Genomic DNA, 111,719 nt, shown 5'->3' on the forward strand with positions numbered 1-111,719 from the left:
CGGCGACGGTGGTGCCGGTCGTGGTGCTCAGCGCGAAGGTGTGGTCGACGGCATCCTTGGTGTCGAGGGCGCGCTGGGCCACCTCGGCCACGGTGCTTTCCATCTGCGTCATCGCCGAGGCGGCGGAGCCCAGACGCTCGGTCTGCTCTTCCACGGCGCGGGTGGTGCTGGCACTGATGTCGGCATTGGCCTGGGAAGTGCGCCGGAGGTCGTCGGCCGACTGGGTGAGGGTCTGCACCGTGGTCTGCAGCGAGCGGATCAGTTCGTTGAGATAGCCGCCGAGTTCGCTGAATTCGTCCTTGCGGCGCACATCGAACTGGACCCGCAGATCGCCGGCCGTGACCTGGCGCAGCGACTCGCGGAAGGCCAGCAGCGGGCGCCGCAGGCCACGCGCGACCCAGACGCCGATGATCAGGGCCGCGCCGATCGCCAGCAGGGCGACGATGGCGAGCACCTGGCGGCTGGTGGCCACGGTAGCGTCGGTATCGCTCTTGGCCTGCTGGGCCACGGCCACGGCGCCGGCGCTGAGGGTACGCAGGGCGTCCAGGGTCGCCTGCAGGGCGGTGCCGGTGCGCTGGCGCTGGGCGTCGAACTGGCCTTCGGCCGCGGCCTGCCGCTGATAGGCCTGACGCAGGCCATCGGGCGCGGTCATCTCGTGCAGGAGGCGGGTGACCATTACCCCGACGATGCGCGCGCTGCGCTCGTCGATGGCGGCCAGGGCGCGCAGGCGATCGGTGATGACATCCTGCTGCTGGTTGAGCACTACATCCAGTCCTGGCAGATCCAGGCGTGCCGCCTGGGCGGCGAAGGCGGCGTAGGTCTTGTCCGTTTCGATCAGCAGCATCTGGGCGGCGCGGACGGCGGCAGTGGCGCCTTCGGCCTTCTGTTGCGCGCTGTAGGCCTGCAGATAGCTGGACAGCCGATTGGCCTCCGGCGTGGCATAGCCCTGCAGGGTGCGGGTTTCGCGGCGGATGGCGACCAGCTGGCGGTAGCTGTCGATGAGGGTCTTCGCCTGGTCGCCATAGGCATTGCCCAGCTTCTGCTCCTGATCGAGCGCCTGGGTCAGCTGGTCATGGGCGCGCAACAGCGCCGGCAGGCGCTGGTGCAGCTGCAGATAATCGGCGAACTGCTGCTGGAATTGCTGTTCGCGGGTGGCGATCGCCGCGGCGTCGGTCTCGGCCAGCAGGCCGAGCAGGGTCTGGTTGGCCCCCAGCAACTGCACGTTGATCTCGCCAACGGCCTGGCCAAGCGGCGCGGATTGCTCGGTGATGACCGCCAGCCGCTCATGGATGGACTGGGTACTGTTGAAGCTCACGGCGACGATGCCCAGCAGCAGGAGCACCAGAAGTGCAATGCCGCCGACCACGCGTTGAAGAATCGTCATGCTGGTTCCCTGCTTTTGTTATCGGTGTCGAGGCAGGAGGCCATCAGCGCCGGGACCCGATCGAGCGTCCCGCTACCGTCCATGGCCAACGTGCTGTCAGCCTAGTCGCATCACCGGACCTGGCCGCATCGTCCGCGGACGTGCGGCCTTGGCCAGGCGATCAGCTGTCGTGGGCGGCGTCCGCCACCCGTGCCAGGGGCTGGCGGGCTGGTTCGCTCTTTGGGAAAGGCGCGAGAGGCCCTCCCTGGCGATCCCAGATCCGCCACCTCCAGGCATGCGGCGCGCGTTCCTCCGTGGCCGCCATGCGACGGACACCTCAGGTCGCAAAGCCGGCGCGGCGGGCTAGAAACCAACCCGTGCTTCTCCAGGTCCCTGAAAGGTCTCTTTTCTTAGGAATACCCGATGTCCAAAGCTCTGCTGTGCTCCCTCGTACTGGCTACCGCCGCAACCCTGACCGCGTGCGACAAGACCTCCGAAGACCATGCCCAGGATGCCCAGGCCCATAGCCAGAAGGCCCAGGAGAAGGCGGCCGAAGGCAAGGTCGAGCGGGCCTCCAAGGAGCAGGCCAAGGCGCAGGAAGACCGGGCCCAGGCCAATGAAGCCGCGGCCACCGAAGGGCGCAATACGCCCCCCGATTCCGCCGTGCCCGGCTATATCAAGACGCCCAGCAAGGAAAATCCCTGACCTAAGCTCCGCCTCCCTTGCCGGCCGGCAGGAGGCGAATTGCCGCGCTGCTCTCGGCCGCTGGGCGCAGGGTAGGGCGGCTTCGGTTACCGGTGGCTCAGGCGGATGACGAAGCCTGCTGGCTACCGCGCCCCGGGATTCCGGGGCAGATGGTCAGGGTGGCGCAGTGACGGGCTGCCAACCGGCGGCCGTTGACGAGCCGACGACAGCTGTCGTCCAGGCGAGCAACGGCTGTTTACATCCGGGCCAGGACGATTAGAGTAGGAGCCACTTCGCCACTATTCGTCCATCCTCCGGAGCCGCCATGAGCCCTTCGCGACCGATCCACTGGTATCGTGCCCGCAGCACGTTCGAAATCGTCGCCCTGGGCCTGGGGGTCATCGCCCTGGTGGTGGCGCTCGATCAGGGCCTGCGCAACTCACCCTCCGAGCACCTCGCCGATTACCACGCCTGCAAGGGTGACGGTGGTCTGGCGCGGATGAACGCCATCGGCGAAATCGTCTGCCGGCTGCCCAGTCCAGTGATTGGCCAGGTAGCGGCCAAGACGCCGGCGGTTTCCGGTCTCTAACGACCGCCGGGCTTCTCCCTCCGGCCTGCTCACACCTGGCCTGCTCCTGTGACTGGACCCTCCCGGTCCGGTCGATCCCTCTTTTTTCGCATCCTTTCCTGATGCCGTCCTGACCTCCGGGCGTGGATCACGGCTGCCTGGCGTTGGCAATGCGAACAGCTATTGCTTAACGTAACATTTGATAATGAGAGTTTTTATCATTTAAAGTGCTGGCCCTCGCGCGACGACGCGAACAGCAGCCTTCCAGTGCACGGCGTCGGCTGCAACGCCACGGTCACAAGGATCACCATGAACACCCAAGGAACCCTCTGCCAGCCCGTCCGCCTTCGCCGCGGGGCTCTCCGTCAGCTGCTTCTGATCGGCGCGCTGATTCCCTTTCCGCTGACGGCCCTGGCCGCCACGGTGGCCGAGCAGAACGCCACGGAACTGGACACCCTGACCATCGAAGGCAATCGCCTCTACGACATGGCACCCTCGGAACAGACCGGCGGCTATACCGTGGATTCGGCGACCGTGGGCACCAAGACGCCGGCCGCCCTGCGCGATATCCCCCAGTCGATCACCTCCTACACCAGCGACTACATCAAGGATCGCAACTTCAACACCCTGGACGAGCTGGCCAAGTCCACCGCCGGCCTGCGGGTGCTGACCAACGACAGCGGGCGCTCCTCCATCTATTCGCGTGGCTACGAATACGACGAATACAACATCGACGGCCTGCCGGCGCCCATGACCAGCATCTTCGGCACCGTGCCCATTCTCTCGCCCTTCGACCGGGTCGAGATCATGCGCGGGCCCTCGGGGCTGTTCAACAGCACCAGCGAGCTGGGCGGCATCGTCAACATGGTGCGCAAGCGCGGCACCGAGGACTTCCAGGGGCACATCACCGGGCGCTACGGCTCCTGGGACACCAACTACCAGGAAATCGACCTGGCCGGTCCGCTCACCGAAAGCAAGAATGTCCGGGGTCGCTTCGTCGCCTCCCGCGCCGACACCAATGGCGAGGTGGACTACAACGCCAACACCGACCAGAGCTATTACGGCGACCTGGACATCGACCTGTCCGACGCCACCCAGATCTCCTTTGGCCTGATCCATCAGGTCAAGAACCTCACCCCGCACAATGGCTATCCCACCGATGCCCAGGGCAATCTGCTGGACTTCAGCCAGTCGCGTTTCCTGGGGGCGGACTGGAACTACTTCGACGGCAAGACCACCGACGGCATCTTCGAGCTGACCCACAGATTCGATAACGGTGGCTATGGGCGCCTCGCCGCCCGGGCCTCGCATCGGGAGGCGGACTACCTCTATGCCTTCACCGGCGGGGCGGTGCAGGCCAACGGCGACGTCAATATTAACGGCACTACGCGGAGCTTCGAGCAGGATGCGTATTCGTTAGATGCCAGCTATAGCCAGCCGTTCGAGGCACTAGGGCAGGTCAGCGAATTCGTCGTAGGGGCCGACTACAAGCACTACGATACAGAGTACCAAAGTGGCAACTACAACAACTCGTCCACCGGTGCGCCTCGGTTGGCTGTCGTCAACATCAATACCTACAGACCAGACTCCATCGCCAAACCGGCCCGTGTTTATCAAACCGAATCGACTAGCGACGAGAAGGAATTCGGTCTCTATTCGAAGCTGACTTTTCGTCCAATAGAACGACTCGCTTTGATCGGAGGTGCACGTGTCGGTTGGTATCGTGGTGACGCCAATACTCGCACTTACGCTACAGCGAGGGCTGCTGAGAGTAATAAGCCAGCCGATCAGCAACACAACGGCTATGTCACTCCGTACGCAGGGGTGGTCTACGACCTAGACGACTATCACTCTCTATATGCCAGCTACTCTCGGGTTTACAAACCGCAAGCCGAGTACACGGAAGCTAACGGCGATCCTATCGATCCGCGGGAGGGTGAGCAGTACGAGACTGGTATCAAAGGCAGCTACCTAAATGGCGACATCAATACTCGCTTGTCGATTTTTCAACTCGAGGATGAAAATAGAGCTGCGGCTCTACTCGATGCAAATGGCGCGTCTACTGGCTTCTACACCAACTCTGGTAAGACTCGGGTTAGGGGCGCAGAAATCGAAGCGAGTGGCAAGCTGACTGATAGCTGGGAAGTTCTTGCCGGCTATACATATATGCGTACGGAAAATCTCAGTGGTGTTGCCAACACCTTGTTTTCTACCATGCCGAAGCACATGGCCTCGCTGTGGACCAAGTACACCCTGGCGGGCGGCCCGCTAACTGGCCTCAGCATCGGCGCTGGCGTGACGGCGATGAGTGATTTCTCGCAAACCAACAACGGCGTGACGGTATCCGCCCCGGGCTATGCCACGGTGGATGCCAAGTTCTCTTATCCGGTCACCAAGCAATTGACCGCGACCTTGGACGTGAACAACCTCCTCGACAAGGAATACTGGTCGCGCGTAGGTTCGGTTTCCACCTTCAACTTCCAGGGCCCCTCGCGCAGCGTGATGGTCGGGGCGCGCTACGACTTCTGAGTCCCAGGCCGACCCGGGCAGGGCCCAGGTCGGCCGGCGCGATGCAGGCCATGACGATCCTTGCGACGATGTACCTTGATGCGATGAAAGATTCACTTTTTCAGCGGGACGACGTGGGCAGCGAGCCCTGGTGGCAGGCCGTGGCCTGTCGTGGTACGCCGCTGATCGAACCCACTGCAGACGGACGCTATCGCCTGACCTTTGTCTGGCGCGATCCCGAAGGGCTGGCCGGGCGCTCCGGCACCCAGCGGGTCTGGCTCAACATCACCGGGGTCACCGACCATCATCAACCGGGCCTGCCGCAGAGTCTGCGGCGCCTGCCAGGCACCGATGTCTGGGCTTGGGAAACCGAACTGGATGGCCGCTGGCGCGGCAGCTACTGCCTGATCCCCAGCGGGGAGCCGGCGCCCTTCGAGGGCGAGGCCCAACCCGACCTCCAGGGCATTCGCCTCTGGTGGCGCAGCGTCTTTCCCCTGGCCCAGGCCGATCGGCTCAATCCGCGACGCGCCTGGCAGGGTGGGCGAGGGTTGGCGGTGTCGGGCGTGCACCTGCCGGAGGCGCCTGCCCAGCCGGCCTGGACGGCCTTCGATGCCGACCGCAGCCTGGCGCCAACGGCCTGGCCGAGTCTGCAACAGTACGAGTGGCAGAGTGCAAGGCTGGGCAACAGCCGTCCGGTGTGGGTCTTCGCCACCGGTAATACCCCCCCCTTGGAGCGGCCGCTGGCCATCCTGCTGGATGGGCAGTTCTGGGCGCAGACGATGCCCGTGGGCGCGCCACTGCAGCAGCTCACCGCGGCCGGGCAACTGCCGGAGGCGGTCTATCTGCTGATCGACAACAGCGACCGCGCCCTGCGCAGCAGCGAGTTGCCCTGCAATCCGGAATTCTGGTTGGCGTTGCAGGAAGAACTGCTGCCCCAGGTGCGCGACTGGGCGCCCCATGCGCAGTCGTCGTCCACGACCGTGGTCGCCGGGCAGAGCTTTGGCGGGCTGGCGGCGCTCTATGCCGCGCTGCATTGGCCGGAGCGCTTCGGCTGCGCCCTGAGTCAGTCCGGGTCCTTCTGGTGGCCGCAGCGTGGCGCGCTGGGACGGCTGTTCGAGGCACTGGCGAGCGGGCAGGGGAGCACTCACCCCCTGCGGCTGTTCATCGAGGCCGGGTTGCGCGAGCCGGCCATCCTCGAAGCCTCCCGGGCCCTGGTCCCGCGCCTGCGCGAGCAGGGCCACGTGCTCGACTATCGCGAGATCGACGGGGGGCACGACGCCCTCTGGTGGCGCGGCGGGCTGCTCGATGGCCTGGTCCAGCTCTGGCGACCCCGGGTCGCCGCCGACGCCCAGCGTTAATCCCTATTGCCAGGAGGTCCGATGGACGCTCTCAATCCCTTCGACGATCCCGCCCAGGTGCTGCTGATCCTGCGCAATGCCCGGGGTCAGTGCAGCCTCTGGCCCGAGGCCATGACCGTTCCCGCCGGCTGGGAGCCGGTGTTCGGACCGGCGCCGCGCGCGGCCTGCGACGACTGGCTAGCCAGCCACTGGCGCGATATCCGCCCGGTCGCCTCCCTGCTTTCCTGACTGGAGTTCCTGTGTCCTCTACGCCGCTTTCTATTTCGCGCCCACTGCCTCTGGTCGCCGCCCAGCCCGGTATCTGGATGGCCGATCAGCTGTCGCCCCACGCCAATGCCTTCGCCGTGGCCCATCTGGTCGAGTTGCGCGGGCCGATCGATGGCCAGGCGCTGCAGGCGGCCATCGTCCAGGGCCTGGGCGAGCTGGACAGCCTGCAACTGAAGTTCGCCGAGCGCGAGGGCGAGCTGGTGCAGTGGATCGACGATGAGGCGGCCACGCCTGCCCCTGAGTGGCTGGACCTGCGCGGGGCAGCCGATCCGGAAGGCGCGGCGCACGCGGCGATCCGCGCCGACCTCGACGGCGATCTGAGGGCCACCAGCGGCGGGCCGCTGTGGCTCAACCGGATCTACCAGCTGGGTGACGATCACCTGTTCTGGTATCAGCGCTATCACCACCTGCTAATCGATGGCTATGGCTTCGCCGCCCTGGCCAAGCGGGTAGCGGCCCTGTACAGCGCCGCGGTGCGCGGCGAGACGCCCGAGGCTTCGCCCTTCGTCTCCTTTGCCGAGGTGGTGCGCGAATACCAGGATTATCGGCAGTCGGCCGTGCGCGAGCGTGACGAAGCCTTCTGGCGTGAGCGCGGCGCGGCCTTGCCGCCGGCCGCCTCCCTGGCACCCGGTGGCCTGGCGGGGCAGGTGCCGACGCCGCGGGTGGTGGAAGCACGCGCCCGGGTGCCCGCCGCGGTCTTCGCCGGGCTGGCCGAGCAGGGCAAGGCCCAGGGCGTGACGCCGGCCGATCTGGCCGTGGCCCTGGCCGCCACCTGGTTCGCCCGTCTCAGCGGTCAGCTGGCCTTCAGCGCCGGCTTTATCTTCATGAGGCGCATGGGGTCGGTGGCGCTGAAATCCGGCGGCGCGACGCTCAATGTCCTGCCCCTGGGCGTGCGCACCGACTCGACCCAGACGCTGCCGCAACTCGCCGCCGTGCTGGCTGCCGAACTCAAGAAGGTGCGTCGCCACCAGCGCTACGACGCCGAGCAGATCGCCCGCGATCTCGGCCGGCCAGGCGATGCCGAGCCCCTGACCGGACCGGTCATCAACCTCAAGCTGTTCGATTTCGCGCTGGATTTCGCCGGGGTGCCCGGTATCACCCACGAATTGGCCTCGGGGCCGGTGCGCGACCTGGAGATCGCTCTTTACCTGGAAGCCGGCGGCGCCCTGGACATCAAGCTGCTGGGCAACGCCGAGCGCTATACCGCCGACCTGCTGCAGGGCCACGCCGAGCGCTTCGGCCTGCTGGCGCAGCAGTTTGCCACTCAACCTGGGCTCACCCTGGGCGAAGCCGATCTGCTGGCGCCCACGGACCAGCATTGGCTGGCCGCCATCAATGCCACCGAGCGCCCGCTGCCCGCCACCACCCTGGCTGCGCTGTTGGCCGAGCAGGCGGCGCGGACGCCCGCGGCACCGGCACTGGCCGATCTGCAGCACGCCTTTACCTATGAGGAGACGCGCAAGCAGGTGCTGGCCCTGGCCCAGCGCCTGAGCCAGGCTGGGGTCGGTCGCGGTGACATCGTCGCGGTGGCCTTGCCACGCTCGGTGTTCCTGTCCCTGGCCTTGCTGGCCACGGTGGAGCTTGGCGCCGCCTACCTGCCGCTGGACAGCGGCTATCCGGATGAGCGCCTGCAGCTGATGCTCGACGATGCCCGTCCCCGGGTGCTGGTGACCGATGCCAGCCAGCAGGGACGTTTCCCGGGGCTGCGCGAGGAGCAGGTGCTGATTCTCGACGCGCCGCTGGAGGGGCTGGACCAGGCTCCCGCGTTCGAAGGACCGCGCACCGGTGATCCGGCCTATCTGCTCTATACCTCCGGCTCGACCGGCCGGCCCAAGGGTGTGGTGGTCGGGCATGCGGCCATCGTCAATCGCCTGCTGTGGATGCAGGACAGCTACCCCCTCGGCGCCGGCGACACCGTCCTGCAGAAGACGCCGAGCAGCTTCGATGTCTCGGTCTGGGAATTCTTCTGGCCGCTGCTGGTGGGCGCCCGGCTGTACCTGGCGCCGCCCGAGGCCCATCGCGATCCCCTGGCGCTGCAGGAACTGTTCGCCCGCGAGCAGGTGACCACGGTGCATTTCGTGCCCTCGATGCTGGCGGCCTTCGTCGCCAGCCTGGACGAACCGGCCGCGGTGGCCCGCTGCGCCAGCCTGCGCCAGGTGTTCTGCAGTGGAGAGGCGCTGCCCACCGAACTGGCTCGCACCTGGGAGCGCCGGGTCGGCGCGCCCCTGCACAATCTCTATGGCCCCACCGAGGCCGCGGTCGACGTCTCCTATCATCCGGCCCATGGCGCCGCCCTGGCGGCTGTCAGTGGCAGCAGCGTGCCCATCGGCAAACCGGTGTGGAACACCGGGCTGCACATCCTCGACGAGCGTCTGCGCCCGGTACCGCCGGGTGTGGCGGGCGAGCTCTATCTGAGCGGGGTGCAACTCGCCGATGGCTACCTGGGCCGTCCCGAGCTGACCGCCGCGCGCTTCATCGCCGCGCCGGACGGGCAGGGCGAGCGCCTCTATCGCACCGGTGACGTGGCGCGCTGGCTGCCCGAGGGCGTCGCCGAATACCTCGGCCGCAGCGACGACCAGGTCAAGTTGCGCGGGCAGCGCATCGAACTGGCGGAAATCGACCACGCCCTGCTGGCGCTGCCCGGCGTGGCCCAGGCGGTCACCCATGCCCGGGTGCTGGGCGAGGCGGCCACCGCCACCGGCGGCGATGCCCGCCAACTGGTGGGCTATCTCGTCGCCCAGCCGGGCGCCGCGCTGGACCTGGAGCGCCTGCGCGCGCGCCTGGGCGAAAGCCTGCCGCCGCACCTGGTGCCGGTGGCCCTGGTGGAGCTGGACGCCTTGCCCCTGGGCGCCACCGGCAAGCTCGATCGCAAGGCCCTGCCGGCGCCCCAGGGCGTGGCCAGGGCCGCCAGTCGCCCCCTGGCGCCGGGGCTGGAAAGCGATCTGGCCGCGGCGTTTTCCGAGGTGCTCGGCTGCGCCATCGTCGGTGCGGACGACGACTTCTTTGCCCTGGGCGGTCATTCGCTGCTGGCCATGACCCTGGCCGCCACGCTGCGTCGGCGCCTGGGGCGGCCGGTGTCCATCGGCCAGATCATGGTTGCCTCCAGTGTCGCCCGCCTGGCCCGGCAGCTGGAGCAGGATGCGGCCAGCGCGACCCGCGCCGGCTTCGAGACCCTGCTGCCGCTGCGCCCGGGCGATGGCCCCACGCTGTTCTGTTTCCACCCGGCCTCGGGCTTCGCCTGGCAATTCAGCGTGCTGGCGCGCCACCTGGATCCGCGCTGGTCGCTGCTCGGCATCCAGTCGCCGCGTCCGGACGGCCCCCTGGCCCAGGGCGCCGACCTGGAAGCCGTCATCCAGCGCCATCTGCGCACCCTGCGCGAGGTGCAGCCGCAGGGGCCCTATCATCTGCTCGGCTATTCCCTGGGTGGCACCCTGGCCCAGGGCCTGGCGGCGCGGCTGCAGGCGGCAGGAGAGCAGGTCGCCTTCCTTGGCCTGCTCGACACCTATCCGCCGGAAACCCAGAACTGGCAAGAACGCGAAGGCCAGCGCGAGCTGGACCCGGAGGTGCTGGCCGAGGTCAATCGCGAGCGCGAGGCCTTCCTGGCGGCCCAGCAGGGCCTGACCGATCCCGCGCTGGGGGAGGGGGCGGAGCTGTTCGCCACCATCGAAGGCAACTACGCCGACTCGGTGCGGATACTGGCCACGGCGCGCAGCGCGCGTTTCGAGGGCGAGGCGCTGATGTTCGTCGCCCGGCGCACCCTGCCGGCGGGAATGGACGTCAAGGCCACCTGGGCGCCCTGGATCACCCGCCTGCAGGCCCACGAGGTGGATTGCGCCCACGTCGACATCATCGCCCCGGCCCAGCTGGCGCAGATCGGCCCGGTGCTGAATCGGGCGTTGAAGGCGCTGTGACGGCTCGCGGGTTCGGCTCGACGGCGACTCCCCGCTCAGGCAAGGTGTGAAGCCTGGGCGGGGCAGGAGAGATGATCGGCCAGGCCGCTCCTTCTCTCGTTGCAGGTGGACCCATGGCGAAAAGCGTGACCATTCAGGATGTCGCCCGGCAGGCAGGCTTGTCCAAGTCTGCCGTTTCGCGCTACCTGAATCACAGTCTGAGCCTGCCACCCGCCACGGCGCAGCGTATCGAAGGGGCCATCGAGGCCCTGGGCTTTCGGCGCAACAGCCTGGCCCAACGCCTGAGCAAGGGCGGCAGCGAGACCATCGGGCTGGTGCTGCCGGACATTGCCAACCCCTTTTTCGCCGAGCTGGCCGACGCCGCCGAGGCCACGGCCTTCGCCCATGGCTACAACCTGGTGCTCTGCCTGACGCGCAACGATCCGGCGCGGGAGATCCAGTACGTCCACTGGAAGGGATCGCGCCGCGTGGATGGTCTGCTGTTCATCACCAACCGCGCGGATGACGGGACGCTGGCGGCGCAACTGGGCGCCTACCGGGAGATCGTGTTGCTGGACGAGGATGTCCCGGGTACCTCGATGCCCAAGGTCTTCGCCGACAATGTCGCCGGCGGCCGACTGGCCACCGAGCATCTGATCCGCCAGGGGCATCGGCGCATCGCCCATGTCTCCGGACCGGCAGCGGTGATGAGCGTGAGGGAGCGGCGCGAGGGCTATGAGCGGGCCCTGGCCGCGGCCGGAATACCCTTGCATCCCGATTATCTGCTGCTGGGGGAGTACAGCCGCGACTTCGGGCGTCAGGCGGCCGCGACCCTGCTGGATCTGCCGGAGCCGCCTCAGGCGATCTTTGCTGCCAGCGACTTCATCGCGGTAGGGGTGCTCGATACCCTGCGCGAACGCGGCCTGGCGGTTCCCGCTGCCCTGTCCCTGGTCGGCTTCGACGACGCGCCCTACGCGGAATTGCTCACGCCGCCGCTCAGTACCGTGCGCCAGTCGGCGCGGGACCTGGGTCGCCAGGGAATCGAAGCCCTGCTGGCGGTGCTTGCCGGGCAGCCGGTAGTGGGGGAGCAGCGGGTCGCCGTGACCCTGGTGGAACGCGGCTCGGTCGCCCCAGCGCCTGCCCCAAGGTAGCACCTGGCGTTTCCATTCTGCCCAGTCGTGGAGCACTCCGGTGGCTGTCCGGCCAGAGGCTCTGCGCAGGGGGTTTGAGTAACCATTTGAATTGGCAGTGGAAGAGGGTCCTCCATTCTTTGCTGGCACGCCTTGTGCTGTTTCCTTTCCAGCAGAACCTTCCCGGTTCTATTTTTTGGCCCATTTAGTAAACCGGTTTACTAACCGCTGCCATATCCGTTGGCAGGGTAGAGGAGGATGGAGATGCTTCGATTCGGCAAGACGTTCGCTTCCATGCTGATGGTGTTCGGATTGGGCCTGGCCGGTAGTGCCCAGGCGGCACCGGCCAAGCGGCTGGCACTGGTCCAGGTGAATCAGCAGGCGCTCTATTTCACCCAGATCACCCAGGGTGCCCAGGCCGCCGCCAAGGCGGCGGGCGCCGAGTTGGTGGTTTTCAACGCCAACGACAACCCCTCCGCCCAGAACGACGCCATCGAGGCCTACATCCAGGACAGGGTGGACGCCATCCTGGTCTGTGCCATCGACGTCAACGGCATCAAGCCGGCGGTCTCGGCGGCGGTCCAGGCCGGTATCCCGGTGGTGGCCATCGACGCCGTGCTCAATGGCGACAACCAGGTGCAGGTCGGCGTCGACAACCGCGCCGCGGCTCGCCAGCTGGGGGAATACACCGGCAACTACATCACCCGAGAGCTGGGTGGCGAGGCCAAGGTCGGGGTGGTGGGAGCCCTGGGTTCCTACGTGCAGAACCTGCGTCTGGACGGCTTCCGCGAGGGGCTGGCCCAGCGCGCGCCCAAGGCGAAGATCGTCGGTACCGTGGATGGCAACAACGTGCAGGACACCGCGCAGAGCGCCGCGGAAAATCTGCTCACCGCCAATCCGGATCTGCAGATCGTTTATGCCACCGGCGAGCCGGCGTTGATTGGCACCGTGGCGGCCAGCGTCGCCCAGGGCAGCGGCGAGCGCACCCGGATCTTTGGCTGGGACCTGTCGCCCCAGGCCGTCCAGGGCCTGGATGACGGCTCCGTGGCAGTGGTGGTGCAGCAGAACACCCGCGGCATGGGCAAGGCGGCGGTGGAGGCGGCGCTGGCGCTGCTCGCCGGCCAGCAGGTCACTAAGCAGCAGGATATCCCGGTGACCCTGGTCACCCGGGAAAACCTGGATGCCTATCGCGCCGACTTCAAGTAGCGGAGACCGAGCATGGACACTGCGACGACGGTTCCCCGGGTCAGCATGACCGGCATCACTAAGAGCTATGGCTCCATCCAGTCCCTGCGCGGCGTCGACCTCGCCCTGCAGCCCGGCGAGGTCCTGGGGCTGGTCGGCGACAACGGCGCCGGCAAATCGACCCTGACCAAGATTCTTTCCGGCGCGGTGCTGCCCACCAGTGGCTGCATCCGCATCGACGGCCGCGAAGAGGTGTTCCAAGGCCCGGCGGATGCACAGCGCTGTCGGATCCAGATGGTCTATCAGGATCTCTCCCTGTGCGACACCGTGGACGTGGCCGGCAACCTCTTCATGGGGCGGGAGCCCCGCCGCCGGCTGCTCGGGCTGCCGCTGCTGGACGAGCGCAAGATGCACGCCGATGCGCGCCGCATCCTCGAGGGGCTGGGCATCAGCCTGCCCGATACCCGCGCCCAGGTACGCCACCTCTCCGGCGGCCAGCGCCAGGCCGTGGCCATAGCCCGCGCCGCGGCCTTCGAACCCCGGGTACTGATCATGGACGAGCCGACCGCCGCCCTGGCGGTGGCCGAGGTCGAGGCGGTGCTGGAGCTGATCCGCACCATCAGCCGCCAGGGGGTGAGCGTCATCCTCATCACCCACCGGCTGCAGGATCTCTTCCTGGTCTGCGACCGCATCATGGTGATGTACGAGGGCCAGAACCTGGCCGAGCGCCGGGTGGCCGACACCAGTCTGGGCGAGATCGTCGAGCTGATCGTCGGCCACAAGTTCACCGCCCGTTCCGCCTGCGCCTGAATCGGAGGATTTCATGAATACCCTCGACCTGACCCGACAGCGCGTGGTGGTGCAGTCACCGCTGCGCCGCCTGCTGCACGACTATCCCGGCGTCGCCAGCATCGCGCTGTTCTTCGCCCTCTGCTGCCTGCTGTTCGCGCTGGTGACCGACAACTTCCTCAGCAGCGGCAACCTGCTCAACGTCATTCGCCAGAACGCGCCCTTGCTGATCGTGGCCGTGGCCATGACCCTGGTGGTGACCACCGGTGGCATCGACCTGTCGGTCGGTTCCACCCTGGCCCTGGTGGGCGCCCTGGCCGCCCTCGGCCTCAACACCTGGCAGCTGCCCTGGCCGGTGGTGCTGGCCGGCGGCCTGCTGGTGGGGGCGCTGATCGGTGCGCTGAACGGCTACTTCATCGCCTACGCGGGAATCCCGGCGTTCATCGTGACCCTGGCGACCCTGACCATCATTCGCGGCCTGGCGCTGCTCATCACCCAGGGCTACTCCATTCCGGTTCCCCGTGAACTCAGCGCCTTTCTCGCGCTCGGTCGCGGCTGGGTGCTCGGACTGCCGCTGGCGGTATGGCTCGCGCTCTTCGCGGTGCTGGGCGGCATGCTGCTGCTGGGCAGGATGCGCTTCGGGCGCTATCTCACGGGGATTGGCGCCAATGCCGAAAGCGTCCGCCGGGCAGGGGTGAATACCCGCGGCGTGCTGCTGCGCGTCTACGTCCTGAGCGGCATGGCGGCGGCGCTGGCCGGGATGATCGTAACGGCACGGCTGGGCAGTGGCTCCTCCAACCAGGGGGAGGGCTTCGAACTGGAGGTCATCGCGGCGGTGGTGCTGGGCAGCACCAGTCTGTTCGGCGGCTTCGGCACCATCCTTGGCACCCTGCTGGGCGTGCTGACCATGGCGGTGATCAAGAACGGCCTGATCCTCGCCCATGTGTCGCCCTTCTATACCCAGATTGCCACGGGGGCCATCGTGCTGCTGGCCATCTGGCTGAACACCCGCATCCTCAAGACCGGCCGCCCGCTGGGGAGGGTAGGCGGATGAGTCTGTTTCGCCATCCCGAGCCGCTTCCGGTCGGGGTCGACAGCGGCCATGCCATGACGGTGCTTGGCCCGCTGCCGGTGGACCGGTTGGGCGTGACCCTGATGCACGAGCACATTCTGCTCGACGCCTCCGGCAAATGGGTGCCACCCCGTTGCTGCGGCGAGCGACACCTGGCCGAGCAGCCGGTGAGCATCGAACTGCTCGGCGAGCTGCATATGAATCCGCTGGTCAGCCGCGACAACTGCCAGCTGTTCGACGTGGAGCTGGCCTGCGCCGAGTTGCTGAAATATCGCGCCCTGGGCGGGGAGACGGTGGTCGATCCCACCAACCTCGGCATCGGTCGCGATCCCCAGGCGCTGCAGCGCATCGCGCGGCTCACGGGTCTCAACATCATCATGGGTGCCGGTTTCTACCTGGAGCCCTCGCACCCGGCCTATGTCAGGGAGCGCTCGGTGGAGGAACTGACCGCCCAGATCGTCCACGACGTGGGCGGAGCGGCGGAAAAGCCGGAGGTCATCGCCGGCCTGATCGGCGAGATCGGGGTGTCGGCCGCCTTTACCGACAGCGAGGAAAAATCCCTGCGCGCCGCCGCCCGGGCCAGCGGCCTTACCGGGGTGCCCCTGGCGGTCCATCTGCCCGGCTGGGAACGTTTGGGTCACCGGGTGCTGGACATCGCCGCCGCCGAGGGCGCCGACCTGCACCACGTGGTGCTCTGCCACATGAATCCCAGTCATCGCGACCTCGATTACCAGCACGGACTCGCGGAGCGGGGTGCCTTCCTCGAATACGACATGATCGGCATGGGCTACTACTTCGCCGACGAGGCCGCCCAGTCGCCGTCCGACGAAGACAACGCCCGCGCCCTCGTCGGTCTGCTGGAGGCCGGCTACGGCGAGCGCCTGCTGCTGTCCCAGGACGTCTTTCTCAAGACCATGCTCACCCGCTACGGCGGCCACGGCTATGGCTACCTGCTCAAGCACTTCGTCCCGCGTCTGCGCCGCCACGGCGTCACGGGGGCGCAACTGGAAACCCTGCTGATCGACAACCCGCGCCGCGTCTTCCAGCGCGTTCGATCGGCCTAATGTCCGCAACCGGAGAACCTATGAAACAGTCCGTTCTGCTCGCTGGCGAATCCTGGGTCAGCACCGCGACCCATATCAAAGGCTTCGACCAGTTCGCCTCCGTCACCGCCCACAATGGCGCCCAGCGCCTGCTGACCGCACTGGCCGACAGCGACTATGCCATCACCCAGATGTGCGCCGACCAGGCGCAAACCGACTTTCCGGCGACGCTGGAGGCCCTGCGCGACTACCAGGTGATCATCCTGTCGGATATCGGTGCCAACAGCCTGTTGCTGCATCCGGATACCTGGCTGCGTAGCCGCCGCACACCGAATCGCCTGACCGCGCTGCGCGAGTATGTGCTGCAGGGTGGCGCGCTCATGATGGTCGGTGGCTACTACAGCTTCCAGGGCATCAACGGGGGGGCCCGTTATCGCGGCACGGCGGTGGAAGAGGTGCTGCCGGTGCGTTGCCTGCCCTATGACGACCGCATCGAGGTGCCCGAGGGCTTCACGCCAGAGGTGCACGGCGAGCATGAGTTGCTGCGTGGCCTGCCCCAGGACTGGTCCTATCTGCTGGGCTACAACGAGGTGGAATTGCATCCGGACGCCCAGCTCGTGGCGAGCGTCTCGGGCAGCGGTCATCCGCTGCTGGCGACCCGGGAAGTCGGCCAGGGGCGTACCCTGGTCTGGACCAGCGACATGTCGATGCACTGGATGCCCGACGACTTCCTGGCCGGCGATGCCTATCGCCGCTTCTGGCTCAACTGCCTGGACTGGCTCTCGCGGCGCGCCTGATCACCCGTAGTCCGACTGGAGATCCCCAATGCTCGACGATCCTTTGGCCCTGACCCGAGCGCTGCTGGGATTTCCCACGCTCAATCCGCCGGGCGATGAAGAAGCCTGTGCGCAGTTCCTGGTCACGACGCTCCGCGAGGCGGGCTTCCACTGCGAATTGCAGCATTTCGGCGAACGACGTTGCAACCTGGTGGCCTGGCTACCGGGGCGCGGGGCCGGCAAACCGCTGGGCTTTACCGGGCACCTGGACGTGGTGCCCCTGGGCAATGGCACCTGGCGCCACGGGCCCTTCGCCGGTGAGGTGGCCGAAGGGCGCCTCTATGGCCGCGGCGCCAGCGACATGAAGGCGGGCATCGCCGCCTTCATCGTCGCCTGCCAGCGCAATCGCGAGGTCATCGCCCAGGGGCCTGGCGTCCGGCTGCTGCTCACCGGCGGTGAGGAAACCGGCTGTGACGGCGCCCGGGCGCTGTGCCGGGACGCGCCGCACCTGCTTGGCGAGCTGGGCGCGCTGCTGGTGGGCGAACCCACCGCCAATCGGCCGGTGCTGGGGCACAAGGGCGCCTTCTGGCTCCGCTGCACCGCCCATGGCCGCACGGCCCACGGCGCCATGCCCGAGGAGGGGGAAAACGCCATCTACCGCCTGGCCGAGGCCATTGGCCAGGCGCGCACCTTCGCCGTCGGCCCGCCGCATCCGCTCATGCGCCAACCCACGCTCAACGTGGGGACCGTCACGGGTGGGCTGAACATCAACTCGGTGCCGGATCGTGCCGCCTTCACCCTCGATCTGCGGACCGCACCGAACCTGGAGCATGCCGACATCCAGCGGCGTCTGGCCGAGCACCTGGGCAGCGATCTGGAGCTGGAGGTCCTGGTGGATCTGCCCGGGGTCTGTGCCGACAGGAGCGACGCCTGGGTGCGGCAGGTCTTCGACCGTTGCGCCACCCTGCACGGCGAGGCGCTGCCCGCCAGCGTGGTGCCTTATTTCACCGATGCCGCCGTGCTGCTGCCCGCGCTGAACGATCCGCCCACCCTGATCCTGGGGCCGGGAGAACCGAGCATGGCGCACAAGGTGGACGAATACTGCGAGGTGCAACGCCTGGAGGAGGGCACCGAGCTCTACGGGCAGTTGCTCCGGGACTGGATGCTCGCCGGACGCTAGCGCCGCGCCAGGGGCACCACCATGGGGGTGCCGGCCACGGGGTCGTCGATGATCAGGCAGTCGAGGTCGTAGACCGCCTTGATCAGCGCGGGGGTGATGACGTCGCGCGGGCGGCCGGTGGCCAGCACCTTGCCGTCGCGCATGGCCACCAGGTGGGTGGCGTAGCGACAGGCGTGGTTGAGGTCGTGCAGCACCATCACCAGGGTGTGGCCCTGCTGGCGATTGAGGTCTTCCAGCAATTCCAGCAGGTCGATCTGGTGGGTGATGTCGAGCCAGGTGGTGGGCTCGTCGAGCAGCAGCAGCGGGGTTTCCTGGGCGAGAGCCATGGCGATCCAGACCCGCTGGCGCTGACCGCCGGAAAGGGTGTCCACCGCCCGGTCGGCCAGCTCGAAGACACCGGTGGCCTGCATGGCGTGGGTCACCGCGCGCTCGTCGTCGGCGCGCACGCCGCCGAACAGCGTCTGGTGCGGATAGCGTCCGCGGGCCACCAGGTCGCGCACCGAGATGTCGCCCGGGGCCTGGGAGCTCTGTGGCAGCAGGCCCAGGCGGCGGGCCACCTCCTTGGTGCGATAGCTCTGGATCGCCTGGCCGTCCAGCCAGACCTGACCCTGGCTGGGCGCCAGCAGCCGGCTTAGGGTGCGCAGCAGGGTCGACTTGCCGCAGCCGTTGGGACCGATGATGACCGTCAGCTCGCCATCGGGGATGGTCAGCGACAGGTCTTCGGCGATCAGCTTGCGGCCGTAGCCCAGGGTCAGGCGCTCGGCGTGCAGGCGCGAAGCGGGGGCGTCGTTCATGAGCGGCGGGACTCCCAGATGAGCAGGCCGATCAGGTAGAGCCCACCCAGGCTCACCGTGACCAGGCCGACCGGCAGGACATAGGGCAGGAACAGGCGCTGGGCGATGAGATCCGCGCCCAGCAACAGGACCGCGCCGGTGAGGGCGGCGGCGGGCAGCGCCAGGCGCTGGGTGCCGGTCAGGCGGCGGGCGATCTGCGGAGCGGCCAGGGCGATGAAGGAGATGGGGCCGGCTACCGCGGTGCCGGCGGCGGTGAGCACCACGCCCAGGCCCAGCAGCGACAGCCGCGTGCGCTCCACCGGCACGCCCAGGGCGCAGGCGGTGTCATCGCCCATCTCCAGCAGGAACAGCCGGCGACTCAGCGCCAGGCTGGCCGCACCCGCCAGCAGGATGAAGACCACCGCCGGCCAGGCCTTGGCCCAGGTGATACCGTTGAGCGAGCCGGCGCTCCACAGGCCGGCGCTGAAGGCGGCTTCCAGGGAGGCATGGACGATCAGCCAGGTGTTGAGCGCCATCAACAGGGCGCGCACGCCGATGCCGACGATGATGAGTCTAAGGGTATCCACGCCGCTGCCGCGCCAGGTTAGGGCATAGACCAGCGCCGCGCTGAGCAGGCCGCCGATCAGGGCGGCGGTGGTGCTCCAGAGGATGCTGGCCTGGAACAGCACCAGGGCGACCAACACGCCGCTGTAGGCACCGGTGTTGAAACCCATGATGTCCGGGCTGCCGAGGGGATTGCGCAGCAGTGACTGGAACAGCGCCCCGCTCAAGCCCAAGGCGGCGCCGATCAGCAGCGCCAGGGCCACCCGCGGCAGGCGCCACTGGGTGACCACCAGTTCGATGCCGCGCGGCGCCTCGCCGAGCAGGGCGGCCAGCACCTGGGCGGGACTCAGGGCCAGGCTGCCGCTGCCCAGGGCGAACAGGGCGAGCAACAGGGCGCCGCCGAGCAGGGCGAGCAGCACGCCGGGCAGGCGCAGGCGACCGGGACGGTTCATGCCCGACCTCCCTGGCGCTGACGGCGCGCCAGCCAGATCAGCAGCGGCGCGCCGAGGAAGGCGGTCACCACCGAGACGCGCAACTCGTTGGTCACCAGCAGGCGGCCGACGATGTCGGCGGTCAGCAGCAGGCTGGGGGTGAACAGCAGGACGAAGGGCAGCAGCCAGCGATGGTCTTCGCCGATGGCCCAGCGCCCCAGGTGCGGCACCATCAGGCCGACGAAGGCGATGGGACCTACCGCCGCGGCAGCGGCCCCGCAGAGCAGGGTGATGGCCAGCAGGCCGAGCAACTGGGTCTGGCGGACCCGGGTGCCGAGGGCGACGGCCAGGTCGGTGCCCAGGCTCAGGGCGTTCAAGGCTGGCGCCAGCAGCAGGGCGATGAACACCCCGCCCAGCACCGGCAGGCTGGCGCTGCTCAGCAGATCGAGCTGACGGACGTCCAGGGAGCCGAATTGCCAAAATCTCAGCTGATCGTAGACCTGGGGATCGAGCAGGGCGATGCCCGAGCTGACGCCTTCGAGCATGGCGCCCAGGGCCACCCCGACCAGCACCAGGCGCATCGGGTTGAAGCCGCCGCCACCGGCGATGCCGGCCAGCAGCACCACCAGGCTGGCCAGCAGGGCGCCGCCGAAGGCGAAGCCCAGGTACTGCTCGGGACCGCTGGCGCCGAACAGGGCGATGCCCAGCACCACGGCGAAACTGGCACCGGCATTGACGCCGAGGATGCCCGGATCGGCGAGGGGATTGCGCGTCAGCGCCTGCATCAGGGTGCCGGCCACGCCCAGCGCCGCCCCGGCGAGCAGCCCGGCGAGGGTGCGTGGCAGCCGCGCTTCGCGCACGATCAGGCAGGCCGGCTCGCTGCAGCCCTGGCCCAGCGCCTGCCAGACATCGGCCAGCGGGATGGCGGTGGCGCCGAGCGCCAGGCTGGCAGCCATCACCAGGAGCAGCAGGACGGCGGCGCAGCCGAGGATGAGGAGGCGGCGCGGGGTCATCTGCGACGACCGACGGCGAGGGGAGTGGATGAGAACAAGGCGTATTAACACATGATAGTCTGTATTACATGCTAACAGCCTTGCCCCGGCGGCTCGATAGCGTCCCCTGTGTTTTTCCGGTGATTCATGTCCAAGACGTCCTTCCTGCTCGACTTCGGCCTGCTCAGGTCCCACGCCGCCTTTCGCACCCTGTTCATCGCCCGCCTGGTCTCCGTGCTGTCCCTCGGCCTCCTGGCCGTGGCCATCCCCATCCAGGTCCAGGCGCTGACCGACTCGCCGCTCAAGGTGGGCCTGGCACTGAGCATGGCCGGCATCGGCATGTTCGTCGGCCTGCTCACCGGTGGGGTGCTGGCCGACCGCCTGGAGCGGCGCCGGCTGATCCTGGCCGCGCGTTCCATCTGCGGCCTGGGCTTCATCGGCCTGGCGGTCAACGCCAGCCTGCCCGAGCCGTCGCTGACCGCCATCTACCTGCTGGCGCTGTGGGACGGCTTCTTTGGCGCCCTGGGCGTCACCGCGCTGCTGGCGGTCACGCCGATCCTGGTCGGCCGCGAATCCATGGTGCAGGCCGGCGCCCTGAACATGCTCAGCGTGCGGGTGGCGGCCATCGTCGCCCCGCCGCTTGGCACCCTGCTGATCGCCCAGAGTGGCGTGGCCTGGAACTATGGCCTGACCGCCGGCGGTACCCTCATCACCCTGCTGGTGCTGCTGCGCCTGCCGCCACTGCCCCCGCCGGAACAGCCACGCGAAACGCCCTGGCAGGCCCTGGGCGGCGGCATCGCCTTCCTGTTCGAGAATCGCCTGCTGGGCGCGGTCGCCCTGGTCGGCGCCCTGGTCACCATGGCCAATGCGGTGCGGGTGCTCTATCCGTCGCTGGGGGAGGACTGGGGGCTGGATACCGGGCACCTGGGCTGGCTCTATGCCGCCGCGCCTCTGGGTGCGGCCATCGGCGCCCTCACCAGCGGTCGACTGAACCAGGCGCCGCGCCCGGGACGTACCCTGCTGATGACCGCAGTGGCGACCTTTCTCGCGGTGGCGGTGTTCGCGCTGCTGCCCGGCTTCTGGCTGTCGGCGCTGTGCCTGGTGCTGTTCGGCTACCTGGGCGCGCTCAATTCCCTGGTGCAGTACGCGCTGATCCAGCGCCTGACGCCGGATCGCCTGCTGGGGCGGATCAATGCGTTGTGGACGGCGCAGAACATCGGCGGCGAGGCCATCGGCGCGGCGCTGTTCGGCGGTCTGGCCAGCCTGATGCTGCCGGCGCAGGCGGCCTGCGTCTTTGGTCTGGTCGCCACCGGGGTGGCTGCCCTCTGCTGGGCGCTGGCCCGCGGTCTGCGTCGAGCGGAAAGCCTGGGCGCCTAGTGTGTAAAACCGCCACGGCGTTTCTAACGGGTGCATACGGCGATCAGCAGTGGACAAGACCGATCGCGGCCATGGGCCGCTCCTACAGGCTAGCCGGCACCTGTAGGAGCGGCCCATGGCCGCGATCACCAAAACAACGATGTCTTGTAGGATCGGCCGCATCGGCGGACCGCCATGGCCGCTATCAGACTCCTCGCCTAGAAAACCTCACAGTAACTGTTCTGCTCAGGGCTTGGCGTAGCGCTCCTCCAGGCGATCCAGCAGCAGGTTGGCGCTGTAGGGGTCGAGACGGAAGGTCTCGGCGCCCAAGGCTTCCACGCGGTTGTCCTTGACCGCCGGCAGGTGCGCCAGGAGCGGATTGCTGCGTACCGCCTCGGCTTCCTTGGCGTCCGCGGCGAACAGCAAGAAGGTCTGGCCCGTGAGACCGGTGGCGACGTTCTCGCCGGCGAGCTGCAGGATGTCGTGGCGCTGCCCCTGGCTATGGCCGGTCTCCAGCCCCGCCGGCAGTTTCGCCAGGGTGAAGCCCAGGCTTTCCAGCAACTGGCCCTGGGAAGAGGCGGCGGTCCAGAGATTGGCCTGGCGCGTCGCCGGGTTGTAGACGAAGGCGGATACCGGTTGCGGCGGCAGCTGCAGGCGCGCCTTGAGATCGGCGACGCGCCGGTCGAAATCGCCGACCACCTTGCGGGCGGCGTCCTCGCGGCCGGTGGCCTGGCCGAGCAGTTCCACCACCTGTTGCCAGCTGCGATTGTCGTAACCCACCACCAGCACCGGGGCGATGGCCTTGAGTTGCTCGACCAGGCGCAGCGCCGAGTCGTTGCCGGCGGCGCTGACCAGGATCAGGTCCGGCGCCTCGGCGGCCACGGCTTCGGCATTGGCCTCGCCGATGTACAGCCGCTTCACGTCGCGCTGCCTGGCGACCGCGCCCCACTGGCGCAGGAAGCCCTGGTCGTCGGCGAATCTGTTGTTGGGCGAGGTGGCGCCGCTGGCCACCACCGGCGCGCCGATGGCGAGCAGGGAGCCGGTAAGGGTGACGCTGGTGGAAACGATGCGTTGCGGCTTGGCCGGCAGGGTCACCTGGCTGCCGTCGGCGCTGATCTGCCGTGGCCAGTCCGCCGCCTGAGCGGGGCCGCCCAGGGTCAGGGTGGCGACCGCCAGAGTGGTGAGAATGCGAAACACTGACAACAAGCTGAACATGGACGCCTTCCAGTTGTAAGATAATCACTCTCATTTTCAAAGAACCACCCCCTGGGCAGCAAGTTGTTCCTTTCCAGTAGCCGACAGGGCCAGGGCAGGAGCCGTGGATCCGGTACCCGCCGGCGCTCTGCCCAGTGGAGATTCACCAGAGATTTCAAGGGGTTGCTGGCCATTCGGCGAGATCGTTCGGTCCCTAACGAATTGACTTTCCGGCAGGCAACCTTTAGCTTCTGCTTATTGATAAGCATTATCATTCGTGTAGAGGTCCATCGAAATGACGAGCAAGAGGGCTGAGGTGGTCGGCGGAATCGCTGCCGATCGTCGGGAACAGGCCGCATTCCTGTTCCAGTCGGGTGATCGCGTCCTGCAGGGGCGGGGCATCTGTGCCCGGGTCGAGACACCGGCCAGTGGCGGCGCGCACCGGGACAGCCTGTTCCTGCACGCCGTGGATGAAGCCTTCGCCCGTGCCCGCCAGGCCGGCATCGCCGAGCCGGTGATCATGGGCGCCATTCCCTTCGATACCACCAGGCCCTCCTGCCTCTATGTGCCCCGGGAGCATGCCTGGACGGCGCGCCCGGCGCCGGTCAGCAGCGAAGGGGTTGCCCCGGCGCAGGTGCGCGAGGTGCGCAACCTGCCCAGCGCGGACGGCTTCTGCCTGGCGGTGGAGGAGGCCATCGAGGCCTTCCGCCGTGGCGAGCTGAGCAAGGCGGTGCTGTCGCGCATCCAGGAGATCCGCCTGGCCGAGCCTGCCGACGTGGAGACCATCCTCGCCAATCTGGCGCGGCAGAATCCCACCGGCTATCAATTCCGCATCCCCACCGCCGAGGGCGGCGAGCTGGTCGGGGTCAGCCCCGAGTTGCTGGTGCGCAGGCAGGGTGCCCAGGTCCATACCAATCCCCTGGCCGGTTCGGCCAGGCGCCGCGCCGATCCGCAGGAAGACCAGCGCGTCGCCCGCGAGTTGCTGGAGTCCAGCAAGGACCACTACGAGCACCGTCTGGTGATCGAGGACATCCGCGAGCAGCTGGCGCCGCTGTGCAGCCGGCTGGACGTACCCGAAGGCCCCTCGCTGCTCAGCACCAACGCCATGTGGCACCTGTCCACCGCCATCGACGGCGAGCTGGCTGATAGCCGCACCTCGGCGCTGCAACTCGCCTGCCGCCTGCATCCGACTCCGGCGGTGTGCGGCTTTCCCACGGCCGCGGCGCGCCAGTTGATCCAGCGCATCGAGCCCTTCGACCGCGGCCTGTTCACCGGCATGGTCGGCTGGTGCGACGCCCAGGGCAACGGCGAGTGGGTGGTCACCATCCGCTGCGGCACGGTGCAGGGCGACTGGCTGCGGCTGTTCGCCGGCGCCGGCATCGTCGAAGCCTCCGACCCCGCGGCGGAGTGGGCCGAGGTCACCGCCAAACTGGGCACCATGCGTGCCGCCTGTGGTTTGCTCGACGAGGAGAACCCCACGTGAGTCTGGAATTCACCCCCTGGCCGGACGACCTGGCGGCGCGCTATCGCGCCCTGGGTTACTGGCTCGACCTGCCGATGACCGAGATCCTGGCGCGCAGCCGCGCGGCCCTGCCGGACGCGCCGGCGATCCTCTGCGGCGAGCGGCAGCTGAGCTATGCCGAGCTGGACGAGCGCTCCAGTCGCCTGGCCGCCCACCTGCAGGCCGCCGGGCTGCGCCGCCACGACACGGCCCTGGTGCAGCTGCCCAACGTGGCCGAGTTCTACGTGGTGTTCTTTGCCCTGCTCAAGGCCGGCATTGCCCCGGTAAATGCGCTGTTCAGCCATCAGAAGCTGGAGTTGCTCGCCTATGCGCAGCAGATCCAGCCCCGGCTGCTGATCGCCTCCAGCGAGCACAATCTGTTCCGCGACGACAACTTCCTCGCCGAGTTGCGCGACGTGGCGCCGGGCCTCGGCGAGGTGCTGCTGGATGGCGCCGACGACGCGCGCAGCCTGCAGCAGCGCCTGGATACCCCGCTGGACGGTTTTCAGCTGACGCCCACCGCCGGTGGCGAGGTGGCCTTCTTCCAGCTATCCGGGGGCAGCACCGGCACGCCCAAGCTGATCCCCCGCACCCACAACGACTACTACTACAGCCTCAGACGCAGCGTCGAGATCTGCCGCCTGAGCCCGGCGACGCGCTTTCTCTGTGCGCTGCCGGCGGGCCACAACTACACCCTCAGCTCGCCCGGCGCCCTGGGCGTCTTCATCGCCGGCGGCTGCGTGGTCATGGCCCGCGATCCCGAGCCGCTGCGCTGCTTCGCGCTGATCGAACGCCATCAGGTGGACTGGGTGGCCCTGGTGCCACCGGCGGTGGCGCTCTGGCTGCAGGCCGCGGCCGCGCCCGAGCAGCGTGCGCGACTCGCCAGCCTGCGCGTGGTGCAGGTGGGCGGTGCCAGCTTCGCCGAAGCCCAGGCCCGCCGCGTGCCCGCGGAATTGGGCTGCCAGTTGCAGCAGGTGTTCGGCATGGCCGAAGGCCTGGTCAACTACACCCGCCTCGACGACGAACCCGAGCGCATCTTCACCACCCAGGGCCGGCCCATGAGCCCGGATGACGAAGTGCGCATCACCGACGAGGACGGCAATCCCGTGCCCGACGGCGAGCCCGGCCTGCTGTCCACCCGTGGCCCCTACACCTTCCGCGGCTACTACCGCAGCCCCGAGCACAACGCCCAGGTGTTCGACGCCGAGGGCTTCTATTTCTCCGGCGACGTGGTCCAGCGCGATGCCGCCGGCTACCTCAAGGTGGTCGGGCGGGTGAAGGACCAGATCAACCGCGGCGGTGAAAAGATCGCTGCCGCCGAGATCGAGGGCCTGCTGCTGCGCCATCCCGGCATCACCCACGCGGCCCTGGTCGCCATCGCCGACGACTTGATGGGCGAGAAGAGCTGCGCCTGCCTGGTGGTGAGCGATCCGGCACTCAAGCCGGTGGCGCTGCGCCGCTACCTGCGCGAGCAGGGCGTGGCCGAGTACAAGCTGCCCGACCGTTTCCAGTTCCTTGACCAGCTGCCGCTCACCGCCGTCGGCAAGATCGACAAGCGCCGCCTGCGCGAGCAGCTGCAGACCCCATCCACCGAGCGTCCCTAAGGTTTCCCATGGCTATTCCCCGTCTTGCCTCCTATCCCTTGCCCCAGCCCGACGGCTTTCCCGCCAACAAGGTGGACTGGACGCCCGTGGCCGATCGCGCCGTGCTGCTGATCCACGACATGCAGCGCTATTTCGTCGAGTTCTATGGCGACGACAGCCCGCTGATCGATCAGGTGGTGGCCAACATCGCCGCCCTGCGCGCCTGGGCCGATGCCCAGGGCGTGCCGGTGGTCTATACCGCCCAGCCCACCGACCAGCCGCCGGCCGATCGCGCCCTGCTCAACGACATGTGGGGCCCAGGCCTGACCCAGGCCGATCCCGCGCTGCAGCAGGTGGTGGACGCGCTGGCGCCCAAGGCTGACGACGTGGTGCTGACCAAGTGGCGCTACAGCGCCTTCCACCGTTCCAACCTGCAGGACCTGATGACCGAATGGCGGCGCGATCAGTTGATCGTCTGCGGCGTCTATGCCCATATCGGCTGCCTGACCACCTGCACCGATGCCTTCATGAGAGATATCCAGGCCTTCCTGATCGGCGACGCCGTGGCCGACTTCAGCGAAGAAGAGCACCGCATGGCGCTGCGCTACGTGGCCACCCGTTGCGGCAGCACCCTGAGCACCGCCCAGGTCACCGGCGCGGGTGCGGCCGTGCTCGATGAAGCCTGGCTGCGCGCCCAGGTCCAGCCACTGCTGGACGCCGATGATGAAGCACCGGCGCTGGACGATAACCTCACCGATTTCGGCCTGGACTCGGTGCAGGTCATGACCCTGGTGGGCGAGTGGCAGAAGCGCGATCTGCCGGTGACCTTCGCCGATCTCGCCGCCCAGCCGACCCTGCAGGGCTGGCTGGATCTGCTGCGCGCGCGCGCCTGAGGATTCTGCTGATGACGCAACTGGATTTCACCGGCAAGCGCGTCTGGGTAACCGGCGCAGGGCAGGGCATCGGGCTGCAAGTGGCGCGGCGCTTCCAGGAAGCAGGTGCCGAGGTGATCGGCCTCGACCGGCAATTCGCCGAGGGCAGCTATCCGTTCCGCACCCAGCTGCTGGACGTCGCCGACGCGGCCCAGGTGGAGGAAGTCTGCCAGGCGCTGCTGGCTGAAGAGCGCCGCCTGGACGTGCTGGTCAATGGCGCCGGCGTGCTGCGCCTGGGCACCAGCGACAGCCTGAGCCTGGACGACTGGCAGGCGCTGCTGGACGTCAACGTCTCCGGCCCCTTCTACCTGTTCCGCCAGCTGGTGCCGCTGTTCAAGGCCCAGGGCCGGGGCGCCATCGTCAACATCGCCTCCAACGCCGCCCATGTGCCGCGCCTGCAGATGGCCGGCTACTGCACCTCCAAGGCGGCGCTGGTGTCCCTGAGCCACTGCGTGGCCCTGGAGCTGGCCGGGTCGGGCGTGCGCTGCAATGTGGTCTCGCCGGGCTCCACGGCGACCCCCATGCTGGCCGGCATGCTCGGCTCGCCCGAGGGCTATCAACGCCTGGTGGACGGCCTGCCGGAAGACTTCAAGCTGGGCATCCCGCTGCGCAAGATCGCCCAGCCCGACGAGATCGCCAACACCGTGCTGTTCCTCGCCTCGGACCTGGCCAGCCATATCACCATGCAGGACATCGTGGTGGACGGCGGCGCGACCCTGGCGGCGTGAGAGGTTTTCGTCGGTTGGGTTGAGCGCCAGCGAAGCCCAACACGGCGGGTTCGACTCCGCCTGTTGGGCTTCGACGATGGGGCTGTCTCAACCCAACCTACGGCTTGCCTCGCGACCGATCCCGGGCTTGCCGGGGCAGAAGAAGCTGAACGCCTGCTCGGATAGCCCCCTCTCCCCCTCGGGAGAGGGTTGGGGTGAGGGCGCCCCTCGCTAGGGAGCCCAGTGGAAAAGGCTGCGCCGTTTTCCACGCTACGTGGCCGAGCGGTGCCGTAGGTTGGGTTGAGCGCCAGCTAAGCCCAACGCGATGGGTTCGCCCCCGCCTGTTGGGCTTCGACGATGGGGCTGTCTAAACCCAACCTACGGCTTGCCTCGCGACCGATCCCGAGCTTGCCGGGGCGGAAAATCCTGAACGCCTGCTCGGGTAGCCCCCTCTCCCCTCGGGAGAGGGTTGGGGTGAGGGCTCTCCTCGCTAGGGAGTCATGCGGAAAAGGCTGCGCCGTTTTCCACGCTACGGACTCAAAGATACGACGGTGAACCGGGGCTCGACCGCTGGCGGCGGGAGAGTAGCCAGGTTGGTCTGAGCGATAGCGAAGCCCAGGGTATTGTCATGAAACGCATCGCGGCCATGGGCCGCTCCTACAGTCTGTGCTCAACCTGTAGGAGCGGCCGCATCGGCGGACCGCCATGGCCGCGATTGGTATTGCTGAAGAGCTTCGCTAACGAAGCCCTCCACTCAACCCGCCACCAGCACCCGGATCGCTTCCAGGCGCAGCGAGGCCTTGTCCAGGTAGGTCAGGCCTTCTTCGCGTTGCTGGCGCAGGCGGTCGATCTCGTCCTGGCGGACGCTGGAATTGACCGCGCGCAGGGCTTCTAGGCGGGCGATCTCTTCGTCCATGCCCGACAGGTAGGCCTGGCGGGCCTTGGCCACGCGTTCCTCGTGGCGGGGCAGGGCTTTGCCTTCGCCACCGCCGATCAGCTTGGCCAGGGAGTCGCGCTGGGCCTGGACGAACTTGTTGGCACTGGTGCGCGGCACGCTTTCCAGCTGATCGTTGAGGGTCTCGAAGGCCACCCGGGCAGCCAGGTCGTTGCCGTTGGCGTCCAGCAGGCAGCGGATCGCCAGGGGCGGCAGGTAGCGACCCAGTTGCAGGGCACGTGGCGCCACCGCCTCGCTGATGTAGATCAGCTCCAGCAGCACGGTGCCCGGCTTGAGCGCCTTGTTCTTGATCAGCGCCACGGCGGTGTTGCCCATGGAGCCCGACAGCACCAGGTCCATGCCGCCCTGGGCCATGGGGTGCTCCCAGGTCAGGAATTGCATGTCTTCGCGGACCAGGGCCACGTTGCGGTCGTAGGTGATGGTCACGCCTTCGTCGTCGCCCAAGGGGAAGCCCGCGTCGAGCATCTTCTCGCTGGGCTTGAGGATCAGGGCGTTGTCGGAATGATCTTCGCTGTCGATGCCGAAGGCGTTGAACAGCTCTTCCATGTACATCGGCAGGGCGAACTGGTCGTCCTGCTCGAGGATGTCCTCGACCAGTTGCTCGCCGGCCCCGGCGCCGGAGGAGTTGAGTTCCAGCAGGCGGTCACGGCCATTGTGCAGCTCGGCTTCCAGGGCAGCGCGCGCCTGGGCGCCCTGTTCCAGCAAGGCCTGCCAGGTGGCGTCGTCGCCACCGGCCAGCTGCTCGTCGAGCTCGCTGGCGAAGCGCGCCTGCAGGGCGCTGCCGGTCGGCGAGGTGGCCAGGAAGGCGTTCAGCGCCTGGTGGTACCACTGGAACTGACGCTCCTGGCGGCTGCCTTCGAGGTAGGGCACGTGCAACTGGATGGTGTGGCGCTGGCCGATCCGGTCGAGACGGCCGATGCGCTGCTCCAGCAGGTCCGGGTGGGCCGGCAGGTCGAACAGCACCAGATGGTGGGCGAACTGGAAGTTGCGGCCTTCACTGCCGATCTCGGAGCAGATCAGCACCTGGGCGCCGAATTCCTCGTCGGCGAAGTAGGCGGCGGCGCGGTCGCGCTCGAGGATGCTCATGCCCTCGTGGAACACCGTGGCCGGGATGCCGGACTTCAGGCGCAGGGCGTCTTCCAGGTCCAGGGCGGTTTCCATGCGCGCGCAGATGACCAGCACCTTGTGCGGCTTGAGCGCCTTGAGGGTGTCGATCAGCCACTCGACGCGGCCGTCGTGGCGCCACCAGCGGTCGTTGTCGTCTTCCGGGGCGAATTCGGTTTCCGGCTGCAGCGACTGGCCGGGCATCACGCCCTCGTCCAGGTAGGCATCCGGGAAGGGCAGGGCGTGGGCGTGCAGCTCGCGCTCGGGGAAACCCTTGACCGCGGCGCGGGTGTTGCGGAACAGCACCCGGCCGGTGCCGTGGCGATCCAGCAGCTCGCGCACCAGGCGCGCGCGGGCCTCGGCATCGCCGGCGGCGGCAGCGTTCAGCAGGGTCTCGCCTTCCTGGCCGAGGAAACCGCCGATGGCGTCCTGGGCGGCCGGGCTGAGGGCGCCGGCGTCGAGCAGTTCCTGCACGGCTTCGGCCACCGGGCGATAGTGCTGGGACTCCTGCTGGAAGGCGGCGAAGTCGTGGAAGCGGCTGGGATCGAGCAGGCGCAGGCGGGCGAAGTGGCTGTCCTGGCCCAGTTGCTCGGGCGTCGCGGTCAGCAGCAGCACGCCGGGGATGACCTCGCCCAGTTGCTCGACCAGGCTGTATTCGCGGCTGGCGCCCTCGGGGTGCCAGACCAGGTGGTGGGCTTCATCGACCACCAGCAGGTCCCAGCCGGCGGCGAAGGCGGCATCCTGGGCCTTTTCGTCGCGCACCAGCCAGTCCAGGGAGACCAGGGCGAGCTGGGCGTCCTCGAAGGGGTTGCCCTCTTCGCTGGCCATGAAGCGCTCGGCGTCGAACAGCGCCACTTCCAGGTTGAAGCGGCGGCGCATCTCCACCAGCCACTGGTGCTGGAGATTTTCCGGGACCAGGATCAGCACGCGGCTGGCGCGACCGCTGAGCAGCTGGCGATGGATCACCAGGCCGGCTTCGATGGTCTTGCCCAGGCCCACTTCGTCGGCCAGCAGGACGCGCGGCGCGACCCGGTCGGCCACGCTGCGGGCGATGTGCAGCTGGTGCGGGATCGGCTGGGCGCGGGTACCGCCAAGGCCCCAGAGGCTGGACTGCAGGAGGCGGTTGCGGTGCTCATGGGTGTGATAGCGCAGGCCGAACCAGGGCAGGGGATCGATCTGCCCGGCGAACAGGCGGTCGCTGGCCAGGCGGAACTGGATGAAGTTCGACAGCTGGGCCTCGGGCACGCTGCGTGCCTCGCGCTCGGCGGTGAAGCCGTGGTACGTCAGCAGGCCGTCCTCTTCGGAGACCTCGCGCACGGTGAGCTTCCAGCCCTCGAAATGGGTCACCTCGTCGCCCGGGGCGAAGCGCACCCGGGTCAGCGGGGCGTTGCGCTGGGCATACTGGCGCGTCTCACCGGTGGCTGGATAGAGCACCGTGAGCAGGCGGCCGTCCAGGGCCAGGATGGTTCCCAGGCCCAGTTCGGCCTCACTGTCACTGATCCAGCGTTGTCCCGGTTGATGCGACGCCATGTGGAAGCTTCTCCCCAGCTATCAAAAAGCCGGCTATTTTAGCGAAAGCGGAGTCAGAAGCCTAACGCGCTCTTTGCCGCAGTCCGCGAATTCGAGGTCCCCGTCATGATCCCCATCGTTCCGCCCCTGGGCGTGACCCCACCCAACCAGCTGGATCCGGCGCCCGTGCGCCCCGTGGTCGCGCCGGTGACGGCACCTGCCGAAACGGCGCACGCCCCGCTGGAGGACGAAGCGACCCTGGATCGCGAGGCGCGCCGCCGCCGCCGGCAGCGCGAAGCCCTGCGCCAGGGCCTTGGCGCCGAACGTGCCCAGGCCCTGGAAGAGCCGGAGCAGGTGGGCGCTCAGGTGGATCTGCGGGTCTAGCCATGCTCGAGCGCCTGGAGCTGGACGACGCCGAGCTGGCCTTCCACCCGCACTGGCTATCCCCGGAACGAGCCGATGCCTGGCTGCAGCAGCTGGACGCCGAAACCCCCTGGAGCCAGCCGCAGGTGCGGGTGTTTGGCCGCTGGCACCCGGTGCCGCGACAGGTCGCCTGGTATGCCGACCCCGGGGTGGTCTACGGCTACGCCGGCCTGGATCACGCCGCCTTGCCCTGGACGCCGCTGTTGCAACTCATCCGTGAAGCCGTCGAGGCGGCCTGCGGCCAGGCCTTCAATGGCGTGCTGCTCAACCGTTACCGCGACGGCCAGGATTCCATGGGCTGGCACAGCGACGACGAGGCCAGTCTCGGCACCAATCCGCTGGTCGCCTCGCTCAACCTGGGCGCCGCCCGGCGCTTCGACTTCCGCCGCAAGGGCACCAGCCGCATCGGCCATTCCCTGGAACTGGGTCACGGCAGCCTGCTGGTCATGGCCGGCGCGACCCAGCATCATTGGCAGCACCAGATCGCCAAGACCCGCAAAGCCAGCGGGTTGCGGCTGAATCTCACCTTTCGCCGGATAGCGACATGAGCGACGACAGCAATCTCATCGACTTCACCACCGAGCGCGGCAAGCGCATCCACGACCTCAAGGAGCGCCGGCTGCAGGAGGTGCGCTCGGCCTTCGAGCAGGCGCTGCCGCTGACCGCCGCCAAGAAGAAAAAGCGCAAGCCGAAGAAGAAATAGCGGGCACTACCGTTCGTCGGGATTCGCCCTTGAAATTTTGTGGGGGATTCCTATCTAGGTTCATGCGGGATGCCGAAGTCGGGTCCCGCAGGCAACACCGAAACTTGCTGAACCTATCAGGAGATTCACCATGAGCAACGTACTGTCCCTGGCCCCGCTGTTCCGTCATTCCGTCGGCTTCGACCGGTTCAACGACCTGTTCGAATCCGCTCTGCGCAACGACGCTGGCAGCTCCTATCCGCCCTACAACGTCGAGAAGCACGGTGACGACCAGTATCGCATCGTGATCGCCGCCGCCGGCCTCCAGGAAGATGACCTGGAGATCGAAGTCGAGCGTGGCGTGCTCACCGTCAAGGGTGGCCGGCGCGAAAACAGCGCCGAGAGCGTGACCTTCCTGCATCAGGGCATCGCCCAGCGCGCCTTCAAGCTGTCCTTCCGCCTCGCCGACCATATCGAGGTGAAGGGTGCCGATCTCAAGCACGGCCTGCTGAGCATCGAACTGGTGCGCGTGATCCCGGAAGAAGCCAAGCCCAAGCGCATCGCCATCGCCGGCCAGCGCCCGGCTCTGGACAACTGATCGTCCAGGCGTCCTGCCCAAAAGCCCCAGCCCCGTGCTGGGGCTTTTTCGTTTGCGGCCCCGGCGCTAGCGGCCCTGGCCGAAGAGCTCCAGCAGCACCCCGCGCAACCAGCGATTGCCGGCGTCCTGGTGATAGCGCGCGTGCCAGTGCTGCCTGACCGCGAAGCCTTCGATCGGTACCGGGCATTCGTGGACCCTGAGGCCATAGGTCTCCGCCAGGGTGGTGCCGATATGCCGCGGCAGGGTGACGATGAGGTCCGAGGTGCCGACCACCGCGCCGACGCCCAGAAAGCCCGGTAGCTCCAGCACGATGCGGCGCTGCATCCCGGCGCGTACCAGACCCGCTTCCAGCAGCTTCTGCCCGGTGCCGGCACTGACCAGCACGTGGCCCTCCTCGGCATAGGCCGTGGCCGTCAATCGCTCGCCGAGGCGCGGATGGCGGGCGCTGACCAGGCAGACCCAATCCTGGGGAAACAGCAATTGCTGATAGAGGCTGCCGCCCAGCCAGGGAATGAAGCCGATCGCCAGATCCGCCTCGCCGATCTCCAGGGCCTGCTCGGTGTTGCCGTCGATCCGCGCGATCTCCAGCCGCACCCCGGGCGCCACCTCGCGCAACTGCGCCAGGATCCGCGGCAGCAGGGTGATGTGGCTGGCATCGCTCAGGCAGAGGCGAAACAGCCGCTGGGCGGTGGCGGGCTCGAAGGCGACTTCCCAGGCCACCAGCCGGCGCAGGGACTCGAGCACCTCACGACAGGGGGTGATCAGGGCCTCGGCCTGGGGCGTGGGCTTCATGCCGCCAGGCGTGCGCACGAACAGCGGATCGCGCAGCTGCTGGCGCAACTTGCCCAGCCAGAGGCTGATGGTGGGCTGGCTCTGACCCAGCTGTTCGGCGGCCCGGGTCACGCTGCCGGTGCGATAGAGCACCTCGAACAGCATCAGCAGCTTGGGTTCGGGCAGGCCGTCCGTCGGCAGCATTATCAGCATTCCTGATGGGCGAATTGGACTCTTTGTATAGCTCAATAGCAGACGCGGGCCTAGGGTAGGGCGAAAACAAGGAGCCCGATCCATGAAAATCTGCATCCTCGGGGCCGGCGCCCTGGGCAGCACCTTTGGCGCCTGGCTGAGCGAGGCGGGGCACGAGGCCTGGCTGCTCAATCGGCCCAATGCCCATATCGCGGCGGTCGCCCGTGACGGCCTGGACATCGAGACCGCCGAGGGCCGTCGCCGGGTCCAGGTACGGGCGGCGATGAGCGCTGAGACGGTCGGGGTGGTCGACCTGGTGGTGGTGCTGGTCAAGTCCTTCGCCACGGCCGAGGCCATGCGCCAGGCACTGGCGCTGGTCGGTCCCGAGACCCTGGTGCTGTCGCTGCAGAACGGCCTCGGCCACGAAGAGCTGCTGGCCGAGATCGTCGGCCCGGAGCGGGTGATCGCCGGCAAGACCTATGTCGGCGGGGTGCTGCTCGGCCCGGGGCGGATCCGCAGCGGGGTGGCCGGCAAGCAGACCCTCATCGGCGAACTCGACGGCCAGCTCACTCCGCGGGTGCAGGCGGTTGCCGAGGCCTTTGCCGGCGCAGGGCTGGCCACCACAGTCAGCGCGAATATCCGCGGCACACTGTGGGACAAGCTGCAGGTCAACGTCGCCACCGGGGCCCTCACCGGCATCACCCAGCTCACCTACGGCCAGCTCTATAGCGAGCCGCTCTTGCGAGACACCGCCTTGCAGGCGGTCGCCGAGGCCATCGCGGTGGCCCGCGCCGCCGGGGTCGAGCTGGGGCTGCAGGAACCTGAAGCCGCCTGGCAACTGGCCCGCGAAGGGCTGGCGCCGTCGTTCAAGACCTCCATGCTGCAGAGCCTGCAGAGGGGCTCCATCACCGAAATCGACTTCATCAACGGCGCGGTGGTGCGGCTCGGCCAGCAGTACCGCGTACCGACCCCGGTCAACGCCACGCTGGTCGCCTGCATCAAGGGCATCGAGCGCGCCCTGGCCGATCGACAACAAGAGGACGCCACATCATGAGCATTCCCAAGGCCTATCTGGAACACGTGGCCATCTGGGTGAAAGACATCCACTGGCACATCCGCTTCTTCCACGAGGTGTTCGGCATGACCCTGCGCGAGGTGCAGGGCACGGTCGAGCAGCCCACCCAGTACTGGACCCTGGGCGGTATGCAATTCATGAGCAAGCCGGATTTCGCCGGCCCCGAGGGGCGCCTGGGCCACCTGGGACTGATGTGCGAGGACCTCGACGCCGCCCTGGCCGCCGCAAGGCGTTTCGAGGGTGTGGAGCAACTGCCCCAGGGCTACAACTGGCTGCGCCTGCCCGATGGCCTGGCGCTGGAATTCATCCAGGCCGTGCCGGCCCGCGCCGTGCACGACGCCCTGGCCGTCAACGCCCGTCAAACCGAGTGACAGCGACCATGACCGTACAAGAAAAATATTTCGAGGACGCTCGCGAAGGCGACGAGGCGATCACCCCGAGCTACAAGGTCACCAAGGAACGCATCCTGGCCTATGCCGACCTGACCGGTGACCACACCCCGGTCCACGTCGACGAGGCCTATGCCAATGCCAGCCACTTCGGCGGCCTGGTCGCCCATGGCCTGATGGGGCTCTCCATCGCCGACGGTCTCAAGACCCAGTGCGACTATCGCTTCCTGCCGGGGATGTCGCTGGGCTGGACCTGGGACTTCCTCCTGCCGATCCGCGTCGGCGACGAATTGCATGTGAAAATGCGCGTCGGGTCCATGAGACCCAGCAAGAGCAAGCCGGGCTGGGGCATCGTGGTGCTGCCGTCCGAGCTGATCAACCAGAAGGGCGAGGTGGTCCAGCGCGGCGAGCACCGCCTGATGGTGCCGCGGCGGGAGGGCGCCCTATGAGCCAGCCACTGCCGCTGAAAGGCCTGAGGGTCATCGACTACAGCCACTTCCTCGCCGGTCCCTATGTGGGGCGCTGCCTGGCGGCGCTGGGCGCCGAGGTCATCAAGGTGGAACGTCCCGGCAGCGGCGATGCCGGGCGCCAGCACGCCTTCGTCCTCGACGACCAGCAGAGCGGCTACTTCCTGCAACTCAACATGGGCAAGCAGGGCGTCAGCGTCAACATGAAGGACCCGCGCGGCAAGGCCTTCATGCAGCAGCTCTGCGACAGTGCCGACGTCTTCATCGAGAACTACCGGCCCGGCGCCCTGGACAGGCTCGGCCTGGGTTATCAGGAGTTGTCCGCGCGCAATCCGCGACTGGTGTACTGCTCGATTTCCGCCTACGGCCACACCGGGCCCGACGCCCATCGCGCCGGCTTCGGCCTGATCGCCGAGGCCAAGAGCGGCATCATGCAGATGGTCGGCACGCCGGGCGAGGCTCCACCATTGCTGCGCATCTCCCTGGGCGACATGTACACCGGCGCCCACGCGGTGGCCGCCATCAACGCGGCGCTGCTCGGCCGGGTCACCAGCGGCCGCGGCCAGCACATCGACATGGCGCTGTATGACACCCTGGTGTCCATGCACGAGTACGCGGTGCAGTGCTACACCCTGTCCGGCGGCGAGATCCTGCCGCAGCAGACCGGTCACGACATGCCCACCTCGACCCTCTATGGCGTATTCCGCGCCCAGGACGGCGACCTGGTCATCGCCGCCCAGGTGGACGACTCCTGGAAGCGCTTCGCCGCCCTGGTCGAACAGGACGCTGGCCAGCCGGGTTTCGGCAGTGACCTGCGCTTCCACACCTCCACCGGCCGCAACGCCCATCGCGAAGTTATCCTGCCCATCGTCAAGGCCTGGGTGGCGGCCAATCCGGTCGCCCGGCTGCTGGCGCTGCTTGACGAGATCGACGTGCCCTGCGCCAAGGTGCAGCGCATCGACGAGGTGATCGAGGATCCGCAGATCAAGGCCCGCGGCATGATCCAGGAGCAGCAGCACCCGCGCTTCGGCACCCTGCGCATGCCCAATCTGCCATTCCGCTTTTCCGACTGCGACACCACCATCCAGCAGGTGGCGCCGGATCTCGGTGAGCACAACGCCGCCGTGGCCCGGAGCCTGGGCTACAGCGCGGACGAGATCGCCCAGCTGCAGGCCGATGGCGTGCTCTTCACCCAGGAGATGCCGGCATGACCGACCACTACGCGGTGATCGGCCGCCCGATCAATCACACCAAGTCCCCTCTCATCCATGGGCTGTTCGCCGCAACCAGCGGCCAGGACCTGGAGTACGGTGCCATCGAAGGCTCGCTGGAGGATTTTGCCGGTGACGTGGCGCGCTTTCGCGCCCAGGGCGGGCGGGGCATGAATGTCACGGCGCCCTTCAAGCTGCAGGCCTTCCAGCTGGCCACCGAGCCCAGCGAAAGGGCGCGCCTGGCCAAGGCGGCCAATGCGCTGAAGTTCGAGGGGGAGCGGGTGCTGGCGGAGAACTTCGACGGCATCGGCCTGCTGCGCGACATCGAGGTCAACCTCGGCCAGCCGCTGGCCGGCAAGAGTGTGCTGCTGCTGGGCGCCGGTGGCGCGGTACGGGGGGCGCTGTTGCCCTTCCTCGCGGCCGGGCCGGCGGCGCTGGTGATGGTCAATCGCGATAGGCAGAAGGCCGCAGGGCTCGCCCAGGAGATCGGGCATCCGCTGCTGAGTGTAAGCAGCTACGAGGCCCTGCAAGGGGAGAGATTCGACCTGGTGATCAACGCCACCTCGGCCAGCCTGGTCGGTGAGCTGCCACCAGTCCCGGCCGACGTCTTTGCCCAGGCGGCGCTGGCCTACGAACTGGCCTATGGCAAGGGGCTGACGCCCTTCCTGCGCCTGGCTAAGGAACAGGGCGTGGCGCAACTGGCGGACGGCGTGGGCATGCTGGTGGAGCAGGCCGCTGAAGCCTTCGCCTGGTGGCGCGGCGTGCGCCCCGAGACCCGGCCGGTCATCGACCGGCTGACCCTTCCCCTGACATGAGCGATCCCATGAAGATCCTGATGCTGCACGGTATCAACCACAACATGTTTGGCAAGCGCGATCCGGTGCAGTACGGCACCGTGACCCTGGCCGAGATCGACACCAGGCTGGCGGCCCTCGGTGCGGAACTGGGGGTGGAAATAGAGTCCTTCCAGAGCAACCACGAAGGGGCGATGGTGGAGCGCATCCACCAGGGCTACGAGGAGGGCGTCGACGGGGTGCTGATCAACGCCGGCGCCTGGACTCACTACAGCTACGGCATCCGCGACGCCCTGGCGATCCTTACCGTCCCGGTGGTGGAACTGCACATGTCCAACATCCATGCGCGGGAGAGCTTCCGCCATCACTCGGTGTTCGCCGAGATCGTGCTGGGGCAGATCGCCGGCTTCGGCGTGGACAGCTACCTGCTGGCACTGCGCGCGGCGGTGAGCGCGGCCCAGGCGCGCAGGGCCTGAGCCGCCGCCCCCCACCTCAAGGGAGAGATAGCTCCCACAGCTCCCGCGTAAGGTGGAAAACCGCGCAGCGTTTTCCTCGCACCAAGGTGTTGGCTGAGGCCCTGTGGGGTTGAGGCAGCTCCATCGCCGCAGCCCAACAGTAGGATAAGGAGCCGTGTGCAGGCTATCGCGGCCATGGGCCGCTCCTACACTGTAGGAGCGGCCCATGGCCGCGATAAAGCAGGGTAGGGAGGCACCGCTTCTCTCGGCATGAGACTCAAGCCGATGCTCGCCACAGCCGAAGCAGGTATCGGGCGCCAATTGCAACTGGGTGAGAAGTCCCGCGTTGGCGCGGATGGAGGCGGGGAGTCGCAACGGATTCAAGAGCACTCGTCGTCCTTTTTGCGCGATATCGCCTCACCCGTATGCGGCCCCAGTTCCCGCTTGGGACAGTCCTGCCACTGCTTGTCCCCCAGACCGGCGGTGTATTCCGGATGCAGCGGATAGTGCAGGCGGTTGTCCGGCCGGCTGGTGTCGCCCACCACCAGCAACTCCACCGGCTCGTCGGTCTCGTTGATGAAGGTGTGGGCGACGCCATCCCCCGCCTTGAAGCCCACCCCGTCACCTGGCTTGAGGCGCTGGACGTGGCCGTCGATCCAGGCGGTGGGGTGGCCCGAGATCACATAGATGAATTCGTCTTCGGTGGCCTCGGCATGGGGCCGCGAGGTGCGACGACCGGGTGGCAGCCATTCGTGGTGGATGCCCAGGCGGGCGAAGCCGAAGTGACGGCCGAAGGCGGCGCCCAGGGAAAAGCGCTCGTCACTGTCGGCATAGCCGGGGCCGTCGGGCGCCTGGAGCTGGGACCAGTGGACGATCTTGTCGAAATCTTTCCGGGATTGCATGGGGTGCTGCGCCTCGCGGGAAAATAGCTCAAGCTTAGCCGGTTAGGCGGACGCTGCCGCCTCAGGTCCCTTTCGGTGCAGGAACGCGATGCCCAGACTGTCCAGACAACTCCTCGCGCTGCTGACCCTGGCGCTGCTCGGTGGCTGTTCACCCGATACGCCGATCAACAGCCCCTACCGCGCCGGAGCCGAAGGTCAGAATACCCTCTATACCGCCTTCACCACCCGCTCGCCGAAATACCTCGATCCGGCCAGTTCCTATTCCGGCGACGAGACCAACTTCACCTACAACATCTATGAACCCCTCTACAGCTACCACTACTTCAAGCGGCCCTACGCGCTGATCCCCCGCGGCGCCGAGCGGGTGGTCACGCCTTACTACCTGGATGCCCAGGGCCGTCGCCTGCCGGACGACGCACCGGCCGCGCAGATCGCCGAGAGCGTCTACGACATCCCCATCCGCCGCGACGCCCGTTATGCGCCTCATCCGGCCTTTGCCCGCGATGCCCAGGGCCATTACCGCTACTTCCCGATCCAGCCCGCCGACCTGGCCGATCGCTACCAGATCCCCGACTTTCCCGAGACCGGCAGCCGCGCCCTGACCGCCGCCGACTACGCCTACGGCCTGCGTCGCCTGGCCAGTCCGCGGCTGGTCTCCCCCAGCTACGCCATCTTCGCCGAGCACCTGGTCGGCATGCAGGCCTATGGCGACGGCCTGCGCGCCGCCGACAAGGCCCTGCGCGCCGGCCTGCCCAGGGGCGCGCCGCTGCCCTGGCTGGACCTGCGCCAGGGCGAGCTGCCCGGGGTCGAGGTGCTGGACGACCACACCCTGCGGCTGCGGGTGATCGGCAAGTACCCCCAGTTCAACTACTGGCTGGCCATGACCTTCGCCGCGCCGGTGCCCTGGGAGGCGGATCGCTTCTACAGCCAGCCAGGGATGGCCGAGCACAACCTGGGCTTCAACAGCTGGCCGGTGGGCACCGGACCCTATCGCCTGGCCGAGTCCATCCCCAATCGCCGCCATGTGCTGGAGCGCAATCCCAACTACCACGCCGATCCCTATCCCTGCGAAGGGGAGCCCGAGGATCGCGAACAGGGCCGGCTGGACGACTGCGGCAAGCCCATGCCGCTGATCGACCGCGCGGTGTTCAGCCTGGAAAAGGAAGGGGTGCCGCTGATGGGCAAATTCATCCAGGGCTACTACGACACCCCCCAGGTCGAGCGCGGCGAATATGGCGTGGCGCTGCGCACCAAGGCCGGTGATTCGGCCGATTCCGCCGAGCTCTACCGCGAGCGTGGCCTCAAGTTGCCCACCGCGGTGGAGGCGTCCAACTGGTACCTGGGTTTCAACTGGCTGGATCCGGTGGTGGGGCAGGGCGCAACGCCCGAGCAGCAGGTGCGCAATCGCAAGCTGCGCCAGGCACTGTCGATCGCCTTCGACTGGGAGAGCTACATCACCGTCTTTCTCAACGGCAACGGCCTGGTCGCCAATGGCCCGCTGCCGCCGGGCGTGCTGGGCTATGAAGCGCCGCCGGCCGGCAGCAACCCGGTGGTCTATCGAATGGTGGATGGCAAGCCCGAGCGGCGACCCATCGAAGAGGCCCAACAGCTGCTGGCCGAAGCCGGCTATCCCGATGGCCGCGATGCCAGCAGCGGGCGGCCGCTGATCCTGCAATACGACGCCCAGACCAGCGGCGACAGCGCCATGTTCGACTGGATGCGCCAGCAGACCGCCAAGCTGGGCATCCAGCTGGAACTGCGCGGCTCGGACTACAACAGATTCCAGGACAAGATGCGCAAGGGCGCGGCGCAGATCTTCTTCTGGGGCTGGAACGCCGACTATCCCGATGCCGAGAACTTCCTGTTCCTCTTCTACGGTCCCCAGGGCAAGGCCAAGCACGGTGGCGAGAATGCCGGCAACTACAGCAATGCCGAATACGACCGGCTGTTCGAGCAGATGAAGAGTCTCGATGACGGACCGGAAAAGGTCGCCCTGATCCGGCGCATGGTCGCCATCGTGCAGCAGGACGCGCCCTGGCTGTTCGGCTGGAATCCCCTGTCGGCCGGGGCCTATCAGCAGTGGGTCTACAACGCCAAGCCGACCCAGATGGTGCGCGATCAGCTGCGCTATCTGCGTCTGGACCCGGCGCTGCGCGAGCGCAAGGTGCTGGAATGGAACCGGCCGGTGCTCTGGCCGCTGTGGCTGCTGCTGGGCATGGGGCTGCTGCTGATCTGGCCGGCCTGGCGCAGCCTCCGGCGCCGTGAACGCCAGACCGCCTTTGGCGACGGCAACGGGGAGGGGCGGCCATGATCGGCTATCTGCTGCGGCGCCTGGCCTATGGCGTGCTCATCCTGATCGGCGTGAATCTGCTGACCTTTCTGCTGTTCTTTACCGTCAACACCCCGGACGACATGGCGCGCCTGGCCATCGGCGGCAAGTACGTCACCGCCGAAGCCATCGAGGACTGGAAGGCGGAGCACGGCTACGACAAGCCGCTGCTCATTAATACCACCCGTGAAGGAATGGAGCAGCTGACCGATACGCTCTTCTTCGAACGGTCGGCCAGTCTGCTGGTGTTCGACTTCGGCACCTCCGACAGCGGCCGCGACATCGGCCGGGAGATCGCCGAGCGCGCCGGCCCGAGTCTGGCGCTGGCGCTGCCGACCTTCGTGCTCGGCCTGGCGGCCAGCGTCGGCTTCGCCCTGCTGCTGGTGTTCTTTCGCGCCACCCGGCTGGACTTCTGGGGCGTGGTGCTCTGCGTGGTGCTGCTGTCGATCTCCTCGCTGTTCTACATCATCGCCGGCCAGTGGCTGTTCGCGAAGACGCTGCGCCTGGTGCCCTTTTCCGGCTATGAAGAAGGCTGGAATCTGTTGCGCTTCCTGGCCCTGCCGGTGCTGGTGGCGGTGATAGCCGGCCTCGGCAGCCAGGCCCGCTTCTATCGCGCGCTGTTTCTCGAAGAGATCGGCAAGGACTATGTGCGCACCGCCCGCGCCAAGGGCCTGGCCGAGCGCCAGGTGCTCCTGCGCCATGTGCTGCGCAATGCGGCGCTGCCTATCCTCACCGGGGTGGTCTCGGCCATTCCCTTGCTGATCATGGGCAGCCTGATCGCCGAATCCTTCTTTGGCATTCCCGGCCTGGGCAGCTACACCATCGACGCCATCAACGGCCAGGACTTCGCCGTGGTCCGCACCATGGTGTTCCTGGGGTCGGTGCTCTACATCGTCGGCCTGATCCTGGCGGACCTGTCCTACACCCTCGCCGATCCGCGCGTTCGCTTCAGGTAGCCGCCATGCCGAAATTCGTCTTACTCTGGACCGACCTCGCCCTCTACCTGCTGGTGGCCGGCAGCCTGTGCTATGCCTGGCGCGCGCGTCGCCAGCCGGCCCTGCGCGCCAGTTGGCGCCGGGTGCTGCAGGATGCCCCGGCGATGAGCGCGGCCGTGGTGCTGGCCAGCTTCGTCGCCATCGCCCTGCTGGATTCGCTGCACTACCGGCCCCAGTTACCCGCGACGCCTGGCGCCACGGCGCCGATCTACTCGCCCACGGTACTCTCGGCCCTCGACGGCCTGCTGGCCGAGACCAGCCTGACCCAGCGCGAGAAGACCTATTCGGCGCCGCTCGCCACCCACCAGTTCACCAAGGAAACCCTGGGCACCAGCGCCGAGGGCGCGCCGCTGCGGGACTTCCCCCGCCTCAAGCATGCCGGCACCACGTTGCGCGATCCCGCTACCGAGTGGCGGGGCGATGTCCTCAAGCGGCTGACGTTGGGCCTGCTCGGCGGTCTGGCGCTGGCCCTGGCGACTGCCGCCCTGGCCGCGGCACGGCTGCGCGAGCCGGGTGGCTTAGCCAGCCGCTGCGGACTCATCCTCCGCGGCCAGACCGCCACGCCCTGGCGCGCCATCCTGCTGACCTGGCTGGGCGTCTGCCTGGTGGCCGGCAGCGTGATCGCCCTGGCCAGTGGTTACCACGTGCTGGGCACCGACGGCACCGGCAACGACGTCCTCTACCAGTCGCTCAAGAGCATCCGCACCGCCTTCGTCATCGGCAGCCTGACTACCCTGGCCATGCTGCCACCGGCCATCGTCTTCGGCCTGGCCGCCGGTTACTTCAAGGGCCGGGTGGACGACGTCATCACCTACCTCTACACCACCCTGACCTCCATCCCCGGGGTGCTGCTGGTAGCGGCCTGCGTGCTGATGATGCAGGTGTTCATCGACCGCCATCCGGAGCTGTTCGACACCGGCGCGGCGCGCGCCGACCTGCGTCTCTTCATGCTCTGCCTGATCCTCGGCCTCACCGGCTGGGCCGGCCTCTGCCGCCTGCTGCGCGCCGAGGCGCTCAAGCTGCGCGAGCTGGAATACGTGCAGGCGGCGAGGGCCTTCGGCGTTTCCCACTTCACCATCCTGCGCCGGCACCTGCTGCCCAACGTCTTCTACCTGGTGCTCATCACCCTGACCCTGGAATTTTCCAGCCTGGTGCTCTACGAGGCGGTGCTCTCCTACCTGGGCATCGGTGTCGATCCGACCATGAATTCCTTCGGCTCCATGATCAACGACGCCCGCACCGAAATGTCCCGCAGCCCCATGATCTGGTGGAATCTGCTTAGCGCCTTCGCCTTCATGCTGGCTCTGGTGCTGGCGGCCAATCTGTTCGCCGACGCCGTGCGCGACGCCTTCGATCCGCGCAGTCGCCGGCTGAGATCCGCCTGGCTCAGGCGCCGTCCCGGCCAGGACGAGGTGCAGCCATGACCCCGGTGCTGGAGATCCGCGACCTGGAGATCCTGGTCGACGGCGAGGAGGGCACGCGCCAGGCGGTACGCGGCCTGAGCCTGGCCATCGCCCGCGGCGAGACCTTTGCCCTGGTCGGGGAATCGGGCAGCGGCAAGAGCGTCACCGCGCTCTCGCTGTTGCGGCTGCTGCCGCCTGCGTTGGGCATCGCCCGCGGCGCGGCGCTGCTGGCCGGCACCGATCTGCATCGACTGCCGGAAGGGCGCCTGCGCGAATTGCGCGGCGGGCGCGTCGGCACCATCTTCCAGGAGCCCGCCACCAGCCTGAATCCGGTCATGCGCATCGGCGAGCAGATCGAGGAAACCCTGCGCGCCCATACCGCGCTGCGCGGCGCCGCCGCCCGCGCCCGGGTGGTGGAATGGCTGCGTCGGGTGGGCATTCCCGAGCCGGAGCGACGGATCGACGACTACCCCTTCCAGTTCTCCGGTGGCCAGAAGCAACGCATCATGATCGCCCTGGCGCTGGCCGCCGAGCCGGATCTGCTGATCGCCGACGAGCCCACCACGGCGCTGGACGTCACCGTCCAGGCACAGATCCTCGCGCTGCTGGCCGACATCCAGCGCGAACTGGGCATGGCCATCCTGCTGATCACCCACGACCTGGCGGTGGTGCGCCAGGTGGCCCATCACGTGGCCCTGATGCGCCACGGCGAGATCGTCGAGAGTGCGCCGGCGGCGGACTTCTTCCAGGCGCCCCGGCATCCATATGCCCGCGAGTTGTTCGCCGCCATTCCCACCTTCGCCAAGCGCGACCAGACCCTGGCAGGAGTACCCCGCACCTTGCCCGCGCGAACCCCGGGCGAGTGCTTGCTGGAGGTACGCGACCTGGCCGTGCACTATCCGCTCCGCCGCGGCGCCTGGGGCCGGACCCGGGACTGGGTCAGGGCGGTGGACGGGGTGAGCTTCGACCTGCACGCCGGCGAGACCCTGGCCCTGCTGGGCGAATCCGGCTGCGGTAAGACCACCACCGGCAAGGCGCTGCTGCGGCTGCTCGACGGGCCGCGCATCGGCGGCAGTGCCCGCCTGGGCGGCGCAGAGCTGCTCACGGCCGATGGACGCACCCTGCAACGGCTGCGCCGGCAGATCCAGATCGTCTTCCAGGATCCCTTCGCCTCCCTGGATCCGCGCATGCGCATCGCTGCCACCCTGGAGCAGGGGCTGCTGGCCCTGCGCCCGGAACTGGACGCCGCCGAGCGCCAGAGACGTGCCGCCGCCCTGGTGGAGCGGGTCGGGCTGCCGGGGGACACCCTGCAGCGCTTTCCCCATGAATTCTCCGGCGGCCAGCGGCAGCGCATCGCCATCGCCCAGGCGCTGATCGTCGAGCCGCGGGTGCTGGTATGCGACGAACCCACCTCGGCGCTGGACGTCTCGGTGCAGGCGCAGATCCTCGATCTCCTGCGCGAACTTCAGGCGGAGCGCGGCCTGGCCTATCTGTTCATCACCCACAACTTTGGCGTGGTCGAGTACCTGGCCGATCGTATCGCGGTCATGGACGGCGGTCGCATCGTCGAACAGGGCAGCGCCGAACGGGTGCTGCGCGCGCCCGCTCACGCCATGACCCAGCGCCTGCTGGCCGCCGTGCCGCGCCTGGAATTCGGGACCTCGCCATGAATTTTCCACCGCGCATCGCCCTGGCCGACTTCGAGCTGGTGTGGCCGCAACCGCGCCTGGCCGCGGCCTTCGCCGACGCCCTGAACTGGAGCTATGCCGAGCACCGCCGCTTCCTTGCCTGGGCGCGCGAACAGACCAGCGTCGCCCAGGCCCGCGACAGCCTGCTCGCGGCCCGCGGCGCCTTCACCCTCGCCCAGGGCGAGAAACGCTACTTCCTGGTGCGCGGTGACGAACTGCTCGGCTGCCTGGGGCTCACGCCACTGGACGGCGGGCGGCGCTTCGAGATCGGTTACTGGCTGCACAGCCTGCATACCGGGCAGGGCCTGATGACCGCCGCACTGCGGTATTTCGTCGAGCAGCGGGGCACGGCCGGGTTCTTTCTCACCACCTCGGCCGCCAACGACGCCAGCCAGCGCCTTGCCGAACGGGTCGGTTTCCGGCGCGTCCGGGTGCTGGAAAACGATCGGGAAGGTCCGGACGGGCAGCGCTGCGCCACCTGGGTCTATGAATTGCCGCCGCAGGTGAAGTCATGACCGCCCTGAGCGTTCCGCTGCAGTATCCACCGCGCTTCGCCGTGACCGAGGCGGTGGAACTGATCGACCTGACCCTGGCCGATCCCGCCGCGGTGGCCGACTACTACCGACGCAATCGCCAGCACCTGGCGCTGTCGATGCCGCGGCGCTCCGACGCCTTCTATACCCTGGCGCAATGGCAGGGGCAGGCAGCCGCCTACCGCGCCGGAGGGCCGGGTCTGAGCGAGTTGCGCCTGGTGCTGCGAGCGGGCCCGCTGGTCATAGGCACGGTGAATTTCAGCCAGATAGTTCGCGGGGGTTTCCAGGCCTGCTACCTGGGCTACGGCCTGGATGCGGCCTGGCAGGGGCGGGGGCTGATGCGCCAGGCCGTACGCCTGGGGCGGGACTTCGTCATCGCCGAGCTGGGCCTGAATCGGATCATGGCCAACCATCTGCCGGAGAACGTCCGCAGCGCCCATCTGCTGACCCAGCTCGGCTTCGAGCGCGAGGGCCTGGCACGGCGCTATCTGGAGATCGACGGGGTCTGGCGGGATCACGTGCTGACCAGCTATGTGCGTTCCGCCCCCTGAATGAAAACCGGCGGCCCCTAGCCGCCGGACTTCCCTCAGACCCTGTTCTAAGTCTCGCGAGCTAGCGACAAACAAGGCCTCGGCGGCCCCGCGAAAGTGGCTGAGGAAGCGGATCGGACCCGCGCTCGGGTTTACGAGCGGTAAATGAGCATTCCGACCGGGCTGGCGACCCAGGGCATTTTCAACGCGGTTTGGCCGACGCGCAGCAGACTTTGAATAGGGTCTCAGACCCGCGCCGCGGTAACGGCAGCCGAGCCCCAGGTGGTGCGCCAGCGGCGCTTGACGCTGAGCAGGCCGAACCAGGCGAGCACGCCGAGGGCGGCGAACAGCCAGAGGCCCAGTTGATAGTCGCCGGTGGCCTGCTTGACCGCGCCCAGGCCGGCGGTGAGGGCGAAGCCGCCGATGCCGCCCGCCATGCCGATCAGCCCGGTCATGACGCCGATTTCCTTGCGGAAGCGCTGGGGCACCAGCTGGAACACCGCGCCGTTGCCGGCGCCCAGGCTGAGCATGGCCACCACGAACAGCGCCAGGGCCGCCATGGCGCTGGGCAGGTGGAAGCCCACGGCGGCGATGCAGATGGCCGCCACGGTATACATGCCGAGCAGCGCGCGGATCCCGCCGATGCGGTCGGCCAGGGCACCGCCCAGGGGCCGCATCAGGCTGCCGCCGAAGACGCAGGCGGCGGTGTAGTAGCCGGCCACCACCGGCTCCAGGCTGTACTGGTCATGGAAGTAGCCGGGCAGGGTGCTGGCAAGGCCGAGGAAGCCGCCAAAGGTCACGCTGTAGAAGAACATGAACCACCAGCTGTCCTTGTCGTTCAGCGCACGACCGTAGTCCACCAGCTTCTTGGGCGCCGGCCGTTCCGGGGCGTTGCGGGCGCAGAGCACGAAGACCACCAGGGTCAGGATCAGCGGGATCAGCGCGAAGCCGAATACGTTGGTCCAGCCAAAGGCCTTGGCCAGCGCCGGGGCGAAGAGGGCGGCGAACACCGTCCCGGAGTTGCCGGCGCCGGCGATGCCCAGAGCCTTGCCCTGGTGCTGCGGCGGATACCACTGGGAGGCCAGCGGCAGGGCGACGGCGAAGGACGCACCGGCGAAGCCGAGGAACAGGCCCAGCACCAGGGTCTGCTCATAACTGTGCACACCGTGCTGCCAGGCCACCAGCAGCGCCAGTATCACCACCACCTGGCCGATGATGCCGGCGGTCTTGGGTGACAGCCGATCGGCGACGAAGCCCAGGATCAGACGCAGGACGGCACCGGCGAGAATGGGCGTGGCCACCATCATGCTGCGCTGCTGGGTGGTCAGCTGCAGGTCGGTGGCGATCTGCACGGCCATGGGACCGAGCACGTACCAGACCATGAAGCTCAGGTCGAAGTAGAGGAAGGCGGCGAACAGGGTCGGCGCATGGCCGGCTTTCCAGAAACTGGGACTCATGGAGGCACCTCGGGCACGTCACGGGCATGAAAAAGGCGCCAGTCACCCTTGCCCGTTGCCGGGAGGTGAACTGACGCCTTTGTCGGTTGGGTGACCGCCGTTGGCCACCCCTGCCGAGGTCTTTGCAAGAGCGAAGCCAAGTTGAGTGAGCCCAGTGTTAGCTGGGGATCGCGATATTGGCAGCGTCTGAATCGGTCAAGGCGCTGCACAAGAATTGAGCGCCGTCACGGCGGGTTGCCCCTTGTTGGCGCTTACGAAGTAGTGCGGGCCGGGTTCGGATCGCGGCCATGGGCCGCTCCTACAGGTACGGTAGCCTCTGTAGGAGCGGCCCATGGCCGCGATAGGCTGCAAGAAAAGGCCGTGGCGATCACTCGCCACGGCCTTTTCTATTGGGATGACGCTATTACTTCGCGTACTTGGTCTGCAGCGCCTTGGCTTCCTGGAGGTGGTGCTCCAGCTTCGGCAGGGTCTTCTCGGCGAAGGCCTTGAGCGCGGCGTCATCGCCGGTCTTGGCTTCGTTGCGGAAGATCTCGATGGTCTGCTCGTGGGCCACGACCTGGTTGTTGGCATAGGAGCGGTCGAAGGAGTCGTCACGCACCTGCAGGATCATGGCCTTGGCCTTGTCCATCAGCTCGGCGTCGGTGGAGACTTTCAGCTTCTTCTCCTGGGCCAGGCTCTTGAGCTGCTCGTTGGCCTTGGTGTGGTCGTCGATCATGCTCTGGGCGAAGGTCTTGATGTCCTGGGACTTGCTCTTGTCCAGGGCCAGTTTGGCCGCTTCGATCTCGGCGATGCCCTTGGCCGAGGCGTCGTCGACGAATTCGGCCGGAGACAGCTTGTCGGCGGCCTGGGCCAGGCCGGCACCGGCAGCCAGCAGGATGGCGAGGGACAGGCTGGAGGCTTTCTTCAGCATGGGCGTCATGGACGTGCTCCTGATTTTCTTGGGCAGTAAGGGAAGGGGCTCACCGCTGTGCGGTGAACGCGCCTGCAAATGGGACCTGCCCAAAAAGTCATACGTTCCCTGAAGAAAGTGCGCGAAGCCAGATCAGGCGCGGCTTACGCTTGAGCGAAACGCTTCATAGGCGTCGAAATCGAAGCGTGTCGCCGAGACGATCTGGCTCTGTTTCAGGGTCAGGTAGATGTCCTTGCCCTTGTCCGCATAGTGGGTGGTGAAGGTCACCCAGAGTTTGTCCTTGTCGCGGTAGCCGCTCATGATCGGCTTGATGCAGACGTCCTGGTCGGCGCCTTCCGTTTCGCTCGGTTCGCCCAGGGTGGTGATGCGGCCGACGTACACCTTGCGCTCCTCCAGGGTCAGCATCAGCGTCTCCTTGTTGATGGAGGCGGTCATCAGCAGATCGTCCAGCGGACTGTCCTTGAGGATGCCGGCGAGGATGAAGGTGCGGTAGTTGTCCTCGCTCAGGCCGTACTTGCGCTTGATGGTCCAGCGCGCCAGCGTGGCCCAGGCCGTGGGAATCAGCAGGGCGGTCACCGTCACCAGCAGGATCCAGGCGGCCTGCAGCGGATCTTCCAGGGTGCCGGTGCGGCGCAGCAGCTCGGCGAGACCGGCGAAGTAGTCGAGGGAGAAGGTCCGCTCACCCCAGGACCAGCTGCGCCCCTGCACGATTTGCGCGATGCCCAGGTGCAGGATCACGGCGAGCAGGGTGCAGAACAGGCCGAAGCGCGCGCTCTGCAGATAGAGGTACTGGCCCTCGTAGCGATGCAGGCGGTAGAAGTACAGCGGATGCTTGTGGCAGACGAGAAAACCGCTGACCAGGATCGGCAGGAGCAGCAGCAGGAACATCAGCGGTTGATGAGCCGCCGGGCGCGGTCCAGGTCTTCCTTGAATTCGGGGGAGTCGAAGATCTCCGCCGGATCGATGCGCAGGGTACCGCGACCGACCACGCGCATGGACTTGTAGGAGTTGTTGATGCTCGCGGCCAGCTTGAGATCGTCCGCGGAGGGCGATTTGAGCAAATTGAACAGGCCTTTCAGCATGGCGATATCCCGGGAGGTCACTAGCGGCTTATAGCTTGGAACGCCCGGACTGACAAGAATTCGCCGCGCCGCCGGTCGACGGCGCGGCGAAGACTCAGGCCGGCTCGACCCCGGATTTGCGCGCGGCCGCCTTGGGCAGCAGGCCGTCGGCACGGAACATCTGCTTGATGCCGCGCACCGCCTGGCGGATGCGGTCCTGGTTCTCGATCAGGGCGAAGCGCACATGGTCGTCGCCATAGTCACCAAAGCCCAGTCCCGGCGAGACGCAGACCTTGGCCTCGGCCAGCAGCTTCTTGGCGAATTCCAGCGAACCCAGGTGGGCATAGGGCTCGGGAATCTTGGCCCAGACGTACATGGAGGCCTTGGGGTTCTCCACCATCCAGCCGGCTTCGTGCAGGCCGCGCACCAGCACGTCGCGGCGCTGCTGGTATTGCTGGGCGATGTCGCGCACGCACTGCTGGTCGCCTTCCAGGGCGGCGATGGCCGCCACCTGCAGCGGAGTGAAGGTGCCGTAGTCGTGATAGCTCTTGATGCGCGCCAGGGCGGCGACCAGCTCGGGATTGCCAACCATGAAGCCGATCCGCCAGCCGGCCATGTTGTAGCTCTTGGACAGGGTGAAGAATTCCACCGCGATGTCCTTGGCGCCAGGCACCTGCATGATGGAGGGCGCCTGCCAGCCGTCGAAGACGATGTCGGCATAGGCCAGGTCGTGCACCACCAGCACGTTGTAGCGCTTGGCCAGTTCCACCACGCGCTCGAAGAAATCCAGCTCCACGCACTGGGCGGTGGGGTTGGAGGGAAAGCCGAGGATCATCATCTTCGGCTTGGGAATGCTTTCGCGGATGGCCCGCTCCAGTTCGGCGAAGAAGTCCATGCCCTGCACCAGGGGCACCGAGCGCACCTGGGCGCCGGCGATCACCGCACCGTAGATGTGGATCGGATAACTCGGATTGGGCACCAGCACGGTGTCGCCGGCATCCAGGGTGGCCAGCATCAGGTGAGCCAGGCCTTCCTTGGAGCCGATGGTGACGATGGCTTCGCTGTCGGCATCGATCTCCACCTGGTAGCGATCGCGGTACCAGTGGGAGATGGCGCGTCTCAGGCGCGGAATGCCCTTGGAGCTGGAGTAGCCGTGGGTGTCTTCGCGCTGGGCGACCTGGCAGAGCTTCTCGACGATGTGCGGCGGAGTCGCCCCGTCGGGATTGCCCATGGACAGGTCGATGATGTCCTCACCGCGACGGCGCGCGGCCATCTTGAGTTCGGCGGTGATGTTGAAGACGTAGGGGGGCAGGCGATCGATGCGCGCAAAGCGGCGCACGGGACTGGAATCAGTCATGCGTTCCTCGAAGTACGTAAGCGCCCGGAACCGTCCGAGCGACGTGGGTCACAGGAGGTGACCTGCAGCGGACAGTAGCCGCAGGTCGCTGCGCTTGTCGAGGAAAAAATCAGCGGGGCGCCGCTGGCGAGGCGCTCCGGTGCGGATCAGCGCGCGTGACCGGCCTGCAACGCCGCCACTTCCAGTCGCGCCTGCTGGCGCGCCTTGTCCTGGTGCTGCTGGATCATGCCGGGGATGAGGAAGGCATCGATCAGGCACCAGATCCCCAGGATGATCCAGGGAATGAAGAAGGTGACCCAGCCGAGCAGCGAGAGCACCAGCATGATGGCGGCGGTACCGGTGCGGCCGAGGTAGAAGCGATGACCGCCGAGCATGCCGAGAAAGAACCAGATCAGGTAGGCGGCGCCGGTGGATTTGCGCGCGTTGGCGACCTTTTGTTCGACCAGCATTTCGGCTTGCAATGAGCTCATGACAGACGTCCTTTTCGAGGGTGAATATCCAGGGGGCGCGGATAGTGCCACACAAAGCGGAGCCAGACCATTTCCCGTGGCGGGCTCCTGGCGCCGGTTCAGCCGAGCAGTTCGCTCATGGCGATGATCTGGTCGGCCACCTGGATCAGCTTCTGCTGCTTGCTCATGGCCTGGCGGCGCATCAGGGTATAGGCCTCGTCTTCGCTGCAGCCACGCATCTTCATCAGCAGCCCCTTGGCCTGGTCGACCTTCTTTCGCTCCAGCAGCTGCTGCTCGCGGGCCTGGAGTTCGGCGCGCAGGGCCTGGTCGGTCTCGAAACGGGCGCGGGCCACATCGATGATGGCCTGCAGGCGACTGGTCTGGATGCCTTCGACGATATAGGCGCTGACGCCGGACTGGATGGCCCGGCGCATCACCGCCGGGTCATGCTCGTCGGTGAACATGACGATGGGGCGCGGCCGGTCGCGGGTGACCAGGCAGACCTGTTCCATGACGTCGCGCCCGGGTGACTGGGTGTCGAACAGGATGACGTCCGGCCGCAGGGCCTCGATGCGTGCGGGCAGGTCGATGGTCAGACCGGATTCCTCGATGACCTCGAAACCGGCTTCGATCAGCGCGGCCTTGAGACGGCCGACCTGCTTGGGGGTGTCGTCGATGAGCAGGATGCGCAAGGTCGTTCTCCCTAGTAGTCGCTGAGCGCGTGGATGGCGAAGCTGCGGGCGTAACCGGCCGGATCGCTGCCGTCCCAGGTGCGACCGTCGAACAGGGTGCTGCTGCGCCGGGTCGGCGGTACCGCCAGCCCCAGGTCGGTGGCGGCCTGCCGGTACAGCTCGGTGCACTGCACGGCCTCGGCGATGGCCAGGTAGTCCGGCTCCTCGCGCAACAGGCCCCAGCGGCGGAACTGGGTCAGAAACCAGAGGCCATCGGAGAGATAGGGTGGATTGACCGCGCCCTGGCGATGGAAGGCTAGGGGGTGCTGGTCTTCCCAGTGGCCATCGAGGCCGTCCTCGTAGTGACCGAGAAAGCGCTGGGCGAGCAGCGCCGCGTCGGTGTCCACGTAGTCGGCGCCGCTGATCAGCTGGGCGGTGCCCAGGCGATTCTCGCGACTTTCCTCTATGAAGCGACTGGCGTCGAGCAGGGTGCGGATCAGCGCCCGCGCGGTATTGGGATAGCGCTCGGCGAAGTGGCCGGTGCAGGCCAGCACCTTTTCCGGGTGGTCCGGCCAGATCGCCTGGGTGGTGGTCAGGGTGAAGCCCTGGCCGCGCGCCACGGCGGCGGCGCCCCAGGGTTCGCCGACGCAGAAGCCGTCGACCCGGCCGGCGGCCAGATGCTCGGGCATCTGGGGTGGCGGCACCAGCGCGGTGCGCACGTCCTGCAGGGGATGGATGCCCTGGGCCGCCAGCCAGTAGTAGAGCCAGAAGATATGGGTGCCGGTGGGAAAGGTGTGCGCCAGGGTCAGCGGCCTGGCGTCCGGCTGGCGGATCCGCTCCACCAGGGAGGCCGTGTCCCGGACGCCTTCCCGGGTGAGGCTGCGCGCCAGATTGAGGCTCTGACCGTTCTGCGCCAGGCTCATGAGCACCGCCATCGGCGTGGCAGGCGCGCCGCCCAGGCCGAGATGGGCGCCATAGACCAGGCCGTAGAGGCAGTGCGCGGCGTCGAGCTGGCCGTTGAGCAGGTTGTCGCGCAGCGCCGACCAGGAGGGCTGGCGGTGCAGATTGAGCGTCAGGCCATGGGGTTCGCCGAAGCCCTGAGTCGCCGCCACGATCAGCGAGGCAGCATCGCTCAGAGGCAGGAAGCCCAGGTTGAGCTCCGGCTTTTCCGGGGCATCCGAACCCGCGACCCAGAGGTGCGCGGCGTGGGGGGAAGGCTGGGCAGGCATGGTGTCTCCGGCAACTGACAGACGCCAGGGCGCCTCTCTGTGCACCGCTATGGGCGTCTCGACTAGGGCCTGCACCATTATGGTGACAGGCACGGCACCATCAACGGGCGCTTTCATTGCCATGGCGCCTGCGGGACAGCGCCTTTGCAGCGGTCCGCGGCGCGGCGAACGAGGGCGACGCCGGCTGAGGTCTGTCAGAAGCGGGGCAAAACCCGCGCCAAGTCGCGGGTTGCCGGCGGTGGGACTACTTCTGCGGAATCAGCAGCAGGCGGTCGCGCCCATAGACGCGCTCCAGATTCTGTGGCTGTAGCGGCAGGCTCTGGTATTGCCCGCGGGTCCAGCCCTTGCCCGGGGTGCCGACCTGGCTCGCCTGCAGCGGTTCGGCCAGGCCGAAGTCCACCACCAGGCGCAGCGCCGGCGCCAGCCAGACCTGGTCATTGCCGCCCCAGTGACTGGCGGTCAGGTCCAGCGTCGAGCCGTCGCCACCATAGGCGTTGCCGTCCTGGCGGTGCAGGCGGCCCCATTGCCAGCTGGCGCGATCGCTACCCAGCCGGGCTTCGCAGGTGGCGACGGCCGCGGCCAGGGCGCGGGCGAAGATCGCCGGCTTGTCTTCGTGGGCGGCGGTGCTGACGTCATCCCAGTAGGGACTGTCGTCACGCGCCAGGAGGTGATCGACGATGGCGTTGTAGCCGGTGTCGCTGAGGGTGGTGAAGGCCTGCCAGGCCGGACTCCTGGTGCCACCCAGTTCGTCGGCGAAGGTCTGTTCGGTCAGGGCCTGGAGAAAGGCTTCGTAGAGCGCCGCGTCACCGGAGCCGGCGGCCAGGCGGCCGTCGAAGCCCTGCAGACGCCGCAGGGCCTCTTCCGCCTGCGGGCGCTGGCCCGCCGAGAGGGCGGCGATGGCCTGGCGCAGCGGTGCGGCGAAGCCGGGGGAGTCGAGCTGGGTCTTGAGTTTGGCGGCCAGGGTGGTGGTCTGGTCCTGCTGCAGGGCCATGGCGTCGCGGCCATCGAGGCGCGCCGAACGGCCGGCCAGTTGCGCCAGGCGCTCCTGGCGCTCGGGGCCCGACCAGTTGCTGGACAGCTGCATGCCGTAGCCACGCGGTACCACGCGCTGGTTGGCGGCGCCCAGCCAGCCCTGGGCCGGATCCTGGTCATAGGGGTGCAGCATGGGATCGGCGTAGCCATCCCAGGCGTAGCGCTCGTCCCAGCCGGGCGAGGGCAGTAGACCCAGGCCGCTGCGGCGGTTGGGATAGCGCCCGGTCACCTGCCAGCCGATGTGCTCGGCATCGGCGAACACCAGATTCCAGTCGCTGGCGCGCAGGTCGCGAGCCAGTTCGAAGGCGCGCTCCACGTCCTTGGCGCGGGAGAGGTCGAAAAGGGCGTCCAGGCTCTTGTCGGCTTCCAGACGACTGCTGCGCAGGGCCAGGCCGTAGCCGTAGCCGTTGGCGTCCGGCGCCAGTGCCAGATTCAGCAGCGGACCGCGGGGACTGGTATAGAGGGTCTCGCGCCGCGGCTTTTCACCGCGGACGAAAAAGGTCTCCACCCGCTCGCCGGCCGGCTGCCACTGACCGCCGCTCTGCACCTGCAGGCGACCGCCCTGGCGTTGCAGGCGTTCGAGGTAGAGGTCCTGGCTGTCGCCCATCAGGGTCGCGGCGCCCCAGGCCAGTTTGCCGTTGTAGCCGTCGAGCAGCAGCGGCAGGCCGGGCAGGGTGGTACCCACGGCCTCGAAGCGTGGCGCCCTCAGGGTCACCAGGGTAAAGGGCGACCGGCCGACGGCACTGACCTTGTCCACCGCGAGCAGGCTGCGGCCGCTGCGGGTATGCCCCGGGGTGGCCGCCCAGGCTGTACCGGTAGGGCCGCCGAAGGGCGCCTGCTCCGCCAGTTGCCGCTGGACCTGCAGCAGGGCTTCGAGCCCTGGCAGCTGGCCGCGCAGATTCAGGCCGCGCAGCTTGGCGGTCTCCTCGTCCGGCAGGGGTTCGTCCGGGTAGGTGGGCAGGAGCCAGGCCAGGCGCTCGGGACCGACCTGGGCGGCCAGGGCCAGCGCCGCGGTTTCCTTGCGCAGGTCCACCGCCTGGGCGAAGTTGAGCAGTTCGAAGAGCAGGGCGCTGTCTTCGGCCTTCCAGTATTCGGCGCGGTAGTCGTGGCCATCCAGCTGGACCCGTTCGCCAGCGCGATAGAGATAGGCGTTGACCCCCCGGGCATAGACCTCGAAGAAGGCCTTCATCCGTGGCGAGGCGTTGCCGTAGGCCACCTGGGCGGCCTTGCGCAGGTCCACCGCGCGCATGAACCTGTCGCTGTCCAGGCGGCTTTCGCCGTAGGCCTCGGCCAGCCGACCCTGGGCCAGCAGGCGCAGCTCGACCATCTGCGCCAGGCGTTCGCTGGCATGGACGTAGCCGAGGGCGAACAGGGCATCGTGAAAGGTGGTGGTCTCGATCAGCGGCTGGCCGTCGGCATTGCGGCGCACCGAGGCGGTCTGCGCCAGGCCGCGCAGCGGCAGGCTGCCCTTGAGTTGCGGCTGGCTGCGGGTCGGCTGCTCTTCGCCGAGGTACTGGCAGCCGGCGAGGGCGGTCAGCAGGCCGAGGGTAGCGAGACGCAGGGGCGCGCGCGGGCGAAACAGGAGAGGCGAGACCATGAACAGCGGACACTCCGGGCGGATGGATGCGAACGGGTGGCTACGTTAGCAGGGTCCGGCGGGGGAGCAAGCCTCGGGCGAGGGGTGGCGCCTGGGCGCTGCCGACAGGTCGTCGGCAAGGGTGCCTGGCGCGGCACCAGACCGCTCAGCGCAGCGCCATCCAGATCAGCAGCGCGGCCTGGAACAGGCAGAACACCGCCAGGCAGCCGATGGCGAAGCGCAGCGAGATGTCATCGCGGCGATAGAGGGCGATGCGGTCCTCCAGCTGGCGCAGACTGGCATCGCGCTCGTCGATCACCCGGTCGCACTGCTCCAGCAGGGTGGCACCGTCCAGCAGCGACAGCAGCTGCACCTTGTCGGCATTCCAGTCCTCGCGCAGCTGGCTGACCCGGGCGGCCCGGCAGAGCTGCTGACGCTCGTCATCCGCCGCCGTCTCGACGGTGAAGCCCTGGGCGCCGAGCACGTGGTCGCGGCGCTTGCGGCTGTCTTCGTCGAGGGCGTCGCGGCGCGCCAGGGGCAGGTCCTGCACCCGGTAGTGGCTCCAGCGCAGGCGTGCCCAGGCGGCCGCCCGCGCCAGTAGAAAGCGTCCCAGGCCGCGTTCTTCCGGCTCGATCTGCAGACCGCGCTCCGGGCCGAGGCGGATTTCGCCTTGGCGATGGTCGACCCAGACCTCCAGCACGTTCACCTCGCGGTGCAGCAGCTGACCGGGAATCTGCACCGTCAGCCGCAGCAGGCTTTCCTCGTCACCATGGCGCTCGACCAGGCCGAGTTGCACGAAGCGCAGTGGGCGCGCGCCGACCCGGCGATCCGCCGGCTGCGGCATCAGCCGCAGCAGCTGAAAGCGCTCCGGCGGCAGGCTGGCCCAGGGATGGGGCTCGTTGGGTGCGGCCTCGACGGCCGGTGATGCGTGATCGGGGGTGTCCACGGACGGGCTCCAGCGGGTGCGCCGCCTGGGCGCCTTTGCTGGCTTATCGGCCGACGCGCGAGGAACCTGAGCGCGCGACGAAGGCGGTCACGCGCTCGACCAGCGCGCGGGCCAGGGGCAAGTTGGGATTGTCGTAGCTGGGCAGTTGCGCCTGGAAGTCCGCCGGGGTGATGCGCAGCATGTGGTTCATGCCGGCAATGATGGCCAGTTCCGCATCCGGTTTGGCGCGCTGCAGGGCGCGGGCATCGTCGACCTCCACCTGGATGTCATGGGTGCCCTGGACGATCAGCGCCGGCGCGTGGATGCCGGCGAAGGCCCTGGCCGGATCCTGGCGGAACAGCGAGATCAGATAGGGCTGGACGCTGGGGCGGAACAGCACCAGCAACTCCTTCGGCACCTCGGGCACCGGGGTGCCGCGCAGCAACTGGTCGATGATCCACTGGGCGCTGGCCAGGCCGGCCGGCGACAGCTTGCCCGCCAACTGCTCGCGCAGCACCACGTCGATGGGCCGGCCGCTGCCGGCCAGGGTCACCACCCCGGCGACCGGCACCCGGTCGGCGGCCAGACTGGCGATCAGGGCGCCTTCGCTGTGGCCGAGCAGGATCACCGCGGAAAAGCGCGGATCGGCGCGCAGCAGCCGGATCCAGCCGACCAGGTCGTCGACATAGCGCTCCACGCTGAGGCGACTCTCGTCCGGCTCGGCGCTGCGACTCTCGGCCACGCCGCGCTTGTCGAAGCGCACGCTGGCGATCCGCTGCCGGCCCAGGGCCTCGGCCAGCCGCTGCAGGGCCGCGTTGCGCGCGCCGGGGGCGTTGCCGTTGCGATCGATGGGCCCCGAGCCGGAAACGAAGAGCACCACCGGTTGCGGCCTGTCGCTACGGGGCAGGATCAGACTGCCCTTGAGCACACCGCTGCCGGTGTCGAGCTGGAGGGGACGATAGAGCACGGGATCGGCCGCCGTGGCGAGGGCGGGCAGGGCGAGGTACAGCAGCAGGGAGAACAGCAGACGCATGGCGGGAAGGGCACCGGAGAGCTGGGGTGTGGGGGCCTATCCCGCACACAATCCGTGTAAAAGACCACGGCGCGTGTAAAATCGCCCATTCCCAATTTGAATCCATACCTTTCACCCGTAGCGCGGAGCCCTCGCATGTCCGGCAATACCCTCGGCACGCTGTTTACCGTCACCACCGCCGGCGAAAGCCATGGCCCGGCGCTGGTCGCCATCGTCGACGGTTGCCCACCCGGACTGCCCCTGGACCTCGCCGACCTGCAGCGCGACCTGGATCGGCGCAAGCCCGGTACCAGCCGCCACACCACCCAGCGCCAGGAAGCGGACGAGGTGGAGATCCTTTCCGGGGTCTTCGAGGGCGTCACCACCGGTACCCCCATCGGCCTGCTGATCCGCAACACCGACCAGAAGTCCAAGGATTACTCGGCGATCAAGGACCTGTTCCGCCCGGCCCATGCCGACTACGCCTACCACCACAAGTACGGCCTGCGCGACTACCGCGGCGGCGGTCGCAGCTCGGCGCGGGAGACCGCCATGCGCGTGGCGGCGGGTGCCATCGCCAAGAAGTACCTGGCCACCCAGGGCATCCGGGTGCGCGGCTACATGAGCCAGCTGGGTCCCATCGAGATCCCCTTCAAGACCTGGGACAGCGTGGAAGAGAACGCCTTCTTCAGCCCCGATCCGGACCGGGTGCCGGAGCTGGAGGCCTACATGGACCAGCTGCGCCGCGATCAGGATTCTGTGGGTGCGCGCATCACCGTGGTCGCCGACGGCGTGCCGCCGGGGCTGGGCGAGCCGATCTTCGATCGCCTCGACGCCGAGCTGGCCTATGCGCTGATGAGCGTCAACGCGGTGAAGGGCGTCGAGATCGGCGCCGGTTTCGCCAGCGTCGCCCAGCGCGGCACCGAGCACCGGGACGAACTGACCCCGGAAGGCTTCCTGTCCAACAACGCCGGTGGCGTACTCGGCGGCATCTCCTCCGGCCAGCCCATCGTCGCCCACCTGGCGCTGAAGGCCACCTCCAGCATCACCACCCCGGGGCGTTCCATCGACGTCCACGGCCAACCGGTGGATATCATCACCAAGGGTCGCCACGATCCCTGCGTGGGCATCCGCGCCACGCCCATCGCCGAGGCGATGATGGCCCTGGTGCTGATGGATCACCTCTTGCGTCACCGCGCGCAGAATGCCGAGGTGCGGGTGGGCACGCCCGTCCTACCGCAACTCTGATCAGCGGACGGACGATGCCGGTTCCCTATTGGCGGCTGTCGGGCTTCTATTTCGCCTACTTCGCGCTGCTGGGGGCCACGGCGCCCTACCTGGGGCTGTACTTCCACCACCTGGGCTTTTCCGGCACCGCCATCGGCCAACTGGTGGCCATCCCCATGCTGATGCGGGTGCTGGCGCCCAATCTCTGGGGCTGGCTGGCCGATCGCACCGGCCGCCGGCTGAGCATCGTCCGCCTGGGCGCCGCCTGCACCCTGCTGTGCTTTTCCGGCATCTACCTGGGCCAGGGCTTCGCCTGGCTGGCGCTGATCATGGCCGGACATGCCTTCTTCTGGCATGCGGTGCTGCCGCAGTTCGAAGCCATCACCCTGGCCCACCTGCGCGACCAGCCACAGCGCTATGGGCGTATCCGCCTCTGGGGCTCCATCGGCTTCATTGCCGCGGTGGCGGGACTCGGCTGGGCCTTCGAATACGTCAGTCTGGATCTCTACCCGGCCTACCTGCTGCTGGTGATGGCGATCATCCTGCTCGCCTCGCTGGCGGTGCCGGGGGTCAAGGTCGATCCGGGCCAGCGCCCCGAGGCGCCGGCCGAGCCCTTCCTGACCACCCTGCGCCAGCCACGGGTGCTGGCCTTCTTCCTCGCCGCGGCGCTGATGCAGCTGTCCCACGGTCCTTATTACACGGTCTTCACCCTGCACCTGGAAGACCTCGGCTATGGCCGCGGCGTCATCGGCCAACTCTGGTCGCTGGGTGTGGTCGCCGAGGTGCTGATCTTCCTGGTGATGCCGCAGCTGCTGGCGCGGCTGGCGCTCAACACCCTGCTGGTCGCCGCCTTTCTCATCGCCGCCGGGCGCTGGCTGCTGCTGGGCGCCCTGGCCGATCACCTGGCGGTGCTGCTGTTCGCCCAGTTGCTGCATGCGGCCACCTTCGGCTGCTTCCATGCCGCCGCCATCCAGTTCGTCCAGTCCCATTTCGACCGCCGCCGCCAGGGCCAGGCCCAGTCGCTCTATGCCGCCCTGTCCGGGGCTGGCGGGGCGCTCGGCGCGCTGTATGCTGGCTATGCCTGGCAGGTGTCCGGTGCCCTTGCCGCCTTTGCCGGCGCCTCCCTGGCGGCGCTGGCCGGGGCCTTCCTCATCCTCTTGTCCGTTCGGTCCAGTACGAAAAGTGCCTGCGCTCGGTGATGCTTCGTTGAAAAACACCTGGATCGCCAGCCCGGTCGCAATGCTCATTTACCTCTCGTAAACTCCGCTTCCTCAGCGTTTTGATTCGCTGGCGCTCACCCTCTGGGCCAGCCGTTGGCTGTTACTCCCGTTGGTCGTTGCGCCTCGCCTGACCGTCGCTCGGCGACTTTTCGTACAGAACCAAGGAGAACCCTCCATGATCCAGCAGCGTGAGCAACTGGCCCGGGAAATCATCGATGCCGGTCGCTTCCTCTATGGCCGCGGCTGGTCGCCGGCCACCAGCAGCAACTATTCGGTGCGGCTGTCCGACAGCCGCCTGTTGCTGACCGTGTCCGGCAAGCACAAGGGCCAGCTGGAGCTGGACGACATCCTCGCCACCGATCTCGATGGCACGCCGCTGGAGGCCAAGAAGCCGTCCGCGGAAACCGCGCTGCACACCCAGCTCTATCGCTGGCAGCCGGAGATCGGTGCCGTGCTGCACACCCATTCGGTGAACTCGACGGTGCTCTCGCGCCAGCTCGAGGGGGATCGCCTGCTGCTGGACGGCTACGAGCTGCAGAAGGCGCTGCACGGCGTCACCACCCACGAGGTGCGGGTGGAAATCCCGGTGTTCGACAACGACCAGGACATCCCGCGCCTGGCCGACAAGGTGCAGACCTGGCTGGACGTGCATCCCGACTGCGTGGGGTACCTGATCCGCGGACACGGCCTCTATACTTGGGGCCCGCGCATGGCCGATGCCCTGCGCCACGTGGAAGCCTTCGAATTCCTCTTCGAATGCGAACTCAAGACCCGGAGCCTGCGTCCATGAGCCGACTGACCGTCTACCACGATGCCGAACCGCGCCAGCCGCTGAAGGTGATCAGCGATGGCGAGCACATTGCCGCCACCCTGGCCGAGGTCGGGGTGCGTTTCGAGCGCTGGCAGGCCACCGCCCCGGTGGCACCCGGCGCCAGCCAGGATGAGGTGATCGCCGCCTATCGGCCGGAGATCGATCGCCTCATCCAGGAGCGCGGCTACCAGACCGTCGACGTCATCAGCATGCATCCCGAGCATCCGCAGAAGGAGGCGCTGCGCGCCAAGTTCCTCGAAGAGCACCGGCACAACGAGGACGAGGTGCGCTTCTTCGTCGCCGGGCAGGGGCTCTTCACCCTGCACATCGACGATCACGTCTACGCCGTGCTCTGCGAAAAGGACGACCTCATCTCGGTGCCGGCCGGCACCCCGCACTGGTTCGACATGAGCGAGTCGCCGTCCTTTGTCGCCATTCGCCTGTTCGACAATCCCGACGGCTGGGTGGCCCACTTCACCGGCGTCGACATCGCCCAGCGCTTCCCGCGCCTGGAGGTCGAGGCGTGACGATCAAGGCCATCCTCACCGATATCGAAGGCACCACCAGCGCCGTCAGCTTCGTCTTCGACGTGCTCTTTCCCTATGCCCGCGAGCACCTGCCGGCGCTGGTGCGCGCCCAGTCCGGGGAGCCGGCGGTGGCCGAGCAACTCGACGCCGTGCGCGCCGAAGCCGGCGAGCTGGACGCCGACGTGGAGCGGGTGATCGCCATCCTCCTGGAATGGATCGCCACCGACCGCAAGGCCACCCCGCTCAAGGCCCTGCAGGGGCAGGTGTGGGAGCAGGGCTATCGCGCCGGCACCCTCAAGGGGCACGTCTATCCCGACGCGGTCCAGGCGCTGCGCCAGTGGCACGCGGCCGGGCTGCCGCTGTACGTCTATTCCTCGGGCTCGATACAGGCGCAGAAGCTGATCTTCGGCTGCTCGGAGCACGGCGATCTCAGCCCTTTGTTTTCCGGGTATTTCGATACCCTGACCGGCGGCAAGCGCGACGCCGCGTCCTATGCGCGCATCGCCTCGGCCACCACCCACGAGCCATCGGACCTGCTGTTTCTCTCCGACGTGGTGGAAGAGCTGGATGCCGCGCGCCAGGCGGGTCTGCCGACCTGTGGCCTGGTGCGTGCCGGTGGCCAGCTCGGCGATCATCCGTGCGTGGCGTCCTTCGCTGACATCGATCTCGCGGCCTTCAGCTGAAGCCCACGGCCGGCGCCGCTGCCAAGCGAGCCGGCCGAACTCGACGCCGCTCTTGCCAGTCCCAATTGACGAGACCTGTGTCCTCGCAACGGGAGTCGCGACATGATCAATTCCACCATTGGCGGTGTACTGGGCTTCATCGTCTTCCTGCTCGACATCTGGGCCATCGTCAACGTCATCCGCAGTGACAGCACCAGCAACGCCAAGATCGGCTGGACCGTGCTCATCATCGTGCTGCCGGTGATCGGCCTGATCGCCTGGGCGGCCGCCGGCCCGCGCGGCAATCGCTCGGCCACCGCGCCCACCCACAAGGGTTAGCCAGCACAACACTGGAGCCTGTCACATCCAGCTCTTACAATGCCCGGCTTTTGGCCGGGCATTGCTCGTCTCGGCCTGCCACCTGCGGAGATCGACATGAGCGACTACCTGGAAACCCTCTACGACGGCTATGGCCAGCGCTTCACCGTCGAGCGCATGCTGCACGAGGTGCGCACCGAGCATCAGCACCTGGTGATCTTCCAGAACGCCGTGCTGGGCAAGGTCATGGCCCTGGATGGCGTGATCCAGACCACCGAGGCCGACGAATTCATCTATCACGAGATGCTCACCCACGTGCCCCTGCTGGCCCATCCGGCGCCCAAGCGGGTGCTCATCATCGGCGGCGGTGACGGCGGCATCCTGCGCGAAGTGGCCAAGCACCAGGGGGTCGAGCACATCACCATGGTCGAGATCGACGGTTCGGTGGTGGAGATGTGCAAGGAGCACTTCCCCGGCCATTCCGCGGGTGCCTTCGAGGATCCGCGGCTGAATCTGGTAATCGACGACGGCATGAACTTCGTCGCCAACACCACCGAGCGCTACGACGTCATCATCTCCGACTCGACCGATCCCATCGGCCCGGCCGAGGTGCTGTTCTCGGAAAACTTCTACCAGGCCTGCCATCGCTGCCTGAACGAGGGCGGCGTGATGGTGGCCCAGAACGGTACCCCCTTCCTGCAACTGGACGAGGTCAGGACCACCGCCGGCCGGATGTCCGGGCTGTTCGCCGACTGGCACTTTTATCTGTCAGCGGTGCCTACCTACATAGGGGGCGTCATGACCCTCGCCTGGGGCAGCAAGGACGTGACCTTGCGTCGGCAAGATGCCGAAACCCTGGCGCAGCGCTACAGTGATACAGGCATCCAGACCCGTTACTACACCCCGGAGCTGCATGCTGCTGCCTTTGCTCTACCTCGATACGTGCTGGAGGCCATCGGCAAGGCGTAAGCCCTGGCGGTCGCGGCACCGTTCGAGTTTTCAGCCGCGACTCGCCGGACGTCGGTAGCGACGCTTCGGCGAGAAGATCATCCGAACCAGAGGAGGGTTGTCCTATGTCCTTGTCGTTTGCCGATGATGTGAGCTTGAACCTGCTGCAGCGGATGAAGGAGGGCGGCTTCGATTTCGCCCGCTTCCATCCAATCGACTTCTTCGCCATCTTCGCCGATGAAGGCAAGGCCCGCATCGCTGCGGACCAGTTTCACGGCGAGTCCCTCAATGCCCAGGTGATGCCGCACGAAGAGGGGGGTTGGCATCTGCAGGTCAGCAAAGTGATGTTCGCCACCCACGCCACCATCGACGATTTCGAAAGCGATCTGGAAGCGGTGGTGGTGCCCCTGGGCGGCCAGCTCGACGGCTGGGGCGTGACCCAGGAAGTCAGCCGCAGCTCTGCCTGATCCAAGCCCTGCCGAGGCGGCATCCCGCCGGGGATGCCCGTCTCACCCCCTGAAATCACCCCGCCGCTCAATCATCGCACTTTCCGCCCGCCGCACCGTCTTAGGCTCATGACGGAAACGTTGCGGTGCATGCGCACGCTTACGTGCCTGGCTTTGGTGCACCGCGCGACCCGATGCCGCGCAAGAGCTTGATCTACAAGCCTCTTGCGCTGGCACGCGGCTTGCGAAGCTGCACCGTGGGTGACAAGGAGATCGGCATGAGCCGCCAACTGTATAACGAGATGTATGACGTCCAGGCGCAATGCCGACCGCACTATGGTCGCTATGCGCAATGGCTGAGCGAGACACCCCCGGAACTCCTGGCCCAGCGGCGGCGTGAAGCCGACCTGCTGTTTCATCGCGCCGGTATCACCTTCACCCTCTATGGCGACGAGCAGGGCACGGAGCGCCTGATTCCCTTCGATGCGCTACCGCGGGCCATTCCCGCCAGCGAATGGCAGATCATCGAGCGCGGCTGCATCCAGCGCGTCCAGGCGCTGAATCTCTTTCTCCACGACCTCTATCACGACCAGCGCATCATCAAGGCCGGGGTCATTCCCGCCGAGCAGGTGCTGGCCAACGACCAGTACCAGCTGGCGATGCAGGGGCTGGACCTGCCCAACGGCATCTATGCCCATATCGCCGGGGTCGACCTGGTGCGCGATGGCGACGGTGCCTACTACGTGCTGGAAGACAACCTGCGCACCCCCAGCGGGGTGTCCTACATGCTCGAGAACCGCAAGATGATGATGCGGCTGTTTCCCGAGCTGTTCACCCTGGAGCGCATCGCGCCCATCGACCACTATCCGAATCTGCTGCTCGACACCCTGCGCAGTTCCACCCCGGTCAACAACCCCACGGTGGCGGTCCTCACCCCGGGTCGCTTCAACAGCGCCTACTTCGAGCATGCCTTCCTGGCCCGGGAGATGGGCGTGGAGCTGGTGGAGGGCGCCGATCTGCTGGTACGCGACGAACAGGTGTTCATGCGCACCACCTCGGGCTTCCAGAAGGTCGACGTCATCTATCGCCGCCTCGACGACGCCTTCCTCGATCCCCTGGCCTTCAATCCGGATTCCCTGCTTGGCGTCCCTGGCCTGCTGGCGGCCTATCGCGCCGGCAACGTCATCCTGGCCAATGCCATCGGCACCGGAGTGGCCGACGACAAGTCGATCTATCCCTATGTCCCGGAGATGATCCGCTTCTATCTCAGCGAAGAGCCGATCCTCTACAACGTGCCCACCTGGCAGTGCCGCAAGCCGGACGAACTGTCCCATGTGCTGGCCAACCTGCCCGAGCTGGTGGTCAAGGAAGTCCATGGCTCCGGCGGCTACGGCATGCTGGTCGGCCCCACCGCCAGCAGCATGGAGATCGAAGCCTTCCGCGCCCGGCTCAAGGCCAATCCCAGCGCCTACATCGCCCAGCCGACCCTGTCGCTATCCACCTGCCCGACCTTCGTCGAGAACGGCATCGCGCCGCGGCACATCGACCTGCGGCCCTTCGTGCTGTCCGGTCGCAAGACGCGCCTGGTGCCCGGTGGCCTGACCCGGGTCGCCCTGCGCGAAGGTTCGCTGGTGGTGAATTCCTCCCAGGGCGGTGGCACCAAGGACACCTGGGTGGTGCAGGACTAGATCGCCACAGAACAGTGGCCGCCCCGGCGGCCTCGCAAGGACCTTTGAAAGGCGACCCCACCATGTTGAGTCGTACCGCTGCCGATCTGTACTGGATGTCCCGCAACCTGGAGCGCGCCGAGAATCTCGCGCGGATGCTGGACGTCAGCTATTCGCTGTCGATGATGCCGCAGAGCGGGCAGGGCGGAGGCCTGGACGAGCTGGCCATGCCGCTGCTTATCACCGGCACCCTGGATGACTACCGGGAAAAGCACGGCGCCCTGCACCCCGAGCGCCTGCTGCATTTCTTCGCCCTGGACGAGCGCAACCCCGGCAGCATCTATTGCTGCCTGCAGGCCGCGCGCAGCAATGCCCACGCGGTGCGTGGACGCATCACCGCCGACATGTGGGAGAACGTCAACTCCACCTGGCTGGAGATGCGCGAGATTGCCGTCACCGGTCTGATCCGCTTCGGCATCAGCCGCTTCTGCGAATGGGTCAAGGAGCGTTCCCACCTGTTCCGTGGCGCCACCGTCGGCACCATCATGAGAAACGACGCCTATCGCTTCATCCGCCTGGGCACCTTCGTTGAGCGCGCCGACAACACCCTGCGCATGCTCGACGCCCGCTACCAGGTACTGGGGGAAGAGGAGGCGGAAGCCATCAGCGACGCCTCCGCCCGCGGCTTCTATCAGTGGAGCGCCCTGTTGCGCGCCCTGAGCGCCTTCGAGGCCTACACCGAGCTCTATCGCGATGCCCTCAACGTGCGCAATGGCGCCGAACTGCTGCTGTTGCAGGAAGACCTGCCGCGCTCGCTGCTGGCCTGCGTGATCGAACTGCACCGGGTGCTGGCCAGTCTGCCCGGCGAGAACGGCCGCGAGGCCAAGCGCCTGGCGGCCGGTCTCGAGGCGCGGCTGCGCTATACCAGCATCGACGAGGTGCTCGAAGAAGGACTCCATGCCTGGATCGGCGACTTCATCGTCCATGTCCGCCAGCTCGGCAGCGCCATCAATACCGCTTACCTGGAGACCGTATGAGACTCGCGATTCATCACGAAACCCTGTATCGCTACGCCGACCAGGTACGCGCGAGCATCCAGTACCTGCGGCTCACGCCCCAGGATGATGCCCGTCAGCGGATCCTCGGCTGGGAGCTGGCCTTGCCACGGCCGGCGCGGGCGCAGCGCGATCCCTTCGGCAACATCCTGCATGTGCTGACCCTGGATACGCCGCACGACGCCATCACCATCACCGCCAGCGGCCAGGTGGAGATCGACGAGACCTTCGAGGCGGAACCCTGCCAGGCCTCGGCCTTTCCCTTCCTGCGCCAGACCCGGCTGACCGAGGCCGACGAGGCGCTGACCGCCTTCGCCCGCGAGGTCTGCGACGGTCGCCGCGATCGCGACACCCTGATCCAGCTGATGGAGCGCCTGCACGAGCGCATGACCTATGTGCCCGGCTCCACCGAGGTGGACGGCAATGCCGCCCAGGCCTTCGCCAAGGGCGCCGGGGTGTGCCAGGACCATGCCCATGCCTTCCTGGCTTGCGCCCGCAGCCTGGGGATCCCGGCGCGCTATGTGTCCGGCTATCTGTGCACCGACGACAGCGCGCACCTCTCCAGCCACGCCTGGGCGGAAGCCTGGCATGACGGCGCCTGGTACAGCTACGACGTCACCAATCGCCTGGCCCGGCCGGAGCGGCACCTACGGCTGGCCATCGGTCTGGACTACCTGGACGCCTGTCCCGTGCGCGGCATGCGCCGCGGCGGCGGGGTGGAGCACATGGAGGCCAGGGTGCTGGTCGAGCCCTTGCAGCAGGCGCAGCAACAGCAATAATCGGCGCTGCCCATAGCAGACGAAAAGGCGGCCAGGGGCCGTCTTTTCTTTTGCTGTCGGGCGCTGTCGCGTCGACCGTTCGATCAGCCGAGGTTCGCATGACCTATTGCGTCGCCATGAAACTGCAGGATGGCCTGGTATTCGTCGCCGATTCCCGTACCAATGCCGGGGTCGACAACATCGCCACCTTTCGCAAGCTGCACCTGTTCCGTATCCCCGGCGAGCGCCTGATCGTCATCCAGTCGGCAGGCAATCTGGCCACCTCCCAGGCGGTGATCAGTCTGCTGCGACAGCGCCTGGACAGCGAGCAGGACAACCTGCACGGCGTACCCACCCTGTACGACGCCGCCCGGCTGCTGGGGCAGACCCTGCGCGAGGTCCTGCAGCGCGATGCCGAGGATGCGCCCAGCGGTCACGGCCTGGACCTGAGCTGTTCCTTTCTGCTGGGTGGGCAGATCCGCGGGGCGGAGCCGGAGCTGTTCAATCTCTATCCCCATGGCAACTTCATCAGCGCCACCGAGGACACGCCTTACTTCCAGATCGGCGAGAGCAAATACGGCAAGCCCATCCTGGATCGGGCGCTGACCTTCGCGACGCCGCTGGAAGAAGCCCTGCGCTGCGCGTTGCTGTCCTACGACGCCACCATTCGCAGCAACCTGTCGGTGGGGCTACCGCTGGATCTGGTGGTCTATCCGCGCGATCGGCTGGCGCAGGTCAGCAGTCACCGGATCGACGAACAGGATCCCTACTTCCAGGCCCTGCGCAAGGGCTGGGGGGAAGGGCTGCGTGATCTGCTGGCAGCCTTGCCGGCAGCACCTGCGGATTACTGGCGCTAGGGATCAGCCAAAGAACCGCGAGAGGTTGGGGATGACCAGCACGACGGTGGTGACGATGAGCACGAAACTCGCCTGACGCCACTTGGGGACGGGATTCTTGAACATGACTCGGGGCCTTTATTGTTAGCTGTTTAGAGCCTTTACGTCTTCAGCGGGAAGCGCTTGCGCAACAGCGGCATGCAGTTACTGATACCCGCAGGCTTGAGCACTATCCAGTAGCTATAGAACATAAATTTCAGTTTTGTGGCGGTAACCGGCCAGGCGGTTATCAGAAATGTCGTACCAAGGGATTTTTCCTTTGCTTTCAGGCGATTAGGAAAATGCGTGCGACGCTACCGTTGGTCGGAGGTATCAACGGTTTGGAGCGAGGGAGGAGCGACCAGCCGGTCATCCCGTGAACGGGGCAGGGCGCAGGCCCTTCCAGGTCGTGAATGCAAATGTATGAATCGATTGAAGAAAAAGCTTGCCATCGAAATCGCCTTTGCCTATAGTTGCGCGCCTCGGTGATGCAGATGCAGCCACTGAGCAAATCTGGTGAGGTGTCCGAGCGGTTGAAGGAGCACGCCTGGAAAGTGTGTATAGGAGAAATCTTATCGAGGGTTCGAATCCCTCCCTCACCGCCAGATCTGAGAAAACCCCTGAGAGCCCAGCTCCAGGGGTTTTTTCTTGCCTGCGATTTGGCCAGGCCCTCCGGGGATCAGGCGGCCTGGGCAAAGGTCGCGGCGGTATCCCGGGCGTTGGGCAGCACGGCCGTCAGCTGTTCCAGGTCGATGCTGGCGAACAGCGGGCCGCTCAGGTCCTGCACCTTGCTGTCGCCGGCATTCTCGTGCAGCACCTCGGCCACGGCGACCGCCTGAGCCACGATCAGCGCATAGCCGTTGCCTTCCGGCGCCTGCAGCGGGCGGGCCTGATAGCCGATCGCATCGCGCAGCACCTGGGGCAGTTGCCAACGACGCGCCAGCTCGGCGCCCACTTCCGGATAGCCGAAGCCCAGTTGCAGGGTCTCGTCAGCGGCGCGATGGCTGCTGGCGGTGGCCCGACCGGCCAGGCTGGGGGCCAGCTCCGGCGCACCGCTCTGGATCAGCAACTCGCCGATGTCATGCAGCATGCCGCAGGTAAAGGCGGTTTCCTGGTCCAGGCCGGCCTGCTTGGCCAGCGGCTTGCACAGGCTGGCGACCAGGAAGCTGTTGTACCAGAAGGCCTGCAGATCGAAGCCGGGTGCGGCCTTGAAGCCGCTGGCGAAGGCCGAAGCCAGGACCAGGGTGCGCAGGGTGTTGAAGCCCAGGCGCAGGGCGGCGTCTTCGATGCTGGTGGATTCGCGGGCGCCGCGGAAGCGCGCCGAGTTGGCCAGGCGCAGCACCTTGGCGGCGATGACCGGGTCACGCGCCACGGTGCGCGACAGGGTTTCGATGCTGGTGTTGGGGTCGTCGAATTGCCGGATCAGGACCTGCGCCACTTCGGGGACGTTGGGCAGGTTGTGCAGCTGGGCAAAGAGGGTGTCGAGTTGCATGGGCGTCTCCGCGGAAAAGGGTTACATCTCCTTACACCCTCGTCATCGGTCGCCTGCGCGGATTTCTGTAGTCGCCATGTGACGATCGGTCGCAGCCCGGGCGACCAGGACCAGGTGGCCGCGCAGGATTGCCTTTCCGGTCAGGGACTTGCCGCACGCAAGCCAGGCTTGCCTGGCTGCGTCATTACCGTTCGTCGAGGGCGAAGTCGACCTGGCTCAGGCCCGCTGCGCTGGCTGCCAGCACCCAGCCGCGACGGTCCCAATCGCCCAGCACGATACGTTCGGCCGGCTGGCCATCGAGCAGCAGCTCATGACGGGCGGGTCTGTGGGTATGGCCGTGGATCAGCGTGGTCACCCGGGCGGCGCGCATTTCCCGCTCGACCTCGGCCTCGGTGACATCGGTGATGTCCATGGCCTTGGCCCGGGTCTGCTGGCGACTTTCGCTGCGCAGCTTGCGCGCCAGCTTCTGGCGGCTGGCCAGCGGCAGGTGGCGCAGGACGAAGAGGGTGAGGGGGTTGCGCAGGATGCGGCGCAGCTTCTGGTAGCCCTCGTCGCGGGTGCAGAGGGTATCGCCGTGCATCAGCAGCACGCGACGGCCGTGGAAGTCGGCGATATGGCGATCCGGCAGCAGGCGGCAGCCAGCCTGGCGGCAAAAGGCCTTGCCGATTAGAAAGTCGCGATTGCCGTGCATCAGGTAGATGGCCGTACCGCTGTCAGCCAGCTGGCGCAGGGCCGTTGCGATCTCCTGCTCGAAGGCACCCATGGCGTCGTCGCCGATCCAGGCTTCGAACAGATCGCCAAGGATGTACAGGGCCTCGGCACCGCGGGCGCGGGTTTCGAGGAGATGCAAAAACGCCCGGACCAGGTCCGGGCGTTGCGGTTCGAGATGCAGGTCGGAGACCAGTAGGATCACTCGACGATCTCGGCCTTCTCGATGATCACGTCTTCGCTCGGCACGTCCTGGTGACCGGCCTTGCTGGTGGTGGCGACGCCCTTGATGGCGTTGACCACGTCCATGCCTTCGACGACCTTGCCGAACACCGCATAGCCCCAGCCCTGGCTGGTGGGCGCGGTGTGGTTGAGGAAGGTGTTGTCGGACACGTTGATGAAGAACTGCGCCGAGGCGGAGTGCGGGTCCATGGTGCGGGCCATGGCGACGGTGCCGATCGCGTTGGAGACGCCATTGTTGGCTTCGTTCTTGATCGGGGCGCGGGTCGGCTTCTGCTTCATGCCCGGCTCGAAACCACCGCCCTGGACCATGAAGTTGCTGATCACACGGTGGAAGATGGTGCCGTCGTAGTGACCGCTCTTGACGTATTCCTTGAAATTGGCCGCGGTTTCGGGCGCCTTGTCCTCGAAGAGTTCCAGGGTGATGACGCCGTGGTTGGTGTGCAGCTTGATCATGGCAGCGAATCCGTAGCTAAGGGGGACAGCATCCAGACCCGGCGAAGGCCTCAAGGGTTTCGCCGGGACTTGACGGGTTGGGCTATGATACGGGTTTACCTTTGCCCGGCCTACCCTGGCCGCGCGTCTGCCCAGTTAAGGATCCCATGAGCAAGCCGACTTCCGACTCGTCCACCGCCGCCAAAGCCGCCCCCGCGCATTTCCTGCGGCAGATCGTCCAGGCTGACCTGGACGCCGGCAAGCAGGCCAAGATCGTCACCCGCTTCCCCCCGGAGCCCAACGGCTACCTGCACATCGGCCACGCCAAGTCGATCTGCGTGAACTTCGGGCTGGCCAAGGAATTCGGCGGCGACTGCCATCTGCGCTTCGACGACACCAACCCGGCCAAGGAAGACCAGGAATACATCGACGCCATCAAGAGCGATGTGCACTGGCTGGGCTTCGACTGGGCCGGCGAGGTGCGCTACGCCTCCAGCTACTTCGACCAGCTCTACGCCTGGGCCGTCAACCTGATCGAACAGGGCCTGGCCTATGTCTGCGACCTCACCCCCGAGCAGGCCCGCGAATACCGCGGCAGCCTCACCGAGCCGGGTCGCAACAGCCCCTTCCGCGACCGTTCGGTGGCCGAGAACCTGGACCTGTTCGCCCGCATGAAGGCCGGCGAATTCAAGGACGGCGAGAAGGTGCTGCGCGCCAAGATCGACATGGCCTCGCCCAACATGAACCTGCGCGATCCCATCCTCTATCGCATCCGCCACGCTCATCACCACCAGACCGGCGATGCCTGGTGCATCTATCCGAGCTATGACTTCACCCATGGCCAGTCCGATGCCCTGGAAGGCGTGACCCACTCCATCTGCACCCTGGAGTTCGAGGACCATCGCCCGCTGTACGAGTGGTTCCTGGCCAAGCTGCCGGTGCCGGCGCAGCCGCGCCAGTACGAATTCGCCCGCCTCAACCTGAACTACACCGTCACCAGCAAGCGCAAGCTCAAGCAGCTGGTGGACGAAGGCCATGTGCAGGGCTGGGACGATCCGCGCATGTCGACCCTGTCGGGCTATCGCCGTCGCGGCTACACCCCGGCCGCCATCCGCAACTTCTGCGAGATGATCGGTGTGACCCGCTCCAACGGGGTGGTCGATGTGGCCATGCTGGAATTCGCCATCCGCGAGGACCTGGACCAGAACGCCCCGCGCGCCATGTGCGTGCTGAAGCCCCTCAAGGTGGTGATCACCAACTACCCCGAGGGCCAGGTGGAAAACCTGGAACTGGCACGGCATCCCAAGCAGGACCTGGGCGTGCGCCAGCTGCCCTTCACTCGCGAGCTGTACATCGACCAGGGCGACTACGAAGAGAATCCGCCCAAGGGCTACAAGCGCCTGGAGCCGGGTGGCGAGGTGCGTCTGCGCGGCAGCTACGTGATCCGCGCCGACGAAGCCATCAAGGACGCCGACGGCAAGGTCATCGAGCTGCACTGCAGCTACGATCCGGACACCCTGGGCAAGAACCCCGAAGGCCGCAAGGTCAAGGGCGTGATCCACTGGGTGCCGGCCGAGGGTAGCGTGGAGTGCGAGGTACGCCTCTACGATCGCCTGTTCCGTTCGGCCCAGCCGGAGAAGAGCGAAGAGGGCGGCAGCTTCCTCGACAACATCAACCCCGAGTCCCTGGTGGTGCTCAAGGGCTGCCGCGCCGAGCCGTCCCTGGCCCAGGCCCAGCCGGAAGACCGCTTCCAGTTCGAGCGCGAAGGCTACTTCTGCGTCGACCTCAAGGATTCGGCGCCCGGCAAGCCGGTATTCAACCGCACCGTGACCCTGCGCGATTCCTGGGGGCAATGATGGCGCTGCACCTCTACAACACCCTGACCAAGACCAAGGAAGCCTTCACGCCGCTGGTGCCGGGGCAGGTGCGCATGTACGTCTGCGGCATGACCGTCTATGACTACTGCCACCTGGGCCATGGCCGCAGCATGGTGGCCTTCGACGTCATCACGCGCTGGCTGCGCCATAGCGGCTATGACCTGACCTACGTGCGCAACATCACGGACATCGACGACAAGATCATCAACCGCGCCAACGCCAACGGCGAGCCCTTCACCGACCTGGTAGCGCGGATGATCGAGGCGATGCACGAGGACGAGGCGCGGCTGAACATTCGCAAGCCCGACCAGGAGCCGCGCGCCACCGATCATATCGACGGCATGCACGCCATGATCCAGACCCTGATCGACAAGGGCTACGCCTATGCCGCGGGCAATGGCGACGTCTACTACCGGGTCAATCGCTTCGCCGGCTACGGCAAGCTGTCGCGGCGGCGCGTCGAGGACCTGCGCATCGGTGCCCGCATCGAGCCGGGCGAGGCCAAGGAAGATCCGCTGGACTTCGTGCTGTGGAAGGCCGCCAAACCGGGCGAGCCGACCTGGGCTTCGCCCTGGGGAGAGGGGCGGCCGGGCTGGCACATCGAGTGCTCGGTGATGTCCACCTGCTGCCTGGGCGAGACCTTCGACATCCACGGCGGCGGCAACGACCTGGAGTTCCCGCACCACGAGAACGAGATCGCCCAGAGCGAGGCGGCCACCGGCAAGACCTACGCCAATGCCTGGCTGCACTGCGGGATGATCACCATCAACGGCGAGAAGATGTCCAAGTCCCTGGGCAACTTCTTCACCCTGCGTGAGGTGCTGGAGAAGTACCACCCGGAAGTGGTGCGCTACCTGCTGATCGCCAGCCACTACCGCAGCCCGATCAACTATTCGGAAGACAACCTGCGCGAAGCCAAGGGCGCCTTGGAGCGTTTCTATCATTCGCTCAAGGGCCTGCCCCAGGCGCCCGCCCAGGGTGGTGAAAGCTACGCCGAGCGCTTCGCCCAGTGCATGGACGACGACTTCAACACCGCCGGCGCCTGTGGCGTGCTGTTCGAACTGGCCCGCGAGATCAACCGCCTGCGCGAGAGCGATCCGGCCGCGGCGGCCGGCCTGGCCGGGCGGCTGCGCGAACTGGGTGAGGTGCTGGGCGTGCTGCAACTGGAGCCGGAAGCCTTCCTGCGCGCCGATGCGGCGGGCCGGGTGGATGCGGCCGAGGTCGAGGCGCTGATCCAGGCGCGCCTTGCTGCTCGTGCCGAGAAGAACTGGGCGGAATCCGACCGCATCCGTGATCAGCTCACTGCCCTGGGCGTGGTGCTGGAAGACGGCAAGGGCGGCACCACCTGGCGCCTGGCGGAGTAGGTCCGCGATCAGGTGGATGATGGTTCTGCGTCATCCGCCTGTCTGGCCTGGTCCACCATCCCCGGAAAACGCTGTGCGGTTTTCCAGGCTACGAGGTGGGGGCCGTAGATACCGTCTTCGCCCTTCAGTGTGCAATGGCTAAAGCAGGGTCGAAAGGCTTGCCCGATTTGAGCACGCCATAGGCGATGGTCAGCAGCTTACGCATGGCGGCGCAGACGGTTTGTTTACCTTTCTTGCCCCTGGCTTTCAGGCGCTCGGCTTGCGCCTTGATAGCCGGGTTATAGGTCAGCGCCACGACAGCAGGTAGGTATAGCGCACTTCGTAAGCGGACTGATCCCATGCGCGAGATGCAGGTATGGCCGCGCGCGAGGCCGGACTCCTGCAGGCGCGGGTTCAAGCCAGCAAAGGCGGTAACGGCGCGCGCATCGGCGAAGCGGTCGATATCGCCGAGCTCCGCCAGGATCAGGGCGGCGGTCTTGTCAGCGATGCCGTCGATACTCACCAGCAGGTCGCGCTTACCACGCAAGTCCGGATCGTCGTCGATATGGCGTTTGATCTGTTCGAGCGTCCAGGCGATCTGCTCATCGAGCCGTTGCAAGACTGCCCGGATCGAGTCCTGGACTTTTTCCGGACTGATCTCGAGCCGATTGAGCTCCATCTGCCGTAGCGATTGGAGATCCTCCAGGCGCCGGGTCAGCGCGCGAAGCGTGCGGATGGAAACAGGTTCCGGGTGCCAGGCTCGCAAACTATCTTCATGCCGCTGGCCATAGGTGGCAATCAGCTTGGCGTCGAGTTTGTCCGTTTTGCTGCGCTGCAACTGGCTTTGCGCATAACGGGCGATCTGTGCTGGATTGAGCACCGCGATTCGGTAGCCCAACGCATGGAAGTGCCCGGCGAGCGATTCGTGATAGATGCCCGTGGCTTCCATCACGATCCAAGCGCCTGGCTCGGCATGCTGTTGCAGCCAGTCAGCAAAGACCGCGAAGCCTGCCTGATCGTTGCTCAGCTTGCCCTTTGTCCGGTACTTGCCGTTGGACTGCAGGACGGCCAGGTCGAAGCTGCGCTTGGCGATATCAACGCCTACTACTACGGCCATGATGTCTCCTCCTTCAGATGCGTCACGATCACGTCATCCCGTCCAACCTTGCGTAATACGAGCTCTTGAGGCTCCAGATACCGTTCGGACTTGGGGATGAGTGTGGAGGAGGCAGCCTATCTACGCTGCAAGCTCAAAGGCTTAAGGGTGGACGCGGCTTGCCATCCTCCCCCGATGATCAGTCGGGGACTATGACCTCCTGAGGAGGCTGTAGTCGAGATACAAGGGTGGACAACGGCGCAGCCTTGTCCACGAGCGTTCAACTCCTCACCCGGAGAACGCTGCGCGGTTTTCCAGGCTACGAGGTGCGGGGCCGTAGGGTGGACAACGGCGCAGCCTTGTCCATGTGCGTTCAACTCCTCACCCGGAAAACGCTGCGCGGTTTTCCAGGCTACGAGGTGGGGGGTCGTAGGGTGGACAACGGCGCAGCCTTGTCCACCATTCCTGGGCTCAGGGCTTCTTGCGCGCCTTGCCGAAACCCGGCGCCTTGCGCACCGACTTGACCTTGGGCTTGCCGTCTTCCACCCAGCGGCCCAGGGGCTTGTCGGATGCCGGACCGCCCACCTTGGGTTTCTTCGGCTTCTTGGGTTTCTTCATGACCAGGCCGCCCGGGCCGGTCTGGGGGACACGATGGTCGGGAATGAAGTCCGGCTCGTCGCGGCGCATGAGGATCTGGCCGATCAGGGTCTCGATGGCCGCCAGCTGCTCCACTTCATCGGCGCACACCAGGGACACCGCCTGGCCCTGGTTGCCGGCGCGGCCGGTCCGGCCGATGCGGTGGACATAGTCTTCCGCCACGATGGGCAGGTCCAGGTTGACCACCAGTGGCAGGTCCTGGATGTCCAGGCCACGGGCGGCCACGTCGGTGGCGACCAGGATGTCGGCCTCGCCGGCCTTGAAGCGGGCGAGGGAACGCAGCCGCGCGGGCTGGGGCTTGTCGCCATGGATGGATTCCGCCGCCAGCCCCTCGGCCTGCAGCGCCTCCACCAGTTGCTCCACACCCTTGCGGGTCTTGGCGAACACCAGCACCTGGCCATGGCGACCGCTGCGATAGAGGTGCAGGAAGAGTTCGGTCTTGCGCTTCTTGTCGACCGGCACCACCCACTGCTTGACGGTGACCGCGGCGGTGTTGCGCGGACTGACGTCGATAGTCTGGGGATCACGCAGTACCGGGGCGGCCAGCTGACGCACGGCGTCGGAGAAGGTCGCCGAGAACAGCAGGGTCTGGCGCTTGCGCGGCAGCATGACGAACAGCTCGCCCAGTTGCCGGGAGAAGCCCAGGTCGAGCATGCGATCGGCTTCGTCCAGCACCAGCAGCTGTACCTGGTCGAAGCGCACGGCGTTCTGGTTGAACAGGTCGAGCAGGCGCCCGGGGGTCGCCACCAGCACGTCCACGCCCTTGCGCAGCTTCATCATCTGCGGATTGATGCTCACGCCACCGTAGGCCACGGCGGTACGCAGGGGCAGGTGCTGGGCATAGTCGCGCAGACTGGCATGGACCTGCTCGGCCAGCTCGCGGGTGGGGGTGAGGATCAGGGCGCGAATATGGTTTGGCGTCACCGCCGGGCCTTCCTGCACCAGTCGCTGCAGGAGCGGCAGTCCAAAGGCGCCGGTCTTGCCGGTGCCGGTCTGGGCGGCGGCCAGCAGGTCGCGACCGGCCAGCACCGCCGGGATGGCCTGGCGCTGGATGGGCGTGGGGGAGCTGTGCTCCAGGGCGGTGAGCGCCTGCAGCAGCGGATCTATGAGGCCGAGGTCGGCAAAGGTCATGACAGGCCCGGATGGCGTCGAAAAGGGAGCGAATTCTAGGCCGACTGTGAAGCGCGCTCAAACTTTGTAGCCAGGCGGCGGCTGCAGCCGGAATCCCGGCAAGGCATAGTGGTCAGTTGCGTGGCTACAGGAGACCCCATGAGCGCTACCCCTACCTTGCCCCCGGTGTTGGCCGGTCCGCTGCTGCGGCGCACCGAAGCGTCCCGGTTGCTGCTGTGGCTGGTGACCCGCTCGGCCGAGACGCCCGTGCCGCGGCTGTGGCAGGGGGCGACCGAGCTCGGCGTGCAGGGGGAGACCCAGTGCCTGCGCCTGGGCGAGCAGGCCTACCTGCAGCTGATCGAGGTCCGGCCGGACACCGAGTTGCCCACGGACACCTTCCTCCGCTACGACCTGCAGCTGAGCGCCGGCGGAATCTGCGACTGGGCGCCGCATCTGCTCTCCGCCGAGGGCGAATTGCCGCGCTTCGTCCTGCGGGCGCGTTTCGATCATCTGCTGCATGGCTCCTGCCGCAAGCCCCACCATGCCTCGGCCGATGGCCTGATTGCCGTGGATCGCCTGCTGCAGGGCTGCACGATCCCTGAGGAGTCGCCGGCGGCGCTGCTGCTCACGGGCGACCAGGTCTATGCCGATGACGTCGCCGGGCCGATGCTGCTGGCGGTGCAGGCGCTGATCCGCCGCCTCGGGCTCTATGGCGAGGACCTCGAAGGGGCGGTAGTGGCGGACAGCGAGGCGCTGATGGCCCATGCCGCCAACCTCTACCACCGCGAGGACCTGCTGCCGGCCTTCAAGTCCAACCGGGCGCTGCGCGAGAAATTCTTCGGCGGGGTGGAGAAACCCATCTTCACCTCCACCAATGCCCACAACCACCTGGTGACCCTGAGCGAGGTGCTGGCGCTCTATCTGCTCTGCTGGTCGCCGACACCCTGGACGCTGATCGAGGTGGTGCCACCGGCGCTCGACGCCAAGGACCGTGAGCGCTACGCCGCCGAATCGCGCTGCATCGAGGGCTTCGTCGCGACCCTGCCGCAGGCGGCGCGGGCCCTGGCCGGCGTGCCGACGCTGATGATCTTCGACGACCACGACGTCACCGACGACTGGAACCTCTCCGCCCGCTGGGAAGAGACCGCCTATGGCCATCCCTTTTCCCGGCGCATCCTCGGCAATGCGTTGCTGGCCTACCTGCTCTGCCAGGCCTGGGGCAACGCCCCCGAAGCCGTGGCCGAACCCCTGGCGGCTACGGCCCGGCTGCTGGACACGGCAGGGGACGACGGCAAGCTGGAGTGCGCGACGCAGAACGCCTGCATCGACGACCTGCTGCGCTTCCAGGGCTGGCACTACGTGCTCAAGACCAGCCCGCCGCTGATCGTGCTGGACACCCGAACGCGTCGCTGGCGCAGCGAGCGGCGCCTGGAGCACCCCTCGGGGCTGATGGACTGGGAGGCGCTCTGCGAATTGCAGCAGGATCTGCTGGACCATCCCTCGGCGGTGATCGTCTCGGCCGCGCCCATGTTCGGCGTCAAGCTGATCGAGGCGGTGCAGCGCATCTTTACCTGGTTCGGCCAGCCGCTGATGGTGGATGCCGAGAACTGGATGGCCCACCCCGGGGCGGCCAAGACCATGCTCAACATCTTTCGCCACCGCCGCACCCCGGGCAACTACGTGGTGCTCTCCGGCGACGTGCACTATTCCTTCGTCTACGACATCCGCATCCGAGACCGGCGCGGTGAGCCGCGGCTCTGGCAGATCACCAGCAGCGGCATCAAGAACGAATTCCCGCCGCGCCTGCTGGCGACCCTGGACCGACTCAATCGCTGGCTCTATGCGCCCTGGTCGCCGCTCAACGGCTTCACCAAGCGCCGCCGCTGGGAACTGCAGCCGCGCCTGCCGGATCGCCGCGAGGCCGGCGAGCGACTGTGGAACGGTGCCGGCATCGGCCAGGTGCTGCTGGACGGGGAAGGGCGGCCGGCGGTGATCCGCCAGCACAATGCCGATGGCTCGCCGGCCACCCAGTTCGTCGAGCGCCCGGCCTGAGGTCGGCGCCGCCGCGCCCTAGGGTCTTCCGGGTGACAGGCGCCTGATCAGCCAGGTCGAGAGCCAGTACACCGGCTCCAGCACCAGAAAACCCAGCAGGATGCCGCCCAGTCGTGCCATGCCTGCCACCGGGTCGATATGGTCATAGTGGTCAGGCACCATCACCACCAGAAACGCCAGCGCGAACTGCATGCCGAGATAGCCGATACCGAGCGGACCATTCTCGAGGTGTCTGCCGATCAGCACACCGAGCGCAACGCCCGCCAGCGTCAGCCAGAGGCTTTCCTGGCTGACCAGCAGCAGAAGGGCCGCCAGGCCACCGCCGAGCAGGCAGCCGAGCATTCGATGCAACAGCTTTCTGGAAACCGCCTTGCCGGCGCTGCTCAGGCCGTCGAAGGGAACCACCATGACCGCCAGGATGGTGATGGCCGCCTGGCTGACATCCACCCCGATCTCTGCCGTCGCGCCCAGGGACAACAGGGCCAGAGCCAGACCTCCCTGCAGCGCATGGCGCAACGCCAGGGGCTGCCAGACACCCAGGGTTCGCGGTGTCGAGGCCACCGTGGTCGGCACCTTGGGCCACAGGCGCGCACGGACGCCATAGGTGGAAAGGGCGCTCACCAGCACGCACGCCGAGGTGCCGAGCGCCACCTCCAACAGGCGTGACAGGGCGTATTGCTCGAGCTGATCGGGCGCCTGGAGGCTCGCCAGGACCACCATGGCGTAGGTAAGGCCGCCCAGCAACCAGGCATAGCCATAGCGGCCCACCAGTGTCAGATAGAGGGTGATGCTGCCCACGGTGCCCAGCAGGACGGCCTGCTCGTAGGGGTTCAGCTGCAGGTGGCGCAGGACCAACAGAGCGCCTGCGGCGCCGATACAGGTACCCAGCACCCGCAGGCAGCCGCGCGAGAAACTGTCGCGGACATCTGACCTCATCACGATATAGCCGCTGAACGCCGCCCAACCGACATGCTGAACCCCGGCCAGGTGGCCGAGCAGGATCGCCAGCAGGACCGAGGTCAGGGTTTCCAGTTCGTCGACCAGACGGCGCCGGTCGCGGCCGAACTGGCGGAGATCGCCTGCCAGATCGCGCAACAACTGCCTGAATTCCGACAACGCCTGAGAGGGAGACATGGATCCCTGATGAGTACCGTGATCGCTGCCTATGTTACCGCCGCTGATCGCCGTCTGGCAGCACGGGAGCCGGCCGCGAACGGTAGAGGCGCATCGCGACGGGACCGCTCAGGCCGAGCTGCCACCAGTGGCCAGCCAGCGCAGCACGCCCTGGCCCGCCGCGCGGCCACTGGCGAAGCAGGCCGTGAGCAGATAGCCGCCGGTGGGTGCCTCCCAGTCGAGCATCTCGCCGGCGCAGAAGACGCCCGGCAATTGCCGGAGCATCAGGCCGTCGGCCAGCGCTTCCAGGGGTACACCGCCCGCGCTGCTGATGGCTTCCGCCAGGGGCCGCGCTCTGACCACGGTGAGGGGCACGGCCTTGCAGGCCTGGGCCAACCGGCCCATGTCCTGGAAGGTCTCTGGCGGGGCCAGTTCGCGGAGCAGGGCGGCCCGGGCGCCGTCGATCCCGGCGTGGCGCCGCAGGTGGTTGGCCAGGGACTGGCTGCCGCGGGGTCTGGCCAGGGCCCGGCCGAGTTCCGCCAGGTCACGCTGCGGCGCCAGGTCCAGGGTCAGGGTCGCCTGGCCATCCCGTTCGATGGCCGTGCGGATTTCGGCGGACAGCGCATAGACCAGGCTGCCCTCGATCCCGGTGTCGGTGAGCACGAATTCGCCCTGACGTTGCGGCTGACCCGGCAGGGCCAGGGCAGACGGCTTGATCGGCGCGCCGGCATAGCGGGTCTTGAGGAAGTCGCTCCAGCCGGCCACCTCGAAACCGCAATTGGCCGGTTCCAGCGGACGCAGTCCAACTCCTCGCGCGGAGAGCAGGGCCTGCCAGGCACCATCCGAGCCCAGCCGCGGCCAGCTGCCACCGCCCAACGCCAGTACCGTAGCCTGGGGCTGCAGGAGCCGCTCGCCCTCCGGGGTGGCCAGGCGCAGCCGGCCCTCGGCGTCCCAGCCCAGCCAGCGGCTGCGGGTATGGATGCGTACGCCCTGGTCGCGCAGGCGATGCAGCCAGGCACGCAGCAGGGGTGCGGCCTTCATGTCGGCGGGAAACACCCGGCCCGAGGTGCCGACAAAGGTCTCGATACCCAGCTCATGGATCCAGGCGCGCAGGGCGTTGCTATCGAAGCTGTCGAGCCAGGGGCTGACGTCACTCTCGCGCTCGCGATAACGCTGGCGAAAGGCAGACTGCTCCTCGGCATGGGTGATGTTCATGCCACCCACGCCGGCGAGCAGGAATTTGCGGCCCACCGAAGGCATGGCATCGAAGAGATCCACAGGAACGCCTGCAGCGGCCAGGGTCTCGGCCGCCATCAGCCCGGCAGGGCCGCCCCCGATGACAGCGACGGCGGGCGTGGCGGAGAGGAGAGACATGGCGGCATCCAGGAGCTGAGGAAAACCGCCATTGTACGCGACGCGACTAGACCACGCCGGCCTGGCCCAGGGGCGCCGCCAGGGGTTCTTCCAGTCGTTCGGGAATCAGCGGCTCGTTGCGCCCGGGCGTGAGAATCACCTTGCGGCAGTCCTCCTGCTTCTTGTCGAAGATCTTGTAGCCCTCGACCGCCTGCTCCAGGGACATCCGGTGGGTGATGATAGCCTCCGGCGCCAGGTCACCGCGCTCGATGTGTTCGAGCAGCTCCGGCAGATAGCGCTGCACGTGGGTCTGGCCCATCTTGAAGGTCAGGCCCTTGTCGAAGGCATCACCGAACAGGAAGCCGTGGATGAAGCCGGCATAGACGCCCGGTACGCTCACGGTACCGCCACGGCGTACCGCGGCGATGCACTGGCGCAGGGCCTTGCCGCTGCTGCCTTCCAGCTTGAGGTTGGCGAGGATGGTTTCGGTGGTGCTGCCCTTGGCCTCGAAGCCCACCGCATCCACCACGCCGTCGACGCCGCGCTTTCCGGGCGTCTGCTCGATGATGGTGGCGGCCGGGTCGTCGTCTTCGTCGAAGTTGATCGGGATGACGCCATAGGTCTGCTGGGCATAGGCCAGCCGATAGGGGTGGTGATCGACCATGAAGATGCGCTCGGCGCCCAGCATCCGCGCACAGGCCGCGGACAGCAGGCCGACCGGGCCGGCGCCATAGATGGCGATGCTCGATCCCTGGCCGATGCCGGTGTTGAGCACGGCCTGCCAGGCGGTGGGCAGGATGTCGGACAGGAACAGCACCTTTTCGTCGGCCAGGGTGCCGGGCACCTTGAAGGGACCGGTGTTGGCCTTGGGCACCCGCACGTATTCGGCCTGGCCGCCCGGCACGCCGCCATAGAGATGGCTGAAGCCGAACAGCGCGGCGCCCGGCGGGATCTGTTTCTTGTTGAGGATGGCGCCGCGACCGGTATTGGTGGTCTCACAGGCGGCGTAGAGATCCTGGTTGCAGAAGAAGCAGCTGCCACAGGCGATGACGAAGGGAATCACCACCCGGTCGCCTTTCTGCACGGCAGTGACGGCCGGGCCGGTTTCCTCGACGATGCCCATGAATTCGTGGCCGAAGATATCGCCGTGTTCGACGGTGGGAATCTTGCCGCGGTAGAGGTGCAGGTCCGAACCGCAGATGGCCGTGGCCGTCACCCGCAGGACGATGTCGTCGGCGTCCTGGATGGTCGGATCGGGGACGGTATCGACGCGGACATCGTGGGCACCGTGGTAGGTCAAGGCTCGCATGGCGGTCTCCGTAGGGCGGTAAGCACCTAGGGTGGAGGCCGCCGTAAGCCGAGCGGTTCCGCGAGGTCGGACCGGTGGTATGGCGATCTGATAGCGACAGTTCGCGACTTTTCGCCGCTATTGCCCGGGCCAGAGCCGGGCAGGCGCAGCGGCGTCAGCGGTTGCGGATATAGACGGCCTTGCCGGCGCTGCCGTCGGCGGGATCGCGTTCCTGAACATCGAAACGATCGCCATGGGCCTTGACCAGGCCGCTGAATTTGCGGTGCCCATAGAGGCGGGCGTCGAAATCCGGCCGCACCTTGCCGAGGTTGGCCCCGACCATGCCCAGATTGGCCCAGCCGCCTTCGTCGGAGGCGTCTTCCACCGCCTGCTCGATGAGCTTGAGGATGGTGCTCAGCTTGGGCTTGCCGCGATTGGTGGTGGCGGGCTTGTCGCTGGCGCCGGCGGCCTCGCGCGGCTCTTCCCGCGGCTTGGACCTGAGGATCTCGGTGTAGATGAATCTGTCGCAGGCCGAAACGAAGGGATCCGGCGTCTTCTCCTCGCCGAAGCCGTAGACCGTCAGCCCTTCCTCGCGCAGTCGCGCCGCCAGGCGGGTGAAGTCGCTGTCGCTGGAGACCAGGCAGAAACCGTCGAAGCGGCGGGTATAGAGCAGGTCCATGGCGTCGATGATCAGGGCGCTGTCGGTGGCGTTCTTGCCCTTGGTGTAGCCGAATTGCTGCACCGGCTGGATGGAGTGGTCGAGCAGCACCTTCTTCCAGCTGTTGAGCTGGGGTTGGGTCCAGTCACCGTAGATGCGCTTGACGCTGGCCACGCCGAAGCGGGCGATCTCGGCCATGAGGCCATCGACGATGGCCGCGGGGGCGTTGTCGGCGTCGATCAGCACGGCCAGGCGTGCCTGGCTGGATTCGGGTGTCTTGGCGGTCTTGCTCATGGAAACTCCTGTTCAATGCAGGCCGAGCTCGTGCCAGACCTGGGTCGCCGTGTGATGGAGGATGCCGTGACGACGGGCCAGGGCCAGGCGATCGGCCGAATAGCCGCCGCCGATCACTCCCACCACGGGTATATCTGCCGCCAGGCAGCGCCGCAAGACGAAACCGTCGCGCGCCGCGAGACCGGCATCGGTCAATTCGAGATAGCCCAGGGCGTCGTCGCGATGGACGTCCACCCCGGCGTCGTAGAGCACCACGTCGGGCTGGTGGAGCGGCAGCAGGTAACCCAGGGCGTCGTCGAGCACCCGCAGGTAGCCGGCGTCGTCCAGGCCGCGGGGCAGGGGGATGTCCCAGTCGCTTTGCGCCTTGCGCGCCGGATAGTTGGTGGCGCAGTGCAGGGAGACGGTGACGGCGTCGGGCACCTCGGCCAGGATGCGCGCCGTGCCGTCGCCCTGGTGGACGTCGCAGTCCAGGATCAGCACCCGTCCGGCGCGTCCGCTTTCCAGCAGCGACAGCGCCAGGATCGCCAGGTCGTTGAAGATGCAGAAGCCGGCCGGATAGTCGTGATGGGCATGATGGGTACCCCCGGCGAGGTGACAGGCCAGGCCATGACGCAGCGCCAGCTCCAGGGTGAGCAGGGAACCGCCCACGGCGCGGATGGTGCGGCGCACCAGGGCTTCGCTCCAGGGCAGGCCCAGCTGGCGTTGGAGCGGCGGCGGCAGTTCGCCGGCCTTGAACGCCTGGATGTAATCGGGGGCATGCGCCAGCGCCAGTAGCTCGTCCGGGCAGAGTTCGGGCCGTTGCCAGTTGTCAGCGCCCAGGATGCCGCTGGCACTCAGGTGTTCGTGCAGCAGCCGGAATTTCTCCATCGGAAAACGATGGCCAGCGGGAAAGGGCGGACTGTAGTCCTCGTGGTAGACCAGGGGCAGGCGTGTGCTCAAAACACCAGGAGCTCCAGGATGAACCAGAGGATACCGGTACAGAAACCCAGCGCCAGGAGAAACAGCAGGCCGTCGCGGGCGATCAGCGACAGGGCGAAGGAGGTCAGCGCCAGCCCCGCCGTGGTGTTGGCGAAGGGCACCAGATCCAGCACCGGCATGGTCGCGGCGATGAGGATGCAGAGCAGGGCGGTGACGAAGTGCGCCGGGCGCGAGGTGAGTACCCGCAGCCGTGACTTGACCACCTTGTCGACCCAGCGCGCCGGTTTCTGCAGCAGCCGCAGCGACTTGCGCAGCTTGCCGCGGGAGACGGAGCGCTGCAGCACCCAGCGCGGCAGCCAGAAGTGATCGCGCCCCAGTAGCAGCTGACCGCTCACCAGCATCACGAAGACGGCGATGGCGGTGGCGATACCGGGAATGCCGGTGAGCGGCGAGATCGCCAGCACGCCCGGCAGGAGGATCATGGGGCCGAAGGAGCGACTGCCGATGGCGTCGATCAGGTGCTGCACCGAGACCTGGCTGGGGCTGTTGCCCACCCGCTCCAGGCAGGCCAGAAAGCTCTGGAGGTCCACTGGGCCATCCTGCCCGGTGTCGCAGCTGGCGGGCTCGCGCTCCAGGGCCTCCTCTTTCATGGCTGGGCGCTGTCCAGCATGCGGCGGATCCAGCGGGTCAGGTCCTGGCGGCCATAGGGCTTGTTGAGGATGGGGAAGCGCTCGCCGTTGCCTTCCTCCAGTTCCAGGGCGTTGTTGGCGTAGCCGGTGGTGAGCAGGATGCGCAACTCGGGCTGCCGCCGCTGGGCCTCCTTGGCCAGCATTACGCCATTCATGCCGCCAGGCATGATCAGGTCGCTGAACAGCAGGTCGATGGCGGGTTCGCGCGCGAGAATGTCCAGCGCCTGCTGGCCATTGTGGGCGACCAGCACCTGGTAGCCGGTCTCTTCCAGGATGGCCTGGGCCAGGGCCGCCACGTCCGGGCGATCGTCCACCACCAGGATGGTCTCGGAACCGCCGCTGTCCTCGTGCGGGGTCGGCAGGGGCGCCGGGTGTTCGCGCGCCTCCTCTTCGGAAACGGGGAAGTAGAGACGCACCGAGGTGCCTATGCCGACCTCGGAATAGAGCCTGACCAGGCCGCCCGACTGCTTGAGGAAACCATAGACCATGGACAGGCCCAGGCCGCTGCCCTGGCCTTCGTCGCGGGTGGTGAAGAAGGGGTCCAGGGCGCGCCCGAGCACGTCGGTCGACATGCCGCAGCCGGTGTCGGTCAGGGCGATGCAGACATAATGCCCCTGGGCCAGGCCGCCATGGGCCAGGTCCTGGCCATTGACCTCGACGTTGAGGGTTTCCAGGGTCAGGGTGCCGGTGCCGCGCTCCTGCATGGCCAGGCGGGCGTTGTCGACGATGTTGAGCAGCGCCGTCTCCAGCTGGATCGGATCGAGCCGGCAATTCCACAGCGCCGGTGCCGGGCGGAAGATGAAGCGGAAGGGGCCGCCCAGGGCCTGGGCCAGGCGACTCTGGCGGGCATTGATGAGCTTGTTCAGGTCCACCGCGCGCCCGGTCAGGCGCTGCTTGCGGGCGAAGGCCAGCAGCTGCTGGGTGAGGGTCGCCGCCCGGTTCACCGCGTCGCGGGTGTTGTCGACATGGCGCTTGGCCTTGTCCCTGTCCAGTTCCGGACGGTCCAGGTTGATCCTCAGGATATCCAGGTAGCCGACCATCACCTGCAGCAGGTTGTTGAAATCGTGGGCGATGCCGCCGGTGAGCTGACCCAGGGCTTCCATCTTCTGAGCCTGGCGCAGGGCGTCTTCGGCGTCGCGGCGGCGGGAGACGTCGAGCTGCGAGGCGAAGAAATAGCGCAGCTGGCCCGCGGGATCGAGCACCGGCGAGATGAACAGCGCATTCCAGAAGGTCGAGCCGTCCTTGCGGTAATTCAGCAACTCGATGTCGCAATCGCGCTGCTCGCGGATGGCGTTGCGGATCTCGGCGATGTGCTCCTGGCGGGTGTCGGGTCCCTGCAGGAAGCGGCAATTGCGACCCAGCACCTCGTCCAGGGCATAACCTGTGGTACGCAGGAAGGACTCGTTGGCAAAGATGATCGGGTTATCCGGCTGGTGCGGATCCGTCACGATCATCGGCATCCGGGTCTTCTTCACGGCGGCAAAGAAGATGTCGTCGTGGCCGAGACCCTTGCCCAGCTCCGCGATCTGGGCCGCGGCGGGGTGGGAAGACGAAGCGTTTGCGGTTTCGGTCATGGAGAGGAAGCCTGCGAGCGGACAGCGATACCTTTATTGTGACCCTTTATACGGCCACAAGCTCCACCAGTTATCGTCATACGATGAGCAATGTGTCTGGAAGCACGGCGAACGCACAGGATTTGACCGGTTTTGCGTATGATGATCGCTCTCTGTCAAGGAACCCTACCCATGAGCAAGGTGCTGGACAACCTGGTCGATCTACTGACCCTCGAATCTCTGGCCCCCGATCTGTATCGGGGCGGCAGCCAGGATCTGGGCTTTCCCCAGCTCTTTGGTGGTCAGGTCCTGGGGCAGGCGCTGTCGGCGGCCAGCCAGACCGTGCCGGTGGAGCGCCGGGTGCACTCGCTGCACGGTTACTTCCTGCGCGCCGGGTCGGCGGTTGAGACGGTGACCTACCAGGTGGATCGCATTCGCGACGGCGGAAGCTTTTCCACGCGCCGGGTCACCGCCTTCCAGGGCGAGCAGCCGATCTTCTTCTGCAGCGCCTCCTTCCATATCGAGGAGCCGGGTTTCGAGCATCAGACGACCATGCCGGAGGTACCGGCACCCGAGACCCTGCAATCGGAAATCGCCCACGCCCAGCGCTATGCCGAGCTGATTCCTGCGCCGCTGCGCGACAAGCTGCTCGGCCCGCGCCCGATCGAGATGCGCCCGGTGGTCTTTACCGACCCCTTCCAGCCGCAGCCCACCGAACCGGTCCGCCACGTCTGGTTCCGCGCCACCGGCGACCTGCCGGACCAGCCGGCCCTGCATCGCTATCTGCTGGCCTACGCCTCGGATTTCAATCTGCTGCCCAGTTCGCTGCTGCCCCATGGCACCAGCTTCTGGGACCGCTCGCTGCAGATCGCCAGCCTCGACCATGCGGTCTGGTTCCACCGCGATTTCCGCCTGGACGACTGGCTGCTGTACGCCATCGACAGCCCCTGGGCCGGTGGTGCCCGCGGTCTGTGCCGCGGCAGCATCTACAACCGCGCAGGTCAGCTGGTGGCCTCGGTGGCCCAGGAAGGACTGATTCGCAAACGCGGCTGAGATCCAGCCGTCCGGCTGGCTATTTGGTTATCACCCTTATAGGCTCTTGCCTGCGAAGGACTGGACGCCCGCGGCTGGGCGTCCCAGGCACAACATTAGTTTGAGGCATCGTTCTTGAATCGACTCGCGCGCGTCGTAACCGGTATCCAGGGGCTGGATGAGATCTTGAAGGGAGGCCTGGTTGCAGGTGCGTCCTATGTCATCCAGGGGCGTCCGGGTTCCGGCAAATCGATCATGGCCAACCAGATCGCCTTCAACCATGTGCGCGGTGGTGGGCGGGTTCTGTTCGCCACCATGCTGTCGGAAACCCACGAGCGGATGTTCCAGTTCTTTTCCACGCTGGATTTCTTCGACCGCTCCTGCATCGGCGACCAGGTCCAGTACCTGAGTGCCTTCGATACCATGGAAGGTGAGGGGCTGGACGAGGTGGTCCGCCTGCTGCGTCGCGAGATCAGCCGGCAGAAGGCCAGTCTGCTGGTGGTCGATGGCCTGCTCAATGCCCGGTCGCGCGCGGAAACGCCGATCGACACCAAGAAATTCATCGCCGAGTTGCAGGGGCATGCGGCCTTTGCCGGTTGCACGGTCATCTTTCTCACCAGCGCGCGTCTCGAGGACGGCAGCCCGGAACACACCATGGTCGATGGTGTGCTGGATCTGCACGAGGAAGAAATCGGCAGTCGCACCATCCGCCGCCTGGCGTTGCGCAAGACCCGTGGCAGCGGCGCGCTGCCGGGCTTTCACGAATTCACCATCTCCGATGCCGGCATCACCGTGTTTCCGCGCCTCGAGGCGCTGTATCGCGATCCTTCGGCCGGCGCGACCTATCGCGTCGGTCACCAGCGCGTGCCCAGTGGCATGGCGTCGCTGGATGCGATGATCGAAAACGGCCTGCCGGAGAGTTCGACCACCCTGCTCATGGGGCCATCGGGTGCCGGCAAGACCTCCATCAGCCTGAACTTCCTGGCGGCCTGCACGCCGGAAGCGCCCGCGTTGATGTTCGGCTTCTACGAACCGCCGGAGCGATTGCTGCTCAAGGCGAGCGCCCTGGGCCTCGACCTGGCCAGCCGGGTCGACGAGGGCGCCTTGCATCTGCACTGGCAACCGACCACCGAGATGCGCCTCGACGAGGTCGGTCTCGAACTGCTGGCCATGGTCAGACGGCACGGCATCAAGCGGCTGGTGATCGACAGCCTGGGCGCCATCGCCCGCTTCGCCCTGCCGCAAGGACGGCTCATCGAATACTTCAGCGCGCTACTGAACGAGCTGCGTACCCAGGGCGTCACAGTTCTAGCCACCTGGGAATTGCGCGACGTCTTTGGCGCGGACATCGCCGCGCCGGCGCCCGAACTTTCCAGCATGGTGGACAATCTGATTTTGCTGCGATTCGTCGAGGCCGAGGCCGAGATCAAGCGGGTGCTGTCGATCCTCAAGGTCAGGGACAGCATCTACGATCCAGCGCTGTGCGAACTGATCATCGACGACTCGGGAATCGAACTGAAAAAGGCATTCAAAGACATGGTGAAGGTACTTTCAGGTTCAGCCATGCCCTCCACACAACCATGATCGCGTCGGGTGGGAGAATCTCCAGATGACGACGATACTGGTAGTCGATGACGAATTCCTGATAGCGGACATCCTGGCCTTCGCCCTCGAAGACGAAGGCTACATGGTGGTCAAGGCGAGCAATGGTCGCCGAGCGCTTGACGTTTTCGATCGCGAACTACCGTCCCTGGTCATCACCGATTTCATGATGCCGGTGATGAACGGCCGCGAGCTGGCAGAGGCCCTGCGTGAACGTCAAGGCTTGCAGCATCTGCCCATTATCCTCATGAGCGGCGCCCAGGCGCATCTGGCTCAGGAGAGTTCGGAGCTGTTCGATTCCGTGTTTCAGAAGCCGTTCAACATCAGCGACATCGTCGATGCGGTGCACAAGCACCTGGTGACCCTGGAGCAATGACGAACCCATAGCAAAAAGGCCTGTCTAGACAGGCCTTTTTGCTATGGGGCTGGCGCAGCGGCCAGCCCCGCGTCTCCGATCAGGAGCGCGAAAGCAGTACGCCCAGCACGAAGCCGACGCCGCCGGCGATGGCCAGGGCAGTGAAGGGCTTGTCGGCGGTCACGTTGCGCGCGCAGTCGATGGCCTGGCCATACTGCTCCTGCAGCTTGCCTTCCAGCTGACGGGCCTTGCCCTGGGCTTGCCAGTCGGCATTGCCGGTCGCCGCGCCAAAGCTATCCTGGACCTTGCCGGTAGCGTCCTTGGCATTGCCTATGATCTGATCGGTATTCATAAATGCACCTCGTGTGGGGAAACGGGGGAGGTCATGCCAAGCGGCATGCTTCCTTTATTGATCCGCGCCAGACGCATTTCGTTCAGGTCAATTTGCTGTTCGCGACGTGTATCGCGGTTCCCTGCCGAGAGGATCCATGATCTCCAGCCGTTTTTCCGCCCTTTGCCTGCTGTCGCTCCTGGCGGGCTGCAGCACTCAGCAGCCGCCGGCCGAAGCCCCGACCGGGGCCGACGACCTCTTCGCCCGTCCTATCATCGCCGAGAGCGTTCTGCGCGAGGGTTCGCGTCTGCAGATGGCGCTCGCCCTGGCCGATGGCGGCTCCGCCCTGGTCTCCCTGGATTGCGTGGCTGACCAGGCCGAGTTGCTCTACCTGGATGGCGCTCAGCGGGTCTATCCGGGGCGGGTGAATGCCTATGCCGCGCCCTTGCCGTTGAGCGCGGCCAAGGTCGCGGCGCTCAAGCAGCGTCCCGATGTGGCGGCGCTCTGCGCCCGGCCCGCCAACGCCGACTGGCGCGCCCTCGCCAGGGGCCCCGGCGGCGACACCCTGGTGATCGATCGCAACAGCCTGGTGGACGATAACGGCGTGCGCCGTTTCTGGGCGGGTCAGCAACTGCCCGTCGCCCTGCAGACGCCACGCTACGGTGCTCCGGTGCGCCAGTGGCGCGAATCCCTGGCGGCCGACTGCACGGCGCGCCGTTACCTGCTGCTGGCGCGCTACGGCCTGGACGATGCGGGGCGGGTGACCGACAGCCAGCCGAGCGCCCAGGGCCAGGAAGCCTTCACGGCGGCGCCGGCCGAACGGCGTACCCTGCTGGAAGCCGCCTGTGATCGGCGAGACGCCTTGTTGGCTACGCCGCGCATGGAAGAGGTCAGGGCCGCCGCCACACCGCCGGCTGCTCCGCCGCCTCCCGGCGAACTACCCGCGGCCCAGGCGCAGCCCCTGCAGGCGCTCAAGGCGTTGGCGCTGCCCGCGCCGCGGGTGGCCGTGCAGCGCTTCGTGGAGGAGGGCGAGAGCCGCTACGAAGGCCAGACCCATGCCTATCGCGAAGAGGTGCAGGTCAGCCCTGGCGCCCAGCCCGGACTGCTGCGCTTCAGTGCCCAGGGCAAGGCGGCTCGGGTCGATTCGCTCACCTGGCGCGGGCTGATCGACCTGGTACGCCGTACCCGTATCGACAACGGCAACCTGCCGGTGGAAGAAGTCGCCAGCCTGGATCAGCTGACCTTCAGCGGCGACTGGCGCGCCCTCGCCGTTGGCAGCCAGGTCGGTTACCAGGCGCGGCAGACCCTGACCGGCAATCTCAAGGGCGCCGAGCAGCGCGAGATCAGGCTGTCCTGCAAGGTGGTTGGCGACGGCGAGGCGCGCCGGGTATTGGCCAGCCTCAGCGGCCGGGCCAAGACCCTGGAGTGCCGGCATGGCGAGGCGGGCCATGGCCCCCTGAGTCGCTGGACCTACCTGGAGGACTACGGCTTCTTCCACCTGACCAGTGTCGGAGCCGGACGCGCCATGGGCCTGGAAAAGCACCTTAGCGACCTGCGATAGCCGGCCCAGAGCCCCTGGTCAGGCCGGGGGCTGCTGCATGAGGTCTGGAAGTTCCCAGGTGATATTTTCCTCAGAGGTAAATATCACTCTCTAAAAGGACTCTTTTTGGCGAATTAGTACTGGGAGTACGCTGTGTCTATCGAAACAGCACAACCAAGAGGTATTCGCTATGAAAGTCCTGGGTGTCCAAGCCATCGTCGCCGTTCTGTTCATGGGTCTGCTGTCGGGCACGGCGTCCGCCGCTAGCCGCGATATGTCGAGCAAGTCGATTCGCGCCAACGCTCAAGCCCAATTCCAGTCGGAGCATCCCAACCGGGTCTCCGCGCTCTACCAGAACAACGCCAACTAATCTGGCGGCTGTCTCGACGCCCCGGCGACCCACTCATCGCCGGGGCGTCGTCCTGTCTGGACCCTCATCAGCCGGACTATCCATGTCTTCCCCCTCCGGTAACGTCGCTCCCTCAACCCCCTGACCGTCTTCCGTCCTTGCTGCAGCGGCTCCGGCACGGCAGGCTGTGCACCTCAGCTCAACGAGACAGGATGATGAAGATCGGCGAATTGGCCAGGCGCACCGATTGCGCCGTCGAGACCATCAGGTACTACGAGCGCGAAGGGCTGCTGAATCCGGCGGCGCGCAGCAGCAGCAACTACCGCAGCTATGACGAAAGCCAGGTCGAGCGCCTGGTCTTCGTTCGCCATTGCCGGTCGCTGGACATGACGCTGGAAGAGATTCGCGCCCTGCTGGCCCTGCGCGATACCCGCGAACCCGGCTGCGCCCAAGTAGACGCCCTGATCGGCGCCCATCTGCATCATGTCGAGGTGCGTATCCGCGAGTTGAATCAGTTGCGTGAGCAGCTGGTGACCCTGAGGCGCCACTGCCAGGGAGAGGGCGAAGGGGACCGTTGCGGCATCCTGCGCGAACTCGGTCAGCCGGCGGCGCCGTCGGCGACCACCGCCAGCTGCAGTGCGGCCGGGCACGCCCATGTGCCCGGCACCCACCGCCTGCATGACTAGCTAGGAATCAGAGCGCCTCTGCCCAGAGGTCGTACTCGTCGGCGTCGGTGACCCGCACCCAGACCTTGTCACCCGGCTTCAGCGGATTGGCGCTGTCGACATAGACGTTGCCGTCGATTTCCGGGGCATCGGCATAGGAACGGCCGATGGCGCCCTGGTCGTCCACCTCGTCGATCAGCACCTCGATCTCGCGACCGATCTTGAGCTGCAGGCGCGCGGCGGAGATGGCCTGCTGGTGAGCCATGAAGCGCTCCCAGCGCTCCTGCTTGACCTCGTCCGCCACCGGCTCCAGGCCCAGCTCGTTGGCGGGTGCGCCCTCGACCGGCGAGTACTGGAAGCAGCCGACGCGATCGAGCTGGGCCTCGGTGAGCCAGTCCAGCAGGTACTGGAAGTCTTCCTCGGTCTCGCCGGGAAAGCCGACGATGAAGGTGGAGCGGATGGTCAGCTCCGGGCAGATCTCGCGCCAGCGCTTGATGCGCGCCAGGGTCTTGTCCTCGAACGCCGGGCGCTTCATGGACTTGAGTACCTTGGGGCTGGCGTGCTGGAAGGGGATGTCCAGGTAGGGCAGCAGCTTGCCGGCGGCCATCAGCGGAATGACGTCGTCGACATTGGGGTAGGGGTAGACATAGTGCAGGCGCACCCAGACGCCCATGCCCGACAGCGCCTCGCAGAGCTCCAGCATGCGCGTCTTGACCGGCTGGCCGTTCCAGAAGTCCAGCTTGTACTTGAGGTCGACGCCGTAGGCGCTGGTGTCCTGGGAGATCACCAGCAGCTCCTTGACACCGGCCTTGACCAGGCGCTCGGCCTCGGACAGCACGTCGCCCACCGGGCGGCTGACCAGCTTGCCGCGCATGGAGGGGATGATGCAGAAGCTGCAGCTGTGGTTGCAGCCTTCGGAAATCTTCAGGTAGGCGTAGTGGCGCGGGGTCAGCTTGATGCCCTGGGGCGGCACCAGGTCGATCAGCGGATTGTGCTCCAGCTGCGGCGGCACCACCTCGTGCACGGCGCTGACCACCTGCTCGTACTGCTGCGGACCGGTCACCGCCAGCACGCTGGGATGCACGCCGCGGATGTTGCCCTCGTCCACACCCATGCACCCGGTGACGATCACCTTGCCGTTCTCGGCGATGGCCTCGCCGATGGCGTCCAGCGACTCCGCCTTGGCGCTGTCGATGAAGCCGCAGGTGTTGACCACCACCACGTCGGCGTCTTCATAGGTCGGCACGATCTCGTAGCCTTCCATGCGCAGCTGGGTGAGGATGCGTTCGGAGTCGACGGTGGCCTTGGGACAGCCGAGGCTGACGAAACCGACCTTGGGGGCGGACGTTTGGATGGACATGGGCTAACCTCGGCGGGGCGCTCAGGAGGCGCCTTGATCAAAAAACGCGCGATTCTAGCCATCTCTGCCGCTGCTTGGAAGGGGCAGGCAGGTCCTGGCGACCGCGCAGAGCTTTTTGCCGACCAAGGAGTCTATGGTGCTGGAAGCGCTGCGCTGAGAGGTTGCGCGCGCCACGCTACCGGCCTTTTCAACTTGATCCTGACGCCGCTTCGGCGCAGGATGCGCCGATTTTAGACTCTAGGAGCCCTGCATGAGCCGTCCGGAACACGAGCACGGTGGTAAAGCCCCTTCGGCCTTGGGAATGATCGTGCTCGCCACCGGTGTGGTATACGGCGACATCGGCACCAGTCCTCTCTATACCCTCAAGGAAGTCTTTTCGCCGCACTACGGCTTGCCGCTGAATCACGACAGTGTGCTCGGCATCCTGTCGCTGATCTTCTGGTCGCTCATCTGGGTCGTCACCCTCAAATACATCACCTTCGTCATGCGTGCCGACAACCAGGGCGAGGGCGGCATCATGGCGCTCACCGCCCTGGCCCGGCGTGCCGCCCAGGGCTCGCCGCGCCTGGCCACCACCCTGGTGCTGCTGGGGCTGTTCGGCGCCGCACTCTTCTATGGCGACAGCATGATCACCCCGGCGGTCTCGGTGCTGTCGGCGGTGGAGGGCCTGGAACTGGCCTTCGATGGTCTGGAAGCCTGGGTGGTGCCCATCGCGCTGGTGATCCTGGTCGGCATCTTCGCCATCCAGAAGCGCGGTACCGCCACCATCGGCAAGTTCTTCGGGCCGGTGATGGTGCTCTGGTTCACCACCCTGGGCGCCCTGGGTGTCTATGGCATCGTCCAGCAGCCCGAGGTGCTCAAGGCCTTCAATCCCTACTGGGCGGTGCAATTCTTCGCCGATAACCCGGTGAAGGGCTTCATCGTGCTGGGCGCGGCGGTGCTGGCGCTGACCGGCGCCGAGGCGCTCTACGCCGACATGGGGCACTTCGGCCGCAAGCCCATCGCCCGAGCCTGGCTGCTGCTGGTGCTGCCGGGGCTGGTGCTCAACTACTTCGGTCAGGGCGCGCTGCTGCTCGCCGATCCCGCGGCGGTGCGCAATCCCTTCTATCTGCTGGCCCCGGAATGGCTGCTGCTGCCGATGATCGGCCTGGCGACCCTGGCCACCGTCATCGCCTCCCAGGCGGTGATCACCGGCGCCTTCTCCATGACCCGCCAGGCCATCCAGCTGGGCTACATCCCGCGCATGCAGATCCAGCATACCTCCAGCCAGGAGCAGGGGCAGATCTACATTCCGCTGATGAACTGGGCGCTGATGCTGGGGGTGATCTTCCTGATCCTGACCTTCCAGTCCTCGGCCAACCTGGCCGAAGCCTACGGCGTGGCGGTGACCGGCACCATGCTGATCACCAGCTGCCTGGTGTCGGCGGTGATCCTGCTGCTGTGGAAATGGCCGCGCTGGATCATGGTGCCGCTGCTGATCGGCTTCCTGCTGGTGGACGTGCTGTACTTCTCCGCCAATGCGCCGAAGATCTTTTCCGGCGGCTCCTTCCCGGTGATCGCCGGTATCGTCATCTTCATCCTGTTGACCACCTGGAAGCGGGGCCGGCAACTGGTGGTGGAGCGCCTGGACGACGGCGCGCTGCCGCTACCGATCTTCATCAGCAGCATCCGCGCCCAACCGCCGTTCCGCGCCAAGGGCACCGCGGTGTTCCTGACCGCCCGTACCGACGTAGTCCCCCACGCCATGCTGCACAACCTGCTGCACAACCAGGTGCTGCACGAGCAGGTGGTGCTGCTCACGGTGCGCTACGAGGATCGTCCGCGGGTGTCGCGCGGCGAGCGCATGGAGGTCGAGGACTTCGGTGATGGCTTCTATCGGGTGGTGCTGCACTACGGCTTCATGGACGAACCAGACATTCCCCTGGCGCTCAGCCATTGCCCCTATCCGGGACTGGATTTCACGCCGATGCGTACCACCTACTTCCTCAGCCGGGAGACGGTCATCGCCTCCAAGCGCCTGGGCATGGCGCCCTGGCGCGAGAATCTCTTCGTCTTCCTGATGAAGAACGCCAACGGCAACCTGAGATTCTTCAAGCTGCCGGTGAACCGGGTGATCGAACTGGGTACCCAGGTGGAGATCTAGCCGAGCGCGAAAAGCACAAAGGCCCCAGCAGGGGCCTTTTCTTTGCCTAGTTGAACACTGGCGGGGGGAGGGCGTCGGGATCGGTGATGAAGGGCATCTGCCAGCTGTCGAGGGTCTGGCCCCGGCTCTCCAGCTCGCTGCGTACCGTGCCGATGTAGCCGGCCAGGCGCAGGGGATCGGCGTAGTCCGCTTCGCCGAGCTGTTCTTCGGTATAGAGCGTCTTGCCCTGGGCATCCACCACGCCCAGTGCCAGGTCATGGCCATCCGCACCGGACGACACCACGCAGCCAAGGGGTTGGAAGGCATCCACCAGGATCTTGCTGGCGGCATCGGCGGAAAGCGGTGTGCTCATGTCGGGGGTCTCCGTGGCTGTTGCAGCCATAGACCGCGGGAGACCGGCTCCTTGTTCCGGCCGTTCGTCCGGGCCCGCAGGCCCGGACGGGATACGCTATTGCGGCGTACGGGCCTCGATGGCCTTGACCATGAAGTCGGCCAGCTTGTCGTAGTTCTCGTCGAAGTGGTGACCGCCCGGACGCCCCAGCTTCTCACCCGGCTGGCCCGGCTGGGTGCAACCGCTGTCGTCCTTCTCTTCCTCGCCATAGACGCAGAACAGCTTGGCGGCGGGGATCTTGCTGGTTTCCGGCAGGGTGTCGGCTTCGTCACCCGGCTTGCCCAGCCAGCCTTCCACGGCGATCTCGAAGTTGCTCTTGCGGCTGAAGGCCAGCAGCAGCAGCGAGGTCACCTGGTCCTGATCCGCCTTGGGCAGGCGGTTGTAGACCGCCGGCAGGATATCGGCGCCAAAGGAGTAACCAGCCAGCACGAAGTGCTTGGCGTTCCACTTCTCGCGGTATTCCTGCATCAGGTTGGCCAGGTCGGCGGCCACCTGTTCCGGGCTCTTGTGCTGCCAGAAGTAGCGCAGCGCATCCACACCCACCACCGGATAGCCCGCTTCGTTCATGGCCTGGGCGGAGAGCCGGTCGATGTCGCGCCAGCCGCCGTCACCGGAGTAGAAGATGGTCACCACGTCGGGATGGCCGGGCTTGACGTCGGGATCGGCCGGCATCTCGATGGTCGGGATGTCGTTGTGCTGACCCAGCAGGCGGTTCTTGAGCTGGGTACGCAGCACCACCGGCAGGGCGGTGCCGTAGTCGGCGATGGTCAGGTCGGCATTGCTCTGCTGACGCACGAAGATCGCCGAATCATCGGTCGGATGATCGTTCCAGGCGATGTGCCACTGGCCGGCTGCCGCCTTGGCGGGCAGGGCGTCCGGGCAATCCAGGGTTTCCAGGTTGAAGCCAACGCTCAGGGCGGCGGCCTTCGGGTTGTCCTGGGTGGCCAGCCAGCGCCAGGCGCGGGCAGCGCCCGGGCCGATGCCGCCGACAAAGGTCGGCGCGCCGCTCAGCTGCTTGGCGGCGTTGGCGAAGTCGTCGTTCTGCGCCTGGCAGTTGTTGGAGACCTGGACCTCGTACTGGACGATCTCGGCGCCGGTGTTGGTCGCCAGCCCCAGCAGATCGGCGTCCGCCAGCTGCAGATCCGCAGGTGTGGCCAGAACCACGCGAGCGTGTGGCTCGCCCTTGGGCGCGGCCATGGTCAGCAGGCGACCGTCCGGCTGCGCCATGACCTTGACCTGGGGCGCCGAGGGCCAGCGATGGAGCCACCACCAGCCGAGGCCCCCCGCGATCAGCAGGATGACGAGCAGTACTGCGAGTGCACGTTTCAGCATAGGAGTCTCAACGTTTGACCAGGCCGGTATAACCCCCGGCGATTAGGGCGGCGGTATCGGCGAAGGCGACCAAGGGATCCAGGCCGGCGGGGACCGCCATGTAGCGCGGTTCCCATTCCGGATCGAACTTGTCCTTGAAGCGGCGCAACCCCTGGAAGTTATAGAACTGTTCGCCACGTCTGAACACCATGGCGCCCAGACGCTGGGTGATGGGGGCGCCGCGGCGGGGATGCAGGCCGGCCAGCGGGACCATGCCCAGCGAGAAGCGCGCGAAGCCGGCGGCCTTGAAGTGCAGGATCAGCCCGAGCATGAGGAATTCCATGGTCTGCTTGGGCGCATCCGCGGTGACCCGCATCAGGTCGATGCTGGCCAGATCCGGGCGTTCGGTCTCCAGGAGATTGGCGAAGGCCACCGCCTTGCCCTGGAAGCGCACCACGGCGATGCGGAAGTGCCTGAGATAGGTCGGATCGAAGCGACCCAGGGAAAAGCCCTTCTCGCGCACCTGCTTGCTTTCCAGCCAGACGTCGGAGATGGCCTTGAGCTCGTCCAGGGGCGCCTCGCCCGGGGCGTGGAATTCGATGGCCAGGCCATCGCGCTGACCACGATTCCAGGTGTATCTGAGGTCCTTCTTGCCCTTGCTGTCGAGATCGAAGGCATGCAAGTCGACCCGCGCCTCTTCGCCGAGCTTGAGCGCGGTGAGACCGATGTCCATGTAGAAGGGCAGGTTCTCCGCCCGTACCTGGTAGAACACCGGGCGTGCATGGTGCAGGTCGCAGAGGTCGCGGAATTTCCAGATCAGCTCGGCGCGGGGCTGGGAGCGGCCGATGGGATCGAACAGGGCGATCAGGCTGCGGCCCCGCCGTCCGTACATCAGGAAGGCATCGTCGCTTTCGTGGAAGAGCAGGGCCTTGTCCCCGGTCATCACCAGGCCGCCATCCGGCTGGCTGGACTTGCGCACGATGCCGAAGGCGCGCTCGAGCTCGGCGCCGGTGGGCGCTTCGATGGGCGGCGGCGCGGCGCGCAGCAGCCAGCCCAGGGCGATGATCAGCAGCAGGACGGAGCTGCCCAGGGCGGCCCGCAGGCCGCGCGGGGCATCGGCGTCCAGCGCGAATTGCCACCACAGACGCGTTTCGTAGGGGACATCCTGGTAGGCGAACAGCAGCAGCCACACCGAGGCGGCGACCACGCAGATGCTGGCGGTCACATACAGCGGCGAGAAGGGCTGCTCCATCAGCCGGCTGCGGCGATAGAAGGATTTACGAAAGATGGCGAGCAGCGCGGCCGTCATCGCCAGAATGGAGGCTTCCTCCCAGTCGAAACCTTTCAACAGGGACAGCAGGCAGCCCAGCAGCAGCAAAACCAAGGTCACCGCCCAAGCCGCGGAGAGGCGCCGGCGCAATCCCTGCGCCAGCAATAGACAGACGACGCCGATCAGGCTCGCGCCCAGGTGGGAGGCATCGATCAGCCGCTGGGGGAGCAGGAAGTCCATGCCCTCCAGGCGGGTGTCTATTTCAGGGGTGACCCCAGAAAAAAGCAGCACCACCCCAGAAAAAAAAACCAGGATGGCGAGGATGGGTGCGGCCAGGCCGGAGGCGACCCGTACGGCCGGGCTGTTCGACAGCAGGCGCCGGCCTTCGCTGAACAGCAGCACCAGGCAGGCGATCACGAACGGCAGCAGTACATAGAAGAGGCGGTAGACCACCAGCGCCGCGGCCAGCTGCGCGGCGCCCAGCTCATTGGCGAAGGCGGCCAGCAGTACCGCTTCGAACACGCCGACACCGCCCGGAACATGGCTGAGGACCCCGGCGGCCAGGGCCAGCAGGTAGACCAGCAGGAAGGCACCGAAGGGCGGCGCCGTGGGCAGCAATAGATAGAGCACCATCGAGGCGGCGGTCACGTCGAGGATGGTGATCACCAGCTGCAGCACGGACAGCCGCAGGGTCGGCAGGCGCAGGGCGCGCTTGCCGATGCGGAAGTGCAGGGCATGGGCGCAGGGCTGCTCGGGCGCGCGCCAGCGACGCAGCGCCAGGATGCCCACGGCATAGCCGATCAGGATCAGGGCAGCCACCGTGACGATGACCGCTTCCGGCACGCGCAGGGCCTGGGTGGAGGCCGGCAGGTTGGTCAGGGCGGCGATGGCGGCCAGCGGCGGCAGGGCGGTGCCCAGCGCCAGACTGGAGAATACCGTCATCTGCGCCACTTCCAGGGCACTGAGCCCCTGACGGGCATAGAGGCGATAGCGCACCGAGCCGCCGGACAGCATGGACAGGCCGATCGCGTTGCCGATGGCGAAGGCGGTAAGACCACCCATGGTCCAGGTTCGGGCCGGCAACTTGACGTCGGCGAAGCGCATGGCCGACCACTCGTAACCGAGCAGGATGGTGAAACCGGCGGCCGCGGCGATGAGGGCGCCGATCAGCGAGGAATGGGGGATATCGTGGAGGGCATCGTGAAGGGCTTCGCCATCGATGCTGCTGAGCAGGTGCCAGCAGACCACCAAGGCGGCGGCGAACAGTACCAGGGTGACGCCCAGTTCGATGGGTTGTCGATAGGCCGTCAACCGCTCCAGAAGGCGCCAGGGTAGCGCTTGAGGGGGCGCTACGGGGTGGTCCGCAGGGGATGCCGGCTTCGAGGAGACCTCTTTGGCTGGATCAGGTGCAGTCATGCAAACTCCTCTAGACAGGAACGCGCGTCAGATTACTGGTCGCGCGCGGTTTGCCAAGCCTTGTACAGATAAAAAAGCTCTATACCAACCTTTGTAGCTCTTGCAGCTGCCAAGTTCGCACCGCTTGGATCTGACCGGGTCAAATTCAGCGCAAAAAAAAACCACTCAAGAGAGTGGTTTTTTCGAATTTGGTTGCGGGAGCTGGATTTGAACCAACGACCTTCGGGTTATGAGCCCGACGAGCTACCAGACTGCTCCATCCCGCGTCCGATGGGGCTCAGTATAGGGCCAAGAAAAAATTCGTCAAGAAAAATTTAATAGCGATCAAAGGCTTATTTACCAGGCAGGGGCGGGCCTACTTGTCGCCGTCGCTTTTCTGCATCTGCACGGATGCCTTTTCACCGCTTGAGCGATTCTGTTGATCCGACTGGTCGCGATCGAAGCAGCCACCCAGCATGAGGCTGAGGAGCAGGGTGGAAGACAGGAGTAGAGGGCGTTTCATGAGGGTTCTCCTAGAGGTACGTCCTCAGTCGACCTGTCCTGGCGGCAAAGAGTCCGGAAACCCGATGAGAGTGCCTCTTCGATCAAGTGAGAAGGTGATAGCAAAACGCCGCTAAGCGGTTAAGGCGGGTGGTGGCCATGTGCTACCCTTGATGAGTGTTATGGAGAACCTCATGCAGCCTTCCCAGGATTCGAGTTGTCTGGATCAGCGCATCATGCGCGTGATGGATCACGATATAGCGACACTGGTCGCCCAGTTGTGCAATCTTTCCCTGGCGCTGACCGGCAGCAGTGCCAAAGGCGCGGCGGAGATGGCACTTCAGGTCGTGGAGAAAGTCGAATTGCTCGTCGACGACATGCAGACGCTCCGCGCCGCTGCGCAGGAATTGCTGGACACCACGTCCCGCCATGTTCGCTCCGGCCATATAGAAGATCGGACCGCCATCGCCGGCGACGAGAGTGCACCTTTCGACGATGGGCAGCGCGACCGGACCGTTTGACCAGGAAAGTCCAAGGGGCCGCCATGAATCTCCTGCTGGAAACCTTGCTCCACCATCTCCAGGGCCTGGGTCGCATCGAGTTCTTCGAGCGCAGCGAGCATTTCGCACGATTGATGATCACCACACCCGACGGCGTGATCGCCGAACGCCACCTTTATTACGATCAGCTGCACCATGCCCACGATCTCAAGGCGGTGGTCGATGAGCTGCGCGAAGAGGTCGTGCACCGGCAACGCCTGCTGCAAGACGTCGGTTGACGGGTGATTCGTCGTTCGCCATGGACAAATCCGGGCGGTCTTGGCTTACTGTACGGATAATCAGCCGTCATGCCCGGCCCGGCATCTGCTCCCATGGCTCCGGACAATTCTCTCGCCCAGCTCCCACCCAAGCGCCAGCGCAAGATCATTCATGTCGACTGTGACTGCTTCTATGCGTCCATCGAGATGCGTGACGATCCGCGCCTGGGCGGCAAGCCGCTGGCGGTAGGCGGGACCCCCGATCGCCGCGGGGTGGTCGCCACCTGCAACTACGAAGCCCGGGCCTTCGGGGTGCGTTCGGCCATGTCCTCCCATCAGGCGCAGAAACTCTGTCCCGACCTGGTGTTCGTCAAGCCGCGCTTCGAGGTCTACAAGGAGGTGTCGCGGCAGATCCACGGGATCTTCCAGGACTACACCGAGCTGATCGAGCCGCTGTCCCTCGACGAAGCCTACCTGGATGTCACCCAGTGCGAGCTGTTCAATGGCAGCGCTACCCTGATCGCCCGCGATATCCGCCGTCGGGTGTGGCAGGAGCTCAACATCACGGTGTCCGCCGGCGTCGCGCCTAACAAGTTTCTCGCCAAGATCGCCAGCGACTGGAAAAAGCCCAACGGGCTGTTCGTCATCGCTCCCCACGAGGTGGCTGACTTCGTCGCCGCGCTGCCGGTGGCCAAGCTGCACGGCGTCGGCAAGGTCACCGCCGACAAGCTCAAGCGTCGCGGCATCGTCCTCTGCAGCGATCTGCAGACCTGGTCGCGCTTCGATCTGTTGCGCGAATTCGGCAGCTTCGGCGAGCGCCTCTGGTCGCTGGCCCATGGCATTGACGAGCGCCAGGTCAAGGTGGACAGCCAGCGGCAGTCGGCCAGCGTGGAACGCACCTATGACCGCGACCTGCCCGACGCTGCCGCCTGTGCGCAGGAATTGCCCGACTTGCTGGCCAAGCTCGAAGAGCGCCTGACGCGGCTGGCGGACCGCTATCGCCCGGAGCGGCCCTTCATCAAGGTCAAATTCCACGACTTCACCCAGACCACCCTGGAGCAGCAGGGTGCCGGTCGCGATCTCGACAGTTATCGGCGCCTGCTGGAGCAGGCCTACCGACGGGGCAATCGGCCGGTACGGCTGCTGGGCGTGGGCGTGCGCCTGACCGATCTGCGCGAGGCGGCGCTGCAGCTGAGGCTGTTCGAGGACTAGCCCGCTAGAGCGGGCTCTTGGCCTGGGTCGACAGGTTGACGATGGCCGCGTCCAGTTCTTCCAGCGCCGGGCTGGAGGTGGGAGCGCCCTGTTTGAGCAGGGTTTCGCTGTGCTGGCAGGCCGCGCGCAGCTGGGGTACGCCGCAATAGCGGGTAGCGCCATGCAGGCGGTGGACACGCTCGATGAGGGCGATCCGATCGCCGTCTTCGCGGGCCTGGCGGATGGCCTGGCGATCCGCGGCCAGGGAGGCGAGCAGCATGCTCAGGAGATCCTTGGCCAGATCCGGCTTGTTGGCGGCCAGCCGCAGGCCTTCGTCGGCATCCATTACCGGCAGGGTGGAGATGTCCTGGCCACCGCTGTTGAGGCTGGTGACCTCGGGCGCCGAGCTGTGCAGCAGGCGCAGGCCGGTCCACTTGAGGATGACCTGGGCCAGTTGCCGATCGCTGATCGGCTTGGTGAGGTAGTCGTCCATGCCGCTCTGCAGCAGCGCGCGTTTCTCGTTGGCCATGGCGTGGGCGGTGAGGGCGACGATGGGCACCGGGGTGCCGCCCTCGCTGGCTTCCCAGTCGCGGATCGCCTCGGTGGCCTGGCGTCCGTCCATGCCGGGCATCTGCACGTCCATGAACACCAGGTCGAAGCGCTCCTGCTGCACCGCTTCCACCGCGGCATAGCCGCTTTCCACCGCCGTGACCTGGGCGCCCAGGTCGGTCAGCAGGGTCTCCACCAGCAGCAGGTTGGCCGGATTGTCGTCCACGCAGAGCAGTCGCGGCGGGCGGTCGGTGATGCCCAGGCCACCGCTTTCGTTGCGCTGCGGCCGCTGGTTGAGCAATTCGGCCACCGCCTGCTCCAGCTTGCGACTGCAGGCCGGTTTGGAATGCAGCTGGCAATGGACATCGGGCAGCGAGGCATGGAAGACCGCCTGGTCAGTGGTCGGGCAATAGACCAGGGTGTTGCAGTCCTGGCGGCCCAGTTCCCAGATGCGCTCGGTGAGCAGATCCGGCGGAATGCTGCGGGCGCTGACGCCGAGTACCGCCAGGCTGACCGGCAACTTGCCGGAGGCCGGATGGGCGACGGCTTCGCTGAGCTGCTCGAGGGTCTCGAACGGCTCCACGCTCAGGCCGCATTCTTCCAGCTGGTGCTGCAGCGCCTGGCGGGTGAGGGGGTGGGGCTCCACCAGGCCGACGCGGCGACCGGCCAGGGCGATGCGCTTGTGACTCTCGACGCTGCCGTGGGCCTTCGGCAGGTTGAGGGTGATCCAGAATTCCGAGCCCTCGCCGGGGATGCTCTCCAGGCCGATCTCGCCGCCCATCTGCTCGATCAGGCGCTTGGAGATGACCAGGCCGAGGCCGGTGCCGCCGGCCTGGCGGGTCAGGGAGTTGTCTGCCTGGGAGAAGGCCTGGAACAGCATCTGCCGGTCTTCGTCGGTGAGGCCGACGCCGGTGTCCTGGACGCTGATGCGCAGCTGGGCGTGGTCGTCGGTCTCTTCCTCGACCATGGCACGCACGGCGATGGTGCCGGAGTGGGTGAACTTGATGGCATTGCTCACCAGGTTGGTGAGCACCTGGCGCAGACGCTGCGGATCGCCGACCAGGTGGGTCGGGGTGTCGCGATAGACCAGGCAGACCAGTTCCAGGTGCTTCTCATGGGCCGAGGGCGCCAGGATGGTCAGGGTGTCCTGGATCATGTCGCGCAGGTTGAACGGCAGATTCTCCAGCACCAGCTTGCCGGCTTCGATCTTCGAGAAGTCGAGGATCTCGTTGATGATGCCCAGCAGGCTCTCGGCGGAATTCTGGATGGTGCTCAGGTAATCCTGCTGGCGCGGGGTCAGTTCGCTCTTCTGCATCAGGTTGGTGAAGCCGATGATGCCGTTGAGCGGGGTGCGGATCTCGTGGCTCATGTTGGCCAGGAATTCCGACTTGATGCGGCTGGCCTCCAGCGCGGCCTTGCGCGCCAGATCCAGCTCGATGTTCTGGATCTCGATGGTCTCCAGATTCTGGCGCACGTCCTCGGTGGCCTGGTCGATGTTGTTCTGCATCTCGAACTGGGCGTTTTCCATGGCCTCGGCCATGCGATTGATGCCGGTGGCCAGTTCGTCGAATTCGGGACTGCCGAGCTGGGTCGGCAGGCGGGTCTCCAGGCGACCTTCCTGCAGCTGGCTGACGCCCTGGGCGATCACCTGCAGCGGTCGGTTGATGCGCCGACCCATGCGCACCGCGATGAAGGCGGTGAAGGCCAGGCCGAGCAGGATCAGCAGGAGGCCGGCCACCAGGTTGCGATAGCCGCGCAGCAGGGTGGCGTGATGGGAGAGTTCGAGCTGGATCCAGCCCAGCGTCTGGGGGGTGGCCGGGCTGCCGTCGCTGCGGGTCAGGCGCAGGTCGTGGGTCTGCACCGGCAGGTTGAAGTGGGTGATGTCCAGACCGGATCTCATGCTGATGGTCTGGTAGTCGCGCCCGGTGAGCTCCACCGTCATCGAGGGGCCGGCATGGGCGAGGACGTTGCCGTCGGCATCCAGGAAGGTGATGGCGCGGACATCGGCCTGGTCGAGGGCGCGCTGGGCGATGCGGTTGAGCTGGTCGTTGTCGCCGGTGCGCATGGCCGGGGCGATGAGCGGCGCCATCTGCTGAGCCACCAGCTGGCCGTGCTCGATGAGCTGGCTGCGCATGTCGGACAGCTGCACCCAGCTGAAGTAGACCCCCAGCAGGGCCGCCATGCAGCAGGTCGGGAGGACGCTCAACAGCAGGATGCGCCCCTTGAGTCCCAATTCGTCCAGCACTGCACGTCCCCCAAAGGAAATTTGGCCAGTCTAACCCCTTTACCAAATGTAAAGAGAGTCTTTGCGAAAGGGGTCGCACCCCCTGGCGCTCTGATTCGAGAAAATCCGCGAAGGCTGCCACGGTCCCTGGCCGCGGTGCACAACCATTGACCCCATCGGCGGTCTGGTAGGGACTGCCGGTCGTTCCGGTGCGGTTGCGTTCGAGGAGATCCTTTGAAGAAGAGTTGCAGTCTGATGCTGGCGGGCGCCCTGTTGCTGGGGACCGGCTGGCTGGCGCCGACCCAGGCCCAGGAGCCGAAGAAGACCACCCTGGTGGAGCGGGGGTCGATGTACTACAGCTTCGAGACGCACCTGCTCGACTCGGCGGATGGCAAGCGCCGCTATCGGGTCTATATCGGCATTCCCAAGCAGCCGGCGCCGATGATGGGCTATCCCGCGCTGTTCCTGCTCGATGGCGATGCCGCCCTGGCGCAACTCCAGGATGTCTGGCTGTCGCCCCATAAGCTGAAGAGTGCCCCGGTGCTGGTGGCGATCGGCTACGCCGATGCCGCGGACGCCATGCAGGAGCGCACCTACGACTACACCCCGGCGGTGGGCAATGGCCGCGCCCGCGATGACGTGCGCAAGGACTGGCCGGCAGGAGGCTCGCGGGCCTTTCTCGACCTGATCGAGCAGCGCATCAAGCCGCTGCTGACCCAGAGCGTGCCGGTGGACCCCAATCGCCAGACGCTGTGGGGCCATGGCTACGGCGGCCTCTTCGTGCTCGACACCCTTTATAGACAGCCGCAGGCGTTCCAGCGCTATGTGGCGAGCGATGTCGCCTTTGGCTGGCAGCAGGGCTTCATTCTCAAGCGCGCGCAGGAATTCCAGGGCGTGGGCGGGGCCCGGCCGGTGCAGCTCTGGCTGTATTCCGGTACCGAGGACCTGACCCGCAAGGTGGCGCCCGATGCCGCCAAGCGACTGGCCGAGCGTCTGGCCGGACTGCCGGGGATGCAGGTGACGCCCGAGATACGTCCCAACCTGGGTCCGGAGGGCGTGCTGTCAGTGAGCCTGCCCGCGGCCCTGGAAGTGGCCAGCGACGGTGCCGCCACGCGCCGACCCTAGCCAGGCGCCGGACGGGTAGGGTCAGCGGGGCTTTGGGAGTATCATGGAAGGCTTTCACCCTTGGCGGAACGAGCTGATTCATGAGTCTGCACTATCCCACCATCGCCGATTGCATCGGTAACACACCGCTGGTGCGCCTGCAGCGCCTGGCCGGCGACACCCGCAGTACCGTGCTGCTCAAGCTGGAAGGCAACAACCCGGCGGGCTCGGTCAAGGACCGCCCGGCGCTGTCGATGATCCGCCAGGCCGAGGCCCGCGGCGACATCCAGCCCGGGGATACCCTGATCGAGGCCACCTCCGGCAATACCGGGATCGCTCTGGCCATGGCGGCGGCCATCATGGGCTACCGCATGATCCTGATCATGCCCGACAACTCCAGTGCCGAGCGCAAGGCGGCCATGACCGCCTATGGCGCCGAGTTGATCCTGGTGAGCAGGGAAGACGGCATGGAAGGGGCGCGGGATCTGGCCACCCGCATGCAGGCCGAAGGCCGCGGCAAGGTGCTCGATCAATTCGGCAACGGCGACAATCCGGTGGCCCACTACCTGGGTACCGGTCCGGAAATCTGGCGCCAGACTCATGGCAGCATCACCCATTTCGTCAGCTCCATGGGCACCACCGGGACCATCATGGGCACCTCGCGCTACCTCAAGGAGCAGAATCCCAAGGTGCAGATCGTCGGTCTGCAGCCGGAGGAGGGCGCGGCCATCCCCGGCATCCGTCGCTGGCCGGAGGCCTATCTGCCAAAGATCTACGAGGCCAGCCGCGTGGATCGCATCATCGACATGGGCCAGCAGGAAGCCGAGGACACCATGCGCCGCCTGGCGCGGGAAGAAGGCATCTTCTGCGGCGTGTCGTCCGGCGGTTCGGTGGCGGGCGCCCTGCGCATCGCCCGGGAAGTGGACAATGCGGTGATCGTCGCGATCATCTGTGACCGAGGCGATCGCTACCTGTCGACCGGCGTCTATGACGCGCGCTAAGCGGGGCGGTGGCGGACTGCGCTTCCAGCCGGCCGGTGGCGCCCGGGCGACCGGGGTACCGACCGGCAAACGGCAGCTGCTGGGCATCGAGCGGCTGTCCCATGACGGGCGCGGCATCGCTCACGAAGGCGGGCGGACCTGGTTCGTCGCCGGCGCCCTGCCGGGCGAACGGGTCGAGGCGCGGGTGCTCGGTGCCCGCAGCCAGGTGGTCGAAGCCCGTACCCTTAGAGTGCTGGAGGCCAGTCCGCTGCGGCGTACGCCGCCCTGCAGCGTGGCCGACCGCTGCGGCGGTTGCACCCTGCAGCACCTGCCCCATGCCGATCAGCTGACCCTCAAGCAGGAGGCCCTGGCCGAGCAGTTCCGCCGGCTGGCCGGGGTGCAGCCGCTGGCCTGGGCCGCGCCCATGGTCGGACCCGAATTCGGCTATCGCCGTCGCGCCCGCATCGCGGTGCGCTGGGACGAACGCCAGGGCCGCCTGGAGGTGGGCTTTCGCACCGAAGCCAGCCAGGACATCGTCACCCCCGACGACTGCCTGGTGCTGGTGCCGGAACTGCAGCCCCTGCTGCGGGCGCTGCCGGAGCTGCTGAGCGGGCTGGAACGGCCCCAGGCGATCGGACATGTCGAACTCTTCCAGGGGACGGCAACCGCCTTGCTGGTGCGCCATACCCAGGCGCTGCTGCCGGGTGACCAGGCGCGCCTGCGCGACTTCTGCGCGGCGGCCGGCGTCCAGCTCTGGTGGCAGGGCAAGGGCGAGCCGCAACCGGACCAGGCCGCCGCCAGGCTGGGCTATCGGCTGGCGCCCTGGGACCTGACGCTGGCCTATCAGCCGGGCGACTTCGTCCAGGTCAATGCCGCCATCAACGAAGCCATGGTCGCCCAGGCGCTGGACTGGCTGGCGCCCAAGGCCGACGACCGGGTCCTCGATCTCTTCTCCGGCCTCGGCAACTTCGCCTTGCCGCTGGCGCGGCAGGCCGCGGCCGTCACCGGGATCGAAGGGGTCGCGGCGATGACATCCCGGGCAATACAAAATGCGCGTGACAACGGCATCGGCAACGCGCACTTTCTACAGGTGGACCTGTCGAACCCGCTACCCGCCGATCTGGGCAGCCATTCGCTGGCGCTGCTGGATCCGCCGCGCGACGGTGCGCTGGAAGTGGTCCGGCAACTCAGCGGCCTGGGTATCGGGCGACTGGTCTATGTCTCCTGCAATCCGGCCACCCTGGCGCGGGACGCGGGAGAGTTGGTCCGACAGGGCTATCGCATGACAAGAGCGGGCATTCTCGACATGTTCCCGCAGACCGCCCATGTGGAAGCCATGGTGTTGTTCGAAGCGGGCGGGATGCCCGGGTAACGACGGCTCGCCAACCGATGCGAGCCAATCCGGCGAAGGCACCGCCGTGAGGAAGGGGTAGATGGTACAGGTCAGAGCGCATCAGCCAGTCAACGTCGATGGCAGCATCAACCTTCACGCCTGGCTGGATCACATCCAGAGCGTGGATCCGAATCTCGATCGCGAGACCTTGCTGGATGCCTGCGGCTTCGCCCGCACGGCGGAGGAGAATTCCGGCCAGGTCGAGCACACCTGGGCGGAGGGTACCTCCAGTTTCCACACCGGGCTGGAGATGGCCGAGATCCTGGCCGATCTCAAGCTGGATCAGGACAGCCTGATCGCGGCCATCGTCTACCGGGCGGTGCGCGAGGGCAAGGCGACCCTGGAGTCGGCCGCAGAGCATTTCGGGCCGGTGGTGGCCAAGCTGATCGAAGGCGTGCTGCGCATGGCGGCGATCAGCGAGAGTCTCAATCCGCGCAAGTCCATGGTGCTGGGCAGTCAGACCCAGGTCGACAACCTGCGGCGCATGCTGGTGGCCATGGTCGACGACGTGCGCGTGGCCCTGATCAAGCTGGCCGAGCGCACCTGCGCCATCCGTGCGGTCAAGAACGCCACCGAAGAACGCCGCAACCGGGTGGCTCGCGAGGTGGCCGACATCTATGCACCCCTGGCCCACCGCCTGGGCATCGGTCATATCAAGTGGGAGCTGGAGGACCTGTCCTTCCGTTACCTGGAGCCCCAGCAGTACAAGCAGATCGCGACCCTGCTGCACGAGCGGCGGCTGGATCGCGAGCAGTACATCGCCGATGTCATGCAGCAGCTGCGCGACGAACTCACCGCCACCGGTATCAAGTCCGACATCAGTGGCCGGGCCAAGCACATCTATTCCATCTGGCGGAAGATGCAGCGCAAGGGCCTGGAATTCAGCCAGATCTACGACGTCCGCGCGGTGCGGGTGCTGGTGCCCGAGGTGCGTGACTGCTACACCGCGCTGGGTATCGTGCATACCCTGTGGCGGCACATTCCCCGCGAGTTCGACGACTATATCGCCAATCCGAAGGAGAACGGCTACCGTTCCCTGCACACTGCGGTGATCGGTCCGGAGGGCAAGGTGCTGGAGGTGCAGATCCGCACCCACGCCATGCACGAAGAGGCCGAACTGGGGGTCTGCGCCCACTGGCGCTACAAGGGTACCGACGTCAAGTCGGCCTCCAACCACTACGAAGAGAAGATCTCCTGGCTGCGCCAGGTGCTGGAATGGCACGAAGAGCTGGGCGACATCGGCGGCCTGGCCGACCAGTTGCGCGTCGACATCGAGCCGGACCGGGTCTATGTCTTCACCCCCGACGGCCACGCCATCGACCTGCCCAAGGGCGCGACGCCGCTGGACTTCGCCTA

The 111,719-nt window shown here is 66.9% G+C and carries 101 protein-coding genes, 2 tRNA genes and 1 pseudogene (2 of these 104 running past the window's edge); 64 read left to right on the plus strand and 40 right to left on the minus strand.

The window, feature by feature from the left end; all coding sequences use genetic code 11:
• Both ACZ5R1_RS08095 and ACZ5R1_RS08100 read right to left on the minus strand, forming a co-directional pair.
• On the minus strand, positions 1 to 112 hold the 5' portion of the coding sequence (locus ACZ5R1_RS08095; RefSeq protein WP_464713272.1) for a methyl-accepting chemotaxis protein. The gene continues 602 nt to the left of window position 1, outside the view; the window shows 112 of its 714 coding nt (coding positions 1-112); it begins with the start codon at positions 110 to 112; the stop codon falls past the left edge of the window.
• Between the two features lie 192 nt (positions 113 to 304).
• Positions 305 to 1,384, minus strand: a pseudogene (locus tag ACZ5R1_RS08100) (methyl-accepting chemotaxis protein); the annotation flags it as partial.
• Between the two features lie 402 nt (positions 1,385 to 1,786).
• Between ACZ5R1_RS08100 and ACZ5R1_RS08105 the strand changes: the two are divergent.
• From ACZ5R1_RS08105 to ACZ5R1_RS08165, 13 genes are all read left to right on the plus strand, one after another.
• On the plus strand, positions 1,787 to 2,068 hold the full coding sequence (locus tag ACZ5R1_RS08105; RefSeq protein WP_027599928.1) for a hypothetical protein: 282 nt from the start codon (positions 1,787 to 1,789) through the stop codon (positions 2,066 to 2,068).
• A 304-nt stretch (positions 2,069 to 2,372) separates the two neighbouring features.
• Positions 2,373 to 2,636 (plus strand): hypothetical protein, encoded by a 264-nt coding sequence (locus tag ACZ5R1_RS08110; protein ID WP_007160310.1) that lies wholly within the window; start codon positions 2,373 to 2,375, stop codon positions 2,634 to 2,636.
• Positions 2,637 to 2,924: 288 nt separating this feature from the next.
• Positions 2,925 to 5,144 carry a TonB-dependent siderophore receptor gene (locus ACZ5R1_RS08115; RefSeq protein ID WP_115946607.1) on the plus strand — a complete coding sequence of 740 codons (2,220 nt, stop codon included), beginning with the start codon at positions 2,925 to 2,927 and terminating at the stop codon, positions 5,142 to 5,144.
• A gap of 83 nt (positions 5,145 to 5,227) precedes the next feature.
• The gene (fes, locus tag ACZ5R1_RS08120) at positions 5,228 to 6,481 is read left to right on the plus strand and encodes an enterochelin esterase (protein ID WP_464713012.1); all 1,254 of its coding nucleotides are present in this window, start codon (positions 5,228 to 5,230) and stop codon (positions 6,479 to 6,481) included.
• 21 nt (positions 6,482 to 6,502) lie between these two features.
• Positions 6,503 to 6,709: an MbtH family protein gene (locus tag ACZ5R1_RS08125; protein ID WP_007160307.1), complete on the plus strand. Its 207-nt coding sequence runs from the start codon at positions 6,503 to 6,505 to the stop codon at positions 6,707 to 6,709.
• 77 nt (positions 6,710 to 6,786) lie between these two features.
• Positions 6,787 to 10,659, plus strand: coding sequence for an amino acid adenylation domain-containing protein (locus ACZ5R1_RS08130; protein WP_464713013.1), 3,873 nt, complete (start codon positions 6,787 to 6,789; stop codon positions 10,657 to 10,659).
• A 113-nt stretch (positions 10,660 to 10,772) separates the two neighbouring features.
• Positions 10,773 to 11,789, plus strand: coding sequence for a LacI family DNA-binding transcriptional regulator (locus ACZ5R1_RS08135; RefSeq protein ID WP_464713014.1), 1,017 nt, complete (start codon positions 10,773 to 10,775; stop codon positions 11,787 to 11,789).
• 243 nt (positions 11,790 to 12,032) lie between these two features.
• On the plus strand, positions 12,033 to 12,974 hold the full coding sequence (locus tag ACZ5R1_RS08140; RefSeq protein WP_042133232.1) for a substrate-binding domain-containing protein: 942 nt from the start codon (positions 12,033 to 12,035) through the stop codon (positions 12,972 to 12,974).
• Positions 12,975 to 12,986: 12 nt separating this feature from the next.
• The gene (locus ACZ5R1_RS08145) at positions 12,987 to 13,763 is read left to right on the plus strand and encodes an ATP-binding cassette domain-containing protein (protein ID WP_027599921.1); all 777 of its coding nucleotides are present in this window, start codon (positions 12,987 to 12,989) and stop codon (positions 13,761 to 13,763) included.
• A gap of 13 nt (positions 13,764 to 13,776) precedes the next feature.
• Positions 13,777 to 14,796 carry an ABC transporter permease gene (locus ACZ5R1_RS08150; RefSeq protein ID WP_027601836.1) on the plus strand — a complete coding sequence of 340 codons (1,020 nt, stop codon included), beginning with the start codon at positions 13,777 to 13,779 and terminating at the stop codon, positions 14,794 to 14,796.
• Positions 14,793 to 15,878, plus strand: coding sequence for a phosphotriesterase family protein (locus tag ACZ5R1_RS08155; RefSeq protein WP_027599919.1), 1,086 nt, complete (start codon positions 14,793 to 14,795; stop codon positions 15,876 to 15,878). The genes ACZ5R1_RS08150 and ACZ5R1_RS08155 overlap by 4 nt, the downstream gene beginning before the upstream one ends.
• Positions 15,879 to 15,898: 20 nt before the next feature.
• Positions 15,899 to 16,654, plus strand: a complete 756-nt coding sequence (locus ACZ5R1_RS08160) for a glutamine amidotransferase (RefSeq protein WP_108581134.1) — start codon at positions 15,899 to 15,901, stop codon at positions 16,652 to 16,654.
• A 28-nt stretch (positions 16,655 to 16,682) separates the two neighbouring features.
• Positions 16,683 to 17,813 (plus strand): M20 family metallopeptidase, encoded by a 1,131-nt coding sequence (locus tag ACZ5R1_RS08165; RefSeq protein ID WP_169853543.1) that lies wholly within the window; start codon positions 16,683 to 16,685, stop codon positions 17,811 to 17,813.
• Here ACZ5R1_RS08165 and ACZ5R1_RS08170 read toward each other — a convergent pair.
• The 3 genes from ACZ5R1_RS08170 to fepD are packed head-to-tail and all read right to left on the minus strand — an operon-like array spanning position 17,810 to position 20,594.
• Positions 17,810 to 18,607: an ATP-binding cassette domain-containing protein gene (locus ACZ5R1_RS08170; protein WP_027599916.1), complete on the minus strand. Its 798-nt coding sequence runs from the start codon at positions 18,605 to 18,607 to the stop codon at positions 17,810 to 17,812. The genes ACZ5R1_RS08165 and ACZ5R1_RS08170 overlap by 4 nt on opposite strands.
• Positions 18,604 to 19,602 carry an iron-enterobactin ABC transporter permease gene (gene fepG / locus ACZ5R1_RS08175; protein WP_108581131.1) on the minus strand — a complete coding sequence of 333 codons (999 nt, stop codon included), beginning with the start codon at positions 19,600 to 19,602 and terminating at the stop codon, positions 18,604 to 18,606. The genes ACZ5R1_RS08170 and fepG overlap by 4 nt, the downstream gene beginning before the upstream one ends.
• Positions 19,599 to 20,594: a Fe(3+)-siderophore ABC transporter permease gene (gene fepD, locus ACZ5R1_RS08180; RefSeq protein WP_027599914.1), complete on the minus strand. Its 996-nt coding sequence runs from the start codon at positions 20,592 to 20,594 to the stop codon at positions 19,599 to 19,601. The genes fepG and fepD overlap by 4 nt, the downstream gene beginning before the upstream one ends.
• A 126-nt stretch (positions 20,595 to 20,720) precedes the next feature.
• On the opposite strand from fepD, the gene entS reads away from it, so the two are divergent.
• Positions 20,721 to 21,950 carry an enterobactin transporter EntS gene (gene entS, locus ACZ5R1_RS08185; RefSeq protein WP_007160302.1) on the plus strand — a complete coding sequence of 410 codons (1,230 nt, stop codon included), beginning with the start codon at positions 20,721 to 20,723 and terminating at the stop codon, positions 21,948 to 21,950.
• A 225-nt stretch (positions 21,951 to 22,175) separates the two neighbouring features.
• On the opposite strand, the gene fepB is transcribed toward entS, so the two are convergent.
• Positions 22,176 to 23,144: a Fe2+-enterobactin ABC transporter substrate-binding protein gene (gene fepB / locus ACZ5R1_RS08190; RefSeq protein ID WP_044340786.1), complete on the minus strand. Its 969-nt coding sequence runs from the start codon at positions 23,142 to 23,144 to the stop codon at positions 22,176 to 22,178.
• Positions 23,145 to 23,439: 295 nt separating this feature from the next.
• Here fepB and ACZ5R1_RS08195 point away from each other — a divergent pair, with 295 nt between their 5' ends.
• The 4 genes from ACZ5R1_RS08195 to dhbA are packed head-to-tail and all read left to right on the plus strand — an operon-like array spanning position 23,440 to position 27,867.
• Entirely contained in the window at positions 23,440 to 24,606 is a 1,167-nt protein-coding gene (locus tag ACZ5R1_RS08195) for an isochorismate synthase (RefSeq protein ID WP_464713015.1), read from the plus strand.
• Positions 24,603 to 26,228: a (2,3-dihydroxybenzoyl)adenylate synthase gene (locus ACZ5R1_RS08200; protein WP_169853546.1), complete on the plus strand. Its 1,626-nt coding sequence runs from the start codon at positions 24,603 to 24,605 to the stop codon at positions 26,226 to 26,228. The genes ACZ5R1_RS08195 and ACZ5R1_RS08200 overlap by 4 nt, the downstream gene beginning before the upstream one ends.
• Positions 26,229 to 26,236: 8 nt before the next feature.
• Complete coding sequence (locus tag ACZ5R1_RS08205; RefSeq protein WP_464713016.1) at positions 26,237 to 27,100, plus strand: isochorismatase; 864 nt, start codon at positions 26,237 to 26,239, stop codon at positions 27,098 to 27,100.
• Positions 27,101 to 27,111: 11 nt separating this feature from the next.
• Positions 27,112 to 27,867, plus strand: a complete 756-nt coding sequence (gene dhbA / locus ACZ5R1_RS08210; protein WP_363290435.1) for a 2,3-dihydro-2,3-dihydroxybenzoate dehydrogenase — start codon at positions 27,112 to 27,114, stop codon at positions 27,865 to 27,867.
• Positions 27,868 to 28,600: 733 nt separating this feature from the next.
• Here dhbA and rapA read toward each other — a convergent pair.
• The gene (gene rapA / locus ACZ5R1_RS08215; protein ID WP_044340782.1) at positions 28,601 to 31,435 is read right to left on the minus strand and encodes an RNA polymerase-associated protein RapA; all 2,835 of its coding nucleotides are present in this window, start codon (positions 31,433 to 31,435) and stop codon (positions 28,601 to 28,603) included.
• A 105-nt stretch (positions 31,436 to 31,540) separates the two neighbouring features.
• On the opposite strand from rapA, the gene ACZ5R1_RS08220 reads away from it, so the two are divergent.
• The 4 genes from ACZ5R1_RS08220 (at position 31,541) to ACZ5R1_RS08235 (ending at position 33,117) form a co-directional block, all read left to right on the plus strand.
• A complete protein-coding gene (locus ACZ5R1_RS08220) occupies positions 31,541 to 31,798 on the plus strand; it encodes a hypothetical protein (protein ID WP_007160295.1) in 258 nt (85 codons plus the stop codon).
• Positions 31,799 to 31,800: 2 nt separating this feature from the next.
• Positions 31,801 to 32,385: an alpha-ketoglutarate-dependent dioxygenase AlkB family protein gene (locus tag ACZ5R1_RS08225; protein ID WP_144953086.1), complete on the plus strand. Its 585-nt coding sequence runs from the start codon at positions 31,801 to 31,803 to the stop codon at positions 32,383 to 32,385.
• Positions 32,382 to 32,540, plus strand: a complete 159-nt coding sequence (locus tag ACZ5R1_RS08230; protein ID WP_007160293.1) for a hypothetical protein — start codon at positions 32,382 to 32,384, stop codon at positions 32,538 to 32,540. Before ACZ5R1_RS08225 ends, ACZ5R1_RS08230 begins: the two co-directional genes overlap by 4 nt.
• Positions 32,541 to 32,670: 130 nt before the next feature.
• A complete protein-coding gene (locus ACZ5R1_RS08235) occupies positions 32,671 to 33,117 on the plus strand; it encodes an Hsp20 family protein (RefSeq protein WP_007160292.1) in 447 nt (148 codons plus the stop codon).
• Positions 33,118 to 33,183: 66 nt separating this feature from the next.
• On the opposite strand, the gene ACZ5R1_RS08240 is transcribed toward ACZ5R1_RS08235, so the two are convergent.
• Complete coding sequence (locus ACZ5R1_RS08240) at positions 33,184 to 34,092, minus strand: LysR family transcriptional regulator (RefSeq protein ID WP_464713017.1); 909 nt, start codon at positions 34,090 to 34,092, stop codon at positions 33,184 to 33,186.
• A gap of 91 nt (positions 34,093 to 34,183) precedes the next feature.
• On the opposite strand from ACZ5R1_RS08240, the gene ACZ5R1_RS08245 reads away from it, so the two are divergent.
• The 6 genes from ACZ5R1_RS08245 to aroQ are packed head-to-tail and all read left to right on the plus strand — an operon-like array spanning position 34,184 to position 38,492.
• Positions 34,184 to 35,134 carry a ketopantoate reductase family protein gene (locus ACZ5R1_RS08245; protein WP_042133320.1) on the plus strand — a complete coding sequence of 317 codons (951 nt, stop codon included), beginning with the start codon at positions 34,184 to 34,186 and terminating at the stop codon, positions 35,132 to 35,134.
• Positions 35,131 to 35,526, plus strand: coding sequence for a VOC family protein (locus ACZ5R1_RS08250; protein ID WP_044340777.1), 396 nt, complete (start codon positions 35,131 to 35,133; stop codon positions 35,524 to 35,526). The genes ACZ5R1_RS08245 and ACZ5R1_RS08250 overlap by 4 nt, the downstream gene beginning before the upstream one ends.
• Before the next feature lie 8 nt (positions 35,527 to 35,534).
• On the plus strand, positions 35,535 to 35,993 hold the full coding sequence (locus ACZ5R1_RS08255) for a MaoC family dehydratase (protein WP_074584256.1): 459 nt from the start codon (positions 35,535 to 35,537) through the stop codon (positions 35,991 to 35,993).
• On the plus strand, positions 35,990 to 37,222 hold the full coding sequence (locus ACZ5R1_RS08260) for a CaiB/BaiF CoA transferase family protein (RefSeq protein ID WP_145248090.1): 1,233 nt from the start codon (positions 35,990 to 35,992) through the stop codon (positions 37,220 to 37,222). Before ACZ5R1_RS08255 ends, ACZ5R1_RS08260 begins: the two co-directional genes overlap by 4 nt.
• Positions 37,219 to 38,037: a shikimate dehydrogenase gene (aroE, locus tag ACZ5R1_RS08265; protein ID WP_288471022.1), complete on the plus strand. Its 819-nt coding sequence runs from the start codon at positions 37,219 to 37,221 to the stop codon at positions 38,035 to 38,037. Before ACZ5R1_RS08260 ends, aroE begins: the two co-directional genes overlap by 4 nt.
• 8 nt (positions 38,038 to 38,045) lie before the next feature.
• Positions 38,046 to 38,492: a type II 3-dehydroquinate dehydratase gene (aroQ, locus tag ACZ5R1_RS08270; RefSeq protein WP_074584253.1), complete on the plus strand. Its 447-nt coding sequence runs from the start codon at positions 38,046 to 38,048 to the stop codon at positions 38,490 to 38,492.
• Positions 38,493 to 38,851: 359 nt separating this feature from the next.
• On the opposite strand, the gene ACZ5R1_RS08275 is transcribed toward aroQ, so the two are convergent.
• On the minus strand, positions 38,852 to 39,373 hold the full coding sequence (locus ACZ5R1_RS08275) for a cupin domain-containing protein (protein ID WP_464713018.1): 522 nt from the start codon (positions 39,371 to 39,373) through the stop codon (positions 38,852 to 38,854).
• 88 nt (positions 39,374 to 39,461) lie between these two features.
• Between ACZ5R1_RS08275 and ACZ5R1_RS08280 the strand changes: the two genes are divergently transcribed.
• From ACZ5R1_RS08280 to ACZ5R1_RS08305, 6 genes are read left to right on the plus strand one after another with little or no spacing between them, the layout of a single operon-like run.
• The gene (locus ACZ5R1_RS08280) at positions 39,462 to 41,684 is read left to right on the plus strand and encodes an ABC transporter substrate-binding protein (protein ID WP_464713019.1); all 2,223 of its coding nucleotides are present in this window, start codon (positions 39,462 to 39,464) and stop codon (positions 41,682 to 41,684) included.
• Complete coding sequence (locus ACZ5R1_RS08285; protein ID WP_027601854.1) at positions 41,681 to 42,658, plus strand: ABC transporter permease; 978 nt, start codon at positions 41,681 to 41,683, stop codon at positions 42,656 to 42,658. Before ACZ5R1_RS08280 ends, ACZ5R1_RS08285 begins: the two co-directional genes overlap by 4 nt.
• A 5-nt stretch (positions 42,659 to 42,663) precedes the next feature.
• Positions 42,664 to 44,121: an ABC transporter permease gene (locus tag ACZ5R1_RS08290; RefSeq protein ID WP_464713020.1), complete on the plus strand. Its 1,458-nt coding sequence runs from the start codon at positions 42,664 to 42,666 to the stop codon at positions 44,119 to 44,121.
• Positions 44,118 to 45,770: an ABC transporter ATP-binding protein gene (locus tag ACZ5R1_RS08295; protein WP_464713021.1), complete on the plus strand. Its 1,653-nt coding sequence runs from the start codon at positions 44,118 to 44,120 to the stop codon at positions 45,768 to 45,770. The genes ACZ5R1_RS08290 and ACZ5R1_RS08295 overlap by 4 nt, the downstream gene beginning before the upstream one ends.
• On the plus strand, positions 45,767 to 46,303 hold the full coding sequence (locus ACZ5R1_RS08300; RefSeq protein WP_027601857.1) for a GNAT family N-acetyltransferase: 537 nt from the start codon (positions 45,767 to 45,769) through the stop codon (positions 46,301 to 46,303). Before ACZ5R1_RS08295 ends, ACZ5R1_RS08300 begins: the two co-directional genes overlap by 4 nt.
• Positions 46,300 to 46,872: a GNAT family N-acetyltransferase gene (locus ACZ5R1_RS08305; protein WP_081347956.1), complete on the plus strand. Its 573-nt coding sequence runs from the start codon at positions 46,300 to 46,302 to the stop codon at positions 46,870 to 46,872. Before ACZ5R1_RS08300 ends, ACZ5R1_RS08305 begins: the two co-directional genes overlap by 4 nt.
• A 224-nt stretch (positions 46,873 to 47,096) precedes the next feature.
• Here the strand turns inward: ACZ5R1_RS08305 and ACZ5R1_RS08310 are convergent, their stop codons facing one another.
• The 11 genes from ACZ5R1_RS08310 to ACZ5R1_RS08360 form a co-directional block, all read right to left on the minus strand.
• Positions 47,097 to 48,308, minus strand: coding sequence for an MFS transporter (locus ACZ5R1_RS08310; protein ID WP_027599894.1), 1,212 nt, complete (start codon positions 48,306 to 48,308; stop codon positions 47,097 to 47,099).
• A gap of 403 nt (positions 48,309 to 48,711) precedes the next feature.
• Positions 48,712 to 49,227, minus strand: coding sequence for a DUF4142 domain-containing protein (locus ACZ5R1_RS08315; protein WP_027599893.1), 516 nt, complete (start codon positions 49,225 to 49,227; stop codon positions 48,712 to 48,714).
• Between the two features lie 123 nt (positions 49,228 to 49,350).
• On the minus strand, positions 49,351 to 50,106 hold the full coding sequence (locus ACZ5R1_RS08320) for a hypothetical protein (RefSeq protein ID WP_058791598.1): 756 nt from the start codon (positions 50,104 to 50,106) through the stop codon (positions 49,351 to 49,353).
• Positions 50,106 to 50,300 carry a hypothetical protein gene (locus ACZ5R1_RS08325; RefSeq protein ID WP_007159025.1) on the minus strand — a complete coding sequence of 65 codons (195 nt, stop codon included), beginning with the start codon at positions 50,298 to 50,300 and terminating at the stop codon, positions 50,106 to 50,108. Before ACZ5R1_RS08325 ends, ACZ5R1_RS08320 begins: the two co-directional genes overlap by 1 nt.
• Positions 50,301 to 50,394: 94 nt before the next feature.
• Positions 50,395 to 51,636, minus strand: coding sequence for an alanine transaminase (gene alaC, locus ACZ5R1_RS08330; RefSeq protein WP_007159024.1), 1,242 nt, complete (start codon positions 51,634 to 51,636; stop codon positions 50,395 to 50,397).
• A gap of 146 nt (positions 51,637 to 51,782) precedes the next feature.
• On the minus strand, positions 51,783 to 52,106 hold the full coding sequence (locus ACZ5R1_RS08335; RefSeq protein ID WP_044340768.1) for a TM2 domain-containing protein: 324 nt from the start codon (positions 52,104 to 52,106) through the stop codon (positions 51,783 to 51,785).
• Between the two features lie 98 nt (positions 52,107 to 52,204).
• Entirely contained in the window at positions 52,205 to 52,777 is a 573-nt protein-coding gene (locus tag ACZ5R1_RS08340) for an ANTAR domain-containing response regulator (protein WP_027599890.1), read from the minus strand.
• An 11-nt stretch (positions 52,778 to 52,788) separates the two neighbouring features.
• The gene (locus ACZ5R1_RS08345) at positions 52,789 to 53,985 is read right to left on the minus strand and encodes a CmpA/NrtA family ABC transporter substrate-binding protein (RefSeq protein WP_027599889.1); all 1,197 of its coding nucleotides are present in this window, start codon (positions 53,983 to 53,985) and stop codon (positions 52,789 to 52,791) included.
• A 244-nt stretch (positions 53,986 to 54,229) separates the two neighbouring features.
• Entirely contained in the window at positions 54,230 to 56,614 is a 2,385-nt protein-coding gene (locus ACZ5R1_RS08350) for a penicillin acylase family protein (protein WP_464713022.1), read from the minus strand.
• Between the two features lie 145 nt (positions 56,615 to 56,759).
• Positions 56,760 to 57,539: a hypothetical protein gene (locus tag ACZ5R1_RS08355; RefSeq protein ID WP_007159020.1), complete on the minus strand. Its 780-nt coding sequence runs from the start codon at positions 57,537 to 57,539 to the stop codon at positions 56,760 to 56,762.
• 43 nt (positions 57,540 to 57,582) lie between these two features.
• On the minus strand, positions 57,583 to 58,551 hold the full coding sequence (locus tag ACZ5R1_RS08360) for an alpha/beta hydrolase (RefSeq protein ID WP_288474652.1): 969 nt from the start codon (positions 58,549 to 58,551) through the stop codon (positions 57,583 to 57,585).
• Between the two features lie 135 nt (positions 58,552 to 58,686).
• Between ACZ5R1_RS08360 and aroC the strand changes: the two genes are divergently transcribed.
• The 13 genes from aroC to ACZ5R1_RS08425 all read left to right on the plus strand — a co-directional run bounded on the left by aroC (position 58,687) and on the right by ACZ5R1_RS08425 (position 69,649).
• On the plus strand, positions 58,687 to 59,778 hold the full coding sequence (gene aroC, locus ACZ5R1_RS08365; RefSeq protein WP_027599885.1) for a chorismate synthase: 1,092 nt from the start codon (positions 58,687 to 58,689) through the stop codon (positions 59,776 to 59,778).
• Positions 59,779 to 59,792: 14 nt separating this feature from the next.
• Positions 59,793 to 60,956: an MFS transporter gene (locus ACZ5R1_RS08370; protein WP_027599884.1), complete on the plus strand. Its 1,164-nt coding sequence runs from the start codon at positions 59,793 to 59,795 to the stop codon at positions 60,954 to 60,956.
• A 196-nt stretch (positions 60,957 to 61,152) separates the two neighbouring features.
• Positions 61,153 to 61,767, plus strand: a complete 615-nt coding sequence (locus ACZ5R1_RS08375) for a methylthioribulose 1-phosphate dehydratase (RefSeq protein WP_027601863.1) — start codon at positions 61,153 to 61,155, stop codon at positions 61,765 to 61,767.
• Positions 61,764 to 62,315, plus strand: coding sequence for a 1,2-dihydroxy-3-keto-5-methylthiopentene dioxygenase (locus tag ACZ5R1_RS08380; RefSeq protein WP_007159014.1), 552 nt, complete (start codon positions 61,764 to 61,766; stop codon positions 62,313 to 62,315). Before ACZ5R1_RS08375 ends, ACZ5R1_RS08380 begins: the two co-directional genes overlap by 4 nt.
• The gene (gene mtnC, locus ACZ5R1_RS08385) at positions 62,312 to 62,998 is read left to right on the plus strand and encodes an acireductone synthase (RefSeq protein WP_077172471.1); all 687 of its coding nucleotides are present in this window, start codon (positions 62,312 to 62,314) and stop codon (positions 62,996 to 62,998) included. The genes ACZ5R1_RS08380 and mtnC overlap by 4 nt, the downstream gene beginning before the upstream one ends.
• A gap of 105 nt (positions 62,999 to 63,103) precedes the next feature.
• The gene (locus ACZ5R1_RS08390) at positions 63,104 to 63,316 is read left to right on the plus strand and encodes a PLD nuclease N-terminal domain-containing protein (RefSeq protein ID WP_026083979.1); all 213 of its coding nucleotides are present in this window, start codon (positions 63,104 to 63,106) and stop codon (positions 63,314 to 63,316) included.
• Positions 63,317 to 63,412: 96 nt separating this feature from the next.
• On the plus strand, positions 63,413 to 64,264 hold the full coding sequence (gene speE / locus ACZ5R1_RS08395) for a polyamine aminopropyltransferase (RefSeq protein WP_027599880.1): 852 nt from the start codon (positions 63,413 to 63,415) through the stop codon (positions 64,262 to 64,264).
• Positions 64,265 to 64,368: 104 nt separating this feature from the next.
• Positions 64,369 to 64,710, plus strand: coding sequence for a ribonuclease E inhibitor RraB (locus tag ACZ5R1_RS08400; protein WP_007159010.1), 342 nt, complete (start codon positions 64,369 to 64,371; stop codon positions 64,708 to 64,710).
• 257 nt (positions 64,711 to 64,967) lie between these two features.
• A complete protein-coding gene (locus ACZ5R1_RS08405) occupies positions 64,968 to 66,377 on the plus strand; it encodes a circularly permuted type 2 ATP-grasp protein (RefSeq protein WP_007159009.1) in 1,410 nt (469 codons plus the stop codon).
• A 62-nt stretch (positions 66,378 to 66,439) separates the two neighbouring features.
• The gene (locus ACZ5R1_RS08410; protein WP_007159008.1) at positions 66,440 to 67,393 is read left to right on the plus strand and encodes an alpha-E domain-containing protein; all 954 of its coding nucleotides are present in this window, start codon (positions 66,440 to 66,442) and stop codon (positions 67,391 to 67,393) included.
• Entirely contained in the window at positions 67,390 to 68,190 is an 801-nt protein-coding gene (locus tag ACZ5R1_RS08415; protein ID WP_027599879.1) for a transglutaminase family protein, read from the plus strand. The genes ACZ5R1_RS08410 and ACZ5R1_RS08415 overlap by 4 nt, the downstream gene beginning before the upstream one ends.
• 98 nt (positions 68,191 to 68,288) lie before the next feature.
• Positions 68,289 to 69,026, plus strand: a complete 738-nt coding sequence (locus tag ACZ5R1_RS08420; RefSeq protein WP_027601867.1) for a proteasome-type protease — start codon at positions 68,289 to 68,291, stop codon at positions 69,024 to 69,026.
• Between the two features lie 533 nt (positions 69,027 to 69,559).
• Positions 69,560 to 69,649 (plus strand) — tRNA-Ser (locus ACZ5R1_RS08425).
• A 74-nt stretch (positions 69,650 to 69,723) separates the two neighbouring features.
• Here the strand turns inward: ACZ5R1_RS08425 and ACZ5R1_RS08430 are convergent.
• From ACZ5R1_RS08430 to ACZ5R1_RS08440, 3 genes are all read right to left on the minus strand, one after another.
• Entirely contained in the window at positions 69,724 to 70,536 is an 813-nt protein-coding gene (locus ACZ5R1_RS08430; RefSeq protein ID WP_074584242.1) for an HDOD domain-containing protein, read from the minus strand.
• Positions 70,537 to 70,720: 184 nt separating this feature from the next.
• A complete protein-coding gene (gene lpxH / locus ACZ5R1_RS08435) occupies positions 70,721 to 71,449 on the minus strand; it encodes a UDP-2,3-diacylglucosamine diphosphatase (RefSeq protein WP_284670828.1) in 729 nt (242 codons plus the stop codon).
• Complete coding sequence (locus ACZ5R1_RS08440; RefSeq protein ID WP_007158996.1) at positions 71,446 to 71,940, minus strand: peptidylprolyl isomerase; 495 nt, start codon at positions 71,938 to 71,940, stop codon at positions 71,446 to 71,448. Before ACZ5R1_RS08440 ends, lpxH begins: the two co-directional genes overlap by 4 nt.
• A 146-nt stretch (positions 71,941 to 72,086) precedes the next feature.
• Between ACZ5R1_RS08440 and ACZ5R1_RS08445 the strand changes: the two genes are divergently transcribed.
• Both ACZ5R1_RS08445 and cysS read left to right on the plus strand, forming a co-directional pair.
• Positions 72,087 to 73,775, plus strand: coding sequence for a glutamine--tRNA ligase/YqeY domain fusion protein (locus ACZ5R1_RS08445; protein WP_464713023.1), 1,689 nt, complete (start codon positions 72,087 to 72,089; stop codon positions 73,773 to 73,775).
• Entirely contained in the window at positions 73,775 to 75,160 is a 1,386-nt protein-coding gene (cysS, locus tag ACZ5R1_RS08450) for a cysteine--tRNA ligase (protein ID WP_464713024.1), read from the plus strand. The genes ACZ5R1_RS08445 and cysS overlap by 1 nt, the downstream gene beginning before the upstream one ends.
• A gap of 124 nt (positions 75,161 to 75,284) precedes the next feature.
• Here cysS and ACZ5R1_RS08455 read toward each other — a convergent pair whose 3' ends face one another.
• Positions 75,285 to 76,256 (minus strand): IS110 family RNA-guided transposase, encoded by a 972-nt coding sequence (locus tag ACZ5R1_RS08455; RefSeq protein WP_042138602.1) that lies wholly within the window; start codon positions 76,254 to 76,256, stop codon positions 75,285 to 75,287.
• Between the two features lie 450 nt (positions 76,257 to 76,706).
• Positions 76,707 to 78,023, minus strand: a complete 1,317-nt coding sequence (locus ACZ5R1_RS08460; protein ID WP_150338972.1) for a DEAD/DEAH box helicase — start codon at positions 78,021 to 78,023, stop codon at positions 76,707 to 76,709.
• Positions 78,024 to 78,161: 138 nt separating this feature from the next.
• Between ACZ5R1_RS08460 and ACZ5R1_RS08465 the strand changes: the two genes are divergently transcribed.
• Positions 78,162 to 80,054, plus strand: coding sequence for a metallophosphoesterase family protein (locus tag ACZ5R1_RS08465; protein ID WP_115945349.1), 1,893 nt, complete (start codon positions 78,162 to 78,164; stop codon positions 80,052 to 80,054).
• An 18-nt stretch (positions 80,055 to 80,072) separates the two neighbouring features.
• Here the strand turns inward: ACZ5R1_RS08465 and ACZ5R1_RS08470 are convergent, their stop codons facing one another.
• The 7 genes from ACZ5R1_RS08470 to ACZ5R1_RS08500 form a co-directional block, all read right to left on the minus strand.
• A complete protein-coding gene (locus ACZ5R1_RS08470; RefSeq protein WP_464713025.1) occupies positions 80,073 to 81,188 on the minus strand; it encodes an FUSC family protein in 1,116 nt (371 codons plus the stop codon).
• A gap of 108 nt (positions 81,189 to 81,296) precedes the next feature.
• Positions 81,297 to 82,541 carry a TIGR03862 family flavoprotein gene (locus ACZ5R1_RS08475; protein ID WP_115945351.1) on the minus strand — a complete coding sequence of 415 codons (1,245 nt, stop codon included), beginning with the start codon at positions 82,539 to 82,541 and terminating at the stop codon, positions 81,297 to 81,299.
• A gap of 46 nt (positions 82,542 to 82,587) precedes the next feature.
• Positions 82,588 to 83,829 carry a zinc-dependent alcohol dehydrogenase gene (locus ACZ5R1_RS08480; protein ID WP_074583155.1) on the minus strand — a complete coding sequence of 414 codons (1,242 nt, stop codon included), beginning with the start codon at positions 83,827 to 83,829 and terminating at the stop codon, positions 82,588 to 82,590.
• Between the two features lie 154 nt (positions 83,830 to 83,983).
• Positions 83,984 to 84,760: an NYN domain-containing protein gene (locus tag ACZ5R1_RS08485; RefSeq protein ID WP_150338966.1), complete on the minus strand. Its 777-nt coding sequence runs from the start codon at positions 84,758 to 84,760 to the stop codon at positions 83,984 to 83,986.
• A 12-nt stretch (positions 84,761 to 84,772) separates the two neighbouring features.
• Positions 84,773 to 85,699, minus strand: coding sequence for a histone deacetylase family protein (locus ACZ5R1_RS08490; RefSeq protein ID WP_042133369.1), 927 nt, complete (start codon positions 85,697 to 85,699; stop codon positions 84,773 to 84,775).
• Positions 85,696 to 86,328 (minus strand): exopolysaccharide biosynthesis protein, encoded by a 633-nt coding sequence (locus ACZ5R1_RS08495; RefSeq protein WP_007158986.1) that lies wholly within the window; start codon positions 86,326 to 86,328, stop codon positions 85,696 to 85,698. Before ACZ5R1_RS08495 ends, ACZ5R1_RS08490 begins: the two co-directional genes overlap by 4 nt.
• Positions 86,325 to 87,941 carry a histidine kinase famiy protein gene (locus ACZ5R1_RS08500; protein WP_052382612.1) on the minus strand — a complete coding sequence of 539 codons (1,617 nt, stop codon included), beginning with the start codon at positions 87,939 to 87,941 and terminating at the stop codon, positions 86,325 to 86,327. Before ACZ5R1_RS08500 ends, ACZ5R1_RS08495 begins: the two co-directional genes overlap by 4 nt.
• A gap of 171 nt (positions 87,942 to 88,112) precedes the next feature.
• On the opposite strand from ACZ5R1_RS08500, the gene tesB reads away from it, so the two are divergent.
• The 3 genes from tesB to ACZ5R1_RS08515 all read left to right on the plus strand — a co-directional run bounded on the left by tesB (position 88,113) and on the right by ACZ5R1_RS08515 (position 90,930).
• Positions 88,113 to 88,973: an acyl-CoA thioesterase II gene (tesB, locus tag ACZ5R1_RS08505; RefSeq protein ID WP_464713026.1), complete on the plus strand. Its 861-nt coding sequence runs from the start codon at positions 88,113 to 88,115 to the stop codon at positions 88,971 to 88,973.
• Between the two features lie 114 nt (positions 88,974 to 89,087).
• Positions 89,088 to 90,536 (plus strand): ATPase domain-containing protein, encoded by a 1,449-nt coding sequence (locus ACZ5R1_RS08510; protein ID WP_027599865.1) that lies wholly within the window; start codon positions 89,088 to 89,090, stop codon positions 90,534 to 90,536.
• 25 nt (positions 90,537 to 90,561) lie between these two features.
• The gene (locus ACZ5R1_RS08515; RefSeq protein ID WP_007158982.1) at positions 90,562 to 90,930 is read left to right on the plus strand and encodes a response regulator; all 369 of its coding nucleotides are present in this window, start codon (positions 90,562 to 90,564) and stop codon (positions 90,928 to 90,930) included.
• 79 nt (positions 90,931 to 91,009) lie between these two features.
• Here ACZ5R1_RS08515 and ACZ5R1_RS08520 read toward each other — a convergent pair whose 3' ends face one another.
• Positions 91,010 to 91,261, minus strand: a complete 252-nt coding sequence (locus tag ACZ5R1_RS08520; protein WP_007158981.1) for a CsbD family protein — start codon at positions 91,259 to 91,261, stop codon at positions 91,010 to 91,012.
• Positions 91,262 to 91,397: 136 nt separating this feature from the next.
• Here ACZ5R1_RS08520 and ACZ5R1_RS08525 point away from each other — a divergent pair, with 136 nt between their 5' ends.
• The 3 genes from ACZ5R1_RS08525 to cadR all read left to right on the plus strand — a co-directional run bounded on the left by ACZ5R1_RS08525 (position 91,398) and on the right by cadR (position 93,815).
• Positions 91,398 to 92,801, plus strand: coding sequence for a hypothetical protein (locus ACZ5R1_RS08525; RefSeq protein ID WP_278894660.1), 1,404 nt, complete (start codon positions 91,398 to 91,400; stop codon positions 92,799 to 92,801).
• A gap of 169 nt (positions 92,802 to 92,970) precedes the next feature.
• Positions 92,971 to 93,150 (plus strand): hypothetical protein, encoded by a 180-nt coding sequence (locus tag ACZ5R1_RS08530; RefSeq protein WP_007158979.1) that lies wholly within the window; start codon positions 92,971 to 92,973, stop codon positions 93,148 to 93,150.
• A gap of 194 nt (positions 93,151 to 93,344) precedes the next feature.
• Positions 93,345 to 93,815 (plus strand): Cd(II)/Pb(II)-responsive transcriptional regulator, encoded by a 471-nt coding sequence (gene cadR, locus ACZ5R1_RS08535; RefSeq protein ID WP_286731945.1) that lies wholly within the window; start codon positions 93,345 to 93,347, stop codon positions 93,813 to 93,815.
• A 7-nt stretch (positions 93,816 to 93,822) separates the two neighbouring features.
• On the opposite strand, the gene rimO is transcribed toward cadR, so the two are convergent.
• A complete protein-coding gene (gene rimO, locus ACZ5R1_RS08540) occupies positions 93,823 to 95,148 on the minus strand; it encodes a 30S ribosomal protein S12 methylthiotransferase RimO (RefSeq protein WP_027599861.1) in 1,326 nt (441 codons plus the stop codon).
• Positions 95,149 to 95,455: 307 nt separating this feature from the next.
• Here rimO and ACZ5R1_RS08545 point away from each other — a divergent pair, with 307 nt between their 5' ends.
• Positions 95,456 to 97,297 (plus strand): potassium transporter Kup, encoded by a 1,842-nt coding sequence (locus tag ACZ5R1_RS08545; RefSeq protein WP_007158976.1) that lies wholly within the window; start codon positions 95,456 to 95,458, stop codon positions 97,295 to 97,297.
• Positions 97,298 to 97,343: 46 nt separating this feature from the next.
• On the opposite strand, the gene ACZ5R1_RS08550 is transcribed toward ACZ5R1_RS08545, so the two are convergent.
• From ACZ5R1_RS08550 to ACZ5R1_RS08570, 5 genes are all read right to left on the minus strand, one after another.
• Positions 97,344 to 97,649, minus strand: a complete 306-nt coding sequence (locus ACZ5R1_RS08550) for a hypothetical protein (RefSeq protein ID WP_027599859.1) — start codon at positions 97,647 to 97,649, stop codon at positions 97,344 to 97,346.
• A gap of 96 nt (positions 97,650 to 97,745) precedes the next feature.
• Positions 97,746 to 99,020, minus strand: coding sequence for a virulence factor family protein (locus tag ACZ5R1_RS08555; protein ID WP_007158974.1), 1,275 nt, complete (start codon positions 99,018 to 99,020; stop codon positions 97,746 to 97,748).
• 7 nt (positions 99,021 to 99,027) lie between these two features.
• Positions 99,028 to 101,685, minus strand: coding sequence for a bifunctional lysylphosphatidylglycerol flippase/synthetase MprF (gene mprF, locus ACZ5R1_RS08560; protein WP_027599857.1), 2,658 nt, complete (start codon positions 101,683 to 101,685; stop codon positions 99,028 to 99,030).
• Between the two features lie 189 nt (positions 101,686 to 101,874).
• Positions 101,875 to 101,951 (minus strand) — tRNA-Met (locus tag ACZ5R1_RS08565).
• Between the two features lie 89 nt (positions 101,952 to 102,040).
• Positions 102,041 to 102,187, minus strand: coding sequence for a hypothetical protein (locus tag ACZ5R1_RS08570; RefSeq protein WP_278895450.1), 147 nt, complete (start codon positions 102,185 to 102,187; stop codon positions 102,041 to 102,043).
• 172 nt (positions 102,188 to 102,359) lie between these two features.
• Here ACZ5R1_RS08570 and ACZ5R1_RS08575 point away from each other — a divergent pair, with 172 nt between their 5' ends.
• The 3 genes from ACZ5R1_RS08575 (at position 102,360) to dinB (ending at position 104,134) form a co-directional block, all read left to right on the plus strand.
• Positions 102,360 to 102,686: a hypothetical protein gene (locus ACZ5R1_RS08575; RefSeq protein WP_042133380.1), complete on the plus strand. Its 327-nt coding sequence runs from the start codon at positions 102,360 to 102,362 to the stop codon at positions 102,684 to 102,686.
• Positions 102,687 to 102,709: 23 nt separating this feature from the next.
• Positions 102,710 to 102,943 (plus strand): hypothetical protein, encoded by a 234-nt coding sequence (locus ACZ5R1_RS08580; protein ID WP_007158971.1) that lies wholly within the window; start codon positions 102,710 to 102,712, stop codon positions 102,941 to 102,943.
• 93 nt (positions 102,944 to 103,036) lie between these two features.
• Complete coding sequence (gene dinB, locus ACZ5R1_RS08585) at positions 103,037 to 104,134, plus strand: DNA polymerase IV (RefSeq protein ID WP_007158970.1); 1,098 nt, start codon at positions 103,037 to 103,039, stop codon at positions 104,132 to 104,134.
• Positions 104,135 to 104,138: 4 nt separating this feature from the next.
• Here the strand turns inward: dinB and ACZ5R1_RS08590 are convergent, their stop codons facing one another.
• Positions 104,139 to 106,907 (minus strand): response regulator, encoded by a 2,769-nt coding sequence (locus tag ACZ5R1_RS08590; protein WP_007158969.1) that lies wholly within the window; start codon positions 106,905 to 106,907, stop codon positions 104,139 to 104,141.
• A 213-nt stretch (positions 106,908 to 107,120) separates the two neighbouring features.
• On the opposite strand from ACZ5R1_RS08590, the gene ACZ5R1_RS08595 reads away from it, so the two are divergent.
• The 4 genes from ACZ5R1_RS08595 to relA form a co-directional block, all read left to right on the plus strand.
• Positions 107,121 to 108,011, plus strand: a complete 891-nt coding sequence (locus ACZ5R1_RS08595) for an alpha/beta hydrolase (RefSeq protein WP_169742403.1) — start codon at positions 107,121 to 107,123, stop codon at positions 108,009 to 108,011.
• 80 nt (positions 108,012 to 108,091) lie between these two features.
• Entirely contained in the window at positions 108,092 to 108,991 is a 900-nt protein-coding gene (gene cysM, locus ACZ5R1_RS08600) for a cysteine synthase CysM (protein ID WP_007158967.1), read from the plus strand.
• Positions 108,978 to 110,342, plus strand: coding sequence for a 23S rRNA (uracil(1939)-C(5))-methyltransferase RlmD (gene rlmD / locus ACZ5R1_RS08605; RefSeq protein WP_288504472.1), 1,365 nt, complete (start codon positions 108,978 to 108,980; stop codon positions 110,340 to 110,342). The genes cysM and rlmD overlap by 14 nt, the downstream gene beginning before the upstream one ends.
• A gap of 61 nt (positions 110,343 to 110,403) precedes the next feature.
• Positions 110,404 to 111,719 carry the 5' portion of a GTP diphosphokinase gene (relA, locus tag ACZ5R1_RS08610; protein WP_007158965.1) on the plus strand. Its footprint extends 925 nt past the window's final position, so the window shows 1,316 of its 2,241 coding nt (coding positions 1-1,316); its start codon is at positions 110,404 to 110,406; its stop codon lies beyond the right edge, outside the window.

It is taken from the genome of Pseudomonas sp. Pso3, assembly GCF_055393275.1.

What these genes read in the sequence shown, in the direction of transcription:
- ACZ5R1_RS08105 (WP_027599928.1), top strand. Translation starts at nt 1,787, where the DNA reads ATGTCCAAAGCTCTGCTGTGCTCCCTCGTACTGGCTACCGCCGCAACC.
- ACZ5R1_RS08110 (WP_007160310.1), top strand. Translation starts at nt 2,373, where the DNA reads ATGAGCCCTTCGCGACCGATCCACTGGTATCGTGCCCGCAGCACGTTC.
- ACZ5R1_RS08115 (WP_115946607.1), top strand. Translation starts at nt 2,925, where the DNA reads ATGAACACCCAAGGAACCCTCTGCCAGCCCGTCCGCCTTCGCCGCGGG.
- fes (WP_464713012.1), top strand. Translation starts at nt 5,228, where the DNA reads ATGAAAGATTCACTTTTTCAGCGGGACGACGTGGGCAGCGAGCCCTGG.
- ACZ5R1_RS08125 (WP_007160307.1), top strand. Translation starts at nt 6,503, where the DNA reads ATGGACGCTCTCAATCCCTTCGACGATCCCGCCCAGGTGCTGCTGATC.
- ACZ5R1_RS08130 (WP_464713013.1), top strand. Translation starts at nt 6,787, where the DNA reads ATGGCCGATCAGCTGTCGCCCCACGCCAATGCCTTCGCCGTGGCCCAT.
- ACZ5R1_RS08135 (WP_464713014.1), top strand. Translation starts at nt 10,773, where the DNA reads ATGGCGAAAAGCGTGACCATTCAGGATGTCGCCCGGCAGGCAGGCTTG.
- ACZ5R1_RS08140 (WP_042133232.1), top strand. Translation starts at nt 12,033, where the DNA reads ATGCTTCGATTCGGCAAGACGTTCGCTTCCATGCTGATGGTGTTCGGA.
- ACZ5R1_RS08145 (WP_027599921.1), top strand. Translation starts at nt 12,987, where the DNA reads ATGGACACTGCGACGACGGTTCCCCGGGTCAGCATGACCGGCATCACT.
- ACZ5R1_RS08150 (WP_027601836.1), top strand. Translation starts at nt 13,777, where the DNA reads ATGAATACCCTCGACCTGACCCGACAGCGCGTGGTGGTGCAGTCACCG.
- ACZ5R1_RS08155 (WP_027599919.1), top strand. Translation starts at nt 14,793, where the DNA reads ATGAGTCTGTTTCGCCATCCCGAGCCGCTTCCGGTCGGGGTCGACAGC.
- ACZ5R1_RS08160 (WP_108581134.1), top strand. Translation starts at nt 15,899, where the DNA reads ATGAAACAGTCCGTTCTGCTCGCTGGCGAATCCTGGGTCAGCACCGCG.
- ACZ5R1_RS08165 (WP_169853543.1), top strand. Translation starts at nt 16,683, where the DNA reads ATGCTCGACGATCCTTTGGCCCTGACCCGAGCGCTGCTGGGATTTCCC.
- ACZ5R1_RS08170 (WP_027599916.1), bottom strand. Translation starts at nt 18,607, where the DNA reads ATGAACGACGCCCCCGCTTCGCGCCTGCACGCCGAGCGCCTGACCCTG.
- fepG (WP_108581131.1), bottom strand. Translation starts at nt 19,602, where the DNA reads ATGAACCGTCCCGGTCGCCTGCGCCTGCCCGGCGTGCTGCTCGCCCTG.
- fepD (WP_027599914.1), bottom strand. Translation starts at nt 20,594, where the DNA reads ATGACCCCGCGCCGCCTCCTCATCCTCGGCTGCGCCGCCGTCCTGCTG.
- entS (WP_007160302.1), top strand. Translation starts at nt 20,721, where the DNA reads ATGTCCAAGACGTCCTTCCTGCTCGACTTCGGCCTGCTCAGGTCCCAC.
- fepB (WP_044340786.1), bottom strand. Translation starts at nt 23,144, where the DNA reads ATGTTCAGCTTGTTGTCAGTGTTTCGCATTCTCACCACTCTGGCGGTC.
- ACZ5R1_RS08205 (WP_464713016.1), top strand. Translation starts at nt 26,237, where the DNA reads ATGGCTATTCCCCGTCTTGCCTCCTATCCCTTGCCCCAGCCCGACGGC.
- dhbA (WP_363290435.1), top strand. Translation starts at nt 27,112, where the DNA reads ATGACGCAACTGGATTTCACCGGCAAGCGCGTCTGGGTAACCGGCGCA.
- rapA (WP_044340782.1), bottom strand. Translation starts at nt 31,435, where the DNA reads ATGGCGTCGCATCAACCGGGACAACGCTGGATCAGTGACAGTGAGGCC.
- ACZ5R1_RS08220 (WP_007160295.1), top strand. Translation starts at nt 31,541, where the DNA reads ATGATCCCCATCGTTCCGCCCCTGGGCGTGACCCCACCCAACCAGCTG.
- ACZ5R1_RS08225 (WP_144953086.1), top strand. Translation starts at nt 31,801, where the DNA reads ATGCTCGAGCGCCTGGAGCTGGACGACGCCGAGCTGGCCTTCCACCCG.
- ACZ5R1_RS08230 (WP_007160293.1), top strand. Translation starts at nt 32,382, where the DNA reads ATGAGCGACGACAGCAATCTCATCGACTTCACCACCGAGCGCGGCAAG.
- ACZ5R1_RS08235 (WP_007160292.1), top strand. Translation starts at nt 32,671, where the DNA reads ATGAGCAACGTACTGTCCCTGGCCCCGCTGTTCCGTCATTCCGTCGGC.
- ACZ5R1_RS08240 (WP_464713017.1), bottom strand. Translation starts at nt 34,092, where the DNA reads ATGCTGCCGACGGACGGCCTGCCCGAACCCAAGCTGCTGATGCTGTTC.
- ACZ5R1_RS08245 (WP_042133320.1), top strand. Translation starts at nt 34,184, where the DNA reads ATGAAAATCTGCATCCTCGGGGCCGGCGCCCTGGGCAGCACCTTTGGC.
- ACZ5R1_RS08250 (WP_044340777.1), top strand. Translation starts at nt 35,131, where the DNA reads ATGAGCATTCCCAAGGCCTATCTGGAACACGTGGCCATCTGGGTGAAA.
- ACZ5R1_RS08255 (WP_074584256.1), top strand. Translation starts at nt 35,535, where the DNA reads ATGACCGTACAAGAAAAATATTTCGAGGACGCTCGCGAAGGCGACGAG.
- ACZ5R1_RS08260 (WP_145248090.1), top strand. Translation starts at nt 35,990, where the DNA reads ATGAGCCAGCCACTGCCGCTGAAAGGCCTGAGGGTCATCGACTACAGC.
- aroE (WP_288471022.1), top strand. Translation starts at nt 37,219, where the DNA reads ATGACCGACCACTACGCGGTGATCGGCCGCCCGATCAATCACACCAAG.
- aroQ (WP_074584253.1), top strand. Translation starts at nt 38,046, where the DNA reads ATGAAGATCCTGATGCTGCACGGTATCAACCACAACATGTTTGGCAAG.
- ACZ5R1_RS08275 (WP_464713018.1), bottom strand. Translation starts at nt 39,373, where the DNA reads ATGCAATCCCGGAAAGATTTCGACAAGATCGTCCACTGGTCCCAGCTC.
- ACZ5R1_RS08280 (WP_464713019.1), top strand. Translation starts at nt 39,462, where the DNA reads ATGCCCAGACTGTCCAGACAACTCCTCGCGCTGCTGACCCTGGCGCTG.
- ACZ5R1_RS08285 (WP_027601854.1), top strand. Translation starts at nt 41,681, where the DNA reads ATGATCGGCTATCTGCTGCGGCGCCTGGCCTATGGCGTGCTCATCCTG.
- ACZ5R1_RS08290 (WP_464713020.1), top strand. Translation starts at nt 42,664, where the DNA reads ATGCCGAAATTCGTCTTACTCTGGACCGACCTCGCCCTCTACCTGCTG.
- ACZ5R1_RS08295 (WP_464713021.1), top strand. Translation starts at nt 44,118, where the DNA reads ATGACCCCGGTGCTGGAGATCCGCGACCTGGAGATCCTGGTCGACGGC.
- ACZ5R1_RS08300 (WP_027601857.1), top strand. Translation starts at nt 45,767, where the DNA reads ATGAATTTTCCACCGCGCATCGCCCTGGCCGACTTCGAGCTGGTGTGG.
- ACZ5R1_RS08305 (WP_081347956.1), top strand. Translation starts at nt 46,300, where the DNA reads ATGACCGCCCTGAGCGTTCCGCTGCAGTATCCACCGCGCTTCGCCGTG.
- ACZ5R1_RS08310 (WP_027599894.1), bottom strand. Translation starts at nt 48,308, where the DNA reads ATGAGTCCCAGTTTCTGGAAAGCCGGCCATGCGCCGACCCTGTTCGCC.
- ACZ5R1_RS08315 (WP_027599893.1), bottom strand. Translation starts at nt 49,227, where the DNA reads ATGACGCCCATGCTGAAGAAAGCCTCCAGCCTGTCCCTCGCCATCCTG.
- ACZ5R1_RS08320 (WP_058791598.1), bottom strand. Translation starts at nt 50,106, where the DNA reads ATGTTCCTGCTGCTGCTCCTGCCGATCCTGGTCAGCGGTTTTCTCGTC.
- ACZ5R1_RS08325 (WP_007159025.1), bottom strand. Translation starts at nt 50,300, where the DNA reads ATGCTGAAAGGCCTGTTCAATTTGCTCAAATCGCCCTCCGCGGACGAT.
- alaC (WP_007159024.1), bottom strand. Translation starts at nt 51,636, where the DNA reads ATGACTGATTCCAGTCCCGTGCGCCGCTTTGCGCGCATCGATCGCCTG.
- ACZ5R1_RS08335 (WP_044340768.1), bottom strand. Translation starts at nt 52,106, where the DNA reads ATGAGCTCATTGCAAGCCGAAATGCTGGTCGAACAAAAGGTCGCCAAC.
- ACZ5R1_RS08345 (WP_027599889.1), bottom strand. Translation starts at nt 53,985, where the DNA reads ATGCCTGCCCAGCCTTCCCCCCACGCCGCGCACCTCTGGGTCGCGGGT.
- ACZ5R1_RS08350 (WP_464713022.1), bottom strand. Translation starts at nt 56,614, where the DNA reads ATGGTCTCGCCTCTCCTGTTTCGCCCGCGCGCGCCCCTGCGTCTCGCT.
- ACZ5R1_RS08360 (WP_288474652.1), bottom strand. Translation starts at nt 58,551, where the DNA reads ATGCGTCTGCTGTTCTCCCTGCTGCTGTACCTCGCCCTGCCCGCCCTC.
- aroC (WP_027599885.1), top strand. Translation starts at nt 58,687, where the DNA reads ATGTCCGGCAATACCCTCGGCACGCTGTTTACCGTCACCACCGCCGGC.
- ACZ5R1_RS08370 (WP_027599884.1), top strand. Translation starts at nt 59,793, where the DNA reads ATGCCGGTTCCCTATTGGCGGCTGTCGGGCTTCTATTTCGCCTACTTC.
- ACZ5R1_RS08375 (WP_027601863.1), top strand. Translation starts at nt 61,153, where the DNA reads ATGATCCAGCAGCGTGAGCAACTGGCCCGGGAAATCATCGATGCCGGT.
- ACZ5R1_RS08380 (WP_007159014.1), top strand. Translation starts at nt 61,764, where the DNA reads ATGAGCCGACTGACCGTCTACCACGATGCCGAACCGCGCCAGCCGCTG.
- speE (WP_027599880.1), top strand. Translation starts at nt 63,413, where the DNA reads ATGAGCGACTACCTGGAAACCCTCTACGACGGCTATGGCCAGCGCTTC.
- ACZ5R1_RS08400 (WP_007159010.1), top strand. Translation starts at nt 64,369, where the DNA reads ATGTCCTTGTCGTTTGCCGATGATGTGAGCTTGAACCTGCTGCAGCGG.
- ACZ5R1_RS08405 (WP_007159009.1), top strand. Translation starts at nt 64,968, where the DNA reads ATGAGCCGCCAACTGTATAACGAGATGTATGACGTCCAGGCGCAATGC.
- ACZ5R1_RS08410 (WP_007159008.1), top strand. Translation starts at nt 66,440, where the DNA reads ATGTTGAGTCGTACCGCTGCCGATCTGTACTGGATGTCCCGCAACCTG.
- ACZ5R1_RS08415 (WP_027599879.1), top strand. Translation starts at nt 67,390, where the DNA reads ATGAGACTCGCGATTCATCACGAAACCCTGTATCGCTACGCCGACCAG.
- ACZ5R1_RS08420 (WP_027601867.1), top strand. Translation starts at nt 68,289, where the DNA reads ATGACCTATTGCGTCGCCATGAAACTGCAGGATGGCCTGGTATTCGTC.
- ACZ5R1_RS08430 (WP_074584242.1), bottom strand. Translation starts at nt 70,536, where the DNA reads ATGCAACTCGACACCCTCTTTGCCCAGCTGCACAACCTGCCCAACGTC.
- ACZ5R1_RS08440 (WP_007158996.1), bottom strand. Translation starts at nt 71,940, where the DNA reads ATGATCAAGCTGCACACCAACCACGGCGTCATCACCCTGGAACTCTTC.
- ACZ5R1_RS08445 (WP_464713023.1), top strand. Translation starts at nt 72,087, where the DNA reads ATGAGCAAGCCGACTTCCGACTCGTCCACCGCCGCCAAAGCCGCCCCC.
- cysS (WP_464713024.1), top strand. Translation starts at nt 73,775, where the DNA reads ATGGCGCTGCACCTCTACAACACCCTGACCAAGACCAAGGAAGCCTTC.
- ACZ5R1_RS08455 (WP_042138602.1), bottom strand. Translation starts at nt 76,256, where the DNA reads ATGGCCGTAGTAGTAGGCGTTGATATCGCCAAGCGCAGCTTCGACCTG.
- ACZ5R1_RS08460 (WP_150338972.1), bottom strand. Translation starts at nt 78,023, where the DNA reads ATGACCTTTGCCGACCTCGGCCTCATAGATCCGCTGCTGCAGGCGCTC.
- ACZ5R1_RS08465 (WP_115945349.1), top strand. Translation starts at nt 78,162, where the DNA reads ATGAGCGCTACCCCTACCTTGCCCCCGGTGTTGGCCGGTCCGCTGCTG.
- ACZ5R1_RS08470 (WP_464713025.1), bottom strand. Translation starts at nt 81,188, where the DNA reads ATGTCTCCCTCTCAGGCGTTGTCGGAATTCAGGCAGTTGTTGCGCGAT.
- ACZ5R1_RS08475 (WP_115945351.1), bottom strand. Translation starts at nt 82,541, where the DNA reads ATGTCTCTCCTCTCCGCCACGCCCGCCGTCGCTGTCATCGGGGGCGGC.
- ACZ5R1_RS08480 (WP_074583155.1), bottom strand. Translation starts at nt 83,829, where the DNA reads ATGCGAGCCTTGACCTACCACGGTGCCCACGATGTCCGCGTCGATACC.
- ACZ5R1_RS08485 (WP_150338966.1), bottom strand. Translation starts at nt 84,760, where the DNA reads ATGAGCAAGACCGCCAAGACACCCGAATCCAGCCAGGCACGCCTGGCC.
- ACZ5R1_RS08495 (WP_007158986.1), bottom strand. Translation starts at nt 86,328, where the DNA reads ATGAAAGAGGAGGCCCTGGAGCGCGAGCCCGCCAGCTGCGACACCGGG.
- ACZ5R1_RS08500 (WP_052382612.1), bottom strand. Translation starts at nt 87,941, where the DNA reads ATGACCGAAACCGCAAACGCTTCGTCTTCCCACCCCGCCGCGGCCCAG.
- tesB (WP_464713026.1), top strand. Translation starts at nt 88,113, where the DNA reads ATGAGCAAGGTGCTGGACAACCTGGTCGATCTACTGACCCTCGAATCT.
- ACZ5R1_RS08515 (WP_007158982.1), top strand. Translation starts at nt 90,562, where the DNA reads ATGACGACGATACTGGTAGTCGATGACGAATTCCTGATAGCGGACATC.
- ACZ5R1_RS08520 (WP_007158981.1), bottom strand. Translation starts at nt 91,261, where the DNA reads ATGAATACCGATCAGATCATAGGCAATGCCAAGGACGCTACCGGCAAG.
- ACZ5R1_RS08525 (WP_278894660.1), top strand. Translation starts at nt 91,398, where the DNA reads ATGATCTCCAGCCGTTTTTCCGCCCTTTGCCTGCTGTCGCTCCTGGCG.
- ACZ5R1_RS08530 (WP_007158979.1), top strand. Translation starts at nt 92,971, where the DNA reads ATGAAAGTCCTGGGTGTCCAAGCCATCGTCGCCGTTCTGTTCATGGGT.
- cadR (WP_286731945.1), top strand. Translation starts at nt 93,345, where the DNA reads ATGAAGATCGGCGAATTGGCCAGGCGCACCGATTGCGCCGTCGAGACC.
- ACZ5R1_RS08545 (WP_007158976.1), top strand. Translation starts at nt 95,456, where the DNA reads ATGATCGTGCTCGCCACCGGTGTGGTATACGGCGACATCGGCACCAGT.
- ACZ5R1_RS08550 (WP_027599859.1), bottom strand. Translation starts at nt 97,649, where the DNA reads ATGAGCACACCGCTTTCCGCCGATGCCGCCAGCAAGATCCTGGTGGAT.
- ACZ5R1_RS08555 (WP_007158974.1), bottom strand. Translation starts at nt 99,020, where the DNA reads ATGCTGAAACGTGCACTCGCAGTACTGCTCGTCATCCTGCTGATCGCG.
- mprF (WP_027599857.1), bottom strand. Translation starts at nt 101,685, where the DNA reads ATGACTGCACCTGATCCAGCCAAAGAGGTCTCCTCGAAGCCGGCATCC.
- ACZ5R1_RS08570 (WP_278895450.1), bottom strand. Translation starts at nt 102,187, where the DNA reads ATGAAACGCCCTCTACTCCTGTCTTCCACCCTGCTCCTCAGCCTCATG.
- ACZ5R1_RS08575 (WP_042133380.1), top strand. Translation starts at nt 102,360, where the DNA reads ATGCAGCCTTCCCAGGATTCGAGTTGTCTGGATCAGCGCATCATGCGC.
- ACZ5R1_RS08580 (WP_007158971.1), top strand. Translation starts at nt 102,710, where the DNA reads ATGAATCTCCTGCTGGAAACCTTGCTCCACCATCTCCAGGGCCTGGGT.
- dinB (WP_007158970.1), top strand. Translation starts at nt 103,037, where the DNA reads ATGGCTCCGGACAATTCTCTCGCCCAGCTCCCACCCAAGCGCCAGCGC.
- cysM (WP_007158967.1), top strand. Translation starts at nt 108,092, where the DNA reads ATGAGTCTGCACTATCCCACCATCGCCGATTGCATCGGTAACACACCG.
- rlmD (WP_288504472.1), top strand. Translation starts at nt 108,978, where the DNA reads ATGACGCGCGCTAAGCGGGGCGGTGGCGGACTGCGCTTCCAGCCGGCC.